This is a genomic window from Nonomuraea sp. NPDC050383, from assembly GCF_044459125.1.
In the GTDB taxonomy this organism is placed as follows: domain Bacteria; phylum Actinomycetota; class Actinomycetes; order Streptosporangiales; family Streptosporangiaceae; genus Nonomuraea.
Window position 1 is genome coordinate 513894 of the sequence record NZ_JBITIP010000004.1, and the last position, 81228, is coordinate 595121.

Genomic DNA, 81228 nt, shown 5'->3' on the forward strand with positions numbered 1-81228 from the left:
GGCGGGGGGTTCGTAAGCCACCCGCCAAGGCTAGCTCACCCAGAGTCATTGTTCGTACGCGTTCGGTGACGCGGCCCAGCCGGACCAGCGGGTCACGTCCACGAGGATGACCGGCCCGTCCGGCGGATTCCGGCGGTACTGCTCGTACTTCCCGGTCAGCGTCCCGATCGCCTCGCCCGCCTCGGGGGAGCCGGGGGCGACGACGCGGGCGGCGCCGTCGGCGCGCACCCACCACAGGCCGGTCCAGTCGTCCTCGTAGCGGTCGGCCAGGAGGGACACTCGGGGGTGCGCCCGGATGTTGCGGAGCCGCTTCAGGTCGGTCGTCGTCTTGGGCTTGTGGTCGACCGCGATGACGACCCGGTCTCCGGTCAGCGCGAAGGTGACGGGCACCAGGTGGGGCGCCCCGTCGCCGGCCACGGTGCCGAGCCGGGCGACGCGCTGCCCGCCGAAAAGCCGGCGCGCCAGGTCGGCGTCCATCCCCTCATCGTGTCACCGCCATCCCCTCAATGCGTCACCACCGCTGTTCGGGTCAGCGCCGCTGTTCGGGTCAGCGCCGCCCCGGACCGCGCCCGCGCGTCACTCGGTCGCGCCGGCCCCGAAGGCCGCCCGTACGGCGTCGGCGATCTGGCGCTGGATCGGGTCCGCGTCCGACCCGAACAGCGCCTCGTCCACCGCCGCCACGGCCCGCATCGCCTCCTGCACGAGCCGCGCGCCTTCCGGCGTGAGCTCCAGCGTCGAGGCCGACCCGGCCCTGGCCTTTCCGTCGCGGACGAGCCCCGCCCCGGCCAGCGCCTTCACCGCCGTGTGGACGCTCTGCACGGTGATGCCGGACATGCGCGCCAGGTCGCTGAACGACGCGCCGGGCACGCCCGCGATGTGCCCGAGCAGTCCGAGCCTGCTGACCGTCAGCCCGAGGGGCGAGAGCGCGGCGCCCAGCTCCGACTCGATCCGGTGCGCCAGCGTGAGCAGCACGATGGAGGGACTCGTCGCGGGCGGGCCCGGGCGGGCGCTCTCGGTGGTCACTCCCCCAGTCTCCCGCAGCCGACGCCCCGCACCCCGCCCCCGTGGTCGGACACCCTGGAACCAAGCGCGAAGCCGCCGCCCGAGCATGAGCGAGGTCCATGCCCTTCCCGCGGGTCGAAGGGGGCGCGCACGAGCGCCGGAACGCGCGCGGCGCGCCCCCAGGTGAGGACCTTGCCGTGTGCCCCATGGCTGAGGTTCCGGAAGAAGCTGAGGTTCCGGAAGAAACCGCGGGAGCCCGGAGTCAGGTGGTGGAGAAGGCGGCGTCGAAGGAGGTGGCCGGCGGGGTGATGGCGTTGAGGCGGCGGATGTAGCCCAGCGCCTCCTTGGCCCCGTCCAGGCGGTCCATGCCCGCGTCCTCCCACTCGATCGAGATGGGCCCGGTGTAGCCGATCGAGTTGAGCGCCCGGAAGCAGTCCTCCCACGGCACGTCGCCGCGGCCCGTCGAGACGAAGTCCCAGCCGCGCCGCAGGTCGGCCCACGGCAGGTGGGAGGACAGACGCCCGCGCCGGCCGTCGCCGACCCGGACCCGGGTGTCCTTGCAGTCCACGTGGTAAATCCGGTCGGCGAAGTCCAGGATGAACGCCACCGGGTCGAGGTCCTGCCAGACCATGTGCGACGGGTCCCAGTTGAGGCCGAACGCGGGCCGGTGGCCGATGGCCTCCAGGGTGCGCTGCGTCGTCACGTAGTCGTAGGCGATCTCGCTCGGATGGATCTCGTGCGCGAACCGTACGCCCACCTCGTCGAAGACGTCGAGGATGGGGTTCCAGCGGTCGGCGAAGTCCTGGTAGCCCGCGTCGATCATGGAGGCGGGCACCGGCGGGAACATGGCGACCGTGTGCCAGATCGACGAGCCGGTGAAGCCCACGACCGTGTCGACGCCGAGCAGGGCGGCGGCCCGCGCGGTGTCCTTCATGTCCTCGGCGGCGGCCTGCCGCACCGACTCCGGGTCGCCTGAGCCCCAGATCCGGGCGGGCAGGATAGCCTTGTGGCGCTCGTCGATGGGGTGGTCGCAGACGGCCTGGCCGACGAGGTGGTTGGAGATGGTCCACACCTTGAGGCCGTGCTTGTCGAGCTGGGCGCGTTTCTGCTCGACGTACGACGGGTCGGACACCGCCTGGGCGACGTCGAAGTGGTCGCCCGAGCAGGCGATCTCCAGGCCGTCGTACCCCCATTCGGCGGCGAGCCGGCACACCTCCTCGAACGGCAGGTCGGCCCACTGGCCCGTGAACAACGTGACCGGTCTCATGCGTCCTCCACGACTGTGTAGCGGCTGGAGTCGGCCGCGCTCCGTTCGACCGCCGCGAGGACGCGCTGCACCCGCAGCCCGTCGGCGAACGACGGGGCGGGATCGCGGCCGTCGGCGATCGCCTCCAGGAAGTCCTTGATCTCATGGGTGAACGTGTGCTCGTAGCCGAGGCCGTGGCCGGGCGGCCACCAGGCGCCGGCGTACGGGTGGCCGGGCTCGGTGACGAGGATCCGGGTGAAGCCGGCGTCCCCTTCGCTGACCCAGAGCTCGTTCATGGCCTCGAAGTCGAAGGCGAGGCTGCCGAGCGAGCCGTTGAGCTCGATGCGCAGCGCGTTCTTGCGCCCGGTGGCGAAGCGGGTGGCCTCGAACGAGGCGACGGCGCCGCCCGAGAGCCGCCCGATGAACAGCGCGGCGTCGTCCACCGTGACCTGCCCGGTGGCCGTCCCGCCGGTGGCGGCCAGGCCGGCCGAGTCCTCCGCCAGGGGACGCTCCTTGACGAACGTCTCGGTGAGCGCCGAGACGCCCACCACGCGCTGCCCGGTGACGAACTCGGCGGTGTCGATGATGTGCGCGCCGATGTCGCCGAGCGCCCCCGAGCCTGCCTTGTCCTTCCGCAGCCGCCACACCAGCGGGAACTCCGGGTCCACGATCCAGTCCTGCAGGTACTGGGCGCGGACGTGCCGGATCTCGCCGAGCCGGCCCTCCTCGACGTACCGCCGGGCCAGGGCGATGGCCGGCACCCGGCGGTAGTTGAAGGCGACCATGTTCTTCCCGGGCGCCGAGGCGGCGGCGCGCACCATGGCCTCGGCCTCGGCGACGGTGTTGGCCAGCGGTTTCTCGCAGATGACGTGCTTGCCGGCCGCCAGGGCGGCGATGGCGATCTCGGCGTGGGAGTCGCCGGGCGTGCAGACGTCGACGATCTGCACGTCGTCGCGCCGTATCAGCTCCCTCCAGTCGGTCTCGACGTCGGCCCAGCCGAGCTGGGCCGCGGCGGCCGACGTGCGCTCCTTCGACCTGCCCGCGAGCACCGCCATGCGGGGCGCCAGCGGCAGGTCGAAGAAGGCTCCCACGCTGCGCCAGGCCTGGGAGTGGACGCGGCCCATGAAGGCGTGGCCCACCATGCCCACGCCGATGCTGATCTTTTCTGACATGCAGCCCCCGATCAGGACTCGAAGCCGAGCGGCAGGTACTTCTCGACGTTCTCCTTGGTAATGGTCTCCGATGCGAGCGTGATGGACTGCGGAACTTGGTTCTCCACGAGGTCACTCATGCCCTTCCCCTGGGCGATGAGCCGGGCGAGTTTGATCGCCGAGGAGGCCATCGTGGGGCTGTACGTGACCGTGGCCTCCAGCACGGAGGAGCCGGACTGGATCTCCTTCATGGCGTTGAGCGAGCCGGCGCCGCCGACCATGAAGAACTCCTTGCGTCCCGCCTCCTTGATGGCGGCGAGCACGCCGATGCCCTGGTCGTCGTCGTGGTTCCACAGGGCGTCGATCTTCTTGTGCGCCTGGAGGAGGCTGGTCGCCACCTGGTTGCCGGTCTCGACGGTGAACTTGGCGTCCTGCTTGGCGGTCACGCTGAAGCCGTACGTCTTGAGCGCGTCGGCGAAGCCCTTGCTGCGGTCCTGAGTGAGCGGGAGGGTGGCGATCCCCTGGATCTCGACGATGACCGGGTTGGAGACGCCCTTGTCCTTGAGCCTCTTGCCGATGTAGTGGCCGGCGGCGACGCCCATGCCGTAGTTGTCGCCGCCGATCCAGGTGCGGTAGGCGAGCTTGTCCGGGAAGACGCGGTCGAGGTTGACGACGGGGATGCCGGCCTGGGTGGCCTGGAGGGCGACCTGGTTGAGCTGCTGGCCGTCGTTGGGCAGGATCACCAGCGCGGCGACCTTGGCCGCGATGAGCGACTCGACGGCGGAGATCTGCTGGTTGATGTCGTTGGTGGGCTCGACCGGCTTGAAGTCGATGTCGGTGTACTGCTTGGCGGCGGCCTCGGCGTTCTTGGCGATGGCGGCGATCCAGCCGTGGTCGGCGGCGGGGGCGGAGAAGCCGATGGTCACCTTGGTGCCGGGCTGGTCGTTGCCGCTGGAGGCCGGTGAGGGGACGGGCGCGGCGGCGCTGGCGGGCGCGGCCGACGGCTCGTTGCTGGTGCAGCCGGCGACCGCTAACAGGGCGGCTCCGCCGACGAGGAATCCCCTGCGCGCGACTTTGTCGGTCATGACGTTCTCTCCTTCAGGTTCCGCCGCTGGAGCAGGACGGCGACGACGATGATCAGGCCCTTGGCGATGAGCTGGTCGCTGGTGTTCAGGCCGTTGAGGATGAACAGGTTGGTGATGATCGTGAAGATCAGCAGGCCGAGGATCGAGCCCACGATCGTGCCGCGACCGCCGGTGAGGAGGGTGCCGCCGATGATCACGGCGGCGATGGCGTCCAGTTCGTACAGGTCGCCGTGGGTGGAGGAGCCGGTGGTGGTGCGGGCCATGATGAGGATGGCGGCGATGCCGCAGCACAGGCCGGACAGGGCGTACAGGAGCATGGTGTGCCGCCGCACGTCGATGCCGGCCAGCCGGGCCGCCTCGGGGTTGCCGCCCACCGCGTACGTCCGCCGCCCGAACGTCGTGCGGTTGAGCACGATCCAGCCGAGGACGACGACCAGGGCGAAGACGTAGACGAGCAGCGGCACGCCGAGCACCCGGGTGGTGGCGAGGTCCACGATGGCGTGGTTGTCGGCGCTGACGAGCTGGGTCCTGCGGTCGGACATGCGCTGCGCGAGGCCGCGCGCCGCGACCAGCATGGCGAGCGTGGCGATGAACGGCACCAGCCGCCCGTACGCGACGAGCAGCCCGCTGACCAGCCCGGCGCCCGTGCCGACGAGGATCGCGCAGACCGCCATGACGACCGGCCCGAACTCCTGCGTCGCCAGCGTCGTGGCCCAGACGGAGGCCAGCGCCATGACGGCGCCCACCGACAGGTCGATGCCGCCGCCGATGATGACGAACGTGGCGCCGACGGTGATGACGCCGATCGTGGCGGCCAGCGACAGGATGCTGACCAGGTTGTCGGCGGTGGCGAAGGCGGCCGGCCGGGTGACGAGGCCGACGGCCACGAGCAGCGCGAGCGCCACGAACAGGCCCAGATGCCGCAGCTCGAAGGAGCGGGGGGCGGTCGTCGCGGGGGCCTCCGCGACCGTTCTTCCTGCTTCCGCCATCAGGCGGTCCTCCCGTTCGTGACTGCGTCCGCCATCAGGCGGCCCTCCCGTTCATGATCATGTCGAGGACGCGGTGCTCGTCGAGGTCGCGGGCGTCGCCCTGGTGGATGACCGTCCCCTCGCGCAGCACCAGGACGCGGTCGGCCAGGCCGAGCACCTCCGGCACCTCGCTGGAGACCAGCAGCACGCCGATGCCCTCCTCGGCCAGGCCGCGGATGACCGTGTACAGCTCGGCCCTGGCGCCCACGTCCACGCCCCGGGTGGGCTCGTCGAGCAGCAGCAGCCGGCGCCCGCCGAGCAGCCAGCGGGCGAGCACGGCCTTCTGCTGGTTGCCGCCGGACAACGTCTTGACCGGGCGCTCCGGGTCGCGCGGCCGGATGTCGAGCGCCTCGGCCAGCCGGGTCGCTTCGGCGCGCTCGCGGGCCCGGTCGAGCCAGCCGAGCCGGGCGAACCCGGACAACCCGCCCAGCGTGATGTTGGCGGTGACGCTCTGGTCGAGGAGCAGGGCCTGTGCCTTGCGCTCCTCGGGCGCCAGGCCCATGCCGAGCTTCACGGACTCGACGACGCCGCCGCGCCGCAGCGCCCGCAGCGGGCCGTCCTGCCGTACGGACTGGAGGAGGCCGGCGCGGCGGACCGGGCGGCCGCCCACCTGCACCTGGCCGGTGGCGCGGCGCGCGCCGTAGACGGCCTCCAGGATCTCGGAACGGCCGGAGCCGACCAGGCCGGCCAGGCCGACGATCTCGCCCGCGCGCACCGAGAACGACACGCCCGCGAAGGCGCCGGGCGAGGACAGGTCCTCCACCCGCAGCACCTCCTCGCCGGGCGGCCGGGCGGCGCGGGGCGGGAAGACGTACTCGACGTCCCGGCCGGTCATCAGGGAGACGATCTCGGAGGTGGGCGTGTCGCGGGCGGGCAGGCCCACCGCGATCGTGCGGCCGTCCTTGAGGACGGTGACGCGGTCGCCGATCTCGCGGATCTCCTCCATCCGGTGGGAGATGTAGACGACGGCGACGCCGCGGGCGGTGAGGTCGCGGATGATGCGGAACAGGTTCGCCACCTCGTCGTGGGCGAGCGCGGCGGACGGCTCGTCCATGACGATGAGCCGGGCGTCGCGCGAGAGCGCCCGCGCCATGGACACGATCTGCTTGGCCGCCGGGGCGAGCCGCCCGACCTCGATGGACGGCCGGATCTCGGGGTGGCCGAGCCGGGACAGCACCTCGCCGGCCGCCCGGTCGGCGCCTCGCCGGTCGGTGAAGCCGAGACGGGTGTGCTCGTGGCCGAGGAAGATGTTCTCGGCGACGCTGAGCCCGTCGACGAGGTCGAGCTCCTGGTAGATGGTGGCGATGCCGAGCCGGATGGCGTCCACGGGGCCGGCGGGGCGGGCCGGGACGCCGTTCAGCTCGATCGTGCCCTCGTCGGGCCGGTGGGCGCCGGCGAGGATCTTGATCAGGGTGGACTTGCCGGCGCCGTTCTGGCCGAGCAGGCAGTGGACCTCCCCGGCCCGCACGTCCAGGTCCACGCCGTCGAGCGCGCGGACGCCCGGGAACTGCTTGACGATTCCCCTCATGACCAGCATCGGGGGTCTCTCCTGTCAGGCGTTGACGATCTTGTTGATGTTGTCGGGTGACAGGTAGTGCTCGATGGCCAGGAGGCCGGCGCCGAGCGCGGCGGCGTCCTCCCCGGTACGGCTCGGCACGATCGACAGGTGGTGGGTGGCCAGCGGCAGCGACCGCCGGTAGACGGTCTCCCTGATGCCGGCGAGCAGGTGCTCGTGGACCCGGGACAGGACGCCGCCGATGACGATGACCTCGGGGTTGAAGAAGTTGACCAGGCCGGCCAGCACCTCGCCGATGTGCCGGCCCGCCTCCCTGACCAGGCGCAGCGCCCGCGTGTCGCCCGCCTGGACGAGCGTCACCACGTCGGCGCCGGTCGTGGCGGGCACGCCCAGCTCCGTGAGCCTGCGGGCGAGCGCCGCGCCGCCGGCCACCGCCTCCAGGCAGGCGCTGTTGCCGCAGCGGCAGCCCGCGTCGTCGTGGCCGGACACGCGGATGTGGCCGATGTCGCCGGCCGAGCCCTGGGCGCCGCGGTGCAGCCGGCCCTCGGCCACGATGCCGCAGCCGATGCCGGTGCCGACCTTGACGAACAGCAGGTGGCCGGTGCCGGGGAAGGCGTTGCGGTGCTCGCCGAGGGCCATCACGTTGACGTCGTTGTCGACCAGGACCTCGCAGCCCTGGAAGTGCTCGGGGATGGGGTAGTCGTTCCAGCCGGGCATGATCGGCGGGTTGTTCGGCCGGCCGGTGGCGAACTCGACCGGTCCCGGCACGCCCATGCCCAGCGCCCGCAGCGCCGACCTGGGCCGGCCGGCCTCGGCGAGCAGCCGGTCGAGGCGCCCGTCCACGTGGGCCAGGACGGTCTCGGGGCCCTCGGTGACGAGCAGCGGGTCCTCGCACTCGGCGAGCACCTCGCCGGAGATGTCCATCAGCGCGACGCGGCAGTGGGTGGCGCCCACGTCGACGCCGGCGAAGGCGTGGCCGTCGGTGTGCAGCCGGAGCTGGCGGGGTGGCCGGCCGCCGGTGGACCCGCCGCTCTCGGTCTCCTCGACGAGGCCGCTCTCGATGAGGGCGTCGACGCGCTGGGAGATCGTGGAGCGGGCCAGGCCGGTGAGCCTGGCCAGGTCGGATCGGGTCGTCGCGGAGCCCGCGCTGATGAGGGTCAGCACGTCCCCGGGCGAGCCCGGAGCGGGGGTCATGCCGCGACCTTAGGAGCGTCGGCCGTACGAATCAAGAGCGAATTTCGTCCTAAGTCGGACTTCTTCCGCCGATCGTCGAACAAAGACCGTCCGCACATAACGAAAAGACCCCTCCTCGCGGAGGGGTCCTCGAACGGGCGGAAGGGTTTCCTTGGCGGTGCGGAAGGGTCCCCGGACAGGCGGGCGAGCCGTCAGAGCATGGCCTTCATGGAGTCGGCGGCCGTGAGGACGTACGGCTGCTCGGCCATGATCGCCCCCCAGTTGTCGGCGACCGCCTCCGGCGTGATCTCGTCCGAGCGCCAGCCCGGCCCCTCGGCCACGATCACCCGCGACACCCGGCCGCCTCCGACCGTGAACACCTCGCCGCTGACCTCGCATGAGTCGTGAACGAGGTAGGCGACGAGCGCGCTGACCCGCTCGGGCGTGAACTTGGCCTCGAACTCGGCCGGCAGCAGCGACTCGGTCATCCGCGTCCAGGCGACCGGGGCGATGGCGTTGGCCTTGACGCCGTTGCGGGCGCCCTCGATGCCGACGGTCTTGGTCAGGCCGACCAGGCCCATCTTGGCGGTCGAGTAGTTGGCCTGGCCGAAGTTGCCGAACAGGCCGGCCGGGCTGGAGGTGTTGACGACGCGGCCGTAGCCGGCCTCCTTCATGTACGGGTAGGCCGCGCGGGTGACGAGGTACGAGCCGCGGACGTGGACGGCGAGCACCGCGTCGAACTCCTCGACCGACATCTTGCCGAACGAGCGGTCACGCAGGATGCCCGCGTTGTTGACGACGATGTCGACCTTGCCGTAGGCGTCGATCGCCGCCTGGACGATCGCGCCGGCGCCTTCGGGGGTGGCGACGTTGTCGGCGTTGGCGATGGCCTGGCCGCCGTTCTTCGCGATGAGCTCGGCCACGTCGGCGGCCGGGCCGGCGGAGGCGCCGCTGCCGTCGAGCGCGCCGCCGAGGTCGTTGACGACGACCTTGGCGCCCCGCTCGGCCAGGAGGAGCGCGTGCGACCTGCCGAGGCCGTGCCCGGCCCCCGTGACGATCGCCACCTTGTCATCGAACCGAAGCATCGGACCTCCAGCGCAGGAGAACAAACTTCTAGTACGAGTACGATAACCCGAGCCGGCGCAACAGGGACTGATCGTCGCGGATAGTGATCGGCGAGCCGGTTTTCTGCTAAAGTTGCGGGCTCCCAAAGGCGAGGGGTTCAGCCTCGCCATCCCTCCATCGGGCCTGGGAGGCCGGACATGCCGGTGAACGCGCCCATCCGCGTGGTCCAGTGGGCCACCGGTTCCATCGGTCGCTACGCGTTACGCAGCGTGCTCGGCCGGCCGGGACTCGAACTCGCGGGTGTCCTCGTGTACGACCCGGACAAGATCGGCAAGGACGCGGGCGAGCTGGTCGGGCTGCCGCCCACCGGCGTCACCTGCACCGACGACGTCGATCGGGTGCTGGCCCTCGACGCCGACTGCGTGCTCCACATGCCGCTGCCGGCGTTCTACTTCGGCACCGACCAGACCTCCGACGTCGAGACCATCTGCGCCCTGCTCGCCTCGGGCAAGAACGTCATCACCACCACGGGATTCGTCTACCCCAAGTCGTACGGGCGGGGCGTCGTCGACCGTGTCGAGGCGGCCTGCGCCGCGGGCGGCACCACCCTGCACGGGACCGGCATCAACCCGGGCTTCATGAGCGACTTCCTGCCCCTGGCGCTGACCGGATTGTCCGACCGGGTGGACCACGTCTACGTGCGGGAGTCGTCCGACTTCCGGGGACATCCGTCGCGGCAGGTCGTCGTGGACCTGGTCGGGTTCACCCGCTCGGCCAAGGACTACACGGCCGCGGTCCGGCCGTACCGGGCGTTCCAGCGCTCGCTGTTCGCGGAGAGCGTCCAGCTCGTCGCCGACGCGCTGGACGTGCGGCTGGACGAGGTCGAGGAGAGCGACGACTTCGAGCTGGCGACGAGCGAGTTCGAGATCGCGGCCGGCACGGTCAGGGAGGGCACGGTGTGCGCCTCGCGCTGGGTCTTCTCCGGGCTGGTGCGAGGGCGGCCGTTCATGACGATCGAGGTGGTCTACAAGGCCGACGCGGCGCAGGTGCCGCGCTGGCCCGACCCGGGGTTCGTCCTGCACATCGAGGGGGTGCCGCACATGACGCTGTCGGTGGACGAGGTCTCCCACGGCCCGGCCGCCGCCGCGGCGCACGCCATCAACGCCATCCCGGCGGTCTGCGCCGCCCCTCCGGGCATCCGCACCCTGCTCGACCTGCCGTTCGCGACCGGCCGCGGCCGGGTCCGCCTGCGCTGAGGGCATCAGACGCAGTACCCGTGCGCCCGTACGGGGAGGGCCGTACGGGCGCCGGGTGTCGAGGGGCGCCGCTCGGGAGCGGGCCGGCTCAGGAGCGGGCGGGCTCGGGAGCGGGCCGGCTCAGGAGCGGGGCTGGAGGCGTCCGCGCTCCCAGGCGTCGATCTGGGGCGCCACCTGGTCGGCCCAGCGGCCGATCGGCTCCTCGCCGGGCAGCTCCGGCTCCAGCAGCGCGAGACCCGGCGTCGGGACGAACGCCCCCAGCTCCACCAGCAGCGGCCGGAAGTGGACCTCCACGGCGAGCGCGTGCCGGGGATGCCCCATGACGAGCACGGGCAGCGCGGCCGTGCCCGCCAGCGCGTTCGGCGGCAACCGGTCGAGGAACGCCTTGAGCAGCCCCGTGTACGTCGCCTTGTAGGTCGGGCTGGCCAGCACCGCGACCGTCGCCCGGCTCAGCAGCTCGACGGCCTCCTCCACGCCGGCGTGCGTGCCGGGGGCGAGCAGGTGGGGCGCCAGGGCCGCCAGGTCGACGACCTCTCCGGGCCCGTCGTGCCCGAGCCGGGCGGCGACGGCCTCGGCGGCGGCGACCGCCGCGCCGTACGTTCTGGACGCGGCACGTGGATTGCCGACGACGGTGACGATCACGTGGTCCTCCGGGGGACAAGGCGAGCGGGGTCAGGCAACGGCGACCTCCCGCCGGGAGGACAGGGGAGCCTGCCGCATGCGTGCGACGCTACACAGCCCCGCCCCTCCTAGCAACTATTCCTACTTGATTTGAAGGAAATTCACGGGGCGGCCGGGTGCCAGCGGTCCGGTTCGCCGGGAACGCGGGTGATCCTCCCCCGCTCGGCCAGCCAGACCAGGTGCGCCAGGGTCTCGTTGGTGGCCGCGCGCCGGGAGAACGCCTGGAACGTCTCCCACGCCCGCGACCAGGTCAGCCGGGTGGCCACCTCCCAGCACGTGATGCCGCCGGTGGCCCCGCCGACGACCCGTTCGACCTCCTCCAGCCGCTCCTCGTGGTGCGCCGTCACGTAGTCCACCCGCCCGGTCAGGTCGCGGAAGCGGTACTCGTGCGCCGGCAGCACCTCCTCCACCTCCAGCTTGCGCACGGCGGCCAGCGAGTCGAGGTAGTCGGCCAGCGGGTTCGGCCGCGACTGCGGGTGCACGGCGACGATCGGGGTGATCTTGGCCAGCACGTGGTCCCCGGAGAACAGCACCCCGCGCGACGGCGAGACGAAGCACAGGTGTCCGGGCGAGTGCCCGGGGGTCCACAGCGCGCGCAGGTCCCAGCCCGGCAGGTCCAGCCGGTCGCCGTCCTCCACCAGCCGGTCCGGGCGCACCGCCGACACCAGATGCCTGATGGACATCGACGCGCCGGCCAGCTCGTCCACGGTCTCGCGGGGCACGCCGCAGCGGGCGAGCATCTCCCGCTCGCGGCGCACGAGCGAGTCGACGGCCTCGTCGTCGTAGCGCTCGCGGATGAGGGCGGCGTCGGCCGGGTGCAGCCCGATCCACGCGCCGGACGCCTCCCTGACCCGCCCGGCCAGGCCATAGTGGTCGGGATGGATGTGGGTGACGAGCACCGCCTTCACGTCCGTGATCGCGTAGCCGGCCACGCCGAGCCCCGCCACCAGCGCCTCGTACGCCTCGTCGGTGTTCCATCCCGCGTCCACGACGGCGACCCCGTCAGGCAGCTCCAGGACGTAGACCAGCACGTACCGCAGGGGGTTGACCGGGATCGGCACCGGCACGGACCACAGCCCGGGCCGCACGCGCTCGACCTCCGGGAGCACGCCGCGCAGCCACGCGTCGTGCTGGGCCGGACTGGATGGGGTCACCACGAACTTCGCCATGACGCTGATTGTCCAGGTATTTCCGAACCATGTTCTACTGGGGGGATGAAGCTGGAACGCGAGACCACCGGCGACGGACGCTTCGCCCGCCAGCCGAACCGCTTCACCGACCGCCTCGGCCCGCCCGAGCCCGGCAGGTACCGGCTCTACGCCTCCTACGCCTGCCCGTGGGCCCAGCGGGTGCTCATCGTCCGCCGGCTCCTCGGCCTGGAGGACCTGCTCGACGTGACGATCGTCGACCCGATCCGCGACGAGAAGGGCTGGCGCGTCCCGGGCGGCGACCCCGAGTACCTGTCGGAGCTGTACCTGGCCACCGACCCGGACTACACGGGCCGCTACACCGTCCCCGCCGTCTGGGACGCCGTCGAGCGGCGCATCGTCACCAACGACTTCCCCCGGATCACGCTCGACCTGGAGACGTCCTGGTCCACCACGCCGGACCTGTACCCCGAGCGGCTGCGCCCGGACATCGACGCGCTGAACGACCGGATCTACCACGGCCTCAACAACGCGGTCTACGAGGCGGGCTTCGCCCGGTCGCAGGACGCCTACGAGGAGGCCGTGGCACGCGTCTTCACGACGCTCGACGAGCTGGAGGAACGGCTCGCGAAGGGCTCGCCGTACCTGTTCGGCGACGCGCTGACCGAGAGCGACGTACGGCTCTACCCGACGCTGGCCAGGTTCGACGCCGTCTACCACGCCCACTTCAAGTGCTCGGTGCGGCGGCTGGTCGACTACCCGGCGCTGTGGTCGTACGCCCGCAGGCTGTACGCCGTTCCCGCCTTCGGCGAGACGACGGACTTCGACCACATCAAGCGCCACTACTACATGACGCAGACGAACATCAACCCGAGCCGGATCGTCCCGGTCGGTCCCGCGATCGACTGGAGCCTCTGACGGCGTCAGGCCGAGGCGGCGTGCTCCGGCTCGGCCGCCGCCACCCCGCCCGGCCGGAGCGCGGGCATCCGGGCGAACAGCAGCGCCGAGGCGGCCATCAGGACGGCGACCAGCACCCACGCGACCCCCGTCCCGGCCGCGGTGGCCAGCACGCCGAGGCCCACGTTCGACATCGCGCCGCCGGCCTGGAGGGCCAGGGAGCTCGTGGAGGCGACCGTGGTGCGCTCCGCCGCGGTGACCGCGCGGTGGGTCATCTCCAGGCACAACATGCTCGTGACGGCGAGGCCCACGTACATGCCGACGTACGCCGCGCCCGCGGCCGCCAGCGCGGCGGGGCCGCCCGCCTCGGCGGTGGCGGCCAGCGCGCCGAGTGACAGCGCGCCCAGCACGACGCCCAGGGCCGCGCCCCGCACCGGCCCGCCGGCCAGCCGGGCCGCCCCGGGCGCGACCGCGTTGCCCACGGAGCTCCCCGCGAAGCCCAGGGCCGCGACCAGCGCGTACGCCGTCCCGCCCAGCTCCGCCGTGCCGGCCAGCCGGGCCAGCCGGCCGGGCGTCAGCAGCTCCACGGCGGTCAGCGCGACGCCCGTCACCACGGCGTACACCATCAGCCGGCGCAGCACGGCGTGACGGGTCGCCAGCCGCAGGCTCGACAGGACGGTCGCGGGCACGGCGCGCAGCGTCTCCCCCAGCGACGCCCGCCGGTGCGACGGCTCGGGCAGCGCGAGCAGCACCACGGCCAGCAGCACCGCCGCCGCGGCGGCGCCGAGCAGCGGCGGCGCGGCCAGCGGCAGCAGCACGGCCGGCGGCACCACCAGCGGCACGAACCCGCCCGCGAGCACGCCGAGGCACAGCGCCGCCGACTCCATCGCGCCGCCGCGCGACAGCCCCGGCCGCAGATCGGCGTCGCGGCCCTCCAGGTCGTGCAGCGTGTCGACGTACCAGGCGGTGGCGGGGCCGCTGGACAGCGCCCGCGCCACCCCCTTGAGCACGCCGGTCAGCACGAACATCCAGAACGTCGTGGACACCGCCATCAACGTGAGGGACACGACCGAGAACCCCGCCGACACGGCCAGCACCACGCGGCGGCCCACGACGTCGGCCAGGCCGCCCGTGGGCAGCTCCAGGGAGACGGTGACGACGGCGAACACGGTGAAGGCCGCGCCGATCTCCGCCAGGCTCAGGCCGCGCTCGGTCATCAGCAGGACCATCGTGGTCATCATGAGGCCGGTGGGCAGCCAGCTCAGGAAGCAGACGAGCAGGTAACGGCGTAACGCCGAGCGGGCGGTCATGGTCACGTGTCCTCCTCGGTGTCGCGGCTTCCGCTGTCACGGGTCTCGCTGTCACCACTTCCGGTGTCGCGGCTCTCCGTGTCGCGGCTCTCACGGGGGAAGGCGGCTGCCCAGAGCTGCACGTTGCGGGCCTCCGGGTGGCCGGCGTAGCGGGCGATCAGCTCGCGCACCAGCCCGCCCACCCGCTCGGCGAACTCGCGCACCCCCTCCGGAGGCAGCTCGGCCAGGTAGTCGCTCATCCCCGCCACGGGTATCCAGGCCGGGTCCGGGGACCTCTCGAACGCCCCCATCTCGCGCGCCAGCATCTCCACCTGGCGCGCCTGCATGATGCGGACCGCCTCCCAGCCCTCGGGCGTGGCGGCCATCCGGACGTTGTCCCAGCTGGTGTAGAAGTGGCGGGCGCGCCAGCGGCGCTCCCTGCCGTCGCGCCGGTCGTCGTCCTCCTCGATGAACCCGTACCGGGCCAGGACGCGCAGGTGGTAGCTGGTCGAGCCGGAGCTCTCCCCCACCACCCGCCCCAGCTCGCTGGCGGTCGCGGGCCCGTCGATGCGCAGCAGCCCGAGCAGCCGCACCCGCAGCGGATGGGCCACCACCTTCAGCACCCGCGGATCGCCGATCTCGTAGATCTCCTCCACACTCACGACGGTAAACCGCAAAGACAATTTTGCAAAGTGTTTTTTGCGGTTTCTCACTCCCTAGACTGGACGCATGCTCGACGACATCCGGGTGGACGACTCCGTCCTCGCCCTGCGCCCCGACTTCGCCGTCCTGGTCGTGACCGCCCACGGGCTGCGCAACGGCCCGACGGACGACCGCTCGCGCGGCTGGCTGGAGTCCGCCTCCGCCCACCTGTCCGCCGAGGGCGAGGAGGAGCGCGAGGCGCGGGCGGCCAAGATCGAGGCGTGGCGCGACGCGTACCGCGCCTTCGGGGCCAAGCCGTCGCGCACCCGGCCCTCGGTCGACGCGCTCACCCGCCGCCTGCCGCTGCCCGAGATCAACCAGGTCGTCGACGCGTACAACTCGATCAGCGTGAAGCACGCGCTGCCCATCGGCGGCGAGGACCTCGACCGCTACGACGGCCCGGCCCGGCTGGTCACGGCGGCCGGCGACGAGGCGTCGGAGGAGGCGCTCGGCACGCCCGACGCCGGCGAGGTGATCTGGCGCGACGACACGGGCGTCACCTGCCGCAGGTGGAACTGGCGCCAGGTGGCGCGCACGCGGCTCACCGAGGAGACGGTCAACGCGCTGTTCCTCCTGGAGCGGCTGGAGCCGATGTCGCTGGAGGAGCTGAAGGCCGCGGGCGAGGAGCTGGCCGATCTTCTCTCCGAGCTGTCCCCGGGCGTCCGCATCACCAGCCGGTTGCTGTCCGGCGGGAAATAAACCTCTTCCCTCAGCGTTGATACCAAACAGTGATGTTTACTGCATCACCCCCTTTGACTAGGGGTGCGTCGTCCCTGTTCACGGTCCTGGAAGGATCCGACGGGGTGGCGTGGCCACCCGGGCGCGCGTTGCCGGGCAGGACGAGTAACCTTGGACAGGTTCTCTAACATCAACGCCGATCTGCGGAAGAGGGCGATTTCCGCCGTGTCGTCTGAGTCGTCGCGGACAAACCCGCTGGCAAGCTTCGGTCAGAACGAGTGGCTTGTCGACGAGCTGTACCAGAAGTACCTCCAGGACCCCGAGTCGGTCGACAAGGCCTGGTGGAACTTCTTCGCTGACTACAACCCTGACTACGGACCGGGCCGGAGCCCGGCCAGGGAGGCGGCGAACGGCACAGCGACCGCGCCTCCCCCGGCACCCGCCAAGACGGCGGCTCCTCCGGCCCCCAAGACCATCGAAAAGCCGGCTGTCCCGTCCCCTGACGGGGTGGCGGCCAAGCCGGCGCAGCCGGTCGCACCGGCGCCGAAGGGCGCCGAGGAGATAAGGCTGCGCGGGGCGGCGGCCCGCACGGCCGCCAACATGGACCTCTCGCTGTCGGTCCCCACCGCGACCAGTGTCCGCGCCATCCCGGCCAAGCTGCTCATCGACAACCGCATCGTGATCAACAATCACCTCAAGCGGGGACGCGGCGGCAAGGTCTCCTTCACGCACCTGATCGGTTTCGCGATCGTCAAGGCGCTGAAGGCCATGCCGGAGATGAATCACTCCTTCGCCGAGGTCGACGGCAAGCCGACGCTCGTCAAGCCCGAGCACGTCGGGTTCGGCCTGGCCATCGACGTCCAGAAGAGCAACGGTGAGCGCCAGCTCCTCGTGCCGTCCATCAAGGCGGCCGAGCAGATGGACTTCCGCCAGTTCTGGATGGCGTACGAGGAGATCGTCCGCAAGGCGCGGGCGGGCAAGCTCGGTGTCGACGACTTCGCCGGCACCACGATCTCGCTGACCAACCCCGGCACGATCGGCACCGTCCACTCCGTGCCCCGCCTGATGCCCGGCCAGGGCACGATCATCGGCGTGGGCGCGATGGAGTACCCGGCCGAGTACCAGGGCGCCTCCCCCGAGACGCTCTCGCGCCTGGCCGTCTCCAAGGTCATGACGCTGACCAGCACCTACGACCACCGGATCATCCAGGGCGCCCAGTCGGGCGACTTCCTGCGCCAGATCCACCGGCTGCTGCTCGGCGAGGACGGCTTCTACGACGAGATCTTCGAGGCGCTGCGGATCCCGTACGAGCCGGTCCGCTGGGTGCGCGACATCTCCGCCTCGCACGACGACGACGTGGCCAAGTCCGCCCGGGTGATCGAGCTGATCCACGCCTACCGGGTGCGCGGCCATCTCATGGCCGAGACCGACCCGCTGGAGTACAAGCAGCGCAAGCACCCCGACCTCGACATCCAGTCCCACGGCCTGACGCTGTGGGACCTGGAGCGGGAGTTCGCCACCGGCGGCTTCGGCGGCAAGCCGCTGATGAAGCTGCGCGACATCCTGGGCGTGCTGCGCGACTCCTACTGCCGCACGGTCGGCATCGAGTACATGCACATCCAGAACCCCGAGGAGCGGGCCTGGATCCAGGCGCGGGTGGAGAAGGGGCACACCTCCCCCGACCGCGAGGAGCAGCTCAACATCCTGTCGCGGCTCAACACCGCCGAGGCGTTCGAGACGTTCCTGCAGACGAAGTTCGTCGGCCAGAAGCGCTTCTCGCTGGAGGGCGGCGAGTCGCTCATCCCGCTGCTCGACTCGGTGATCAGTGACGCCGCCGACGAGGGCCTCGACGAGGTCGTCATCGGCATGGCCCACCGGGGCCGCCTCAACGTGCTGGCCAACATCGTCGGCAAGTCGTACGCGCAGATCTTCGGCGAGTTCGAGGGCAACATCGACCCGCGCACGGCGCACGGCTCCGGCGACGTGAAGTACCACCTGGGCGCGGCCGGCGAGTTCACCGCGCTGAGCGGCAAGACCATCACCGCCTCGGTGGTGGCCAACCCGTCGCACCTGGAGGCGGTGGACCCCGTCCTGGAGGGCGTCGTCCGCGCCAAGCAGGACCTCCTGGAGCGCGGCGAGGAGGGCTTCACGGTCCTGCCGGTGCTCATCCACGGCGACGCGGCCTTCGCCGGTCAGGGCGTCGTGGCCGAGACGCTCAACCTGTCGCAGCTGCGCGGCTACCGCACCGGCGGAACCGTGCACGTGGTGGTCAACAACCAGGTCGGCTTCACCACCTCGCCGGCCTCGTCTCGCTCCAGCGTCTACGCGACCGACGTCGCGCGGATGATCCAGGCGCCGATCTTCCACGTCAACGGCGACGACCCCGAGGCCGTGGTCCGCGTCGGGCAGCTCGCCTACGAGTACCGCCAGACGTTCCGCAAGGACGTGGTCATCGACCTCATCTGCTACCGCCGCCGCGGCCACAACGAGGGCGACAACCCCGCCTTCACCCAGCCGCTGATGTACGACCTGATCGACGCCAAGCGCTCGACCCGCAAGCTCTACACCGAGGCGCTGATCGGCCGGGGCGACATCACGGTCGAGGAGGCCGAGCAGGCGCTGCGCGACTACCAGGCCAAGCTGGAGCAGGCGTTCACCGAGACCCGCGAGGCGGCCAAGAAGCCGCTGGAGGCGGGCGCGATGCGGGTGCCGCCCACCGAGGTGGTCAAGTGGTCGCACGACGACACGCCGACGGCGATCAGCGACGAGACGCTCAAGCGCATCGTCGACACCCAGCTCAACCTGCCCGAGGGCTTCACGCCGCACCCGCGCCTGGCGCCGGTGATCCAGCGCCGCGGCACGATGGTCGAGCAGGACGCCATCGACTGGAGCATGGGTGAGACGCTGGCCTTCGGGTCGCTGCTCATCGACGGCCACCCGGTGCGCCTGGTCGGCCAGGACTCCCGGCGCGGCACGTTCACCCAGCGCCACGCCGTGCTGGTCGACCGGCTGACCGGCGAGGAGCACACGCCGCTCAAGACCTTCAACCAGGGCACCACGAAGTTCTACGTCTACGACTCGCTGCTCAGCGAGTTCGCGGCGCTCGGCTTCGAGTACGGCTACAGCGTCGTGCGTCCGGACGCCCTGGTGGCCTGGGAGGCGCAGTTCGGTGACTTCGTCAACGGCGCCCAGACGATCATCGACGAGTTCATCTCGTCCGGTGAGCAGAAGTGGGGCCAGAAGTCGGGTGTCGTGCTGCTGCTGCCGCACGGCTACGAGGGGCAGGGTCCCGACCACTCCTCGGCCCGCATCGAGCGCTTCCTCCAGGTCTGCGCGCTCGACAACATGACGGTCGCCCAGCCCAGCACCCCGGCCAACTACTTCCACCTGCTGCGCTGGCAGGTGGAGTCCGGCCGGCACAAGCCGCTGGTCGTCTTCACGCCCAAGTCGTTGCTGCGCCACAAGGCGGCCACGTCCAAGGCGGACGACTTCACCTCGGGCACCTTCCAGCCGGTTCTCAGCGACACGACCGTCGATCCGGCGAAGGTCACCAAGGTGGTCCTCTGCTCCGGCAGGGTCTACTACGACCTGGCGGCCAAGCGCGACGAGAGCGGCCGCGACGACGTCGCGATCGTGCGGCTGGAGCGGCTCTACCCGTTCCCGGGCGACGAGCTGGCCGCCGAGCTGGGCCGCTACGGCCAGCAGGCGCAGCTCGTCTGGGCACAGGACGAGCCGGTCAACATGGGCCCGTGGCCGTACCTCGCGCTCAAGCTGGCCGAGGACCCGCAGCTGTTCGGCGGTCGCGCGCTCAACCGCGTGTCCCGCCCGGCCAACAGCTCGCCCGCGGCCGGTTCCCACAACGCTCACGACAACGAGCTGCACGAGATGCTCAGCCAGATCTTCGGCTGATCGGCTCGTCAGAGACCCCCGCCGGCCCGCGCCGGCGGGGGTTTCTCGTTGAGCGGCCCGGGCCGGGCGGCGCGGTGGGCTTACTAGAGTTGGGCCGGGGACCCCGTGTCCCCGCAGCACGTCGATCGAAACGGAGCACGATGTACTTCACCGACCGGGGGATCGAGGAGCTGGTCGACAGGCGCGGCGAGGAGGAGGTCAGCCTCCTCTGGCTGGGTGAGCGGCTGCGCGAGTTCGTGGACCTCAACCCCGAGTTCGAGACGCCGATCGAGCGGCTGGCCACCTGGCTGGCCCGCCTCGACGACGAGGACGAGTGACGGCGGGAGGACCCGCCCGCCTTCCGGTGCCGCATCGGCACGCGTAAACGCGATACATCTTGAGTTTCCGTAAGACACGACATATCGTGTCTTACGTGAGGAGCGTGTCGCCAGAAAGGGCGGGGACCATGCAGCACTGGACCATCGACGGCCCCGAGCAGCTGACGTTCGGACCGGTGAGATCCCTGGACGTGCGGATCGTGGCGGGCCGGCTCGCCGTGCTCGCCAGCGACGGCCCGCCCGTCCTGGAGGTCACCGAGATCGACGGCGCGCCGCTGCTCGTGACCTACGACGAGGAGAGCGGCGAGCTGACCGTCACCTACAAGGACCTCACGTGGGACGGCATGCTGGGCTGGCTGCGCAAGACCACGCGCCGGGCCGTCGCCACGCTGACCGTCCCGAGGAGCTGTCACGTCAACGCCGGCGTGGTCAGCGCCTCGGCCGTAGTCGCCGGGTTCGAGAACCTCACCTCGGTCAAGAGCGTCTCCGGCGACGTCGTGCTCGACGGCGTGAGCGGCGAGGTGGGCGCCACCACCGTGTCCGGCCACGTCGAGAGCCGGGCCATGGCCGGCGACCTGACGTTCACCAGCGTGTCCGGCGACCTGACCGTCGCCCAGGGGGTCCCGCGCCGGCTGCGCGCCAACAGCGTGTCCGGGCGCATCACGGCCGACCTGGAGCTGCGGCCGACGGGTCATGTGACGCTCACCGGCGTGTCGGGTGACATCCTGGTCAGGCTGCCCGAGGACGTGCAGGCGGACGTGCGGCTGCGGTCCACCACCGGACGGCTGGTCAGCACGTTCGAGAAACTGTCCAACGAGAGCAAGCCCGGCGCGAAGTCGCTGTCGGGGCGGCTCGGTGGCGGCATGGCCTCGCTGTCGGCGACGACGGTCTCCGGCGAGGTGGCGCTGCTCAAGGGAGAGAAAGATTGACTTCTTCCCCACGCCTAAAGGCGGGGGATTCCAACCTTCACAGGCTGGGGTTCCTGCTTCACCGGCGACCGCACCCGGGAGGACCCGGAATGTCTGACGTCACCTCCACAGGCCGACACGGCAAGACCTGCCGCCAAGATGTTCTTCGCGGCGTTGATGTCCCGGTCATGCCGGGTGCCGCAGGACGGACACTGCCACGTCCGGGTGCCGAGCGAGAGTTCGGCCAGCAGGTGCCCGCACGCCGAACAGGTCTTGGAGGAGGGATACCAGCGGTCGATCACGATCAGATGGCGGCCGTATTTGGCCGCCTTGTACTCCAGCATGCGGCGGAAAGTGCCCCAACCGGAGTCGGAGATCGCTTTGGCCAGCTTGCGGTTGCGGACCATGTTCTTGACGGCGAGGTCTTCGATCACGATCACGTCGTGGTCACGAACCAGCCGCGCCGAGGTCCGGTGCAGGAAGTCGGTGCGGGACGCACGGACTTTGCGGTGCGCCCGGGCGACCTTCGCCTTCGCCTTGGCCCGGTTGACGCTACCGCGCCGCTTGCGGGCCATGCGCCGCTGGTAGCGGGCCAGATTGCGCTCCCGTGCGGCCAGATGGCGCGGGTTGGCGACCTTCTCTCCGCCGGACGTGACGACGAAATCCTTCACTCCGACGTCCACGCCCACCATCGCGCCGGTCACCGGAGCCGGCTCGGGGTCTTCGACGCCCACGGCGAAGGACACATACCAGCGCCCGCACGGGTCGCGCGACACAGTGACCGTGGTGGGTTCGATGGTCGCCGGATCGAGGCAAGGCCAGGACCACACAAACGCCAGCGGCATGTCCATCTTCGCCAGCAGCAGTCGCCCGCCGCGATAACGGAAACCCGACCGGGTGTACTCGGCGCTCTGCCGCCCGGTCCGGGACTTGTAACGCGGATACCTGGCACGCCCGGCGAAGAAGTTCGTGAAAGCCACCTGCTGGTGACGGATCGCCTGCTGCAACGGCACCGACGACACCTCGTTCAGCCACGCCAGTTCATCGCTCGCCTTCATCGCCGTGAGGTTGGCGTTGGCCTGGGTGAAGCTCGTTGTGACCCGCTCACCGTGGTAGCGGGCATGCCGCCAGGCCAGGGTCCGGTTCCACACCACGCGTACGCAGCCGAACGTGCGGTTCAGTACCGCAGCCTGTTCGGGGGTGGGGTAAGCCCGCACCTTGTAAGCCGTACGCATGTTCGAAGCCTATCGAAAACCGTTGTCATGAACAGCGCGATGCCGTGTCGCGTTCCCACCCCAGGGCTGAAGCCTGGGGTCTCCACGCTCAAGGAGTTTCGATGAGCCCTGTGTTCGGTCACGGCCGCCTGCGGCTGTATCTGCTGAAGCTGCTGGACGAGAGCCCACGCCACGGCTACGAGGTGATCCGGCTGCTCCAGGACCGATTCCTCGGCGTGTACTCGCCCTCCCCCGGCACCATCTACCCGCGCCTGGCCCGCCTGGAGGAGGAGGGGCTGGTCACGCACGAGGTGGTCGACGGCAAGAAGGTGTTCTCGATCACCGACAAGGGCCGCGAGGAGCTGAACGACCGCCTCGACGAGCTCGACGACCTGGAGCAGGAGATCTCCGCCTCCGTGCGTGACATCGCCCGCGAGGTCAAGGAGGACGTGCGCGACACGGTCAAGTCGCTGCGCGAGGAGCTGACCAGGATGGCCAAGGACGTGCGCGTCGGCTCGCCGGCCGACCTGCGCCGGCAGAAGGCCGACATGGAGCGGCTCAAGCAGGAGCAGAAGCGGCAGTGGCTGGAGCACGCCCAGCACTGGCAGGGCGAGAGCCAGCGGCTGACGACCGAGTGGCGCCGGATCTGGGCCGAGGTGTGGTCCACGCTCGGCGGCGCTCCGGCCTCGCGGGCCCAGCTGGACGCGGAGCTCGGCGGCATGCTGGCCGACTTCGTGGCCGGGGTGCGCGAGCAGGCGTCCGACCCCCGGCTGGACCGCGAGCGGCTGGAGCGCGTGCGCGCCGCGCTGGACGAGGCGTCCGGCCGGATCCGCGACGCGCTCCGGTGACAGTAAGGCGCGGCCCGTTCCCAGGTCGCGCCAGATCTCCGTGTCAGGCGGTGAAGACGATCTTGCCGAACACGTCTCCCGCGGCCAGCGCGGCGAACCCGTCACGGGCCTCGGCCAGCGGCAGCGTCCGGTCCACGACCGGCCGTACCCCCGTCTGCTCCAGGAAGACCGCCAGGCGCTGGAGCTGGTCACGGGTGCCCATGGTGGTGCCCACCACGGAGAGCTGGAGGAAGAAGACCCGGTTGAGGTCGGCCGGCGGCACCGCGCCGCTGGTCGCGCCCGAGACCACGATCCGGCCGCCCGGCCTGAGCGACTTGAGCGAATGGTCCCAGGTGGCCTGGCCGACGGTCTCCATCACCGCGTCCACCCGCTCGGGCAGCCGCGCGCCCGTCTCGAAGACCTGGTCGGCTCCCAGCTCCAGGGCCCGTTCCCGCTTGTCCGCCGAGCGGCTGGTGGCCCAGACGCGGAAGCCCCCGGCGCGGCCGAGCGCGATCAGCGCGGTGGCGACGCCGCCGCCGGCCCCCTGCACGAGCACCGTCGAGCCCGGCTGCAGCCCCGCCTTGTCGAAGAGCATCCGGTAGGCGGTCAGCCAGGCCGTCGGCAGGCACGCCGCCTGCTCGAACGTGAGCGCGGCCGGCTTGGGCACGAGGTTGCGGCGCGGCACGGCGACCCGCTCGGCGAACGTCCCGTCGTGGACCTCCGACAGCAGCGAGCGCTTCGGGTCGAGCGTCTCGTCGGCGCCACTGCCGATCACCGCGTGCACGATGACCTCGTTGCCGTCCTCGTCGACCCCGGCCGCGTCGCAGCCGAGCACGATCGGCAGCCGGTCCTGGCGGATGCCGACGCCCTTGAGCGTCCACAGGTCGTGGTGGTTGAGCGCGGCGGCCCGTACGGTGACGGTGGTCCAGCCGTCCCGGGTCTCGGGCTCGGGCCGCTCACCGAGCGTCAGCCCGGCCAGAGGGTTGTCGGGATCGGTCTGTGTGGCGGTTACGGCGAACATGGCCGCACCCTACTTCAGCGTGATCCGGATCTCCTTGACCGCCCGCTCGACGAACGCGGGCGAGCCGGAGGCTGCGATCTGCACCCCGTCGCGGCAGACGGTCCTGGCCGGCCGGCCACGGCGGTCGATCATCATGGGCGGCTGGGAGGCGCGGCCGCAGTCCGGCACCGGGATGAGGCCCACGACGTCACCCGTCACGCCGCCGAACCAGAGCTGCGGCCCCACCGGGTCGCCCTGGACCGTCTCGCCCGGCTCGGCCAGGCGGACCGGGGCCGTGGCGGTCAGCACCAGGTAGCCGCCCTTGGTCACCCGGCCGCGGATGTGCCCGGCCGCCCCCATGCGCTGCTCGAAGGTCAGCCCGTCGGGCCGGTCGTACAGCGCGAGGCGCCAGTGGCCGAACGCGAACAGCAGCACCTGCCCGTACGAGCCGCTGCCCGGCTGGCGCGGGTACAGGTCGACGTTCGGCGTGAGGCTCCGCAGCGGCCGGCCGCCCTTCGACACCTCGGCCTCGCCGCCGTACGGCGCGGACATGCGGCGGTACTGGCCGGCCACCCAGACGCCCTGGAACGGCCGCGAGCCGAGCGCGGCGAGCCCGAGCCGCGACGGGTAGCGGACCTCGGCGGGGGTGCCGTCGGGGAAGACGACGCGGAGGACCTCGTCGCCGCCCTTCGCCCTGGGGGTGACCTGCAGGAGGTTGGGCGCGGCCCTCGTCGTGGTCAGGGGCGCGGCGGGACGGATCGTCCCGTGTCCTGTGGTGAGGGACCGCGGATCGGGGCCGGGGGCGGGGTCGCGGCCGGCGAGCAGCCCGGCGACCGCGACGGCGAGCAGCGCCACGACCACCGCCACGCCGGTCAACCGCCGGCGGCGGCTCTGCCCTCCGGCCTCGATGACGTCGAACTGATCGGCCACGGCCGTCCTCATGTCGTGCGGGCTCTCGCCTTCCGCCCCAGTCCAGACCAGTGACGCTGCTTGGCGCATTCACCTGATCGCCACATTGCTCTTCCCCCCCGCGGCGCGTACGCATGACGACGGGACCCCGGCCGATGGCCGAGGTCCCGTCATGGCAGGTCCGTCAGGGCATGGTGGTCAGGGCGTGTCTGTCAGGACATCTGGAAGACGGGGCCCGTCGCCGCCGACATCTCGCAGCCGTTGGAGAACGTACGTTCGTAGCGGATCGGCCGGCCCGCCCAGATGCCGAGCGCCGAGACGCGCACCGGGTTGTACTCCATCGTGCAGACCGCGTCGGTCCGCGAGGGCAGCCGTGCGGGGTCGCCGCCGGCCCTTTCGAGGGCGATGCAGGCGGGCTTGGACGAGCGCGACTTGCAGGACAGCACGCCCCCCTTGTCGCCAACAATGATCACGAAAAGCCTCCGGTCCGTGTCGGGAGAGTGAGTCTCGGCCACGGCGGGCGAGGCGGCGAATGCCGTACAGGAAAGCACGGCGAGACAGAGAAGTCGACGCATGCTCGCAGCCTGCCTTGGCCTCTGACCTGCGGCAACGACCGACACGAGGGAGCAGTCTCACCTATCCGGACGGCCTCCTTGACACCGTTCTTATGGGACACAAGTCACACTTGATCAGATAACGAATCTCTATCTGAGCTGCAATACAGTCAGTTGATCTGGAAAAATCCACCCTTAACACCCTAAGGAAAGGCATTTCCATGATCCCCCCGGTCCGGCGACTGGCAGCCGTCGCGCTCAGCGCGCTGCTCGCGCTTGGGGTGACCTCACTCGGGGGGCCTGTGGCAGCGGCGAGCGCGTCCGCGAGGACGAGCAGCTGGGTCTACTCGGTGACCCTGGCCAAGACGGCCGCGGACGTCCAGAAGGTCGCCGAGACCTGGAAGCCGGACCGTCTCAAGAAGGCCGACAGCTACAGCCCCGCCACGCCGGGGTCCCAGTCCTCCACGTCGGCGGGCGCCACCACCGTCCCCAGCCCGGAGCTCACCCCGGCCAAGGCGACCAAGATCCCGCTCAGCGTGTCGCCGGAGCTGCCGTCGAAGGGCTCGGCCGCCCGGACCATGGGCAAGGTGTTCTTCCGGTTCGGCGACAAGGAGTACTGGTGCTCGGCCAGCTCGATCGCCGCCAAGAACCGCAGCGTCGTCGCCACCGCCGCGCACTGCGCGTACGACGCCCGCCAGGCCAAGCCCGCCGACTCCTGGATCTTCGTCCCCAACCCCGGCCCCAACGGCGAGACGCCTGACGGCATCTACGTCGGCGCGGCGATCAGCATGCACGAGCACTGGCCCGGCCGGGGCGACTACGACTACGACTACGCGTTCGTCACCGTGCACCGCGGCTTCACCTGGGTCTCCAAGGGCGGAAAGCTCGTCATGCAGGACGTCGGCCGCCTCCAGGACATCGTCGGCGGCCAGGGCCTCGCGGTCGCCAAGGGCGTGGGCAGCCACGTCACCACCTTCGGCTACCCGGCCGGCCCGCAACCCGACGGCACCCGGCCGTTCGACGGGCGCAAGCTGCTGAGCTGCGCGGGCAGCACTCGCTGGACCGTCGCCCCCAGCCTCGACCTGCAGTACGGCGTGCAGATCCAGCCGTGCAACTTCACCGCGGGCGCCAGCGGCGGCCCCTGGCTGATCGACTACCAGGCCGGACAGGGCCTCGGCTCGCTGAACGGCATCAACAGCCTCACCTGGAACCGGGACGCCAAGGACGGCTACGACGCCGTCTCCTCCCCCAACTTCACCACCGCCACCGGCGAGGTCTACCGGCACGCGGCGGCGGTCACCACCCCCGCAAATGTGACGTAATGCACACGTAGCGTGGCAACCATCACGGTGATCAGCGAAGATCGGATCTCGGAACGATCACGGCCGCTTCACACACGCCTGACATGATCTTCCGCAAATTCCCAGACACGCAGTCAGCCCGATAGGTTCCCGGCTGTCCAATTGCTGCATCGGGGGATGTACGGAGCCCCACGACAGCACAAGGCAAAGCCTGGAGTTACCTTGAAGCGAATCCTCCTCCCGGCCGGTGGCGCCGTCCTGGCGACCGGCCTCCTGGCCGCCGGCCTGACCGGCACCGCGCAGGCCCGAGCCGACATCGCCACCGACCCCATGGCCCGCAACACGTCACAGGCCTCCTCGGTCGCGTCGTTCTGGCTCGCCTCCAACGGCGCCGCGCTGCGCGCCGCCACGGCGTACACCTGGGACGACAAGGAGGTCCGGAAGGTCGTCTCCAAGGGCGGTTACACCGCGGACGGCAACCCCGGCAGCGCCTCGCCCATCGGCGAGGAGAAGAAGCCCATCGGCCGCGTGCAGAACGTCAACCTGCCCAAGACGGTCGGCAAGGTCTTCTTCGTCGACGGGTCCGGCAAGTTCCGGTGGTGCTCGGCCACGTCGGTCCAGTCCAACTACCGCAACCTGGTCGCCACGGCCGGCCACTGCGTGTACGACACGGACAGCAACAAGGACGTCCTGAGCAACTGGGTGTTCGTGCCCGGCTACTACCAGGGCAAGGCGCCGTTCGGCATCTACGTGGGCAAGCAGGCGTTCACCCACACCGACTTCGACGTCTACGAGGACTACGACCGCGACTACGCGTTCGTGACCGTCTTCAACGGCATCGCCTTCGAGGGCGTCAAGCAGGTGGACCGCAAGGACTACGAGCGGTTCAGCGGCCCGAAGCGCAGCTGGGGCGGCCACTACTACATCCTGCTGTCGAAGGACGCGGGACGCCTGGGCGACAACGTCGGCGGCCAGGGCGTGGCGTGGAACCAGGCCACCGGCAAGGACGTGCGCGCGTTCGGCTACCCGGCCGGCCCGCACCCGGACGGCAACCGCCCCTACAGCGGCGTGACGCCGAAGTGGTGCTACGGCAAGACCACCGGCAAGGCCGTGGGCGCCTCGTGGCTCAAGATCGAGGAGCACGTGGGCCTCAAGTGCCCGGTCACCCCGGGCTTCGACGGCGGCCCCTGGCTGAGCAACTACAGCAACAGCAAGCGCCTCGGCTACGTCAACGGCGTGACGAGCACGTTCGCCGACCAGGACGGCAACGACCGGATCGACTACATCACCTCGCCGTACTTCGACGGGGAGACGGCGTCGGTCTACAACGCGGCCAAGAACGTCTGGTCGGGCAAGATCGTCGGCCCTAACGGCGAGCTGTACAAGTAACACCCCGCTTCGGAGAGGGGCCCGGCTTCTGCCGGGCCCCTTTTTCGTGTCTCCGGTTTGGGAGGCGAAGAGGCGGGGAGGGGTCGCGAACCCCGTTCCCGACGCCGATTCCGAAGATCATCGGACTGCGGAGCCGGATTAGACGGAGTTGGAGCCCGTTTTGGTTCCTGTGATCTAGGTCACATATACCCGAACACTCTCCGTCATGTCCGATTGATCCAGCTTTACTCGGGCCTTACCGAACGCCGCGATACCCAGCGAAAACGTGACCTCATGATCACCGACCACTAAGATCACTGACAGGTAACGGAAGGGTCACGGCGGTAAGGGTGCCTACCGAATCAGTCAAACCGGGTTCCACCTGCGGAGATCACCGCGCTATGTTCCTTGCTATCCCTTTACTGACGCATGGGACGCAAGTTGCGTCTCACGACAGACCAAGGAGCAGTTCCCTTGAAGCGCATCCTCATCCCCGCCGGTGGAGCCATCCTGGCTACCGGCCTTCTGGCTGCCGGCCTGGCCGGTTCCGCCTCGGCCGCCGGAGACGTCGCCACCGACCCGATGGCGAAGAGCGCGGCCGACGCCAAGGCCATCGCCCAGTACTGGGCCGAGAGCAACGGTGCGGCCCTCAAGGCCGCGACCGAGTCCAATGTCTGGGACAAGAGCGACGTCGCCAAGCTCCAGAGCAAGGGCGGCTACAGCGCCGACACCAAGCCGGGCTCGGCCTCGCCGATCGGCCAGGAGAAGAAGACCACGGTCAAGGTTCAGAACGTGAACCTGCCGAAGACCATCGGCAAGGTCTTCTTCGTCAACAGCAAGGGCGAGAAGAAGTGGTGCTCCGCCACCTCCGTCCAGTCCAAGTACCGCAACCTGGTCTCCACGGCCGGCCACTGCGTCTACGACACGGCCGGCAACACGGACGTCATGTCCAAGTGGGTCTTCGTCCCGGGCTACTACCAGGGCAAGACGCCGTGGGGCATCTACGTCGGTAAGCAGGCGTTCACGCACTACGACTTCGACGTGTACGAGGACTACGACCGCGACTACGCGTTCGTGACCGTGTACAACGGCATCCAGCTCAGCGGTGGCCCCAAGCAGGTCACCAAGTCCGAGTGGGACTCCTACAAGGGCACGAAGTTCGTCGACAAGAAGGAGATCAGCGCGGCGGAGTACGACGCCGGCGTCTCCAAGTACGGCGAGAACGGCCCGTTCCAGAAGGAGAGCATCACCTCGGCGCCCGAGACGGTCGGCAAGCCTGCCGGCGTCACGACCGCCAAGGAAGCCCTCAAGTACTACACCGCCCAGGGCATCGACGGCGTCAAGCTGACGGCCACCGAGGTGACGGAGTACGACTACACCAAGGCGCCGAACGGCCTGGACAACAACGCCAAGTTCGTCGGCCCCACCAAGGCCAGCGCTGTGGCCATCAGCCAGGAGGAGTACAAGAAGCTCCAGGCGGAGAAGGCTGACGGCAAGTTCCTCGGCAAGCTCTGGGCGGACAAGGACGCCAAGGGCAACGAGATCAACTGGCACAAGCAGCAGTACTTCATCAAGAAGTGGGTCAAGTCGACCACCAAGGAGCTGTACTGGGTCGGCGCGTTCTACATCGTCGACATCGTCGCCAAGGACGCCGGCCGTCTCGGTGACAACGTCGGCGGTCAGGGTGTCGCCTGGAACCAGCCCACCGGCAAGTACGTCCGCGTGTTCGGCTACCCGGCCGCGGCGCACCCCGACGGCAACAAGAACTTCACCGGCATCACGCCGAAGTGGTGCTACGGGAAGACCTCGAAGAAGCTTGTCGGCTCCGCCGCCAAGAAGATCGAGGAGCACGTGGCCCTCAAGTGCTCGATGACCGAGGGCGCCGACGGTGGTCCGTGGCTGGTCAACTACAGCAACAGCAAGCGTCTCGGCTACGTGAACGGTGTCACCAGCACCTTCAACGACCAGGACGCCAACGGTCGCGTCGACTACATCTCCTCGCCGTACTTCGACGGCGAGACCGCGGCGATCTACAAGTCCGCCTCGAACGTGTGGTCCGGCAAGATCCTCTAAGTAACGCTCCGCGATCGGCCTGAGGCCGATCCACCCCGCGTCACTCGTCAAGGGCCCGGCTTTCGCCGGGCCCTTCGGCGTTCCCGGGGAAAGTGCGAGCCGTTTGGACGCATCGGGCGCGCAGACGGTGCCATCAAAGCTATGTGATCTGCGTCACACTATCCGGAACCGGTGCGGATCATCGACACGCTGCCCTCTGTAGTCACACTGACAACACGCTTATGTTGATCAGGGAAAACGGGCGCGTCAGGCACTCCGGACAAGTCGCAGGGATAGCCGGTCTAAACATCACAGAACGATCACGGGCGACAAGCCCCCTCTTTTCCTTCCAAAGTGGCTTCCCGTCACCAAGATCACGCCTGTATGTTCTGGCTATCCCTTTACTGACGCATGGGACGCAAGAAGCGTTCCACGACAGCCCAAGGAGTTACCTTGAAGCGCATCCTCCTCCCCGCCGGTGGCGCCATTCTGGCCACCGGTCTGCTGGCTGCTGGTCTGGCCGGCACCGCTCAGGCCCAGGGCGACGTCGCGAGCGACGCTCTGGCCAAGACCGAGGCTCAGGCTGCTGAGGTCCTCAACTTCTGGACCAAGTCCAACAACGCCGCTCTGACGCAGGCCGTTGCCTTCAACCCCGACTCGCTCGAGGTCAAGAAGATCAAGAGCGGCGGTGGCTACTCCGCCGACACCAAGCCGGGCTCGGCTCTGCCGATCGGCGAGGAGAAGAAGGTCGCGGTCAAGACCCAGAACGTGAACCTGCCGAAGACCATCGGCAAGGTCTTCTTCGAGGGTCGCGACGGCAAGCTGTACTGGTGCTCCGGCACCTCCATCCAGTCGCAGTACCGCAACCTGGTCGCCACGGCCGGGCACTGCGTCTACGACATGGCGGCCAACAACGAGGTCGTGTCGCGCTGGGTCTTCGTCCCGGGTTACTACCAGGGCAAGACGCCGTTCGGTGTGTACGTGGGCAAGCAGGCCTTCACCCACTACGACCTCGACGTCTACGAGGACTTCGACCGCGACTACGCGTTCGTGACCGTGTACAACGGCATCGCCGGCCCCGCTGGCGCTTCCGCCAAGCAGGTCTCGAAGTCCGAGTTCGACGGCTTCAAGGGCGAGAAGTTCATCGACAAGAAGGAGATCTCGGCGGAGGAGTACTCTGCTGGGGTCGCCAAGTACGGTGAGAACGGTCCGTTCCAGAAGGAGAGCATCACCAGCTCCCCCGAGACGGTCGGCAAGCCCAAGGACGCTGTCGACGTTAAGAGCGTCCTGGAGTACTACACCGCCACGGGCAAGGACGGCGTCAAGCTGACCGCCACCGAGGTCACGGACTACGACTACAACAAGGCGCCCGACGGCTTCGACAACAACGCCAAGTTCGTCGGCCCGACCGAGGCCAGCAAGATGGCGATCAGCGAGGAGGAGTACAAGAAGCTCCTCGCCGAGAAGGCTGACGGCAAGTTCCTCGGCAAGCTGTGGACCGTTGACAAGGACGGCAAGGTCAACACCGGCACGCCGGTCAACTGGTTCAAGCAGCAGTACTACATCAAGAAGTGGGTCAAGTCGACCACCAAGGAAGTGTACTGGGTCGGCGCGTACTACATCGTGGACGGCGCCCTCAAGGACGTCGGCCGCCTCGGTGACAACGTCGGTGGCCAGGGTGTGGCGTGGAACCAGCCTGCTGGTGCCGTCGTCCGTACCTTCGGTTACCCGGCGGGCCCGCACCCCGACGGCAACAAGCCCTACACGGGTGTCACGCCGAAGTGGTGCTACGGCAAGACTGCCTCCAAGGTCCTTCAGGTTCCGGCCAAGAAGGTCGAGGAGCACCAGTCGCTCCGTTGCCCGGTGACCGCCGGCTACGACGGTGGCCCCTGGCTGGCCAAGTACAGCAACGCCAAGCGTCTCGGCTACGTCACCGGTGTGACCAGCCTGATCGTCGACGCGGACAGCAACAACCGCTACGAGACGATCACCTCGCCGATCTTCGACGGCGAGACCGCCGCGATCTACAAGGCCGCTTCGGCCGTGTGGTCCGGCAAGCTCGTCAAGTAGTTCGTCGCGGTATCCGAACGACGACCTAGGTCATCGTTCACCTGCTTCACCCGAAGGGCTCGGCTTCTGCCGGGCCCTTCGGCCTTTCTCGGAGCAGTTCGTCTCTTCTGGTACGTGGGGTTACCAAAGTTACGGTTGTGTCGATAGGGTCCTAACCAACCTCTTGACAACTTTGTGGAGCCCCCCAGTGAAGCGCCTGCTCGTCCCCCTCGCCGTCGCCGGTCTCAGCGCCGCCGCCCTCGCCGCCCCCGCCACCGCCACGCCGACCTGGGCGAGTGACCCCCTCTCCCCCAAGCCCGCCGACGCCTACAGCGCCGCGTACTTCTGGCTGGATGCCAACGGCGCCGCGCTGAAGAAGGCCACCGAGTTCCGCGTCGACGCCAAGGACGTCCCCAAGCTCGTCCGCCCCTCGACCACCTCGGCTGACGGCAAGCCGGGCATGGCGGCTCCCACGGGCACCACCGGCGCGGCCGCGAAGACCAAGAACGTGAACCTGCCGAAGACGATCGGCAAGGTCTTCTTCCTCGACCGCGGCGGCGACTACCGCTGGTGCTCCGCCACCTCGATCCGGTCCAGGAACCGCAACCTGGTCGCCACCGCCGGCCACTGCGTGTACGAGCAGGGCAAGGACGTCTTCAGCAAGTGGGTGTTCGTGCCCGGCTACTACCAGGGCAAGGCCCCCTTCGGCGTCTACGCGGGCGCGTACGCCTTCACCGCCTACGACCTCGACGTCTACGACGACTACGACGGTGACTTCGCGTTCGTGGCCGTGCACAACGGCTTCAGCCTCGCCGGCGAGAAGACGGTGACGAAGGCCGAGTACGACAAGTGGGCGGGCGACAAGTGGATCAAGCGCGAGGAGATCAGCGCCGCCGACTTCGGGAAGTGCCTGCTCAACCTCGGCACCTGCTGGTCCGAGGGTGAGGACAAGCCGGCCGACAAGGTCGGGCCCGACTACCCGGGCGCGGTCGTCGAGAAGGACGAGGTCGGCGAGGAGGCGTACAAGGACGCCAGGACCGGCAAGGGCAACGGCTACAAGTTCGGCGAGCCGGAGACCGCGCTGGTGACCAAGCCGGAGTACGACGCGTACAAGGGAGTCGGCAAGAAGGCCGAGGACGCGCGCGGCAACTACACGATCACCCGCTTCTACACGCAGAAGTGGGTCAAGCCCGGCACCTCGCGCCAGTACTACAAGGGTGAGTACGTCATCGGCCTGGCCAAGGACGCCGGGCGGCTCGGTGACGTCGTCGGCGGCCAGGGTGTGGCGTGGAACCAGCCCATGGGCCAGAAGGTCACCGTCTTCGGCTACCCGTCCGCCCCGCACCCCGACGGCGACCGCCCCTTCACCGGCCTGACCCCCAAGGTGTGCTCCGGCAAGAGCGGCACCAAGACCTACCAGGTCAACATGTTCAAGGTCGAGACGCACCAGGTGCTGAAGTGCTCGATGACCGGCGGGTCCGACGGCGCGCCGTGGCTGCTCCGGTACGACAACAACAAGCGCACCGGTTACCTCAACGGCGTCACCAGCCTGTTCCACGACCAGGACGGCAACGACCGGATCGACTTCATCAGCTCCGCCTACTTCGACGGCGAGGTCGCCGACGTCTACAACAAGGCGAACTACGCCGCGACGAAGACGGTCGTCGGCCCGAACGGCGAGCTGATCGGCCAGTAGAAGGAAGCCAGGAGAAGGAAGAAGGTCAGACCGGCGCCAGGGCCCGGGTGCGTTCGTACAGGGACGTCACCGCGGGCTCGCGCCGGTACGGCTCCAGCCGCCGGCGCAGGTCCGTGGCGTAGGACCGGGACCTGACCGACTGGAGCTCCCCGGCGAGGTCGAGCGCGCCCGCCGCCACCCCGCACGCCTCCTCCAGCTCGCCGCACTGCAGCAGCCCGGCGGCCAGGAGCGACAGGTTGAACATGCGGCCCCGCACGTAGCGGCCGTCCATGTCGAGCGAGCGGCGGGCCTGGCGCACGGCCCGCTCCCCGTCGCCGAGGTCGCGGAAGCAGTGGGCGAACTTGGCCGAGAGGTACGCCTCGTCGAAGTAGCTCAGCCACGCCGGCTCACGCCCCGGCGAGCGGCGGTCGAAGGCCAGCTCGGCCTGGTGGAGGCTGGCGCCGCAGGCGTGGGCGTCGCCGAGACCGGCGTGGGCGTGGGCCTCCAGCACGTGGCAGGAGGCCATCAGGGTCTGGATGCCCGACCGCTGCGCCGCGAGCTGGGCGGCCCTGGCGAGGTCGAGGGCGTGGGCCGGCTGTCCCATGTAGATGGCCTGGTGGGCCATCCCCGCCAGGATCTCGCTGCCGAGCGCGTCGTCGCCGGCGCCCCTGGCCAGGCGCAGCGCCTGGATGAGATAGCGCTGGGCGAGGCCGTGCTGCTCCAGGTCGTAGGCCATCCAGCCGGCCAGCCGGGTCAGCTCGGCCGCGGCGGCGGCGAGCTGCTTGCCGGTGCTCTCGCCGTACGTGCCGTCCTTGAGGAGCGGCGCGACGGCGGTGTCGAGGTACTTGACCACGGACGCGCGCACGCGCCCGCTGCCGAACCGGTTGTCGAGCTCGCCGAAGGAGCGGGTCACCTCGTGGATGGCCGCGATGTCGGCCCGGCCCACGCGGCGTGGGCCGCCGCCGTCGAGGCGGTCTTCCGGTGGGGACGTCAGCCAGCGTACGGCTCCCACGGAGCCCGCTCCTATCGCGAACGTGGAGTCGATCAGGAATCTCCTTCTCTCCACGTCGGCCTTCCACAGCGCCGTCACGGTCGCGACCCCCTCCTGCCACGTGTGCGTGAACTCTTGCCCGAGGTCGAGGGGGGTGATGATCGTCGGCATGCCCAGGTCTTCGGGTCTGACGGGCCTGCCGAGCCGGAGCGCGAAGATCTCGCCGAGCAGCGCCGGCACGGGCTCCCTGGGCCGCTGACCACCGATCCATCGCAGGACGGAGCTGTGGTCGTACTTCAGGCCCGGGGCGCCGCGCGTCGCGCCCAGCTCGTTGAGGCGCCTGGCCAGCCCTTTGTGGGAGAAGCCCGACTCCGCGATGAGCTGCCGCAGCAGTCTGTTGGGCTCGCGTGTCATCGCTCTCCTCACCGCGGGAGTGGAGCCGGCCACGTCGTGGCCTCCTCACCGAGGGAGGCGGAGCCGGCGTCCTTACAGAGGGCTCCTGTTATAGCACGCTGAGTAAAGGAAGTTTTGCGCTTTCCCGATGCTCGCGCGAACTACCCGGACGCCGGCCCGGCGGATGCTGTACGCGTCACCCTTCGACGCGAGCGACCCCGTCCCTCCTGGCCTGCTCGGCCACGGCGGCGGTGACGGCGGGGGCGACGCGCTCGTCGAAGGGGCTGGGGATGACGTAGTCGGCCGCGAGGTCGTCGCCCACCACGGCGGCGAGCGCGGTGGCGGCGGCGACCTTCATGTTCTCGGTGATGGTGGTGGCGCGGACGTCGAGCGCCCCGCGGAAGACGCCGGGGAAGGCGAGGACGTTGTTGATCTGGTTGGGGAAGTCGGAGCGGCCGGTGGCGACCACCCGGGCGTGCCGCGCGGCCACGGCCGGGGGCACCTCGGGCGTCGGGTTGGACAGCGCGAACACGATCGACTCGGGCGCCATGGACGCGATGGCCTCCTCCGACACGGTGGAGCCGGACAGGCCGAGAAACACGTCGGCCCCGGCCAGCGCCTCCTCGGTGGAGCCCTGGTGGCCGGCCCGGTTGGTGTCGCGGGCCAGGGCCGCCTTGACCGGGTTGAGCCCGTCGCGGCCGGGGTGGATCATGCCCTTGGAGTCGGCCACGGCGATGTCGCCGATGCCGGCCTCCAGCAGGATGCGGGTGACGGCGACGCCGGAGGCCCCGGCCCCGGCGACGACGACACGCAGGTCGCCGAGCGTGCGGCCGGTGAGGCGGGCGGCGTTGGTGAGGGCGGCCAGGGCGACGATGGCGGTGCCGTGCTGGTCGTCGTGGAAGACAGGGATGTCGAGCAGCTCGCGCAGGCGGTCCTCGACCTCGAAGCAGCGCGGGGCGCTGATGTCCTCGAGGTTGATGCCGCCGAACGAGGGCGCGAGCCGGACGACGGTCTCGACGAGCGCGTCCACGTCGGTGCAGTCGAGGCAGATCGGGACCGCGTCGACGCCGCCGAACTCCTTGAACAGCAGCGCCTTGCCCTCCATGACCGGCATGGCGGCGGCCGGGCCGATGTCGCCGAGGCCGAGGACGGCGGTGCCGTCGGAGACGACGGCCACCACGTTGGAGACCCACGTGTAGTCGTTGACGAGGGACGGCGTGTCGGCGATGGCCGTGCAGACCCGCGCGACACCGGGGGTGTAGGCCAGTGACAGGTCATCGGCGTCGCGGACGGGAATGGTGGAGCGGACCTCCAGCTTGCCGCCGCGGTGCAGGGCGAAGACGGGATCGAGGTCGAGTTGATCGTGGGGGGAGGATGCTGACGAAGCAGGAAAGGCAGTCACAGAGAGACCCCAGTACTCATCGGACGGACGAAGGACCTTCGGCAGACGGCGCGAGAGGCCTGGCTTCGGTAGCCGCCAGGGTCCCCTCCCGAACGTCTCGTGAGGGGTTACGGGGGTCACCCGTCGCCCCATAGTGCCACAGGCCGACACGACCACAGGTAGCCCTGCCGACGCCGTTCCGTTGACACATTGTTAAATGTCCGATGACGGACCCGGGCAACCTGCCACTTAAACTTCACCAAATCCGACTTTTTGGTATATCTCACGAGGAGGCCTGACATGGCCCTCTGGCCCAGGAGCAGCCGCGGCCAAGCCATCGGCGCGCTCGCCCTTACCGCCGTCCTGGCGCTGTCCGGCTGTGGCGGTGGCTCGGGGAGCAGCTCCACCTCCGCCACCACCGGAGGCGGCACGGCCGCGGGCGGAGCCAAGCTCGTCACCCCGGGCAAGCTCACGACCTGCACGAACATCCCGTACGAGCCGTTCCAGTTCAAGGACGCGAGCGGCAAGGTCGTCGGATTCGACGTGGACATCGTCGACCTGGTCGCCAAGAAGCTCGGCGTTCAGCAGCAGATCGTGGACATCGACTTCGCGGTCATCAAGAGCGGCGCGGCCATGGCCACCGGCAAGTGCGACGTCGCCGCGGCCGGCATGACGATCACCCCTGAGCGCAAGCAGAACATCACGTTCTCCGAGCCGTACTTCGACGCCACGCAGGCCCTGCTGGCCAAGAAGGGCACGGGCGCCAAGTCGCTGGAGGACGTCAAGGCCAAGGGCCTCAAGCTCGGCGCGCAGGCCAGCACGACCGGCCTCGACTACGTCAAGAAGCATGGGTTCGACCCGACCGAGTACGCCGACTCCTCCAAGGAGCTGCTGGCGCTGCAAGCCGGCCAGGCCGACGTGATCGTGCAGGACCTCCCGGTGGTGCTCACCTGGCTGAAGAAGCCGGAGATCGCCGACAAGTTCGAGCTGATCGCCAGCCTCGACACGGGCGAGCAGTACGGCATCGGCCTGAAGAAGAACGCCGACCCGGTCCTGCTCAAGACCATCAACGACACGATCACCCAGGCCAAGGCCGACGGCACGTACGAGAAGATCTTCGTGAAGTGGTTCGGCAAGAAGCCGGGCGAGCTGAGCTGATCCATGACGGACCACCTACCACCGCCGGTGACGGCTGAGCCGGGCGCGAAGGCCCGGCTCAGCCCGCGCAAGAAGCAGCGGATCAGCCGCGCGGTCCAGTACGTCGTCCTGCTCGCCATCCTCGTCGGCGTCGTCCTGTACGCCGACTGGCCCAGCCTGGCGCAGAACTTCGCCAAGCTGGACGTGGCGGAGAAGGCGCTGCCCGAGCTGTTCACGGTCGCGCTGAGGAACACCGTCATCTACGCGGTGGGCGGGTTCCTCTTCTCCTTCGTGCTCGGGCTGGTCCTCGCGCTCATGCGGCTGTCCACCGTCCGGCCGTACCGCTGGATCTCGGGGCTCTACATCGAGATCTTCCGCGGTCTGCCGGCCCTGCTCATCTTCCTGCTGATCACCTTCCTGCCGCTGGCCCTGCCCGGCTTCGCGGTGCCCGGCGGCACGTACGGCCAGGGCATCCTGGGCCTCGGCCTGGTCGGCGCGGCCTACCAGGCGGAGGTGTTCCGGGCCGGCCTGCAGGCCGTGCCGAAGGGCCAGACCGAGGCCGCGCGGTCGCTCGGCATGTCCGCCTTCAGGTCGCAGGTCACCGTGGTCATCCCGCAGGCCATCCGGATCGTCATACCGCCGACCACCAACCAGTTCGTCGCGCTGCTCAAGGACTCGTCGCTGGTGCTCTTCCTGGGCGTATCCGGTGAGTACGTCGAGCTGGCCAAGTTCGGCAACGACCTTGCCTCGCAGTACGCCAACGCCACGCCCATCATGGTGTCCGGCCTGACGTACCTGCTGGTCACGATCCCGCTGGGCCACCTCACGACCCGGCTGGAGAAGCGGAAGGTGAGGGCCCGATGACGCCCGCCATCGAGATCAAGGACCTGCACAAGCACTTCGGCAAGAACGAGGTGCTGCAGGGCATCAACTGCACCGTCGAGTCCGGTCAGGTGGTGTGCGTCATCGGCCCGTCGGGCTCGGGCAAGTCCACGCTGCTGCGCTGCGTGAACCTGCTGGAGCAGCCGACCAGGGGCAAGGTGCTGGTGGAGGGCGTCGAGGTCACCGACCCCGACGTGGACATCGACGCGGTCAGGCGCCGCATCGGCATGGTGTTCCAGCAGTTCAACCTCTTCCCGCACATGACCGCCCTGCAGAACGTCATGATCGCCCAGCAGCGGGTGCTCGGGCGCGGCAAGAAGGAGGCCCAGGAGATCGCCCGGGCCAACCTCGACCGGGTGGGCGTCGGCGAGAAGGCGGGCTCCTACCCCGCCCAGCTCTCGGGCGGCCAGCAGCAGCGCGTGGCCATCGCCCGGGCGCTGGCCATGGGCCCCGACCTGATGCTGTTCGACGAGCCGACCTCGGCGCTCGACCCGGAGCTGGTCGGCGACGTGCTCGCGGTCATGCGCAAGCTGGCCGAGGAGGGCATGACCATGCTCGTGGTGACCCACGAGATGGCCTTCGCCCGCGAGGTCGCGGACCGGGTCGTGTTCATGGACGGCGGCGTCATCGTCGAGGACGGGCCGCCCGCCCAGGTCATCGGCGAGCCCCGCGAGGAGCGGACCCGCACGTTCCTGCGGCGCGTCCTGCACCCCGAGGGCTGAGGACCGTCCCGCTGGGCGCCCGTCCAGGGCGCCCAGCCGGCCCCGCCCGTGTAATACTCCGGCATGGACTTGACCTCTTACGCCGAGTGGGCGGTCCGCCTGGTCAACGACCCCGTCCCCCCGCCCGCGCTGCGGGAGCTGCGTGAGGAGCTGGCCGCCGTCTTCGCCGCCGAGGACGAGGAGACGGTCGTGGCTCTGCTCAACGCGCTCCTCGTGCTCCATCCCGTACGGCCGCAGCTCACCGCCCACGACGGCAGCCACTGGCATCTGCACCTGGCCGAGGACCCCACCGGGAACCCCGCGGCCGGCGCCGTGATGGGCCTGGCCGCGGTGGTCGCCGAGCACGGCGCGGAGCGGCTGGGCCGCTGCCAGGACCCCCGCTGCGGCAGGGCGTTCCTCGACACCTCCTCCAACCGCTCGCGCCGCTACTGCTCGGCCCGCTGCGCCAGCCGCGCCAACGTGGCGGCCTACCGCGCGCGCCGCCGTGGTGAGTGACCCCTTGAAGAGTGACGCCGTGCTGAGTGACAGCGCGGCGGCCAGTAACGCAGGACGACCCGCCCGACCACGTCGGTGACGGGCCCGAAGTCCCAGCTGTCGCGCCGGCCGGACGCCCGCTGGTTGTCGCTCTCCAGCCACCACCCGTCCTCGCCGTGCCAGGCGGCCCGCTTGACGATCAGCCGGGAGGGGTCACCAGGGAGCCGCGCGACCACGACGTCGCCGGGCCGGATCGGGACGGATCGCCGCACCAGGAGCCAGTCTCCTGGCAGCAGGCCGGGACGCATCGAATCCCCCTCGACACGCACTCTCATACGCCGAGACCCCCTCCGGCACGGGCCCTGAGACCCGAGTAAGGTCGGTAAGTGGACCAAGCTGACACAGCATCAAGGAAGGATTTTCTGATGCTCGCACGACTGCTACGACCCAAGCATGTCGCTTCCGCTCACTGCGACCTGCCCTGCGGCGTTTATGACCCCGCCCAGGCCCGGATCGAGGCCGAGTCGGTCAAGGCGATCATGGAGAAGTACGGCGCCAACGAGGACCCGGTCTTCCGCGCTCGCGCGCTGACCATCAAGGAGGAGCGGGCCGAACTGGTCAAGCACCACCTGTGGGTCCTGTGGACCGACTACTTCAAGCCCCCGCACCTGGAGCAGTACCCCCAGCTCCACCAGCTCTTCTGGGACGCCACGAAGCTGGCGGGCGCGGCGGGCGCCAAGGGCACGGTCGACGTCGCCAAGGCCGAGGACCTGCTCGGCAAGATCGACGAGATCTCCAAGATCTTCTGGGAGACCAAGGCCGCGTAGAACGGCGTAAAGGCTCTGTGTGGTGACTCGCTACACAGAGCCTTTTCCGTTGATGGCGCGTCTGATTCGTCCAAGCACCGCTCGGGGGCGGTAAGTTGCAGTCAGCGTCGTATACGCGAGGAGGAACGTGACCGAGGAAACCGAGACGCGCATGGAGGGCGAGACCGGTATCCGCGACGTGGTGAGCATCAGGCTCCCCGCGGCGAGCGCTTACCTGTCCGTGCTGCGTACGGCCACTGCCGGGTTGGCCGCCCGGCTCGACTTCACGCTGGACGAGATCGAGGATCTGCGGATCGCGGTCGACGAGGCGTGCGCCATGCTGTTGAACGAGGCCGTGCCCGGAACCGACCTGACGGCCGAGTTCGAGCTGAGCGGCCAGGAGATGCAGGTCACGGTCGAGGTGGCGACGGTCGGCAGCTCCGCTCCCAAGCGCGACGACTTCGCCTGGATGGTCCTGACCGCCCTGGCCGACGATGTGGAGGCTGCTACCGACTCTCCTGACCGCATGGCGATCGTCCTGCGTAAGCGCCGTGGCGCTGCGAGGCCGGCGTGACGGAAAGGACTGGAGCCATGGCCACCAGCGATCACGCTGTGCCCGACCGGGTCCGTGCCCGCATGCTGTTCGCCGAACTGGCCGAGCTGGGGCCCGAGGAGCCGCGCCGTCAGCGCATCAGGGACGAGCTGGTGGAGCTCCACCTTCCGCTGGTCGAGTACCTCGCGCGACGCTTCCGCAACCGCGGCGAGTGGCTCGACGACCTCACGCAGGTCGCCACGATCGGGCTGATCAAGTCGATCGACCGGTTCGACCTGGCCCGCGGCGTGGAGTTCTCCACCTACGCGACGCCGACCATCGTCGGCGAGATCAAGAGACACTTCCGCGACAAGGGCTGGGCGGTCCGGGTGCCGCGCCGCCTGCAGGAGCTCAAGCTCTCGCTGACGAAGGCCATCAGCGACCTGTCGCAGCGCGAGGGGCGCGCGCCTACCGTGGCCGAGCTGGCCGCCTACCTCAAGATGACCGAGGAGGAGGTGCTGGAGGGCCTGGAGTCGGCCAACGCCTACTCGACGGTCTCCCTCGACGCGCCCGACTCCGGCGACGACGACGCGCCCGCCGTGTCCGACTCGCTCGGCATCGTGGACGAGTCGCTCGAAGGCGTCGAGTACCGCGAGTCGCTCAAACCGCTGCTCGAACGCCTGCCGCCGCGCGAGAAGCGCATCCTGCTGCTGCGGTTCTTCGGCAACATGACGCAGTCGCAGATCGCCACCGAGCTGGGCATCTCGCAGATGCACGTCTCACGCCTGCTGGCCCGCACGCTGGCCCAGCTGCGCGAGGGTCTGACCGCCGACGACTGACGCCCGCTCCTGTCAGCCGGTTTCCTGGCCGTCGCCGTACAACGCCTTGGTGGTGGGGGGTGCGAGCAGGGCGGCCAGGCCGACCACGGCCACCACGACCAGCGGGACCCCGAGGTCCGGCCGGCTGGAGTCGATGAGCGTCACCGCGACGGGCAGCAGGAAGACCTGGGCGAGCACGCTGGGGGTCCTCCCCCACCGCTCGCCTCGCAGCAGGCCGCCCCACGCCACCCAGAGCAGCCCCGCGCCGATCAGCACCCCGAAGGCCGCCTCGGCGATGGCGCTGGTGACGTCACCGGCCAGGCCGCGCAGGGTCTCGACCGCCACATAGCCACCCAGACCTAGCGTCACGAGGCCCTCCAGGGCGACGACGACGGCGGCGACGAGCAGGGTCACGGGGCGCTTGGACACACGGGCACCCTATCCACTCCGGCCTCCGGTCCGGTCGCCGCCCGGACGTTGACCCAACAAATAGGGATCATCGCGACAAGACAGACATCCATCATGGATACGCTGGCCTCATGCGCGCGATGCTGCTGGTCAACCCCAAGGCGACGACCACGAACGCCCGCACCCGGAACGTCCTGATCCGGGCGCTCGGCGCGGCCGTGGAGCTGACCGTCGAGGAGACCGGCTACCGGGGACACGCGGCGACACTGGCCGCCACCGCCCGCGCCAAGGGCTACGACGTGGTGGCCGTGCTCGGCGGTGACGGCACCATCAACGAGACGGTCAACGGCCTGCTCAATCCCGTGGACGGCGTCCTCCCGGCTCCCGCCTCCCTGCCCGCCGGCACCCTGCTGCCCGAGGACTCCGCGGCCGATGCCGACCCGAGCGCGGGGCGGCCGGCGCTGATCGTCATCCCGGGCGGCAGCGCCAACGTGTTCGCCCGCGGGCTCGGCCTGCCGAACGACCCCGTCGAGGCCACCGGGGCGGTGCTGGAGGCACTGCGCGAGGACCGGCGCAGAACCGTCGGGCTGGGCCAGGCCCTCTGGGGCCACGAAAGCCGATATTTCACCTTCTGCGCGGGGATGGGGTACGACGCCGAGGTGGTCCGCGCGGTCGAGGGCCTCCGCGGCGCCGGCCGCAAGGCGACGCCCACCCGTTACGTGAACACCGCGCTACGACACTATGTCGCGACCGACAAACGGCACCCCCCGATGACGCTGACCGGTCCGGGCATCCCCACGGCGAGCGGGATCTACATGGCGATCATCTCCAACACCTCCCCCTGGACGTACGTCGGCACGCGGCCCGTCCGCCCCACGCCGTGGGCCGCCTTCGAGACGGGCCTGGACATGCTGGGGCTCCAGCGCCTGGGCCTGACCTCGTTGATTCCGCTCATCCAGCACATTCTCACGGAGAGTGACGCCCTCCCGTCCGGCCGGCACCTCGTCCAGCTCCACGACGAGCCCGGGTTCACCCTGACCGCGGACCGCCCGGTGGCCTTCCAACTGGACGGGGACTACCTGGGCGAACGCGAATCCGTAACATTCCGGTCTATCCCGAACGCGTTACAAGTCCTGGTCTAGCTGGTTACATTCGGTCATTGTGTGACGCATCCGACATCCATTACGGCCAAAACTTCGCGGTGACCCCCTTGCGTGCACTCTCCGTGGCTGACAGGCTCAAGACTGACGTCGGAACGTAGGACGTTTAACCACGACCCCGAGGTCGTTCCGGCTGTCCGGCGAGCAATTCCGGTTCTTCATGATCCGGGTTTTGCTCGCGCGCCCTAGTGAAACTCTTCACAAAGTAGCCGCACGGAGCCGCCCAGAGGCTCCATCTACTAAGGAGTGGACGCATGGACTGGCGCCACGTAGCTGCCTGCCGTGACGTGGACCCCGAGCTGTTCTTCCCGATCGGCAACACCGGCCCGGCACTCATGCAGATCGAGGAGGCCAAGCAGGTCTGCCGATCCTGTCCGGCCGTGGACGCGTGCCTGAAGTGGGCTCTGGAGTCCGGCCAGGACGCCGGTGTCTGGGGCGGCCTGAGCGAGGACGAGCGTCGCGCGCTCAAGCGCCGCACGGCTCGTGCCCGCGCCCGCGCCACCGCCTGATTCACGCGCTCGACCCGCGCGCCAGACCCACCCGAACACCCCATTCCCCTGAGCCCCTGCCCCGGCAGGCCGTCTCACCTCGGAGTGATCTGTACGGCCGGCAGTCCCCCGCCGCGTCAACCGCGGCGGGCCGGCCCCCTGCCCGCCTCGCCCCGCGCCGCCGTCAGCCGGCGGGCAGCGGGATCGACAGCGTGACCTCGGTGCCCCCGCCCTCCCGGGGCCCGATCGAGAGCCTGCCCGACAGCTCGCCCTCCACCAGCGTCCGCACGATCTGCAGCCCGAGGCTCGTCGAGCTGTCGAGGTCGAACCCCTCCGGCACTCCCTGACCGTCGTCCCAGACGGTCACGTTGAGCCGCTCGGCGCTCGGCTGGACGACGACCTGGAGCCGCTCGGGGCGACCGTGCTGGAGCGCGTTCTGCAGCAGCTCGGTCATCGCCATCGCCAGCGGCGTGGCGATCAGCGACGGCAGCACGCCGAACCCGCCGACCCGGCGCGGCGTGACCGCGGACTCCGGCGCCGACACCTCCCCCGCCATCGCGATGACCCGGTCGGCGATGTCGTCGAAGTCGACGAACTCCTCCGGCGCGTGGGAGAGCGTCTCGTGCACGATCGCGATGGAGCCGACCCTGCGCACCGCCTCCTCCAGCGCCTCGCGCCCCTCCGGCACCTGGAGTCGCCTGGCCTGCAGCCGCAGCAGCGCGGCGACGGTCTGCAGGTTGTTCTTGACGCGGTGGTGGATCTCGCGGATCGTCGCGTCCTTGGTCATCAGCTCCCGCTCGCGCCGCCGCAGCTCGGTCACGTCGCGGATGAGCACCAGCGCGCCGATGCGGCCGCCTCCGACGATCAGCGGGATGGCGCGCAGCTGCACGATCGTGCCGCCGGACTCCACCTCGGTCTCCTTCGCGGCCCGCCCGCTGGCCACGATCATCAGGTCTTCGTTGATGGGCTCGTCGGAGTAGCACAGGGTGGCGGTCACCCGGCCCAGCTCGGCGCCCACGAGGTCGGCGTGCAGACCCAGCCGCCGGTAGGCCGACAGCGCGTTCGGCGAGGCGTACGTCACCCGGCCGCCCCGGTCGAGCCGCAGCAGCCCGTCGCCCACCCGCGGGGAGCGGACCAGGATCGGCTCCTCGCCGGAGAACGGGAAGCGCCCCTCCGCGACCATCTGCGCGAGGTCGGAGGCGCTCTGGAGGTAGGTCAGCTCCAGGCGCGACGGGGTGCGCGCCGACGACAGGTTGGTGGAGCGCTGGATCACCGCGAGGAAGCGGCCCTGCCCGTCGGGCAGCGTCCGGCGCACGGGGATCGTCTCCTCGCGCACGGGGACGCCCGTGGACCAGTCGGGGTCGCCCTCACGGCAGATGCGCCGCTCGTTCCAGGCGGTGTCGATGAGGTGGCGCTCGCCCCTGGCGACGACCGTGCCCACGATGTCGTCGTGGTAGACGGTCGGGCCGGTCGTCGGTCGCATCTGCGCGATCGCGATCCAGCCGCACTCGTACCGCTCGCCGTGCCCGTTCGCGCCGCGTCCGCCCGCCGGGGGCCCGCTCTCCGCGAGCACGCTGTCCGCGGCCTGCTCCCCGCTGTCCGGGACGGACGGGCGGTCGGCGGACGGGAGCAGCGGCGCCCACAGGATGAGGTCGGCGAAGGACAGGTCGGCGAGCAGCTGCCAGTCGGAGACCAGCGAGTGCAGCCAGTCGAGGTCCGCCGCGTCCAGAGCGGTGTGGCGGACGACGAGGTCGCTGAGAGTGGGCACACTGCATCATGCGTGCTTTCCCGCCGTACGGCCAAACCGGCCCCCTGATTGAATGCCCCCATGAATCCCCTGGCAGGACTTCGCGCGGCCACGGCCGCACGGCGCGCCGCCGGGCTGGGTCGCACGCTGCGCCCCCGCACCCCTGACGACGGCGGCCTGCTCGATCTGGCCTCGAACGACTACCTGGGACTGGCCCGCGACCCCCGGCTCGCCGAGGCCGCCGTCGAGGCCGTGCGCGCCTGGGGCACCGGCTCGACGGGCTCCCGCCTCGTCACCGGCTCCACGCTGCTCCACCAGGAGCTGGAGGGCAAGCTGGCGGCCTTCTGCGGGGCGGCCGGTGCCCTGGTGTTCTCCTCCGGCTACCTGGCCAACCTGGCAGCCGTGGCGACGCTCGGCCGGGGCGGGCTGGTGGTGTCCGGCGCGGGCAACCACGCCTCGATCGTGGACGCCTGCCGGCTGGCGCGGGCGCGGGTCGTGGTGACGCCGCGCGCCGACGTGGCGGCCGTGGAGAAGGCGCTCGCGGGCCGCGAGGAGGAGCGGGCCGTCGTGGTCACGGACGCGCTGTTCTCCGTCGAGGGCGACCTGGCGCCCGTCGCCGAGCTGTCGGAGGTGGCGGCGCGGCACGCGGCGCTGCTGGTCGTGGACGAGGCCCACTCGCTCGGCGTCGTCGGCGAACACGGGCGCGGAGTGGTGCACTCAACCGGCCTTTTCCGGGAATCTCACATTGTGAGAACCGTCACACTGTCGAAGGCGCTCGGGTCCCAGGGCGGAGCGGTGCTGGGAGAGCCGGAGGTGATCGAGACGTTGGTCGACACGGGCAGGTCGTTCATCTTCGACACCGGCCTCGCACCGGCCTCGGTTGCGGCCGCCTCCGCCGCCGTGGATATCCTTCTCCATCAGCCCGAGCTGCCTCGACGCGCGCGTCTCAGGGCAGGCGAGCTGGCCCGTGCGGTCCGCGAGCTCGGCCTGGAGACGAGCGAGCCGGCGGGCGCGGTCGTGCCCGTGGTCCTCGGAGCACCGGGAACCGCCGTGCTGGCCGCCGCCGCCTGTGCGGAGCTGGGGGTGCGCGTGGGATGTTTCCGCCCGCCCTCGGTGCCGGACGGCCGCTCTTGCCTGCGGTTGACCGCTCGGGCCAATCTGAGTTCCGATGATCTAGCGGTGATCCGACACGCCCTCACCGCCGTGGCAGAAGTGAAGGTGAGAGCGTGACGGACGACGGCCCTCGCGTACCGAAGTACTACGACGTGAAGCGGAGCCTGCTCGAGCTCACCAAGAGCCTCCCGGCCGGCACGGCGCTGCCTCCGGAGCGGACGCTGGCCGTACGGTTCGAGACCTCGCGCACGACCGTGCGGCAGGCGCTGACCGAGCTGGTGGTCGAGGGACGGCTGCTGCGCATCCAAGGCAAGGGCACGTTCGTCGCCCAGCCCAAGGTGGCCCAGGTGCTCCAGCTCACGTCGTACATCGGCGACCTGCGCACCGCCGGGCTCGAGCCGGACACGAAGATACTGGAGATCGGCTACATCACCGCGGACGAGGCGCTGGCCCGCCGCCTGGCGATCAACCCGGGCGGGCGGGTGCTGCGCATCCACCGGCTGCGCCTGGCCAACGGCGAGCCGGTGTCGATCGACACGACCCACCTGTCGGCCCGCCGCTTCCCGCGGCTGCGACGGGAGCTGGAGGTCCACTCGTCGCTGTACGAGACGCTGCACAACGCCTACAACGTGCGGCTCACGGACGCCGAGGAGATCATCGAGACGGTCCTGGCGACCCCGTACGACGCCAAGGCGCTCGGCGTGGACGTGGGCCTGCCGATGCTCCTCCTGACCCGCCACGCCTTCGACGCCGACGGCAACCCCGTCGAGTGGGCTCAGTCCCTCTATCGCGGCGACCGGTACAAGTTCGTCACGCGGCTGCGTCGTCCGTGATCTCCGGGCTCTGTCACGGCACGGCCCGGCAGAGCCCAGTCGCCGCACGGGGCTGAGGGCCTCCAGGGGGACGGCCTCTGACCCGCACGGGGCCTGGCGCCGTCACGGCGTCCTCCGGGCCGTCGCCGTGGTCCACCGTGCGCCCTGCGGCCCGTTCTAGGCTGGGCCGGTGAGCGTTCTCGTCGTCAGTGGGACCGACACCGGGGTCGGCAAGACCGTCGTGACCGCGGCCGTGGCCGCGCTGGCCCGGTTGCGGGGTTCGAGCGTGGCCGTGGTGAAGCCGGCCCAGACCGGCGTGGCTCCCGATGAGCCCGGTGACCTGGACGAGGTCATCCGGTTGTCCGGGGTGACGACGACGTTCGAGCTGGCCCGCTACCCGGCCGCACTGTCACCCGCCGCGGCCGCGCGGGCCGCGGGTGCGGCGCCCGTGTCGCTGGCGGGCGCGGCCGAGCGGATCGGCGAGCTGGCCGAGACCCACCGGCTCGTGCTGGTCGAGGGGGCCGGCGGGCTGCTGGTGCGCTTCGACGAGGACGGCGGCACGATCGCCGACCTGGCGCGGATGCTCGGTGCGCAGGTGCTGGTGGTGGCCCGGGCGGGGCTGGGCACGCTCAACCACACGGCGCTCACGCTGGAGGCGCTGGCCCATCGCGGGCTGGGCCTGGCGGGCGTGGTGGTCGGGTCCTGGCCGGAGGAGCCGGGCGTGGCCGAGCTGAGCAACGTGGCGGACCTGGAGATGCTGGCCGCCCGACCGCTGGCGGGGGTGCTGCGGGCGGGACTGGGCGCGCTCGGCGCGGAGGAGTTCGCGGAGGAGGCGCGCGGCGGGCTGGCCACGACACTCGGCGGCGGTTTCGACCCGGCGGCGTTCAAGCGGAGGCTTAGGCTGCTCCCGTGACCGACATCCTCACGATCGCCCGCGCGCGGGTGCTGGACGAAGGCAGGGGACTGGACCGGGAGCAGGCGCTGGAGTGCCTGCGCCTTCCCGGCGAGCGGCTGGGCGAGCTGCTCGCGCTGGCCCACGAGGTGCGCATGAAGTGGTGCGGGCCGGAGGTCGAGGTGGAGGGCATCGTCTCGGTCAAGACGGGCGGCTGCCCCGAGGACTGCCACTTCTGCTCGCAGTCCGGCCGGTTCTCCTCGCCGGTCCGCGCGGTCTGGCTCGACGTCAACGAGCTGGTCCGGGCGGCCGAGGAGACGGCGGCGACCGGCGCGACGGAGTTCTGCATCGTGGCCGCCGTACGCGGGCCCGACCGGCGGCTGATGGACCAGGTGCGCCAGGGCGTCGAGGCGATCCGCCGGGCCGTGGACATCAACGTCGCCTGCTCGCTCGGCATGCTCACCCAGGAGCAGGTGGACGAGCTGGCGGCGATGGGCGTCCACCGCTACAACCACAACCTGGAGACGGCCCGCTCCCACTTCGGCGAGGTGGTCACCACCCACACCTGGCAGGAGCGCTGGGACACCTGCCTGATGGTGCGCGCGGCCGGCATGGAGCTGTGCTGCGGCGGCATCGTCGGCATGGGCGAGACGCTGGAGCAGCGGGCGGAGTTCGCCGTCCAGCTCGGCGAGCTGGAGCCCGACGAGGTGCCGCTCAACTTCCTCAACCCGCGCCCCGGCACCCCGTTCGCCGGTCGTCCGGTGGTCGAGGGCGCCGACGCGCTGCGCACGATCGCGACGTTCCGGCTGGCGCTGCCGCGCACGATCCTGCGCTACGCCGGGGGCCGCGAGATCACCCTGGGTGACCTCGGCACCCGTGAGGGCATGCTGGGCGGCATCAACGCGATCATCGTGGGCAACTACCTGACCACCCTGGGCCGCCCGCCGGCCCGCGATCTGGAGCTGCTCGACGAGCTGAGGATGCCCATCAAGGCGCTGTCGCGGACCCTGTGAGGCTTGACCCGTCCATGGGATGACCATCGGTCGCCATTGGTTGCGATATCGCGGGACTTGTCGCCCGAACAGGGTGATGATGCAGGCATGGCAAAGGCGATCGAACAACCCGTTCCCGGCATCACGGTTGGCCACGGCCTCCTCGCCCGGCGCAACGGGCAGGCCGAACCCGTGGACAAGATCGTCCACGACGGCGACACGATCAACATCGCGGCCGACGGGAACTTCGGCGTGCGCCTGCTCGGCGTCGACGCTCCCGAGGTCAGCTTCGAGCTGCCGCAGAGTCCCGACTTCCCGGATTTCCCCGGAGGCTTCGTCAAGATCGAGCACCCGGCCTGGACGACGTTCCTCACGGACCCGTTCGCCAAGGGCCTGCCCGAGCTCACGTTGCGTACGGCGCTGCGCGCGAACCTGACGGCCCGGCTCGGCCCGCGCGCCGCCGCCAACCACGCCGCCCACGCCGCGCCCGCCACGAAGGCGCTCAAGGACATGGTCGCCGCCGACATCGCCGAGCAGGGCCTCACCGAGGCCACGTTCAAGCTCCGGCTCGCCTTCGCGCACGAGATCCTCGACCGGTACGGCCGGCTCCTGTGCTACGTCAACCGCGACCAGCGCGAGCGGCCCCGCCCCGACCCGTACAACGAGCGGCTGCTCGCGACCGGGCACGTGGTCCCGTACTTCATCTGGCCGAACGTCGACCCCTTCGTACGCCAGGAGGGACGGGTGGCCGACGCGGTGCCGCCGCCCGGCACGGCCCGCTCGATCGGCGCGGCCGGAGCGCTCGGCCGCGCCCGCGAGGCGGTCCGGCTGGCCCGCGAGGCCGGGCTCGGCCTGTGGGAGCACACGGACCCGCTGGCCCTGCTGCCGTTCGAGCTGCGCTTCCTGGCGCAGCGGCGCGCGCCCGACCGGTACGTGCTGGACCTGTCGGACGACGCCCGCGAGCTGCTGCACCCGCAGAGCTACTTCCGCGTGCCGAACCCTGAGGACCGGCTGTTCGTCAACGCCGAGCACGCGCCGCTCTTCCACGAGAAGGGCTGGTCGGTGCCGCCCCTGTGAGGGCACCGTGACAGCCGCCCGGGGGTGGGGCCAGCCCCACCCCCGGAGCGCACACCAGGCCCCTGTCCCGCGGGCCGCCGGAGTCAATACCGTGGGGGCATGAAAGTCCCCCGGCCGTGGTCGGCGCGGGCCTGGCTCGACACGGCCCACGTGATGGTCGGCCTGCCGGTCTCCGCGGTCCTCGCCCTGCTCACGCTCGTGCTGGCCGCCGTGCCTTCCGGGCTGCGCCGCGGCCTGCCGGCGTTCACCCGGGTGCAGCGCTCCAGGTTCGCGGCGTTCCAGGGGGCGCACATCCCGCCCACCGACGCGCCGGTCCGCTGGCGCAGCCGCGCGACGTGGCGGCAGCTCGGCTACCACCTGCTCTCTCCCCTGGTCAGCGGCGCCGGGGCCGTGCTCGTCGCGGTGGGGTGGGGCGGGGCCGTGGTGGGACTGACGGCGTACGCGCAGCCGCGGTTGCAGCCGCCCCAGCAGGTGTTCAGGTTCGACCTGCGCGACCCGGTCGTCGCCGGGGGCTACACGGCCGTGGGCGTGCTGCTCCTGCTGGCGGTGCCGATGCTGGCGCGCGGCATGGCGGCGCTGGACCTGGCCGTGGCCCGCATGCTGCTGGGCCCCAGCCGCTCGGAGCTCGACCGGCGCATCGAGACGCTCACCGAGACCCGGGCCGGGGTGATCGACGCCGCCGACGCCGAGCGGCGCCGCATCGAGCGGGACCTGCACGACGGCGCCCAGCAGCGGCTGGTGTCCCTCGCCATGAACCTCGGCCTGGCCCGCGCCACCCTCACCGATCTGCCCGAGCCGGCCCGCGAGGCCATCGCGCAGGCGCACGAGGAGGCCAAGCAGGCGCTCAAGGAGTTGCGCGACTTCGTCCGCGGCCTGCACCCGGCCGTGCTCAACGACCAGGGCCTCGACGCGGCCCTGTCCGGCGTGGCCGCCCGCGCCCCCTTCCCCGTACGGCTGCGCGTCCGCATCGACCGGCGCCCGTCGCCCACGATCGAGGCCGTGGCGTTCTTCGTGGTGTCCGAGGCGCTGACGAACATCGCCAAGCACGCCGCCGCGGCGCGGGCGGAGATCACCGTGGCGTGCGACGGCGAGGACCTGCGTGTGCGCGTCCACGACGACGGGCAGGGCGGCGCCTCCCTGGACGGCGGAAGCGGCCTGCGCGGCCTCGCGCAGCGCGTGGGAGCGGTGGACGGTGTGTTCAGGCTGACCAGCCCGCCCGGCGGGCCGACGACGATCGAGGTGGAGCTGCCGTGCGAGTAGTGCTCGCGGAGGACTCGGTGCTGCTGCGCGAGGGGCTGGTCCGGCTGCTCGACGCGGCCGGCATGCGGGTGGTGGCCGCGGTCGCCGAGGCTGAGGCGCTGCTGCGCGCCGCCGAGGAGCACCAGCCGGACCTGGTGGTCACCGACGTGCGGATGCCGCCCACGCACACCGACGAGGGCCTGCGGGCCGCCCTGGTGCTGCGCCGCCAGCGGCCGGGCCTGGCCGTGCTGGTGCTGTCGCAGTACGTCGAGGAGCGCTACGCGGCCCAGCTCCTCGGGTCCGCGACCGGCGGCGTCGGCTACCTGCTCAAGGACCGGGTGGCGGACGTGGCCGAGTTCATCGACGCGCTGCGCCGGGTCGCGGCGGGCGGCACCGCGCTCGACCCCGAGGTGGTCTCCCAGCTCCTGCTGCGCGGCCACAGCGACCCCCTGGACCGGCTCACGCCCCGCGAGCGGGAGGTGCTCAAGCTGATGGCCGAGGGCCGCTCCAACGCCGGCATCGGCCAGGAGCTGGTCCTCAGCGAGGGGGCCGTGGGCAAGCACATCGGCAACATCCTCACCAAGCTCGACCTGCCCCCCGCCGAGGGCGACCACCGGCGCGTGCTGGCGGTCCTGCGCTTCCTCAACGTCAGGAGCCTGCCATGAGAGCCCTCTGGCTGGCCGCCGGCACGATCGCCACCGCCGCCGCCCTGTTCGCCGCCACGGCACTGCTCTGGAACGGGTTCGCGAACGCCGAGCCGCCCAGCGAGCTGTCCCGCGGCTCCTTCCCCTACCAGGGCTCCCAGGTGCGGCTGTTCGTCGGGGAGGGCGTCTCCACCGTGCTCGTCCAGAGCGGGGAGGCCGGAGAGGTCGTCGTGGAGCGGCTGGTGCGCTGGACGCTGGAGAAGCCCGAGGTGACCGAGGAGTGGGGCGCCGGCACCCTGCGGCTCGGCACGGACTGCACCATGACCGCCCGGCGCGGAGGGACGTCCTGCTCGGTGGACTACATCATCCAGGTGCCGCCCGAGGCGTCCCTCGAGGCCGACACGGCGAGCGCGGCCCTGGAGCTGGCGCGCATCCACGGCGGGGTCCGGGTGACGTCCGTCTCCGGCGACGTGCGGGTGGACAGCACACCCGGCGACCTGTACGTCCGGAGCGGCTCGGGCGACGTCAACGCCATGTCGATCGGCGGCGAGCGCGCCGACGTGGAGATCGGCACCGGCCGCGTCCGCCTGGTGTTCCAGAAACCGCCGGCCGACGTGCGGGCGGTCGTGCGGACCACCGGATCCGTGGCGGTGGAGGTGCCGCAGGAGGCCGCCTACGACGTCAGCGTCGAAGCCCCGCGGGTGGACGTGAACGTCCGCCGCGACAGTTCCGCGGCGCGCCGGATCAGCGCCTCGGTGGCCGAGGGCACCATCGACGTCTGCTGCGATTGACCACCGTCCTCGTTGCTTCCTGTTTACTCGTGTGACTGGTTGGTAAGTTCCCGGCATGGAGTCTGCGAAGCACGCCGGTGACGCCGCCGTCGCCGTGTCCAAGGCCTATGGCGTCGAAACCATGTTCACCCTGTCCGGAGGGCACGTCTTCCCGCTGTACGACGGGGCCGTCCACGAGGGCATGCGCATCCTCGACGTACGTCACGAGCAGAGCGCGGTGTTCGCCGCCGAGGCCACGGCCCGCCTGACCCGCAAACCGGGCCTGGCCGTGCTCACCGCGGGCCCCGGCATCACCAACGGCGTCAGCGGCGTGGCCACGGCCCACTTCAACGGCTCCCCCGTGGTCGTCCTGGGGGGCAGGGCGCCGCGCTCGCGCTGGGGCAGCGGCGCCCTGCAGGAGATGGACCACCCGCCGCTGCTCGCCCCGATCACCAAGCTGGCCTTCACCGCCAGCGACGCCGAGTCCCTCGGCCAGGACGTCGAGGTGGCCTTCCGCACCGCCGTCGCCCCGCACCGCGGCCCGGTCTTCCTCGACGCGTACATGGACGACCTGTTCGCCCCCTCGACCGTCCCCGAGACCGAGACGCAGACCCCGTCGCCGCTGGAGCCCGACCCCGACTCCCTGGCCGCCATCGCCCGGCTGATCGCCGAGGCCGAGCGTCCCGTCCTGGTCTACGGGTCGGACGTGTGGATGGAACGCGCCGAGGAGGCCGCCCGCGACTTCGCCGAGAGCTGGCGGCTGCCGGTCATCCCCAACGGCCAGGGCCGCGGCGTCCTGCCCGCCGGCCACGAGCTGCTCGCCACCCGCGCCCGCGGCCTCGCCCTGGGCCAGGCCGACCTCGTCGTGGTCGTCGGCACGCCGCTCGACTTCCGCCTCGGCTACGGCTGGTTCGGCGGCAAGGACGGCGCGCCCCTGGCCAAGGTCGTCCACATCGCCGACGCGCCGTCGCAGCTCGCCACCCACATGCAGCCGGCCGCCTCGGCCGCCGGAGACCTGTCCGTGGTCTTCTGGGGCCTCACGGCCGCCTGCGGCGAGGCCGGGGTCAAGCCGGACCGCCACGCCGCCTGGGTGTCCCGCCTGTCGGAGGCGTCCGCCGCAGCCATCGCCGGCGACGCCGACCTGCTCGCGGCCGACTCCGACCCCATCCACCCGATGCGGATCTACGGCGAGCTGAACAAGGTGCTGGCCGACGACGCCGTGGTCATCGGCGACGGCGGCGACTTCGTCTCCTACGCCGGCAAGTACGTCGAGTCGCGCCGCCCCGGCAACTGGCTCGACCCCGGCCCCTACGGCTGCCTCGGCACCGGCCTCGGCTACGCCATCGCGGCCCGCCTGGCCCGCCCCTCCTCCCAGGTGGTGCTGCTGCTGGGCGACGGCGCGGCCGGCTTCTCCCTCATGGACGTCGACACGCTCGTGCGCCACCGCCTGCCCGTCGTCATGATCTGCGGCAACAACGGCATCTGGGGCCTGGAGAAGCACCCCATGCAGATGCTGTACGGCTACGACGTGGCCGCCGAGCTGCAGCCGAACTGCCGCTACGACCAGGTCGTCACGGCCCTCGGCGGAGGCGGGGAGCTGGTGACCAGCCCCTCGGAGATCGGCCCGGCGCTGCGCCGCGCGTTCGACTCCGGCGTGCCGTACATGGTGAACATCGCCACCGACCCGCAGATCGCCTACCCGCGCAGCACCACGGGGGTGTGAGGCCCTACTGCTTGAACGGCGACCCCGTGGCGGTCGGCGTGGCGCTGCCGGAGGGGCAGGTGCCCTCGATGAGCACCAGCGAGACGGGCTTCTTGGGGGCGAGCAGCGTGCCGCCGTCCGGGGTCGACTGGCCGACCCTGAGGCACTCCAGCGGCATCGCGCCCCGGGTCTGGTCGTCGTACTTGACCGTGAACCCGGCGTTCATGAGGATCGTCCTCGCCTGCGGATAGGGCATGTCCAGCACGGCCGGCACCGGCTTCTTGGCGACCGGGGTGGGCGTGGCCGAGGGCGACTTCGTGACCGAGGGCGTCGGCGAGGGCGACGGGGACCGGGTGGGCTCCCGGGTGGGCTTCTCGGTCTCCTCCTCGGTCTCGGTGGGCCTGTTCGCGACGGGCTGCTCGGTCGTGGTCCTGGGCTTGGGGCTCCTGGACCTGGTGGTCTTGGTCTGCTTGGGCGTCTCGGAGGTGTCGGAGCCGGCGCTGGACGTGGTCACCGTGGGGACCGGGGGCTTGTCGGCGTTGATCTCCGTCAGGGCGACCGCGCCGGCGCCCACGCCGAGCACCACCGCGGCTGCTATGCCCGCGATCAGGCCGCCCCTGCGCGTACCCTTGCCGCCGCGCCTGCCTCCCTGCCGTGGTCCCGCCATGGTCGTGGCGTCCTCGGAGGCCGGGAACGCGCCCGTCCGCTGACCGTCGCCCGGCCGGCCGCCGGCCGCCTGGTGTGAGCCCGTCTGCGGGTATCCCTCGGCCTGGTGCGCGCCGGTCTGATAGCCGGCCTGAGGGCCGGTCTGGTAGCCGGCCTGAGGACCCGTCTGGTGGCCTGTCTGGTGCGCTCCGGTCTGGTACCCGCTCTGCTGGTGGGCTCCGGTCTGGTAGCCCCCCTGCTGCGCCGTCTGGTAGCCGCTCTGGTGCGCGCCGGTCTGGTACGCGTCCTGGGGGTGGGCCCCGGTGGGGTGACCGCCGTTCGCGGGGGCGCCCGGCTGGCCCGGCGCGGCCATCGTGGCCCCGGTGGCGTGCGGCATCGGGGCGGGCAGGGGCGTCTGCCCGGCCGCGATCTGGCGGGCCGTCTCGCTCATGGCCTTGGCCGACGGGAAACGCCGGGCCGGGTCCTTGGACAGGGCACGTTCCACCAGCGCCCGCACCGCCGGCGGGATGTCGGCGGGCAGCTGGGGCGGCGCCTCGCGGATGTGCTTGAGCGCGATGGTGACCGGGCTGTCACCGTCGAACGGGCGCTGCCCGGCCAGGCACTCGTAGGCGACCACGCCGAGCGCGTAGATGTCGACGGCGGGCGTCACAGGGGCGCCCTCGGCCTGCTCCGGAGCGCAGTAGGCGGCCGTGCCGAGCACCATGCCGGCGTCGGTGAGGCGGTTGGCGAGGTCGGAGCGGGCGATGCCGAAGTCGGTGAGCACCAGCGTCCCGTCGCGCTGCACGAGCAGGTTGCCGGGCTTGACGTCGCGGTGCACGATGCCCTGCTGGTGCACGGCCTGCAGGGCCGCCGCGGCCTGCGCGATGAGCTCCATCGCCGCCTGGGGCGGTATCCGGCCCAGCCGGGCCAGCAGCCGGTCGAGGGGCTCGCCGTCCACGAACTTCATCACGAGGTAGACGGTGTCGCCGCTGACGCCGTAGTCGTAGACGTCGACCACGCCCGAGTGGTTGATCGTGGCCATCGCCCGCGCCTCCGCCTGGAAGCGGGCGACGAAGCCTGGATCGTCCATGCGGCCTGGGAGCAGCACCTTGACGGCGACGGTGCGAGCCAGCACGACGTCCTCGCCCCGCCACACCTCGCCCATGCCGCCGGCGCCGATGCGGGTATCCAGGCGATACCGCCCCGCCAGCGTCGTCCCTTGGGCCACCATGACTTCCCCCGTACCCCTCTGTCTCTGCGACCTCTCCCACCCCGGGGCTCTCCAACAAAGCGGACTTGTGTCGCGGTGAGATAACACAGAGGTCACGGAATTCCGAGAGTGTACGACTCAGAAATCCCACACGCCACTTAAATGACACAAGCCGTACAAACCCTATCCTGCGGCCTGGCGGCCGTACTTGTCCGGGGATTCATGAGATCAGCATGCCGTGTTCGGAGCACCTGGCCGTCCATCCGGTCGGCCTCACCTGCACCACCAGCCGGCGGCGGCAGGCCCCGCAGTAACGCGGGGGCTCCAGCTCTCGCGCGGCGGCGCATCGCACGTGAGCACCCTCACGCGCGGGCCCGCCACAGTGATCACAGTACGCTGACGTCATGACGCTCGCTCCCGGTCTCCGCTCCCAACTGCTCATCATGGTCGAGCGTGAGGACACGGCGCAGAAGGTCGGCAGCGGCGACGTCCCGGTGCTCGCCACGCCCCGGCTGCTCGCCTTCGCCGAGATGACCACCGTCCAGGCCGTACGCCCCCACCTGGAGCCCGGCCAGACCTCGGTCGGCACCCGGGTCGAGCTGAACCACCTGGCGGCGAGCCCGCTGGGCACCCATGTCCAGTTCACCGCCGAGCTCACCGAGGTCGACGGCAGGCGGCTGGTCTTCACCTTCGAGGCGCGCGACAGGACCAAGGTGGTCGGCCACGGCACGATCGAGCGCGTGGTGGTGGACCGGGCCCGGTTCGTCGAGCACGCGACTGCTCGATGACTACTCGATGACGGCGATCAGGTCGCCCTCCTGGATCACGTCGCCCTCGTTCACCTTGAGCTGTGTCACCACGCCATCGTCCTCGGTGATGACGGGAATCTCCATCTTCATCGACTCGAGGATGACCAGGGTGTCGCCGTCGGACACCGTGTCGCCCTCGCTGACGACGACCTTCCACACGTTCGACACCATCTCGGCGCGTACCTCGGCCACCGGGGCTCCCCTCGTTCAGCGGATCCCAGGATGCCATGCGCGCCCGCCCCGCACCTCCCGGCCGCCCCGGCGTCAGAGACGGTGGACGGCGGCCAGGCGGTCGACGACGCGGGACAGCGCCTCGATGGCCGCCGGGTCGTAGGCCGAGCCGGCCGCCAGGCGGATGCGTTCGAGCGCCGCCCCCGCCCGGTCACGGTCGGTGGAGCCGCCCACCAGGTCGTCGTAGGCGTTGGCCACCTTGATGATGCGGCTGGACAGCGGCGGGTCGTCGGCGATGGAGTCGCACTGGCGGCGCACCACGTCGGCCACCCGGTCCAGCACGCCCGTCTGCTTGATGACCTCGGCGCCCAGCTCCGCGATGCGGCGCGCCTGCTCGGGGTCGGCGAGCACGGTCGCGCCGCCCGGGATGGGGTCGCGCAGGGAGAGCTGGCCGATGTCGTGCATGAGCGCGGCGTACTCCAGCTCCAGCAGCTCCGGCTCGGCCATCCCCAGCTCCCGGCCGATGGCCACGGCCAGGCGGCTCACCCGGCGCGAGTGGCCCGGCTCGACGTACCCGCCGACCTCGGTGACGCGCGACAGCGCCCGTACGGTCTGCAGGTAGGTGGCGCGGATGCCCGCGTACTTGCGGAAGGCCACCTGCGTGACCAGCAGCGGCGCGGCGAACACCAGCAGGGCGACGAGGTCCATGCTGTGCGTGGCCAGGGCGAGCAGCACGCCGGAGGCGGCCACGGCGGCGCCCAGCGGGAACGCCATGTTCAGCTCGTCGCGTACCGCGACCCGGAAGGCGGTGCGCACCTGCTCGGCCCGCAACAGCGCGGCGATCAGCACGTCCACGAGCAGGGTGACGGCGATGAGCACGACCATCACGCCCAGCGCCGGCCACCACGTCGGAGCGGGCCCCTGGGTGAGCCGGAACAGCGGGTCGGCCAGCGGCCGGAACGCGAAGGCGAGCAGCGCGCCGGTGAGCAGCCGCCGGGCCATCGCGTCGAGCCGCGGCGGGCGGCCGACCGCGAGGTGCGGCAGCGCGCCGGCGATCATCCCGACGGCGATCACCGCCACGACCTGGAGCGCCGAGTGGCGGAGCTGGTCCTGGCTCAGGTCGAGCAGCAGCGTGTAGCCGAGGGCGGCGGCGGCCCCGATGGGCGCGACCTCCCTGTTGCCCGGCATGGTGAGCCTGGCCAGCTCGCCCACCGCGATGAGCGCGCCGAACCCGACCGCGATCTCGGGGTGGTCCAGCCGGGTGGCGGCCGTGTGCGCGACCCCGGCCACGGCGACCAGCCCGGCCCCGCAGATCAGCAGGAGCTGGCCGGAGTCGAGGCCCTGGAAGGCCCGGCTCAAGGCCCGCTCACCACTTCGATGGGCATCGTGGGGTCGTCGTGGTCCTTGACCGGCGCCTCGTCGGCCTCGGGCGGCGGCGGCTCGACCCGCCGGGGCGGCTCCCACGGCCGGTCCTCGAGCGCCTTGACGAACGCGGTGACCATGACGGGGTCGAACTGGGTGCCGGAGTTCTTGCGCAGCTCCTGCACGGCCACCTCGACCGGCCGCGCGCCCCGGTAGGAGCGGTCGGAGGTCATCGAGTCGAACGCGTCGGCCACCGCGATGATCCGGGCGAACTCCGGGATCTCGTCGCCGGCCAGCCCCATCGGGTAGCCCCTGCCGTCGTGGCGCTCGTGATGGTGCATGATCCCGGCGTACGCCTCGTCGAGGAAGTCGATGCCGCGCACGATCTCCAGCCCGCGCATCGGGTGGAGCTGGATCGCGGCGAACTCCTCCTCGGTCAGCGGCCCCTCCTTCTGCAGCACCTTGGTGGGCACGCCGAGCTTGCCCACGTCGTGCAGCATGCCCGCGTAGCGGATGGCCCGCAGCCGCTCCTGCCCCATGCCGATCTCCTGGGCGATCATGCTGGACGCGGCCGACACGCGGGTGCAGTGCCCCCGGGTGTAGTAGTCCTTGGTCTCCACGGCCTGGCACAGGGCCGCGATGGTGGCGTCGTACGAGCGCTGCTGCGCGTGGTACTGGCCGAACGCCCAGCGCGCGACGAACAGCGGCAGCAGCACCAGCACCGCCGAGATCGACTGCACGGTGGCCCACAGCCCGGCCACGAGCAGCCCGAACGTGCCGTAGCCGAGGTACGACAGCAGGAACTGGGCCAGGCCCCGCATCGGGACCTCCATGGCCCGCACTCCGGTCGCCAGGCGGATCATCGTGAGCGTGAGCAGGATGTTCAGCGGCACGAAGACCGCCGTGGCCGCCATGTAGGGGCCGATCAGGTCGTCGAAGGCGTGCACCTCCGGCACCCCGATCCGGCCCCCCAGCCGCTCGTACACCCAGCCGGCCGCCTGACCGCAGATGGCGAACTGCGCGCCGTTGAAGAGCCGCTTGACCAGCGGCAGCCCGGGCCGCACGCTGAACACCGCGGTGAACCCCACGAGCGCCGTGCCGTCGGGCCCGATCAGCACCACGGCCGCCAGCGCCGCCGAGAAGCTGACCGACACCGCGAACTGCTCCACGTTGAGCAGCGTCGGCATCGACTCGCACACGAGGAACAGCAGCGCGAGCACCAGCAGCGTGCCCAGCCCCTCGGCGCCCAGGTGCCCGGGGGTCATCGACTGCCCGATGGTGGTCAGGCTGTGGGCGATGACCCCTGCCGCGACGACGACGACGGCGACGAGGTAGACCCTCGCCGGCCACGACAGATCACGCATAGCGGCCCCTCACGGCCGGATCAGGTCCACGAGACCCCGGGCGGGAAAAGGCCCCCGCCCGCGATCAGCAGCGCCACCGGTGCGATCAACGAGATGCCCGTGATCAGGCGGGCGATCCATGGCTTCGACATCCGCGTCCTCCCCCTTGAGGTCCTGGGGCTCACGGTACAGAAGACGGGGTCACCGCACCCGCCGAGTCACGAATCGCAAGCAAAGCGTAATCAACCGGCTACCCCCGGCGACTCCTGGCCCACTCGACCGTGTTCTTCAGACCGGTGGCGAGGTCGGTGCGCGGCTCCCAGCCGAGGCCGTCGTAGGCGGGCACGGGATCGACCGCCATGGCGGGCAGGTCGCCCTGGCGGGGCGGCGCGAACCCCGGCTTGTCGGGGCGGCCCGCGGCGTCGGCGATCAGGGCGTGGAGCCTGCGGTCGGTCGTCTGGATGCCGGTGCCGAGGTTGAACCGGCGGCCGTCGCCGGCCTGGCCGCACGCCCGGACGAACCCGTCGACCACGTCGTCGACGTACACGTAGTCGCGGGTCTGCGTGCCGTCGCCGTGGACGACCGTGGGGACGCCGCTGAGCAGCCCGTCGGTGAAGATGGCCACCACCCCGGCCTCGCCCTCGGGCGACTGGCGGGGGCCGTACACGTTGGACAGCACGAGGGTCGTGTACTCGATGCCGTGCAGGGCGCGGAAGGTGGCGAGGTAGGTCTCGCCGCTGAGCTTGGAGGCCGCGTACGGCGAGCGCGGGTCGGCCGGCGCGTCGCCGGGCACCGGGATCGTGCCGGGACGGCCGTAGACGGCGACGGAGGAGGCGAAGACCACCTTGCGCGCGCCGCCCGCGTGGGCGGCGGCGAGCACCGACGCGGTGCCGACGACGTTGACCATGGCGTCGTGGACGGGGTCGGCCACGCTGCGGCGCACGCTGATCTGCGCGGCCAGGTGGCAGACCACCTCGGGCCTGGCCTCGGCGGTCAGCTCGGCCAGCGCGGGATCGCGCACGTCGAGCACGTGGAGGCGGAACCGGTCGCCGCCCAGGGCGCCCGCGAGGTTGTCGCGGTCACCGGACGACAGGTCGTCCACGGCGACGACCTCGTGGCCGTCGGCCAGCAACCGGTCGACGAGATTGGATCCGATGAAGCCGGCACCCCCGGTGACGAGCACGCGCATGGGGGGAATCCTAGTCGGACAGGTCGGATCTCACCTGTGCGATGCGCGCCAGCACCTTGGACCGGAGGTCGCCGGGCAGCGGATCGCACCCGCAGTGCTTGGCGACGAGCTGCTTGACCACCTTGTCGAGGTCGTACTCCTGCAGGCACGGCCCGCACTCGTCGAGGTGCACCCGGATGTCGACGCAGTCGCCCTCGGCGAGCTCGCCGTCGAGGTAGGCGTAGACCTTGTCGAGCACCTCACGGCAGTCGGTCTCGTGCGGGTTTCCACAGCTCATTTGGAGCCCTCCGCGGGGACGAGGCCGCGCTCGCGGGCGTAGTCCTCCAGGTGCGCCCGCAGTTGCCTGCGGCCGCGGTGGAGCCGCGACATGACGGTGCCGATCGGAGTGCCCATGATGTCGGCGATCTCCTTGTACGGAAAGCCCTCGACGTCGGCGAGGTAGACGGCGATCCTGAACTCCTCGGGAAGCGCCGCGAGCGCCTCCTTGATGTCGCCGTCGGGCAGGTGCTCCAGCGCCTCCACCTCGGCGGACTTCAGACCGCTCGACGAGTGCGACTCCGCGCGGGCCAGCTGCCAGTCCTCGATCTCCTCGGTGCCCGACTGCTTCGGCTCACGCTGCTTCTTGCGGTAGCTGTTGATGAAGGTGTTCGTCAGGATCCGGTACAGCCAGGCCTTGAGGTTCGTGCCCTCCTGGAACTGGTGGAAGGACGCGAACGCCTTGGCGAAGGTCTCCTGGAGCAGGTCCTCGGCGTCGGACGGGTTGCGGGTCATCCGGAGCGCCGCGGAGTAGAGCTGCTCCAGATAAGGCATCGCTTCGCGCTCGAACCGCTCGCTCCGCTGTTCGAGTGTCTCCGCGCCTGTCGCGGGCACCAGGCCCACCCCCCTAAGATCACCGGTGGCCGGTTGTGACGGGACACCGTACTCAGGGGAGAATACCCGCTCGTCAAGCGGCGCCCGGTCACCGGGGACCAGGTCCACCTTCTGATAGGTGGCGGGGCCCGGGGAGGCGGAGCCCGGCGGGAGAGAGCTGGGCGAAAGAGAGCTCGGCGAAAGAGAGCGAGGTACGAGCCTACGAGCGCCGAGACGGTCGCGTCCATCGACAACAGCGAGCATGCTCGTCGCAACACGCCCGTGCCCGCGTCTGTTCCCGCAAGATGGAAGGTGACGAACGACCCGGTGCGGGGAAAACCATACGTACCGGCTGGTAGCCATTTTCCGGAACCCAGGAGTCGCGTGTGCTGCCCATTCCGGCCGAGGAACTGAACGGCTCAGGGACGCTCGGACCGTACTGGACCTTCTACCGTGCCGTCGTGGCCGAGCAGCTGAGCCGGTGGCTACCCGCCGAGCCTTCCGTGGTGCTCGACCTGTCCGGCGGGCGTGGACGCTGGTCCGGCCAGCTGGCGAGGGCGGGGCACCGCGTGGTCGAGGTGCTCGACTTCCGGCGCGTGGCCGACGTCCAGTCCAGGCTGCGGCCCGTGGAGGGCCCGCAGCGGCTGCGCGAGGCCGACTCCCCCGGCCATGACAGCGGCGAGGTGCGCCAGGTCCGCGCCGACGACCTGTCGTTCCTGCCCGACGCGAGCGTCGACGCGGTGGTCGCCGAGGAGCGGGCCATGTCGATCGAGCTGATGGCCGAGTCGGCGATGAGCGACGTGACGCGCGTGCTGAAGCCGGGCGGGCGCGCGCTGGTCTGCGTCGACTCGCTGGTGCTGGGCATGGCGATCCTGGCCGAGCAGGGACAGTGGCAGCATCTGCGCCAGACCGGCGAGGTCATGCTGGTGCCCTGGCCCGACGGAAGCATCACGCGCTGCTTCAGCGGCTCCCAGCTGCGCGAGCTGCTGATGGACGCGGGCCTGGAGGTCGAGTGGGTGCGCCCGCGCACGGTGCTGTCGCCCTCGACGGTGGACCACGTGCTCGGCTCCGGCACCAGGGCGATGAACTGGCTGGTGCGCACGGAGCTGGAGGCGCATTTCGACGACGACGACACGGTCGGCATCCACCTGGTGGCCAGCGCCCGCAAGCCCTGACACCCGGCGCCGGCGCGTGCCAGCCCGTGCCAGCCTGTGCGGCCCGAGCCCGTGCCGGCCCGTGTTGGACCCGCAGCGGCCCGGGTGCGCGGCTCGTCAGCGGCGGCGTTCCCGCCTGCCCTGGCACTGGACGCAGCGGGCCGCCTCGGGGCGGGCCTCCAGGCGGCCCTCCGGCACCGGCTCGGCGCAGTCGACGCACCTGCCGTAGGTGCCGTCGTCGAGCCGCTTGAGCGCGTCCAGCACGGCCCGCCGCTGCGTCGCCGCGACGGTCAGCATGGCCTGGGCGCGGTCGGCGTCGCTGAGGTCGGATCCGGCGTCGGCCGGCGAGCGGTCGTTGACGGCGACCCGGTCTCCCCGTAACACCCCGATCGAGCGGTCGAGGTCGGCGAGCATCTTCTGCAGCCTCTGGCGAGCGGACGTGTCCTCCACGGATCCGCACCTCCGGGTGAATGACGGCAACCCGCGGCGGGACTCCCCGGCTGTCCCGCGCGGCGCATGGGGGGCAATGTGGTGGCGGTGACTCCTCGTAAGCGAATGCACCGCTTTCCTCACCGAATGCCCACTTGGCCGTCCTTTTACACCTTCAGAAGAGGGCGGGCGCCTCCTCGGGAGGGAGCGGTTCGACGAGCTCCGGGCCGTTGTTGCGGACGTTGTTGACGGCGGTGGAGACGGGGACCGCGGCGAGCCGGCCCGGGGTGGCGGGCACCAGCAGCCCGGAGACGGTCTCCGTGTCGGTGAGCTTGGGGTCGAGCCATTCGGCCCAGCGGTCCGGCTCGACCATCATGGGCATCCTGTCGTGGATGCGCCCGAGCTCGTCCTCGGCGTCCGTGGTGACGACCGTGCAGGTGACGAGCCACTTGAGGGGGTCGTCGTCCTCGCGCGAGGGGTCCTTCCAGAACTCGTACAGGCCGGCCATCGCGAGCAGCCCGCCGTCGTCGGGGCGGATGAAGTACGGCTGCTTGCGCTTCTTGCCGTCGTCGCCCTCGACCGGCATCCACTCGAAGTAGCCGTCGGCGGGCAGCAGGCACCTGCGCTTGGCGAACGCCTGCCGGAACGACGGCTTCTCCGCCAGGGTCTCGGCCCGGGCGTTGATCATGCGCGAGCCGATGGACGGGTCCTTGGCCCAGGCGGGCACGAGGCCCCATCGCACGACCCTGAGCTGCCGCACCGCCCGCTCGGCCTCCTTGGGCACCCGGCTCAGCACGGCGTAGACGTTCTTGGTGGGCGCGACGTTGTAGTCGGGGGCCAGCTCCTGGTCGGGATCGCCGTCGAGCTCGACCTGGAACTCCTCCAGCAGCTCGTGCTTCTTGCGCGCCGACGCGTATCTACCGCACATGCCCCCACATTGCCACGTACGACCTCCGCTCGCGTGTCCACACGCGGCGACCCCGTGGGGACCACGCCTGTCCACGGTCGCGGGCGAGGGACCGGCGTCCGTCCACAAGCCGGTCCGCAGGGGCAGCGTCCGTCCACAAGCCGGTCCGCAGGGACAGCGTCCGTCCACAAGCCGGTCCGTAGGGACGGGGTTCGTCCACAGGGTCCCGACGAGGACGACGGCCGGTCCGGCCCTGGCCCGATAGGCTTGGCCCATGCCCGCTCAGCACTGGCCCGCTCCCGCCGCCACCGGCCCCGTGACCGCGTCCGTCGAGCTGCCCGGCTCCAAGTCGGTCACCAACCGCGCCCTCGTGCTCGCCGCCCTCGCCGACGGGCCGGGCACCGTGCGCCGGGCGCTGCGCAGCCGCGACGCCGACCTCATGGTCGCGGCCCTGCGCGCCCTCGGCGCGACGCTGGAGCCGGTGGCCGAGACCTCGGCCTCGGTCGACTGGCGGGTGACGCCCGGCCCGGTGCGCGGCGGCGTGCACGTCGACGCCGGCCTGGCCGGCACGGTCATGCGGTTCGTCCCGCCGGTGGCCGCGCTGGCCGACGGCCCCGTCTCGTTCGACGGCGACCCGCACGCCCGCAAGCGTCCCATGGGCCCGATCCTCGACGCGCTGCGCGCCCTGGGCGCCCGCGTGGAGGGCGACGCGCTGCCGTTCACCGTCAGCGGGCCGATCGCGGGCGGCGAGGTGACGATCGACGCGTCGGCCTCCTCCCAGTTCGTCTCGGGGCTGCTGCTCACGGCGGCGCGTTTCGAGAAGGGCGTGACGATCCGCCACGCCGGCCCGCCGGTGCCGTCGCAGCCGCACATCGACATGACCGTCCAGATGCTGCGCGAGGTGGGCGTGCGGGTCGACGACTCCGAGCGAGACGTGTGGCGCGTGGAGCCCGGGCCCGTCGCGCCGCGTGACCTGACGGTCGAGCCCGACCTGTCCAACGCGGCGCCGTTCCTGGCGGCGGCCATGGTCACCGGCGGCACGGTCACGATCTCCGGCTGGCCGGCCCGTACGACCCAGCCGGGCGACGCGCTGCGCGGCCTGCTCACCGGCATGGGCGCCACCGTCCGCCTGAGCGAGGACGGCGATCTGACGGTCACCGGCTCGGGCCGGATCGACGGCATCGACGCCAACCTGCGCGAGGTGGGCGAGCTGACACCCACGATCGCCGCCCTGGCCGCGCTGGCCTCCTCCCCCAGCCGCGTGCGCGGCGTCGCCCACCTGCGGGGGCACGAGACCGACCGGCTCGCGGCGCTCGCCACCGAGATCAACCGGCTGGGCGGCGACGCCGAGGACACCGACGACGGCCTGGTCATTCGTCCGCGCCCGCTGCACGGCGGCGTCTTCCACAGCTACGACGACCACCGCATGGCCACCGCCGGCGCGGTGCTCGGGCTCGCCGTCCCCGGTGTCGAGGTGGAGAACATCGCGACGACGGGTAAGACCCTCCCGGAGTTCACGGACATGTGGGCGTCGATGCTGGGCAGGCGATGAGCGCCCCGAAGCCGTCGCGGCCGCCGGGGCCGGCGAAGCTAGTGCGGTCGCTGCGGTCCACGGAGCAGGTGCGGCCACCGGGGCCGACGGAGTTGTTCGGGGTGCCGCCGATGTTCGGTGCGCCGAGGCCGTGCCAGAGCGATCACAGGGGTGAAGACCGCTGAAGAAGCGGGAGTACGACGAGGACGACGTACGGGTCAGGCCGGGCAAGGGCTCACGGCCGCGGACCCGCATCCGGCCTGCGCACGAGGACGCCGTCGAGGGGTTCGTGGTGGCGGTCGACCGGGGCCGCTACACCACGCTGGTGGAGGCGGAACGGCCCAAGGGCTCGGCCGCCAAGCGCGCCGGGCGCCCGCGCTCCCATCTGGTCGTCGCGATGAAGGCCCGGGAGCTGGGCCGCAAGGGCATCGTGGTGGGCGACCGGGTGGCGCTGGTCGGCGACGTGTCCGGCCGGCCCGACGCGCTGGCCCGGGTGGTCCGGGTGGAGCCGCGCACCTCGATGCTGCGGCGCTCGGCCGACGACACGGACGACACCGACGGCATCGAGCGGCCGGTCGTGGCCAACGCCGAGCAGCTCGTCATCGTCACCGCGCTGGCCGACCCGCCGCCGCGGCCCCGCATGATCGACCGGATCCTCGTCGCCGCGTTCGACGCCGAGATCGATCCGCTGCTGTGCCTCACCAAGTCCGACCTCGCGCCGCCCGACGACCTGGTCGGTCTCTACCAGCCGCTCGGCGTGCCGCACGTCGTGGTGCGCAAGGGCGGCTCGCTGGACGAGCTGCGCGAGCACCTGACGGGCCGCATCAGCGTGCTCGTGGGCCACTCGGGGGTGGGCAAGTCGACGCTGGTCAACGCGCTCGTGCCCGACGCCAACCGGGCGGTGTCCCAGGTCAACGCGGTGACCGGCCGGGGACGCCACACCTCGACGTCGGCCGTGGCCCTGGAGCTGCCGGAGGGCGGCTGGATCATCGACACGCCGGGGGTGCGCAGCTTCGGCCTCGCCCACGTGTCGGTCGAGACGGTGCTCGCGGGCTTCCCCGACCTGGTGGAGGGCACGGTCGGCTGTCCCAAGGGCTGTACCCACCTGGGCGAGGGGTGCGCCCTGGACGCGTGGGTGGCGGCGGGGCACGCCGACCAGGTCCGCCTGGAGTCGCTGCGCCGGCTGCTGTCCAGCCGCGACGGCGCCCCGGACGAGTCCTCCGCCACCTGACCTCGAACCCTGGTCAACGCGTCCATCGCCGGGCGTCATCCTGTGGCCGATCCGTCAGCCACCGGACCTCGCCGTCATGCCCCGACGCTGCTCGCGTTCGGCGAGCTCACGGACGAGAAGGCCGCGGCGATCGCCTACGTTTCGGTGCGCTTCTCCAGCCGGCTGCCACGCGGCAGGGTGATGGCCATGATGTTCGTGGGGGTGTCCAGCTCGATGCGGTGCCATCGCCCGCGCGGGACGATCGCCGCGGTTCCGGCCGTCAGCCTGATCTCTTCCTCCTGCTGTCCCGGCCGCTCCGGTCGGAGGTAGAGGCGCATCTTCCCGATGAGGCAGGACAGGATCTCCTCGGCCTCGGGGTGGACTTCCCAGTGGTCGGCATGGACGTCGGCGTCGGTCTTCGCGTAGAAGGTCACCAGCTGCCAGCCGTCCTGGTCGGAATTCGTTGCCGTCTTCCCGGCGCGAATCATGCCGCCTTGGACAAGGTGGACAGAGGACGCGAAAAGATCGATCGGGGTGACAGTAGTCATGCCCAGGCGCCTTCCTGCAGTGGACGTTCATCCGGTGGGTGGATCGCCGGTCGATCCCGGGCGGGGAGCGGATCGCGGTCATCGGCCTGCTCCCCGCCCGGGATGGTGGGCGTGTTCTCGACCTAGGCGTCTCCGTGGCCGCACAGCGCTTGCCGGAAGAAGGCCGACAGCGCGTCGTCGATGGCGTGGGGCTGTGGCTTGCCCGAGGAGTCGGGCTTGTTCCACCTCACGAGGTTCATCGCGACGGACATCTGCCGCTTGCCGTCCGCGCGGGTCCATGACGCCGTTGCGGCCCCCCAGGCCGAGCCCTCGTTGCCCCAGAAGGTGCCGCAATCCGTGGTCCTGACCTCCAGGCCGAGGCCATAGTCGATCTTCTGCCCGGTTTGGCTGATGACCGGAACCGTGCGCTGCATCTGCGCCAGCGACGACCGCTTGACGATCTTGCCGGCGAGCAGCCCGTCATAGAAGCGGTTGAGATCCTCCATGGTCGACACCAGCGAGGCCGACACCCCGACCCAGGACATGTCATAGACGCTGTAGTCGCGCGGCGGGTCGATCAAGCCGAAGAACGCCTCGTACATCCGCGGGTGCGGCCCCTTGATGCGTGGCCCGGCCGGAAACTCGGTGTGCCGGAGCCCAGCACGCTTGATGACGTTCTGGGTGATGTACTGCTCGGCCGTGGTGCCGGTCACCTGCTCCAGAAGCTCGCCGAGAAGCAGGTAGTTGGTGTTGGAGTACACCCCCGGAGTGCCTCCGGGCTTGCCGGTCGCAGGCGCCGCGACCCCCATCCTGATCAGCTCGGTCGGGCGGAACCGCCTGAACCGGTTGTCGTCAAGGCTCTTGGGCGACATGTCCGGCAGGGAGGGGTACTTCGCCAGGGACGGGAACGCATAGGTGAGGTATTCGGCGAGGCCGCTGGTGTGGTTGAGCAGCATCCGCACCGTGATCTCCCTGCCGCGATCACCTGGCACCAGCTTCGGGAGATAGTGGCCGATCGGCGCGTCGAGCCCGATCCGGCCCTTCTCGACCTGCTGCAGAACCGCGGCGGCGGTGAAGGCCTTGGTGATGCTGCCGACCCGTTGCCGCATGTCCGGCCGCACGGGACGGCCGGTCTCGAGATCGGCGACCCCGGAGGCGCCGCGCCATACCTGGCCGGCATCGCGCACCTCGGCGTACACACCCGGCATCCCGGCGCTGTGGATGCCGTCCATGGCGGACTGCAGCTCCGCGGGATCGAAGCCGGCCGGCGCGAACCCGTCGGCCGGCGCGACCCTCGTCTCTCCGGACGCGGGAGCCACCGCCACCGTGCCCCCACTGGCCCCCAGCACGGCCACGCTCACCCATGTCGCCATCCGCCTCTTCACAACATCCCGCCCTCTCGTGATCAATGACCGCGACGGGGGCTCTCTGTCCCCACGCCCTCGACCGGCATCCCGTCCCATGCATCGTCGGCCGGTTGCCGTCCGGGGGCGTCCTGCGAGCGGAGTCATCTGCCACTACCGCACCGGGATCAACGACCGACCGGACTACGACGCCGGGAGTAGTCCCCACGGGGATGAGCGCGGGAGTCTCGGTAACCCCCGAGCCGCGGCGAAAGGGGGAAAGGCGACGCGGGCCCCTGATGCGCGAGCGGCCCGGCACGGTAGCGTGGCAAACCGTGCAGGGTTACAACGACGATCTACGCCTCGCCCACGTGATGGCGGACGCCGCCGACGACCTGACCATGCGCCGGTTCAAGGCCGTGGACCTCAAGGTCGAGACCAAGCCCGACCTCACCCCGGTCAGTGACGCCGACCGGGCGGTCGAGGAGATCATCCGTGGCACGCTGCGCCGCGCGCGCCCACGCGACGCGGTCGTGGGCGAGGAGTTCGGCCGGACCGGCTGGGGCGCCAGGTCCTGGATCGTCGACCCCATCGACGGCACGAAGAACTACGTGCGCGGCGTGCCCGTGTGGGCGACGCTGATCGCGCTGATGGAGTACGGCAAGGTCGTCGTCGGCCTGGTGTCGGCCCCGGCGCTCGGCCGCCGCTGGTGGGCCGCCACCGAGGGCGGCGCGTGGACCGGCAAGAGCCTGGCCAGGGCCACCCGCATGCGCGTGTCGCAGGTCGCCGGCCTGGGCGACGCGTCGTTCTCCTACTCCAGCTTCGGCGGCTGGGAGGAGACCGGCCGCCTCGGCCCGTTCCTCGACCTCGGCCGCGCCTGCTGGCGCACCCGCGCCTACGGCGACTTCTGGTCGCACATGATGGTCGCCGAGGGCTCGGTCGACATCTCGGCCGAGCCGGAGCTGTCGCCCTGGGACATGGCGGCCCTGACGGTGATCGTCGAGGAGGCGGGCGGCGTCTGGACCGACGTCGAGGGCGTGGCGAGCCTGGAGGGCGGCAGCATGGTCTGCACCAACGGCCTCCTGCACGACGAGGTCCTCAAGCGCCTGAACGAGGGCCGCGACCCGCGCGCCTGACCGTTCACCGGCCGAGGGCCGCCACTCGCGCCACCGCCCGCATGAGACTGTCCCGGTACGACCCGCCGAACAGGACCACGTGGACCAGCAGCGGGTGGAGCTGGTGCAGCGGCACGCGATCCCGCCAGCCGTCCGCCAGCGGGCTCTCCTCCTGGTACGCCGCGAGGATGCGGTCCTCGTACGGCACGCCGAACAGCGCCAGCATGGCCAGGTCCGTCTCCCTGTGCCCGCCGTGCGCCGCCGGGTCGATGAGCACCCCGGTGCCGCCGGACCACAGCACGTTGCCGCTCCACAGGTCGCCGTGGATGCGGGCCGGCGGCTCCGGCGGCCCTGCTGCCTCCGGGAAGCGCTCCACGGCCCGCTCGATCAGCCGTACGTCGTCCGAGGGCAGGCCGGCCCGCCGTACGAAGGGCAGCACGCGGCGGGTGGCGTAGAACGACGGCCAGTCGTCGGCGGGCGAGTTGTCCATCGGCAGGTCCGCGATGAAGCCCGGCCAGGGCGCGCCGAAGGCGGGCGCCCCGGCGGCGTGCATGCGCGCGAGCTCCCGCCCGAACCGCTCGGCGGCGGCCGGGCCGGGCGGTTCCGTGTCCACCCACGACAGCACCAGCCGGTCCTCGGCCACCTCGACGACCTCGGGGACGGCGATCACCTCGCCCAGCCACCGCAGTCCCCCCGCCTCCGACGCGAACGCCGGCGAGGCGGTCCCCACCTTGGCGAAGACCTGCCGCCCGTCGTCCAGCACGCCCCGCCGCAGCCGCCGGCCGTGCGAGCCGCCGAGGTCCTCAGCCGATCTCATCGCTGATGTGCTTCGCCACGCCCTCGGCCGCCGCCTCGACGAGCTCCAGCACCTCCTCGAAACCCTCGGGCCCCCCGTAGTACGGGTCGGGCATCTCGGCCCCCTCGGGCGCCGCCGGGTCGAACGAGCGGAACAGGCTCACCTCGACTCCGGCCGGCGCCATCCCGCGCAGCACGGCCAGGTTGTCGCGGTCCATGGCGAGGATCAGGTCGTAGCGGTCGAACCAGTCGTGGGTGAACTGCCGGGCGCGGTGCGCCGAGCCGTCGTACCCGTGGTCGGACAGGGTGCGCAGGGCGCGGTCGTCCATCGGGTCGCCGGCGTGCCAGCCGCCCGTGCCCGCGCTCTCCACGGTCACACGCCGGGCCAGCCCGTGACCCTCCAGCACGCGGCGGAGGACGACCTCCGCCATGGGTGACCTGCAGATGTTCCCCATGCACACGAGGCATACGCGATACGTCATAAACCCCATCATGGGGGCGACCGGGCCCGTTCACCGAACGTTCACCCTCGTCAGGGGTTGCGAGTCACTTTGCCTGCATAACTTCAAGGGCGACTAAGGACCAAGTGGGAGGAACCCAACCGTGAAGTATGCAGGCCGGCTCGCCGCCGTCGCCGTAGTCGGCGCGCTCTCGCTCGCTGCGTGCGGCACAGACAACAACAGCTCGGGCAGCAACGCGGGCACCAGCTCCGCCGCGGCCACGGGCGCCGCCGAAGGCGGGCTGAGCGGCACCATCAACGCCGCCGGTTCCTCGGCCCAGGCCAACGCGATCGACCAGTGGAAGAAGGACTTCCAGTCCAAGAACTCCGGCGTCAGCGTGAACTACCAGCCGAGCGGCTCGGGAGCGGGCGTGCAGGCGTTCATCCAGGGCACGGTCGCCTTCGCGGGTTCCGACTCGGCCCTCAAGGAGGACAAGGGCGAGCCGGCGCAGGCCGACGCCCGCTGCAAGACCGGCAAGGCCATCAACATCCCGATGGTCACCGGCCCGGTCGCCGTCGTCTACAACCTCCCGGGCGTGGACGGCCTGCAGCTTTCGCCCAAGACGATCGGCGCCATCTTCAGCGGCAAGATCACCAAGTGGGACGACGCGGCCATCAAGGCCGACAACCCGCAGGCGAAGCTGCCCGCCACCCCGATCCAGGCCTTCCACCGGGCCGACGAGTCGGGCACCAGCGACAACTTCACCAAGTTCCTCAAGGCCACCGCCGAGTGGCCGTACGAGCCGGCCAAGGCCTGGCCCGCCGAGGCCAAGGGCCAGGGCGCCAAGGGCTCCGACGGCATCGCCTCGTCGGTCAAGGGCACCGAGGGCGCCATCAGCTACGTCGAGCTGTCGTTCGCCGAGAACTCCCAGCTCCAGAAGGCCAAGGTCGCCAACGGCACGGGCGAGTTCGTCGAGCTGACCGCCGAGAGCGCGGCCAAGACCGTCGAGACCGCCACGGTCGAGGGCACCGGCAACGACCTCAAGCTGAAGATCGACTACGGCACCAAGACGGCGGGCGCCTACCCCATCGTCCTCGTGACGTACGAGATCACCTGTGAGAAGGGGCTGGCCCCCGAGGAGGCCAAGCTGGTCAAGTCCTTCCTCACCTACACCGCCAGCGACGAGGGCCAGACCGCGCTGAAGGACCTCGGTTACGCTCCCCTGTCGGGCGAGCTGCTGACCAAGGTCCGCTCCGCCGTCGAGGCCATCTCCTGATCGCCGATGACGACTGACGTCCGTACCCGCGGGGGCGGGCCGGCCACGGGCCGGCCCGCCTCGCGGCGCAGCCACGGTGAGACGCCCTTCCGCTACGCAGCCACCGGCGCGGGCATCCTCCTGCTCGGGATCATGGCGGCCATCGCCGTGTTCCTCATCAGCGAGGCGGTTCCCGCGCTACGGGCCAACAAGGGCGGCTTCTTCACCGACCTGACCTGGGAACCGAACGGCAGCCAGGTCTTCGGCATCGCCGCTCTGGCCTTCGGCACCGTCCTCAGCTCCGCCATCGCGCTGGTCATCGCCACCCCGGTGGCCATGGGCGTGGCGCTGTTCATCTCCCACTACGCCCCCCGCCGCCTGGCCGGGCCGCTCGGCTACCTGGTCGACCTGCTCGCCGCCGTCCCCAGCGTCGTCTACGGCCTGTGGGGCGTGACGTTCCTGGTGCCGCTGCTCAAGACGCCTTCGGAGTGGCTGAACGCGCACCTCGGCTGGTTCCCGCTGTTCTCCGGCGAGGGCGCGATCGGCGGCAAGACCATGCTGGCCGGCGGCGTCGTGCTGGCCATCATGATCCTGCCGATCATCGCCGCGATCTCCCGCGAGGTCTTCCTCCAGACCCCGAAGATGAACGAGGAGGCCGCGCTCGCCCTCGGCGCCACCCGCTGGGAGATGATCCGCATGGCGGTCCTGCCGTTCGGCCGCCCCGGCGTGGTCAGCGCCTCGATGCTCGGCCTCGGCCGGGCCATGGGTGAGACGATCGCGGTCGCGCTCATCTTCCCCGCCACGTTCGACATCACGTTCGAGATCCTCACCCCGCACGGCAACAGCATCGCGGCCAACATCGCCAACGGCTTCGGCGAGGCCACCCCGATCGGCCGCGGCGCGTTGATCGCCTCCGGCCTGGTGCTGTTCGTCATCACGCTGCTCGTCAACACGGCCGCCCGCATGATCATCAACCGCCGCAAGGAATACGCGAGGAGCGGCGCATGACCACCGTCCAGCACATATCGACCGGCCGCCGCGTCAAGGATCGCCTGGCGCAGGGGCTGGTCTATCTGGCGTTCGCCCTGGCCGTCGTGCCGCTCGTCTCGGTGCTCTGGCTGGTGATCAGCAAGGGCCTGGCCCGGTTCGACATGGAGTTCCTCACCCACTCCATGCGCAACATCGGCGCGCGCGACGCGGGCGGCGGCGCGTACCACGCGATCATCGGCACGCTGGAGCAGGTGCTGCTCGCCTCCGCCATCTCGGTGCCGATCGGCCTGCTCACGGCGATCTACCTCACCGAGTACGGCAACGGCGGCCGGCTGAGCCGGGCCATCAGCTTCTTCGTGGACGTCATGACCGGCGTCCCGTCCGTCGTCACCGGCCTGTTCATCCTGGCGTTCTGGGTCCTGTTCCTCGGCATGCCGTTCTCCGGCCTGGCCGGGGCGCTCGCCCTGTCGATCCTCATGATGCCGACGGTGGTCAGGTCGGCCGAGGAGATGCTCCGCCTGGTGCCGAACGACCTGCGCGAGGCCTCGTACGCGCTGGGCGTGGCCAAGTGGCGCACGATCGTGAAGGTCGTGCTGCCGACCGCGCTCACCGGCATCGTCACGGGCGTCATGCTGGCCGTCGCCCGCGTCGCCGGCGAGACGGCGCCGCTGCTGCTGACCGTGTTCTTCACCGACTCCATCAACAACGACCCGTTCAACGGGCCGCAGATGGGGCTCCCCCTCTATGTCTTCGACCAGGCGGCACGTCCCAACGACACCGCCATCGACCGGGCCTGGACCGGAGCCCTCACGCTCATCCTGATCGTCATGCTGCTCAATCTGGTGGCGCGCCTCATCGCCTGGTGGCGCTCGCCCGCCAGGGGCCGATAGGGGGTATCAGCGCAATGTCCAAGCAGATCCAGGTCTCCGGTCTCGACGCGTACTACGGGTCGCACAAGGCCATCGAGGACGTCTCGATGACGATCGAGCCGCGCTCGATCACGGCGTTCATCGGCCCGTCAGGGTGCGGCAAGTCGACGTTCCTGCGCACGCTCAACCGCATGCACGAGGTCATCCCCGGCGCGCGGGTGGAGGGCAAGGTGCTGCTCGACGGCGAGGACCTGTACGGGACCTCCGTCGAGCCGGTGTCGGTGCGCAGGCTGATCGGCATGGTCTTCCAGCGTCCGAACCCGTTCCCCACGATGTCCATCTACGAGAACGTGGCGGCGGGCCTGCGGCTCAACGGCCGCGTCTCCAAGTCGGAGACCGACGGCGTCGTCGAGGAGTCGCTCAAGGGCGCCAACCTCTGGAACGAGGTCAAGGACCGGCTCAACAAGCCCGGCGCGGGCCTGTCGGGCGGCCAGCAGCAGCGGCTGTGCATCGCTCGCGCGATCGCGGTCAAGCCGCAGGTGCTGCTGATGGATGAGCCGTGCTCGGCGCTCGACCCGATCTCCACGCTGGCGATCGAGGACCTCATGGTCAAGCTCAAGGACCAGTACACGATCGTCATCGTCACCCACAACATGCAGCAGGCGGCCCGGGTCAGCGACCGGACGGCCTTCTTCAACCTGTCCGAGCAGGGCAAGCCGGGCAAGGTGGTGGAAATGGACGAAACTTCCCGGATGTTCACCAACCCCTCGCAGAAGGCGACCGAGGACTACATCACCGGGCGCTTCGGCTGATGACCCACCAGCAGGCGGCATCCACGGTGCACGGGGACACACGGACCAGGCCCGTACTGCTCATCGCCGACCCCGACGAGGAGGTCGTCGGAGAACTCGCCGACGCCCTCGAACGCGAGGGCGTGGCCGTCACAGGCGCGCCCGACGGCGCCCAGGGCCTCCTGCAGGCCGGCGCGCTCCAGCCGGACGTGGTGCTCGTGTCGGCCACGCTGCCGGTCATCAACGCCGTCGACTTCGTGCGCGCGGTCCGGGTCGCCCGGGCCGTGCCCGTCCTGCTCGGGGTCGGAGAGGGCAACGCCGACCAGGCCCTCCAGGCGCTCGCCGCCGGGGCCGCCGCCTGCGTCGCCCGGCCGTACCGGGTGCCCGAGCTGCTGCCGTTCATCCACGCCGCCTCCCCGGAGCAGCGCGACGTGCTCGCCGTCGGCGCGGTCGAGCTGGACGTGCGGGCCTACCGGGTACGCGTGGACGGGCGGGTCGTCCACCTGCCGCTGCGGGAGTTCGAGCTGCTGCTGTACCTGATGCGCAACGCCGACCGCACGGTGACGCGGGAGCAGATCATGAGGCACGTGTGGCATGCGGGGGCCGGCACGTCCACGAACACGATCGCGGTCCACGTCAAGCGACTGCGCGCCCGCCTCGGCGACGACGACGACCAGCTCATCCAGACGGTACGCGGGGTCGGCTACCGCCTCGTCACCCCGGGCTCACCTTCCTGACCTGGTTGTTCCACGGCGGTGGTTGGGCGCCTGAGTGTCTGGGGCGGCGGCGGTCGCCGATGGGCCTGGTGCGGGTCGGTAGCGGTGCGGGTCGGTAGCGGTGCGGGTCTGTAGCGGTGGTGCGGGTCGGTGGTGTGGGTCGGTGGTGTGGGTCGGTGGTACAGGCGGTCCGCTCGGCCCAGGGTGCTCGCCGCGCCATGCCCCGAAGCGCCACCCGCCGGCCGCGACTGGCAGCCGCCTCCCGCAGGTGGTCACGCGGACAGGTGCGCGGGGCCGGCTGGTGCGGGGAAGCCGTGAGGCCCAGCGGATGCGCAGGACCGGCAGATGCGGGGCAGCTGTCAGGCACGGCAAGGTGCGCAGGACCGGCAGATGCGGGGAACTGTCAGGCTCAGCGGGTGCGCAGGACCGGTGGTTCGCTGCGGCTCATGACCCCCGGCAGGTGCGGAACGCCCGCATGACGCGCGTGGCCACACCCTCGACGGTCGCGATGCCGTGCCCCACCTCGGCGGCACCCTCACTGAGCACCGCGACCGCGTAATCGTGCCCCACGGCGCCCTTGCCGCGCCCGCGGATCAGCCCGACCGTGACCACGGCCCAACGCTTGGTGGAGACCCGCTTCAGCCAGCCGTTCTTCAGAGCCACGCGGTCACCCTCGCAGGCGGCGGCGCTGACCCCCCAGTTCTGCCCGGCGACGACCCGGCCCATCAACCGCAGCACCTGCTCCCGTTCCTTCGCGGGCAACGGGCTGCGGTCCGACATCAGGGCCCGCATCAGCCGTACCTGGTCCTCGGCCGAGGTGGGCGTGATGCCCCAGCAGTACAGATCCACGCACCTACCCGGCACGCCCACGGTGTGACGCAGCCCTAACCTGCGCCCCGCCCTGGTGAACCCGTCCGGACCGCCGATGCGCACCCAGAGCCGGTCGGCCGCGTGGTTGTCGCTGTAGCGGATCATCAGATCGGCGTCGCGGCGCACGGCCTTGGGCAGCTCGCGCCACGGGGTGCGGAGGAGGAGCGCCATGAGGATCTGCACCTTGGCGGAGCTGGCGGTGATCAGGCGCTCGCCACGGTGGTAGCGGTACAGGCGGCCGTTGGTGAGGTCCCGCACCATGGCGGTCACGGGCCCGGGCCGACCGGCGAGGTAACGGTCGAGCCGCCGCGTCAGGCTCTTGGCGGGAACGGGCACGACCTTCTCCCGCCGCGAAGGCTTGGTCGCGGCCTCGCGGGCGTCCCGCAGGGGCACGGTGCCGGCACGCTCGACCTCGCCACCGGTACCCCTGAACCCGGCGCTCTCGATGCTTCTCCGGCCCTCACGCGCTGTCTGGGCGGTGGTGCCGCTGTCGAGCTTGTCCGCAGGCACGCTCACGAACTCGCCGTCGTAGTCGCCCTCGGGTGCGCCGTCGGGGTCACTCACTAGTGCGCTGTCGTAGTCACTCTCGGGTTCACCGTCAGACCCGCTCTGGGACCTCCCGTCGGATCTCCCGTCGGGCCTGTCGGCGGATCTCCCGTCGGGCCTGTCCGCGGCGGCGAGCGCAGGACGGGGTGGCACAAGTGCGGGCGGCGCGGGCACAGCCAGCGGCGCCACCAGAAGGGCGGCCACCGCGACCCGGCGCGCCACCCTGCCGACGATCATTGCCAGATTATCCCGACAAACTACGACCCGTCGCTAGCCACCACCACACACCGCCGGATAGCACCCACCGCCGCGCGCGAACCCCACGATCGGCCGCGGGAACCCCCGCCCCAGCGCCGGTCGCTCCCCCATCGCGGTTGTCGGCGCCCAACCAACCCACACCGCACTTCACGCCTGAACCGCGACCAAGCACCAAGTCGTACGTCGCGCGACGGCCATCGCAGGATCTCCCGCGATGGCCACCACACCATTGCCCCCGCCACAACCGCTGGCCCGTCGTCGCGCCGTTATCCTCGGTTCCCGCCCAGCAACCCAGCGATCGAATCGTCCTCGCAGGTCTCCCAGAACCCCCCTACGACATCTTCCAGATGCTGGAGCGACTCCGCCCGGAACAGCACATCCTGATATTTCGTGATGTCGTACTGCGTCGTGCCCATCACCCGAAGGTCCAGCGGCCGGATGTCCATGCCGCGGAACTCCTCGATCTCCCCGTACGAGGACAGGATGCCCGCCCCGTACGCCTTGAGCTCCGGCCCCTCGCTCATCACGCCGAACTCCAGCGTGAACCAGAACACCTTCGACACGAACTCCAACGCCTCCTCGCTCTCCACCCGCCGAGCCGCGGCGCCGGCGAGCCGGTAGAGGGCCGCGTACCGGTCGTGGGCCAGCGCGTTGGCGTGCCCGATGACCTCGTGGATGATGTCCGGCTCCGGCGTGTAGAACGGCACGGAATGGTGGCGGATGTACTGGGTGGAGTGGAAGTACCCGTCCGCGAGCACGCCGTAGAAGTCACGCAACGGGACGAGCCCGGCAGCCGGCAGGTAGCGGAACCCGGTCAGCGGCGACAACAGCCCGCTGACCTCCTCAAGCTGCGGGATCCGGTCGTCGGGCAGGCCGAGCCGCTCCACCCCTTCGAGGTACTCGGCGGTGGCGTACTTGGCGTGCTTGACCGCCAGCTCCCTGGTGACCAGCGCCCAGATGCCGTGCTCCTGCTCGGTGTACTCGGCAGCGGGGATCGGCGTGCCCTTGCGGTGGTTCACAGCCAGCTGCGCGATGGCGTTGCGCCTGGCCCGGTAGACCGGGTCCGCGAAGCCGGGATGGGAGGACGCCAGCTCGACCACGACCGAACCGTCATCCTGCTCCGCGACCGGGGCGAAATACTGCGCTTCCTCGAACATGCACCAGATGACAGCAACTCCACGAAAGTCTGGCAAGAGCGCTGCCTCCGACTGGTCGATACGCTAAGTACCGCACGACCGAACCTGCATGAGATGGACGAATCGCACAGTCGCCGAGGAGGCCCCCGTGGACGAGCTGGATGCCAGGCTCCTGGTGACCATGCGGGCCCATCCCCGCATCGGCCTCACCGAGACGGCACGCCTCCTGGGCGTCGCCCGGGGCACCGTACAGGCGCGGGTGGAGAAGCTGATGGCGCGGGGCATCATCGAAGACTTCGGCCCCACGGTGTCACCGGCTCTGGCGGGATACCCGATCCTGGCGTTCGTCTGGCTGCAGATCGCCCAGGGGCGCCTGACGGAGGCCGTCCATGCGTTGCACAGCGTGCCGCAGATCTTGGAGGTGCACGGTACGAGCGGGCAGCACGATCTGCTCTGCCGGGTGGTGGCGAAAAGCACCGACCACCTTCAGGAGATCATCGCCGCCGTGCTGGCCTCACCTGCGGTGCAGCGCACGGACAGCACAATCGCCCTCTCCACACAGATCCCCTACCGCATCGAGCCGCTCCTCCAGGCCCAGGAAGCGGCCGAGCGCTGACGGTCTCGGCTGTCCGAAGACACGAAGACGGCCATCGCGCGATCCTTCGAGTGCATGACCTGGACTGAAGGGGAACCCCGCGATGGCCGCCGAACACCAGTGTGCCGCCTCCCCGTCCACCACGGCGCCCATTTTCATCAACTCCCTGAACCGACGCGACCTCAAAGCGTGACATTCGACCGCCCATCGGTCCCAGACAGCCACGAGCCCCCGCTAGGTCGCATAAAACCCGAGCAGCAGAACTGGACCAGGAGAACCCGAGCGCGCGAGCTTGACCGATACGCGCCCCGCCTCACGCCTCACGCCGCACGCAGCACGGAGCACGGAGCAGCGCCAGCCTTACGCACCACCGGCATACGAGGGCCCAAGGAGATCACCTGGTTCGCAGCAGCATGATTCACGACATGCGGACTGGCACACGCAGGTTCACGACATGCCCAGCTGGCGCCGCCCCGAAGGCAGCAGACACATAACCAGTCCGCCGGCACAAGCCGACCCCCACCCGAATCCAAATGTCCGCAGCCGACGCCCACCCGAACCCAAAGTCCGTAGCCGACGCCGGCCCGAGGCCGAATGTCCGTCCCAAGCAGGGACCAGACCTGATACCGGTCGATTGCGGGCATGCGAAAGGGGCCCACACAGGCCCGGCACGAATGCCAGACCCGCATGGACCCCCATCAAAAGATTGTCCGGCGGTGACCTACTCTCCCACACCCTCCCGAGTGCAGTACCATCGGCGCTGGGAAGCTTAACTTCCGGGTTCGGAATGTAACCGGGTGTTTCCTTCCCGCCATAACCGCCGTAACCCTCTGAAACACACAAGCTGCTGCTTGCTGTCTCAGAATTGCCTAGTGGACGCGAGCAAAACTACGAAAGTATGCTTTGTGGTCAAGTCCTCGGCCTATTAGTACCGGTCAGCTCCACACGTTACCGTGCTTCCACCTCCGGCCTATCAACCCGGTCGTCTACCGG

At 70.7% G+C, this 81228-nt stretch carries 79 protein-coding genes and 2 rRNA genes (1 of these 81 cut by a window edge); 41 read left to right on the forward strand and 40 right to left on the reverse strand.

All coding sequences use genetic code 11. The features are described 5' to 3' along the window. The 10 genes from ACIBG4_RS13715 to ACIBG4_RS13760 form a co-directional block, all read right to left on the reverse strand. Positions 1 to 21, reverse strand: partial view of an adenylate/guanylate cyclase domain-containing protein gene (locus ACIBG4_RS13715; protein ID WP_397202079.1) — the 5' portion only. It extends 1299 nt beyond the left edge of the window; 21 of the gene's 1320 nt are visible here — the first part of the coding sequence; the start codon lies at positions 19 to 21; the stop codon falls past the left edge of the window. Positions 22 to 45: 24 nt separating this feature from the next. Continuing rightward, a complete protein-coding gene (locus tag ACIBG4_RS13720) occupies positions 46 to 477 on the reverse strand; it encodes a TIGR03668 family PPOX class F420-dependent oxidoreductase (RefSeq protein WP_397202080.1) in 432 nt (143 codons plus the stop codon). 99 nt (positions 478 to 576) lie between these two features. Next, a complete protein-coding gene (locus ACIBG4_RS13725) occupies positions 577 to 1023 on the reverse strand; it encodes a MarR family winged helix-turn-helix transcriptional regulator (RefSeq protein WP_397202081.1) in 447 nt (148 codons plus the stop codon). A 241-nt stretch (positions 1024 to 1264) separates the two neighbouring features. Next, the gene (locus tag ACIBG4_RS13730; RefSeq protein WP_310708630.1) at positions 1265 to 2269 is read right to left on the reverse strand and encodes a sugar phosphate isomerase/epimerase family protein; all 1005 of its coding nucleotides are present in this window, start codon (positions 2267 to 2269) and stop codon (positions 1265 to 1267) included. Beyond that, a complete protein-coding gene (locus ACIBG4_RS13735; protein ID WP_397202082.1) occupies positions 2266 to 3420 on the reverse strand; it encodes a Gfo/Idh/MocA family protein in 1155 nt (384 codons plus the stop codon). Before ACIBG4_RS13735 ends, ACIBG4_RS13730 begins: the two co-directional genes overlap by 4 nt. A gap of 11 nt (positions 3421 to 3431) precedes the next feature. Further along, a complete protein-coding gene (locus ACIBG4_RS13740; protein ID WP_397202083.1) occupies positions 3432 to 4484 on the reverse strand; it encodes a substrate-binding domain-containing protein in 1053 nt (350 codons plus the stop codon). Then, complete coding sequence (locus tag ACIBG4_RS13745) at positions 4481 to 5473, reverse strand: ABC transporter permease (RefSeq protein WP_310708627.1); 993 nt, start codon at positions 5471 to 5473, stop codon at positions 4481 to 4483. Before ACIBG4_RS13745 ends, ACIBG4_RS13740 begins: the two co-directional genes overlap by 4 nt. A gap of 34 nt (positions 5474 to 5507) precedes the next feature. Continuing rightward, positions 5508 to 7049, reverse strand: a complete 1542-nt coding sequence (locus tag ACIBG4_RS13750) for a sugar ABC transporter ATP-binding protein (protein ID WP_397202084.1) — start codon at positions 7047 to 7049, stop codon at positions 5508 to 5510. Between the two features lie 15 nt (positions 7050 to 7064). Then, on the reverse strand, positions 7065 to 8222 hold the full coding sequence (locus ACIBG4_RS13755; protein ID WP_397202085.1) for an ROK family protein: 1158 nt from the start codon (positions 8220 to 8222) through the stop codon (positions 7065 to 7067). Positions 8223 to 8413: 191 nt separating this feature from the next. Next, positions 8414 to 9286, reverse strand: coding sequence for an SDR family oxidoreductase (locus ACIBG4_RS13760; protein ID WP_397202086.1), 873 nt, complete (start codon positions 9284 to 9286; stop codon positions 8414 to 8416). 177 nt (positions 9287 to 9463) lie between these two features. Here ACIBG4_RS13760 and ACIBG4_RS13765 point away from each other — a divergent pair, with 177 nt between their 5' ends. Continuing rightward, complete coding sequence (locus ACIBG4_RS13765) at positions 9464 to 10522, forward strand: dihydrodipicolinate reductase (RefSeq protein WP_310708623.1); 1059 nt, start codon at positions 9464 to 9466, stop codon at positions 10520 to 10522. Positions 10523 to 10642: 120 nt separating this feature from the next. Here ACIBG4_RS13765 and ACIBG4_RS13770 read toward each other — a convergent pair whose 3' ends face one another. Both ACIBG4_RS13770 and ACIBG4_RS13775 read right to left on the reverse strand, forming a co-directional pair. Beyond that, the gene (locus ACIBG4_RS13770; RefSeq protein WP_397202087.1) at positions 10643 to 11164 is read right to left on the reverse strand and encodes an NADPH-dependent FMN reductase; all 522 of its coding nucleotides are present in this window, start codon (positions 11162 to 11164) and stop codon (positions 10643 to 10645) included. A 140-nt stretch (positions 11165 to 11304) separates the two neighbouring features. Continuing rightward, on the reverse strand, positions 11305 to 12372 hold the full coding sequence (locus ACIBG4_RS13775) for an MBL fold metallo-hydrolase (RefSeq protein WP_397202088.1): 1068 nt from the start codon (positions 12370 to 12372) through the stop codon (positions 11305 to 11307). A 45-nt stretch (positions 12373 to 12417) separates the two neighbouring features. On the opposite strand from ACIBG4_RS13775, the gene ACIBG4_RS13780 reads away from it, so the two are divergent. Continuing rightward, a complete protein-coding gene (locus ACIBG4_RS13780) occupies positions 12418 to 13269 on the forward strand; it encodes a glutathione S-transferase family protein (protein WP_397202089.1) in 852 nt (283 codons plus the stop codon). 5 nt (positions 13270 to 13274) lie between these two features. Here ACIBG4_RS13780 and ACIBG4_RS13785 read toward each other — a convergent pair whose 3' ends face one another. Then, complete coding sequence (locus tag ACIBG4_RS13785; RefSeq protein WP_397202135.1) at positions 13275 to 14558, reverse strand: MFS transporter; 1284 nt, start codon at positions 14556 to 14558, stop codon at positions 13275 to 13277. A 2-nt stretch (positions 14559 to 14560) separates the two neighbouring features. After that, entirely contained in the window at positions 14561 to 15193 is a 633-nt protein-coding gene (locus ACIBG4_RS13790; RefSeq protein ID WP_397202090.1) for a winged helix-turn-helix domain-containing protein, read from the reverse strand. Positions 15194 to 15266: 73 nt separating this feature from the next. On the opposite strand from ACIBG4_RS13790, the gene ACIBG4_RS13795 reads away from it, so the two are divergent. The 4 genes from ACIBG4_RS13795 to ACIBG4_RS13810 all read left to right on the forward strand — a co-directional run bounded on the left by ACIBG4_RS13795 (position 15267) and on the right by ACIBG4_RS13810 (position 21072). Further along, positions 15267 to 15938: a phenylalanine--tRNA ligase beta subunit-related protein gene (locus ACIBG4_RS13795; RefSeq protein WP_355443778.1), complete on the forward strand. Its 672-nt coding sequence runs from the start codon at positions 15267 to 15269 to the stop codon at positions 15936 to 15938. A 204-nt stretch (positions 15939 to 16142) separates the two neighbouring features. Beyond that, positions 16143 to 19826, forward strand: a complete 3684-nt coding sequence (locus ACIBG4_RS13800; RefSeq protein WP_310708616.1) for a multifunctional oxoglutarate decarboxylase/oxoglutarate dehydrogenase thiamine pyrophosphate-binding subunit/dihydrolipoyllysine-residue succinyltransferase subunit — start codon at positions 16143 to 16145, stop codon at positions 19824 to 19826. A 140-nt stretch (positions 19827 to 19966) separates the two neighbouring features. Continuing rightward, positions 19967 to 20143, forward strand: coding sequence for a DUF6104 family protein (locus ACIBG4_RS13805; protein WP_310708615.1), 177 nt, complete (start codon positions 19967 to 19969; stop codon positions 20141 to 20143). A 128-nt stretch (positions 20144 to 20271) separates the two neighbouring features. Beyond that, positions 20272 to 21072, forward strand: coding sequence for a DUF4097 family beta strand repeat-containing protein (locus tag ACIBG4_RS13810; protein WP_397202091.1), 801 nt, complete (start codon positions 20272 to 20274; stop codon positions 21070 to 21072). A gap of 14 nt (positions 21073 to 21086) precedes the next feature. Here ACIBG4_RS13810 and ACIBG4_RS13815 read toward each other — a convergent pair whose 3' ends face one another. Next, entirely contained in the window at positions 21087 to 22286 is a 1200-nt protein-coding gene (locus tag ACIBG4_RS13815) for an RNA-guided endonuclease InsQ/TnpB family protein (RefSeq protein WP_397202092.1), read from the reverse strand. Positions 22287 to 22387: 101 nt separating this feature from the next. Here ACIBG4_RS13815 and ACIBG4_RS13820 point away from each other — a divergent pair, with 101 nt between their 5' ends. After that, positions 22388 to 23113 carry a PadR family transcriptional regulator gene (locus ACIBG4_RS13820; RefSeq protein ID WP_397202093.1) on the forward strand — a complete coding sequence of 242 codons (726 nt, stop codon included), beginning with the start codon at positions 22388 to 22390 and terminating at the stop codon, positions 23111 to 23113. Between the two features lie 43 nt (positions 23114 to 23156). Here ACIBG4_RS13820 and ACIBG4_RS13825 read toward each other — a convergent pair whose 3' ends face one another. The 3 genes from ACIBG4_RS13825 to ACIBG4_RS13835 all read right to left on the reverse strand — a co-directional run bounded on the left by ACIBG4_RS13825 (position 23157) and on the right by ACIBG4_RS13835 (position 25474). Further along, positions 23157 to 24113, reverse strand: a complete 957-nt coding sequence (locus ACIBG4_RS13825) for a zinc-binding dehydrogenase (protein WP_397202094.1) — start codon at positions 24111 to 24113, stop codon at positions 23157 to 23159. Between the two features lie 9 nt (positions 24114 to 24122). Continuing rightward, positions 24123 to 25022, reverse strand: coding sequence for a hypothetical protein (locus tag ACIBG4_RS13830; RefSeq protein ID WP_397202095.1), 900 nt, complete (start codon positions 25020 to 25022; stop codon positions 24123 to 24125). Positions 25023 to 25213: 191 nt separating this feature from the next. Further along, positions 25214 to 25474 carry an SSI family serine proteinase inhibitor gene (locus ACIBG4_RS13835; protein ID WP_310708610.1) on the reverse strand — a complete coding sequence of 87 codons (261 nt, stop codon included), beginning with the start codon at positions 25472 to 25474 and terminating at the stop codon, positions 25214 to 25216. Between the two features lie 302 nt (positions 25475 to 25776). Between ACIBG4_RS13835 and ACIBG4_RS13840 the strand changes: the two genes are divergently transcribed. From ACIBG4_RS13840 to ACIBG4_RS13860, 5 genes are all read left to right on the forward strand, one after another. After that, a complete protein-coding gene (locus ACIBG4_RS13840; protein WP_397202096.1) occupies positions 25777 to 26877 on the forward strand; it encodes a trypsin-like serine peptidase in 1101 nt (366 codons plus the stop codon). A gap of 201 nt (positions 26878 to 27078) precedes the next feature. Further along, positions 27079 to 28245, forward strand: a complete 1167-nt coding sequence (locus ACIBG4_RS13845; protein WP_397202097.1) for a trypsin-like serine peptidase — start codon at positions 27079 to 27081, stop codon at positions 28243 to 28245. Between the two features lie 453 nt (positions 28246 to 28698). After that, entirely contained in the window at positions 28699 to 30297 is a 1599-nt protein-coding gene (locus ACIBG4_RS13850; RefSeq protein WP_397202098.1) for a trypsin-like serine peptidase, read from the forward strand. A gap of 432 nt (positions 30298 to 30729) precedes the next feature. After that, a complete protein-coding gene (locus tag ACIBG4_RS13855; protein WP_397202099.1) occupies positions 30730 to 32346 on the forward strand; it encodes a trypsin-like serine peptidase in 1617 nt (538 codons plus the stop codon). 187 nt (positions 32347 to 32533) lie between these two features. Further along, a complete protein-coding gene (locus ACIBG4_RS13860; RefSeq protein WP_397202100.1) occupies positions 32534 to 34021 on the forward strand; it encodes a trypsin-like serine peptidase in 1488 nt (495 codons plus the stop codon). Between the two features lie 25 nt (positions 34022 to 34046). On the opposite strand, the gene ACIBG4_RS13865 is transcribed toward ACIBG4_RS13860, so the two are convergent. Beyond that, positions 34047 to 35405, reverse strand: coding sequence for a hypothetical protein (locus ACIBG4_RS13865; protein ID WP_310708604.1), 1359 nt, complete (start codon positions 35403 to 35405; stop codon positions 34047 to 34049). 175 nt (positions 35406 to 35580) lie between these two features. After that, positions 35581 to 36786 carry an NADP-dependent malic enzyme gene (locus ACIBG4_RS13870; RefSeq protein WP_397202101.1) on the reverse strand — a complete coding sequence of 402 codons (1206 nt, stop codon included), beginning with the start codon at positions 36784 to 36786 and terminating at the stop codon, positions 35581 to 35583. A gap of 279 nt (positions 36787 to 37065) precedes the next feature. Here ACIBG4_RS13870 and ACIBG4_RS13875 point away from each other — a divergent pair, with 279 nt between their 5' ends. The 4 genes from ACIBG4_RS13875 (at position 37066) to ACIBG4_RS13890 (ending at position 40001) form a co-directional block, all read left to right on the forward strand. Continuing rightward, positions 37066 to 37923, forward strand: coding sequence for an ABC transporter substrate-binding protein (locus ACIBG4_RS13875; RefSeq protein ID WP_397202102.1), 858 nt, complete (start codon positions 37066 to 37068; stop codon positions 37921 to 37923). 3 nt (positions 37924 to 37926) lie between these two features. Further along, positions 37927 to 38766 (forward strand): amino acid ABC transporter permease, encoded by an 840-nt coding sequence (locus ACIBG4_RS13880; protein WP_310708601.1) that lies wholly within the window; start codon positions 37927 to 37929, stop codon positions 38764 to 38766. Then, the gene (locus tag ACIBG4_RS13885; RefSeq protein ID WP_310708600.1) at positions 38763 to 39506 is read left to right on the forward strand and encodes an amino acid ABC transporter ATP-binding protein; all 744 of its coding nucleotides are present in this window, start codon (positions 38763 to 38765) and stop codon (positions 39504 to 39506) included. The genes ACIBG4_RS13880 and ACIBG4_RS13885 overlap by 4 nt, the downstream gene beginning before the upstream one ends. A gap of 63 nt (positions 39507 to 39569) precedes the next feature. After that, positions 39570 to 40001, forward strand: a complete 432-nt coding sequence (locus tag ACIBG4_RS13890; protein WP_310708599.1) for a CGNR zinc finger domain-containing protein — start codon at positions 39570 to 39572, stop codon at positions 39999 to 40001. Here the strand turns inward: ACIBG4_RS13890 and ACIBG4_RS13895 are convergent. Beyond that, complete coding sequence (locus ACIBG4_RS13895; protein WP_397202103.1) at positions 39974 to 40315, reverse strand: S24 family peptidase; 342 nt, start codon at positions 40313 to 40315, stop codon at positions 39974 to 39976. The genes ACIBG4_RS13890 and ACIBG4_RS13895 overlap by 28 nt on opposite strands. A gap of 90 nt (positions 40316 to 40405) precedes the next feature. Here ACIBG4_RS13895 and sodN point away from each other — a divergent pair, with 90 nt between their 5' ends. From sodN to ACIBG4_RS13910, 3 genes are all read left to right on the forward strand, one after another. Further along, a complete protein-coding gene (gene sodN, locus ACIBG4_RS13900) occupies positions 40406 to 40807 on the forward strand; it encodes a superoxide dismutase, Ni (protein WP_310708597.1) in 402 nt (133 codons plus the stop codon). A gap of 127 nt (positions 40808 to 40934) precedes the next feature. After that, the gene (locus tag ACIBG4_RS13905) at positions 40935 to 41360 is read left to right on the forward strand and encodes an anti-sigma factor (protein WP_310708596.1); all 426 of its coding nucleotides are present in this window, start codon (positions 40935 to 40937) and stop codon (positions 41358 to 41360) included. Between the two features lie 17 nt (positions 41361 to 41377). Beyond that, positions 41378 to 42157, forward strand: coding sequence for an RNA polymerase sigma factor SigF (locus ACIBG4_RS13910; RefSeq protein ID WP_310708595.1), 780 nt, complete (start codon positions 41378 to 41380; stop codon positions 42155 to 42157). A gap of 12 nt (positions 42158 to 42169) precedes the next feature. Here the strand turns inward: ACIBG4_RS13910 and ACIBG4_RS13915 are convergent, their stop codons facing one another. Continuing rightward, positions 42170 to 42565: a hypothetical protein gene (locus ACIBG4_RS13915; RefSeq protein ID WP_310708594.1), complete on the reverse strand. Its 396-nt coding sequence runs from the start codon at positions 42563 to 42565 to the stop codon at positions 42170 to 42172. A 110-nt stretch (positions 42566 to 42675) separates the two neighbouring features. On the opposite strand from ACIBG4_RS13915, the gene ACIBG4_RS13920 reads away from it, so the two are divergent. Both ACIBG4_RS13920 and ACIBG4_RS13925 read left to right on the forward strand, forming a co-directional pair. Further along, positions 42676 to 43686 (forward strand): diacylglycerol/lipid kinase family protein, encoded by a 1011-nt coding sequence (locus tag ACIBG4_RS13920; RefSeq protein WP_397202104.1) that lies wholly within the window; start codon positions 42676 to 42678, stop codon positions 43684 to 43686. Between the two features lie 272 nt (positions 43687 to 43958). Continuing rightward, positions 43959 to 44213, forward strand: coding sequence for a WhiB family transcriptional regulator (locus tag ACIBG4_RS13925; protein ID WP_310708592.1), 255 nt, complete (start codon positions 43959 to 43961; stop codon positions 44211 to 44213). Between the two features lie 163 nt (positions 44214 to 44376). Here the strand turns inward: ACIBG4_RS13925 and ACIBG4_RS13930 are convergent, their stop codons facing one another. Continuing rightward, a complete protein-coding gene (locus ACIBG4_RS13930) occupies positions 44377 to 45960 on the reverse strand; it encodes a sensor histidine kinase (RefSeq protein WP_397202105.1) in 1584 nt (527 codons plus the stop codon). 60 nt (positions 45961 to 46020) lie between these two features. On the opposite strand from ACIBG4_RS13930, the gene ACIBG4_RS13935 reads away from it, so the two are divergent. The 9 genes from ACIBG4_RS13935 (at position 46021) to ACIBG4_RS13975 (ending at position 55201) form a co-directional block, all read left to right on the forward strand. Then, positions 46021 to 47169 (forward strand): 8-amino-7-oxononanoate synthase, encoded by a 1149-nt coding sequence (locus tag ACIBG4_RS13935; protein WP_397202106.1) that lies wholly within the window; start codon positions 46021 to 46023, stop codon positions 47167 to 47169. After that, the gene (locus tag ACIBG4_RS13940; protein WP_175604581.1) at positions 47166 to 47885 is read left to right on the forward strand and encodes a GntR family transcriptional regulator; all 720 of its coding nucleotides are present in this window, start codon (positions 47166 to 47168) and stop codon (positions 47883 to 47885) included. Before ACIBG4_RS13935 ends, ACIBG4_RS13940 begins: the two co-directional genes overlap by 4 nt. A 169-nt stretch (positions 47886 to 48054) precedes the next feature. Further along, positions 48055 to 48777 carry a dethiobiotin synthase gene (bioD, locus tag ACIBG4_RS13945; RefSeq protein WP_397202107.1) on the forward strand — a complete coding sequence of 241 codons (723 nt, stop codon included), beginning with the start codon at positions 48055 to 48057 and terminating at the stop codon, positions 48775 to 48777. After that, positions 48774 to 49769, forward strand: coding sequence for a biotin synthase BioB (gene bioB, locus ACIBG4_RS13950; protein ID WP_397202108.1), 996 nt, complete (start codon positions 48774 to 48776; stop codon positions 49767 to 49769). The genes bioD and bioB overlap by 4 nt, the downstream gene beginning before the upstream one ends. Before the next feature lie 87 nt (positions 49770 to 49856). Beyond that, a complete protein-coding gene (locus tag ACIBG4_RS13955) occupies positions 49857 to 50825 on the forward strand; it encodes a thermonuclease family protein (RefSeq protein WP_397202109.1) in 969 nt (322 codons plus the stop codon). A gap of 99 nt (positions 50826 to 50924) precedes the next feature. Further along, positions 50925 to 52085, forward strand: a complete 1161-nt coding sequence (locus ACIBG4_RS13960; RefSeq protein ID WP_397202110.1) for a sensor histidine kinase — start codon at positions 50925 to 50927, stop codon at positions 52083 to 52085. After that, positions 52076 to 52729, forward strand: a complete 654-nt coding sequence (locus tag ACIBG4_RS13965; protein WP_310708585.1) for a response regulator transcription factor — start codon at positions 52076 to 52078, stop codon at positions 52727 to 52729. Before ACIBG4_RS13960 ends, ACIBG4_RS13965 begins: the two co-directional genes overlap by 10 nt. After that, positions 52726 to 53499: a DUF4097 family beta strand repeat-containing protein gene (locus ACIBG4_RS13970; protein WP_397202111.1), complete on the forward strand. Its 774-nt coding sequence runs from the start codon at positions 52726 to 52728 to the stop codon at positions 53497 to 53499. Before ACIBG4_RS13965 ends, ACIBG4_RS13970 begins: the two co-directional genes overlap by 4 nt. A gap of 55 nt (positions 53500 to 53554) precedes the next feature. Next, complete coding sequence (locus tag ACIBG4_RS13975) at positions 53555 to 55201, forward strand: acetolactate synthase (protein WP_397202112.1); 1647 nt, start codon at positions 53555 to 53557, stop codon at positions 55199 to 55201. 4 nt (positions 55202 to 55205) lie between these two features. Here ACIBG4_RS13975 and ACIBG4_RS13980 read toward each other — a convergent pair whose 3' ends face one another. Beyond that, entirely contained in the window at positions 55206 to 57056 is a 1851-nt protein-coding gene (locus tag ACIBG4_RS13980) for a protein kinase (protein WP_397202113.1), read from the reverse strand. 383 nt (positions 57057 to 57439) lie between these two features. Between ACIBG4_RS13980 and ACIBG4_RS13985 the strand changes: the two genes are divergently transcribed. After that, a complete protein-coding gene (locus ACIBG4_RS13985) occupies positions 57440 to 57823 on the forward strand; it encodes a thioesterase family protein (RefSeq protein WP_397202114.1) in 384 nt (127 codons plus the stop codon). On the opposite strand, the gene ACIBG4_RS13990 is transcribed toward ACIBG4_RS13985, so the two are convergent. The 6 genes from ACIBG4_RS13990 to ACIBG4_RS14015 form a co-directional block, all read right to left on the reverse strand. Then, complete coding sequence (locus ACIBG4_RS13990) at positions 57824 to 58036, reverse strand: biotin/lipoyl-binding carrier protein (protein ID WP_310708580.1); 213 nt, start codon at positions 58034 to 58036, stop codon at positions 57824 to 57826. Positions 58037 to 58108: 72 nt separating this feature from the next. Next, entirely contained in the window at positions 58109 to 59374 is a 1266-nt protein-coding gene (locus tag ACIBG4_RS13995; RefSeq protein WP_355443863.1) for an HD domain-containing phosphohydrolase, read from the reverse strand. Beyond that, a complete protein-coding gene (locus tag ACIBG4_RS14000; protein WP_310708578.1) occupies positions 59371 to 60741 on the reverse strand; it encodes an HD-GYP domain-containing protein in 1371 nt (456 codons plus the stop codon). Before ACIBG4_RS14000 ends, ACIBG4_RS13995 begins: the two co-directional genes overlap by 4 nt. A 229-nt stretch (positions 60742 to 60970) precedes the next feature. Beyond that, positions 60971 to 61909 carry an NAD-dependent epimerase/dehydratase family protein gene (locus ACIBG4_RS14005; RefSeq protein ID WP_310708577.1) on the reverse strand — a complete coding sequence of 313 codons (939 nt, stop codon included), beginning with the start codon at positions 61907 to 61909 and terminating at the stop codon, positions 60971 to 60973. A 10-nt stretch (positions 61910 to 61919) separates the two neighbouring features. Then, positions 61920 to 62186, reverse strand: a complete 267-nt coding sequence (gene rsrA, locus ACIBG4_RS14010) for a mycothiol system anti-sigma-R factor (RefSeq protein WP_310708576.1) — start codon at positions 62184 to 62186, stop codon at positions 61920 to 61922. Continuing rightward, positions 62183 to 62788 (reverse strand): sigma-70 family RNA polymerase sigma factor, encoded by a 606-nt coding sequence (locus ACIBG4_RS14015; protein ID WP_310708575.1) that lies wholly within the window; start codon positions 62786 to 62788, stop codon positions 62183 to 62185. Before ACIBG4_RS14015 ends, rsrA begins: the two co-directional genes overlap by 4 nt. 356 nt (positions 62789 to 63144) lie before the next feature. Here ACIBG4_RS14015 and ACIBG4_RS14020 point away from each other — a divergent pair, with 356 nt between their 5' ends. Beyond that, complete coding sequence (locus tag ACIBG4_RS14020) at positions 63145 to 63933, forward strand: class I SAM-dependent methyltransferase (RefSeq protein WP_397202115.1); 789 nt, start codon at positions 63145 to 63147, stop codon at positions 63931 to 63933. 96 nt (positions 63934 to 64029) lie between these two features. Here ACIBG4_RS14020 and ACIBG4_RS14025 read toward each other — a convergent pair whose 3' ends face one another. Together ACIBG4_RS14025 and ACIBG4_RS14030 are read right to left on the reverse strand one after the other, a co-directional pair. Then, a complete protein-coding gene (locus tag ACIBG4_RS14025; RefSeq protein ID WP_310708573.1) occupies positions 64030 to 64362 on the reverse strand; it encodes a TraR/DksA C4-type zinc finger protein in 333 nt (110 codons plus the stop codon). Between the two features lie 154 nt (positions 64363 to 64516). Beyond that, positions 64517 to 65269, reverse strand: coding sequence for an SOS response-associated peptidase (locus ACIBG4_RS14030; protein WP_310708572.1), 753 nt, complete (start codon positions 65267 to 65269; stop codon positions 64517 to 64519). 253 nt (positions 65270 to 65522) lie between these two features. Here ACIBG4_RS14030 and aroA point away from each other — a divergent pair, with 253 nt between their 5' ends. Then, positions 65523 to 66800, forward strand: coding sequence for a 3-phosphoshikimate 1-carboxyvinyltransferase (gene aroA / locus ACIBG4_RS14035; RefSeq protein WP_397202116.1), 1278 nt, complete (start codon positions 65523 to 65525; stop codon positions 66798 to 66800). A gap of 160 nt (positions 66801 to 66960) precedes the next feature. Continuing rightward, positions 66961 to 68010 (forward strand): ribosome small subunit-dependent GTPase A, encoded by a 1050-nt coding sequence (gene rsgA, locus ACIBG4_RS14040; protein WP_310708873.1) that lies wholly within the window; start codon positions 66961 to 66963, stop codon positions 68008 to 68010. Positions 68011 to 68144: 134 nt separating this feature from the next. On the opposite strand, the gene ACIBG4_RS14045 is transcribed toward rsgA, so the two are convergent. Next, positions 68145 to 68477 (reverse strand): cupin domain-containing protein, encoded by a 333-nt coding sequence (locus ACIBG4_RS14045; protein ID WP_397202117.1) that lies wholly within the window; start codon positions 68475 to 68477, stop codon positions 68145 to 68147. 182 nt (positions 68478 to 68659) lie between these two features. Then, a complete protein-coding gene (locus tag ACIBG4_RS14050) occupies positions 68660 to 69877 on the reverse strand; it encodes a serine hydrolase domain-containing protein (RefSeq protein WP_397202118.1) in 1218 nt (405 codons plus the stop codon). 281 nt (positions 69878 to 70158) lie between these two features. On the opposite strand from ACIBG4_RS14050, the gene hisN reads away from it, so the two are divergent. Then, positions 70159 to 70995 carry a histidinol-phosphatase gene (gene hisN, locus ACIBG4_RS14055; protein ID WP_397202119.1) on the forward strand — a complete coding sequence of 279 codons (837 nt, stop codon included), beginning with the start codon at positions 70159 to 70161 and terminating at the stop codon, positions 70993 to 70995. Between the two features lie 4 nt (positions 70996 to 70999). Here hisN and ACIBG4_RS14060 read toward each other — a convergent pair whose 3' ends face one another. Then, positions 71000 to 71791, reverse strand: coding sequence for a fructosamine kinase family protein (locus tag ACIBG4_RS14060; protein WP_397202120.1), 792 nt, complete (start codon positions 71789 to 71791; stop codon positions 71000 to 71002). After that, a complete protein-coding gene (locus ACIBG4_RS14065; protein WP_397202121.1) occupies positions 71778 to 72200 on the reverse strand; it encodes a low molecular weight protein-tyrosine-phosphatase in 423 nt (140 codons plus the stop codon). Before ACIBG4_RS14065 ends, ACIBG4_RS14060 begins: the two co-directional genes overlap by 14 nt. 172 nt (positions 72201 to 72372) lie before the next feature. Here ACIBG4_RS14065 and pstS point away from each other — a divergent pair, with 172 nt between their 5' ends. From pstS to ACIBG4_RS14090, 5 genes are read left to right on the forward strand one after another with little or no spacing between them, the layout of a single operon-like run. Further along, on the forward strand, positions 72373 to 73485 hold the full coding sequence (pstS, locus tag ACIBG4_RS14070) for a phosphate ABC transporter substrate-binding protein PstS (protein ID WP_310708565.1): 1113 nt from the start codon (positions 72373 to 72375) through the stop codon (positions 73483 to 73485). A 6-nt stretch (positions 73486 to 73491) separates the two neighbouring features. Next, positions 73492 to 74472: a phosphate ABC transporter permease subunit PstC gene (gene pstC, locus ACIBG4_RS14075; RefSeq protein ID WP_310708564.1), complete on the forward strand. Its 981-nt coding sequence runs from the start codon at positions 73492 to 73494 to the stop codon at positions 74470 to 74472. After that, a complete protein-coding gene (gene pstA, locus ACIBG4_RS14080; RefSeq protein WP_310708563.1) occupies positions 74469 to 75344 on the forward strand; it encodes a phosphate ABC transporter permease PstA in 876 nt (291 codons plus the stop codon). The genes pstC and pstA overlap by 4 nt, the downstream gene beginning before the upstream one ends. Before the next feature lie 14 nt (positions 75345 to 75358). After that, on the forward strand, positions 75359 to 76135 hold the full coding sequence (gene pstB / locus ACIBG4_RS14085; RefSeq protein WP_310708562.1) for a phosphate ABC transporter ATP-binding protein PstB: 777 nt from the start codon (positions 75359 to 75361) through the stop codon (positions 76133 to 76135). Further along, positions 76135 to 76851 carry a response regulator transcription factor gene (locus tag ACIBG4_RS14090; RefSeq protein ID WP_310708561.1) on the forward strand — a complete coding sequence of 239 codons (717 nt, stop codon included), beginning with the start codon at positions 76135 to 76137 and terminating at the stop codon, positions 76849 to 76851. The genes pstB and ACIBG4_RS14090 overlap by 1 nt, the downstream gene beginning before the upstream one ends. Before the next feature lie 423 nt (positions 76852 to 77274). Here ACIBG4_RS14090 and ACIBG4_RS14095 read toward each other — a convergent pair whose 3' ends face one another. Together ACIBG4_RS14095 and ACIBG4_RS14100 are read right to left on the reverse strand one after the other, a co-directional pair. Continuing rightward, on the reverse strand, positions 77275 to 78264 hold the full coding sequence (locus ACIBG4_RS14095) for a serine hydrolase (RefSeq protein ID WP_397202122.1): 990 nt from the start codon (positions 78262 to 78264) through the stop codon (positions 77275 to 77277). Positions 78265 to 78770: 506 nt separating this feature from the next. Beyond that, positions 78771 to 79661, reverse strand: coding sequence for a phenylalanine 4-monooxygenase (locus ACIBG4_RS14100; protein WP_397202123.1), 891 nt, complete (start codon positions 79659 to 79661; stop codon positions 78771 to 78773). 127 nt (positions 79662 to 79788) lie between these two features. Here ACIBG4_RS14100 and ACIBG4_RS14105 point away from each other — a divergent pair, with 127 nt between their 5' ends. Next, complete coding sequence (locus ACIBG4_RS14105) at positions 79789 to 80256, forward strand: Lrp/AsnC family transcriptional regulator (protein ID WP_397202124.1); 468 nt, start codon at positions 79789 to 79791, stop codon at positions 80254 to 80256. 687 nt (positions 80257 to 80943) lie between these two features. Here the strand turns inward: ACIBG4_RS14105 and rrf are convergent. Both rrf and ACIBG4_RS14115 read right to left on the reverse strand, forming a co-directional pair. Further along, positions 80944 to 81060 (reverse strand): 5S ribosomal RNA (rrf, locus tag ACIBG4_RS14110). A gap of 80 nt (positions 81061 to 81140) precedes the next feature. Next, positions 81141 to 81228 (reverse strand): 23S ribosomal RNA (locus ACIBG4_RS14115); the annotation flags it as partial.

Bases quoted from the DNA above. Each gene is read 5' to 3' on its own strand.
- hisN (WP_397202119.1), top strand. From the start codon at position 70,159: ATGCGCGAGCGGCCCGGCACGGTAGCGTGGCAAACCGTGCAGGGTTAC.
- ACIBG4_RS13935 (WP_397202106.1), top strand. From the start codon at position 46,021: ATGAATCCCCTGGCAGGACTTCGCGCGGCCACGGCCGCACGGCGCGCC.
- ACIBG4_RS13970 (WP_397202111.1), top strand. From the start codon at position 52,726: ATGAGAGCCCTCTGGCTGGCCGCCGGCACGATCGCCACCGCCGCCGCC.
- ACIBG4_RS13910 (WP_310708595.1), top strand. From the start codon at position 41,378: ATGGCCACCAGCGATCACGCTGTGCCCGACCGGGTCCGTGCCCGCATG.
- ACIBG4_RS14090 (WP_310708561.1), top strand. From the start codon at position 76,135: ATGACCCACCAGCAGGCGGCATCCACGGTGCACGGGGACACACGGACC.
- ACIBG4_RS13925 (WP_310708592.1), top strand. From the start codon at position 43,959: ATGGACTGGCGCCACGTAGCTGCCTGCCGTGACGTGGACCCCGAGCTG.
- ACIBG4_RS13755 (WP_397202085.1), bottom strand. From the start codon at position 8,222: ATGACCCCCGCTCCGGGCTCGCCCGGGGACGTGCTGACCCTCATCAGC.
- ACIBG4_RS13875 (WP_397202102.1), top strand. From the start codon at position 37,066: ATGGCCCTCTGGCCCAGGAGCAGCCGCGGCCAAGCCATCGGCGCGCTC.
- ACIBG4_RS13750 (WP_397202084.1), bottom strand. From the start codon at position 7,049: ATGCTGGTCATGAGGGGAATCGTCAAGCAGTTCCCGGGCGTCCGCGCG.
- ACIBG4_RS13985 (WP_397202114.1), top strand. From the start codon at position 57,440: ATGACGCTCGCTCCCGGTCTCCGCTCCCAACTGCTCATCATGGTCGAG.
- ACIBG4_RS13920 (WP_397202104.1), top strand. From the start codon at position 42,676: ATGCGCGCGATGCTGCTGGTCAACCCCAAGGCGACGACCACGAACGCC.
- ACIBG4_RS14065 (WP_397202121.1), bottom strand. From the start codon at position 72,200: ATGGCGGAGGTCGTCCTCCGCCGCGTGCTGGAGGGTCACGGGCTGGCC.
- ACIBG4_RS13745 (WP_310708627.1), bottom strand. From the start codon at position 5,473: ATGGCGGAAGCAGGAAGAACGGTCGCGGAGGCCCCCGCGACGACCGCC.
- aroA (WP_397202116.1), top strand. From the start codon at position 65,523: ATGCCCGCTCAGCACTGGCCCGCTCCCGCCGCCACCGGCCCCGTGACC.
- pstA (WP_310708563.1), top strand. From the start codon at position 74,469: ATGACCACCGTCCAGCACATATCGACCGGCCGCCGCGTCAAGGATCGC.
- ACIBG4_RS13975 (WP_397202112.1), top strand. From the start codon at position 53,555: ATGGAGTCTGCGAAGCACGCCGGTGACGCCGCCGTCGCCGTGTCCAAG.
- ACIBG4_RS14000 (WP_310708578.1), bottom strand. From the start codon at position 60,741: ATGCGTGATCTGTCGTGGCCGGCGAGGGTCTACCTCGTCGCCGTCGTC.
- ACIBG4_RS13880 (WP_310708601.1), top strand. From the start codon at position 37,927: ATGACGGACCACCTACCACCGCCGGTGACGGCTGAGCCGGGCGCGAAG.
- ACIBG4_RS14100 (WP_397202123.1), bottom strand. From the start codon at position 79,661: ATGTTCGAGGAAGCGCAGTATTTCGCCCCGGTCGCGGAGCAGGATGAC.
- ACIBG4_RS13980 (WP_397202113.1), bottom strand. From the start codon at position 57,056: ATGGTGGCCCAAGGGACGACGCTGGCGGGGCGGTATCGCCTGGATACC.
- sodN (WP_310708597.1), top strand. From the start codon at position 40,406: ATGCTCGCACGACTGCTACGACCCAAGCATGTCGCTTCCGCTCACTGC.
- ACIBG4_RS14045 (WP_397202117.1), bottom strand. From the start codon at position 68,477: ATGATTCGCGCCGGGAAGACGGCAACGAATTCCGACCAGGACGGCTGG.
- pstC (WP_310708564.1), top strand. From the start codon at position 73,492: ATGACGACTGACGTCCGTACCCGCGGGGGCGGGCCGGCCACGGGCCGG.
- ACIBG4_RS13775 (WP_397202088.1), bottom strand. From the start codon at position 12,372: ATGGCGAAGTTCGTGGTGACCCCATCCAGTCCGGCCCAGCACGACGCG.
- rsrA (WP_310708576.1), bottom strand. From the start codon at position 62,186: ATGAGCTGTGGAAACCCGCACGAGACCGACTGCCGTGAGGTGCTCGAC.
- pstB (WP_310708562.1), top strand. From the start codon at position 75,359: ATGTCCAAGCAGATCCAGGTCTCCGGTCTCGACGCGTACTACGGGTCG.
- ACIBG4_RS13815 (WP_397202092.1), bottom strand. From the start codon at position 22,286: ATGCGTACGGCTTACAAGGTGCGGGCTTACCCCACCCCCGAACAGGCT.
- ACIBG4_RS13785 (WP_397202135.1), bottom strand. From the start codon at position 14,558: ATGACCGCCCGCTCGGCGTTACGCCGTTACCTGCTCGTCTGCTTCCTG.
- ACIBG4_RS13760 (WP_397202086.1), bottom strand. From the start codon at position 9,286: ATGCTTCGGTTCGATGACAAGGTGGCGATCGTCACGGGGGCCGGGCAC.
- ACIBG4_RS13720 (WP_397202080.1), bottom strand. From the start codon at position 477: ATGGACGCCGACCTGGCGCGCCGGCTTTTCGGCGGGCAGCGCGTCGCC.
- ACIBG4_RS13840 (WP_397202096.1), top strand. From the start codon at position 25,777: ATGATCCCCCCGGTCCGGCGACTGGCAGCCGTCGCGCTCAGCGCGCTG.
- ACIBG4_RS13780 (WP_397202089.1), top strand. From the start codon at position 12,418: ATGAAGCTGGAACGCGAGACCACCGGCGACGGACGCTTCGCCCGCCAG.
- ACIBG4_RS13960 (WP_397202110.1), top strand. From the start codon at position 50,925: ATGAAAGTCCCCCGGCCGTGGTCGGCGCGGGCCTGGCTCGACACGGCC.
- ACIBG4_RS13890 (WP_310708599.1), top strand. From the start codon at position 39,570: ATGGACTTGACCTCTTACGCCGAGTGGGCGGTCCGCCTGGTCAACGAC.
- ACIBG4_RS14060 (WP_397202120.1), bottom strand. From the start codon at position 71,791: ATGAGATCGGCTGAGGACCTCGGCGGCTCGCACGGCCGGCGGCTGCGG.
- ACIBG4_RS13955 (WP_397202109.1), top strand. From the start codon at position 49,857: ATGGCAAAGGCGATCGAACAACCCGTTCCCGGCATCACGGTTGGCCAC.
- ACIBG4_RS13895 (WP_397202103.1), bottom strand. From the start codon at position 40,315: ATGAGAGTGCGTGTCGAGGGGGATTCGATGCGTCCCGGCCTGCTGCCA.
- ACIBG4_RS14005 (WP_310708577.1), bottom strand. From the start codon at position 61,909: ATGCGCGTGCTCGTCACCGGGGGTGCCGGCTTCATCGGATCCAATCTC.
- ACIBG4_RS13730 (WP_310708630.1), bottom strand. From the start codon at position 2,269: ATGAGACCGGTCACGTTGTTCACGGGCCAGTGGGCCGACCTGCCGTTC.
- ACIBG4_RS13735 (WP_397202082.1), bottom strand. From the start codon at position 3,420: ATGTCAGAAAAGATCAGCATCGGCGTGGGCATGGTGGGCCACGCCTTC.
- ACIBG4_RS13740 (WP_397202083.1), bottom strand. From the start codon at position 4,484: ATGACCGACAAAGTCGCGCGCAGGGGATTCCTCGTCGGCGGAGCCGCC.
- ACIBG4_RS13865 (WP_310708604.1), bottom strand. From the start codon at position 35,405: ATGACACGCGAGCCCAACAGACTGCTGCGGCAGCTCATCGCGGAGTCG.
- ACIBG4_RS13795 (WP_355443778.1), top strand. From the start codon at position 15,267: ATGCTCGACGACATCCGGGTGGACGACTCCGTCCTCGCCCTGCGCCCC.
- ACIBG4_RS13765 (WP_310708623.1), top strand. From the start codon at position 9,464: ATGCCGGTGAACGCGCCCATCCGCGTGGTCCAGTGGGCCACCGGTTCC.
- ACIBG4_RS13820 (WP_397202093.1), top strand. From the start codon at position 22,388: ATGAGCCCTGTGTTCGGTCACGGCCGCCTGCGGCTGTATCTGCTGAAG.
- ACIBG4_RS13810 (WP_397202091.1), top strand. From the start codon at position 20,272: ATGCAGCACTGGACCATCGACGGCCCCGAGCAGCTGACGTTCGGACCG.
- ACIBG4_RS13805 (WP_310708615.1), top strand. From the start codon at position 19,967: ATGTACTTCACCGACCGGGGGATCGAGGAGCTGGTCGACAGGCGCGGC.
- ACIBG4_RS14030 (WP_310708572.1), bottom strand. From the start codon at position 65,269: ATGTGCGGTAGATACGCGTCGGCGCGCAAGAAGCACGAGCTGCTGGAG.
- ACIBG4_RS13885 (WP_310708600.1), top strand. From the start codon at position 38,763: ATGACGCCCGCCATCGAGATCAAGGACCTGCACAAGCACTTCGGCAAG.
- ACIBG4_RS13825 (WP_397202094.1), bottom strand. From the start codon at position 24,113: ATGTTCGCCGTAACCGCCACACAGACCGATCCCGACAACCCTCTGGCC.